The sequence below is a fragment of the Actinoallomurus sp. NPDC052308 genome (assembly GCF_040679195.1).
Lineage (GTDB): Bacteria > Actinomycetota > Actinomycetes > Streptosporangiales > Streptosporangiaceae > Actinoallomurus > Actinoallomurus liliacearum.
Map to the genome: position 1 here is coordinate 56,610 of NZ_JBFAUM010000009.1, position 115,343 is coordinate 171,952.

The following is a 115,343-nucleotide window of genomic DNA, read 5'->3' on the forward strand; positions in this document are numbered from 1 at the left end:
CCCGTACGGCAAGGTAGACCAGGTAGGCGGCGCCCGCGTAGCGCAGCGCCCCGAACGCCGTCGCCGAGGCGGCCACGAGCGCGGACAGGCCGGCGGCCGCCGCGGCGACATGCACCAGTGTGCCGGTCTCGACGCCGAACGCCGAGGCGATGCCGGCTCGGCGTCCTTCGCCCACGCTCCGCGTCGTGATGTACAGGTGGTTCGGCCCGGGGATGGCGACGAGAGTGAGCGACGCCAGCAGGAACAGGATCGGATGTGTCACCGCACGCACGTTAGGCCGGGCACCGGCCCGGCCCCAGATCCAATCACCGCCGTGGAAACCGGACCATCCGCGCGACCGTCCTAAGTAAGGACGATCAAGGCCCAGGAGGTTCCGATGAACCAGGCGTTCGACATCGTGCTGCGCGGCTACAACCGCCGCCAGGTCGACGAGTACCTCCGGCGGCTCGCGCAGGAGCCCGCCGGAACGACGCCCCCTCCCGTCTTCGACATGGCGCTTCGGGGTTACGACCGCCGCCAGGTGGATCGGTATCTCGCGGAGAGCGGGGCCCCGGCGAGCCCCCCGGACGACGGACAAGGGCTCCTCGGGGATCTCTTCGGTCCCTGAGCGCCGGACAGCCGGCGGCGGCCGTGGAGCGGCTCACCTCGCGCCGCGGGCGGAGTGCTCCTCGTCCGCGGTGTGGGGGTAGGTCCCGCCGAGGATGTTCTCCCGGCCCCACGCGCCGAGAGGGGCGAGCGCGGTGTTCAGCGAGACGCCGAGCGGGGTCAGGGAGTACTCCACGCGGGGCGGCACCTCGTCGTACGCCTCGCGGTGCACGATGCCGTCCTCCTCGAGTTCGCGCAGGTGCGAGGCGAGGACCTTCTCCGTGACGCCCGGCAGGTGCCGGCGCAACTCGCCGAACCGGCAGGGGTGCTCGTTGAGGGCCCAGAGGATGAGCACCTTCCACTTCCCGCCGATGACGTCCATCGCCGCGTCGATGCCGCAGACGTAGGCCCCGGGCCTTCGCACGGTCGCCAACTCTCCACCCCTCCTGCCTGCTCGCTTACCCGGAGGTGACCACCCACCTCGAAGTGCGTACTTGTTCACCTTTGGGCCGCCCACGAGCCTAACCAGCATGAACTCGAACAGAACCCCTCTCACAATTCTCGGGCTCGGCACCATGGGCACCGCGCTCGCCCGCGCCTGGCTCGCCGCCGGACATCCGCTCACCGTGTGGAACCGCACCGCCGCCCGGGCCGAACCGCTCGCCGCCGCGGGCGCGACGGTCGCCGCCACCGCCGCCGAGGCCGTCGCCGCGAACGACCTCGTCGTGGTCTGCCTGCTCGACGACGCCTCGGTCGGCACGGCCCTCGCGGACACGGACCTCACCGGCAAGGACCTGGTCGACCTCACGACCGGCACGCCCGGCCAGGCGCGGACGCGTGCCGAGTGGGCGCGGTCGCGCGGTGCCCGCTTCCTGGACGGCGGGATCATGGCGGTCCCGCCGATGGCCGGAGTGCCCGGCGCCGGCGGCTATGTCCTCTACAGCGGCTCCCACGCGCTGTTCGAGGCGCGGCGGGACATCCTGGAGGTGCCGCTCGGCACCCGGTACGTCGGCGCGGACCCCGGCTTGGCGGCCCTGCACGACGTGGCCCTGCTGAGCGCGATGTACGGGATGTTCGCGGGGGCCGCGCACGCGTTCGCGCTGATCCGCGGGGAGGACGTCGCGCCGAAGGAGTTCGCGTCGCTGCTCGCGGGCTGGCTGACCGCCATGACCGCCTCGGTGCACGGAACGGCCGAGCACCTGACGAGCGGCGACTACACCGAGGGCGTCGTCTCGAACCTCGCCATGCAGGTGGCGGGCACGGCGACGCTGCTGCGCACGGCCGAGGAGCAGGGGGTGAGCCCCGAGCTGCTCGCCCCGTACGTCGACCTGATGAAGCGCCGCCTCGCCGACGGGCACGGTGACGAGGACACCACGGGCGTCATCGATCTGCTCACCCGCCGGACCGCGCCCGTCGGCTGAGTTTCGCGCACGGGCCGGCGGAGGTCCGTCCCGAATGTCGGCGGGCGCCGATAGCGTCGAGCATGTGATCGAACGGGTGGGGCGGGATCGTACGCACGACGCGCCCGGCCGGCACGCCACCGGCGACGACGCGCCGGCGGGGCCCCCGAAGACGGCCCCGCAGCGCGAGCGGCGGGTCGCCGCCGGGCTCGAGGAGCTCGACCGGTGGCTGCGGGACCAGGTGACCGAGGGCCTCGCACACCACCACCGCGCCCCGTTCTCGGTGTGGGACGACGTCGCGCGCCGGCTGGTCGACGCCCAGGCCGGCGCGCCGGCGTCCCGGGTGCGTGAGCTCGGCGCGCTCCCCGCCGACGGTCGGCCCGAGCGCTTGCTGGAGGAGTACGCCCTGCTGCGGCTGCTGGTCACGGCCTTCCGGCGCCGCGACGAGCTGCCCGAGCCGCTCCGGGCCACCGTACGGTCGCGGGTCGGCTTCACGGTGAGCCAGGAGGAGGTCCTGGCCGGCGACACGGTGCGGGACCACTGGTACGTCGCGGGGAGCCGTGACGTCGAGCAGGACCGGCTCGTCACCCGCCGCGTCTGGCTGCGCGGTCAGGACACCGGGCGGTCCGCGCTCGTCCTGTCCTTCGCCGCGCCGGGGCGGGCGCTGGACGCCTCCCTCACCGTCGGCGACACGCTCGACGCCGAGCTGGCCTTCCACCCCGGAGCGCTGCCGCTGCGCGCGCTCGTGGCCGCCCGCCACGCCGGGTCCGTACGCCGCCCGCCGCGCGGCACGACCGTGGCGGGCCTGCTCCGCGAGTACGCCGACGCGCTGGCCCGCGATCCCTGGCTGGAGCGGTGGCCGGCCGTGCTGGCCGACGCACGGCCCGCCCGGGACGCGGTAGGCGGTCCCTGCCTGGTCGACGCGGACGGGGCCGCGCTCCCGCTGCGCGCGGCCGACGTCTGGCGGCTGTGGGCCGTCTCCGGCGGACGGCCGCTCACCGTCTCCGGTGAGTGGTCCCCGCGCGGCCTGGTGCCGCTGTCCGCGTGGCAGGCGGACGAAGGGACCGTGATCCTGTGAGCGCCCGGAGACGGCCGCCACGCGGACCCGTACCGCCCTCCCCGTGGCACGCGGGAGAAGGGACCGTGGCTCCGTGAGCGCCTGGAACGAGCACGTGAGCGCCGCGCTCCTGGGGACGCGACGGCGGCCGGTGCCGCCGCTCGATGAGGCGCCCGCCGGCCCGGCCGATCCGGCGGCCCGACTGCTGGACCAGGCGGCGCTGCTGACGGTGCGCAGGCGGGCGGGGTGGCGGCCGGTCACCGCGGAGCCGACCGCGCCGGCCCCGGCGGAGACCGCACCCGTCGTGTCGCCGGCCGCGGCCGACCGGTTGCGGCGGATCCTGTCCGGTGAGCACACCCGCGTCCTCGCGGAGTGGCTGGAGGCGGCCGCCCGGAGCGGCCGCAGGGTGCCGCCGCGGCTGCTCCCGGACCTGCTGCACAAGGGCCGGGCGGACCGGGCCCTGCGTCCCTCGATCGCGCGGGCCGCCGGGCGGCGGGGCGTCTGGCTGGCCATGCAGAACGTCGACTGGGCGTACCTCGTCGTGGCCGCCGGCGGCGAGGAGGTCGAGGACCCTGAGGTGTGGGAGACCGGCACCCGGGCGCAGCGCGTCGCGCACCTCCTGCGGTCACGGGCGACCGACCCGGCCGCGGCCCGCGCGACGCTGTCGTCGACGTGGCCGCGCGAGCCCGCCTCGGAGCGGGCGCGGTTCCTCGCCTCGTTCGAGCGGGGGCTGTCCCTCGCGGACGAGGCCTTCCTCGAGGCCGCGCTGGACGACCGCGGCCTGGAGGTGCGGCGCATCGCGGCCGACCTGCTGGCCCGGCTCCCCGGCTCGGCGTACGCGCGGCGCATGACCGACCGGGCGCGCGCCTGCCTGCGGGCCGAGGCCGGACCGCCGGGCGACCCGGAGCGGATCGTGGTCGCTCCGCCGGAGCGGCACGACGAGGGCATGCTGCGCGACGGCATCCCGTACCACGCCACCGAGCGCGTCGGGAACCGCGCGGGGTGGCTACGGGAGATCCTCGCCCGCACGCCGCTGTCCACCTGGACCGAGCGGTTCGGCCTGCCTCCGTCACGCGTCGCCGCGCTGCCGATCGTCGCGCCGCCGATGACCGCCGGCGCACGGTCCGCACCGGACGAGCACGGCAGGCGGGACGTCCACCTCGGATGGGCGCGCGCGGCGGCGCGACAGCGGGACGCCGCCTGGGCACGGGCGCTGCTCGCGGGCGACGTCGTGCTCGGCGACCTTCCGGCACTCGCCGGCCTGCTGGACGTCCTGCCCCACGCGGAGCGCGAGGATCACGCGGCCGCGGCGGCGCGCCGGATCGAGGGCCACGCCGACCGGCTCACCGTGCTCGAACGGGTCCCCGGGCCCTGGACCGGACCGCTGGCCGACGTGATGACCACCGCCCTGGGCGACGCCCTGGCGGATCCCGCCGCCGGGCGGCTTCCGGCCGACCTGTGCCGCCTCGCCGGCGAGCGCCTCGCCCCGGCCACCGCGCCGCGCATCGGCGAGCTCGCCCGCCGGCATCCCGGCCATCGGCCGCTGTCCGAGCTCGCCGACGTGCTGCGCTTCCGGCACGACATGCTCGAAGAGCTCCGGTGACCCGCCCGCGAGACGAACGAGGATGCGATGACGACCGGCGACGGAACACCCCCCGACGAAGGAGCCGCACCGATGACCGAGCGGAGCGAGGGAATCAATCGACACGGCACCTTGGTCACGGGGGCCGACGAAGGAGGCTCCATGACCGAGGCCGTGCTGCGCCCGCACGCCGAGCACCAGTTCGCCGATGAGCTGGCCCTCCTCGCCGAGCGGGACGACCGGCCGCGCCCGCCCGGCTGGCGGCTGTCGCCGCAGGCGGTCACGGTCTACCTCTTGGGCGGGAGGCTGCCCGACGGCGCGATCGTCACGCCGAAGTACGTCGGGCCGCGCCGCCTGATCGAGGTGGCCGTCGCCACGCTCGCCACGGACCGGGCGCTGCTCCTGCTCGGCGTGCCCGGCACCGCCAAGACCTGGGTGTCGGAGCACCTGGCGGCCGCGGTCAGCGGCGACTCGACGCTGCTCGTCCAGGGCACGGCCGGCACGGCGGAGGAGGCGATCCGGTACGGCTGGAACTACGCGCGGCTCCTCGCCGAGGGCCCCTCGGAGGACGCCCTGGTGCCGAGCCCGGTGATGCGGGCGATGCGGTCCGGGGCCGTCGCGCGGATCGAGGAGCTGACCCGGATGCCGTCCGACGTGCAGGACTCCCTCATCACGATCCTGTCGGAGAAGGCCCTGCCCGTCCCGGAGCTGGGCACCGAGGTGCAGGCGCGCAAGGGCTTCACGGTCATCGCGACCGCCAACGACCGGGACCGCGGGGTGAACGACCTGTCCAGCGCGTTGCGCCGCCGGTTCAACACCGTCGTGCTGCCGCTGCCCGCGACGACCGAGGAGGAGGTCGACATCGTCGCCCGCCGGGTCGCCCAGATCGGCACGTCGCTGGAGCTGCCGGAGACCGTCGCCGGGCTGGAGGAGATCCGACGGGTCGTCACCGTCTTCCGGGAGCTGCGCTCCGGCCGCACCGCCGACGGCCGTACCCGGCTGAAGTCGCCCAGCGGCACGCTGAGCACCGCGGAGGCGATCTCGGTGATCACCAACGGCCGGGTCCTCGCGACCCACTTCGGCGACGGGGTGCTGCGGGCCGCCGACGTGGCGGGCGGCATCGTCGGCTCGGTCGTGCAGGACCCGGTGTCGGACCGGGTGGTCTGGCAGGAGTACCTCGAGACGGTCGTGCGCGAACGCCCCGAGTGGAGCGATTTCTACCGCGCCTGCCGCGAGGTCTCCTGACCGTGACCGCCCCTGCCCACGAGCGCGTCCGGATCTTCGGGATCCGGCATCACGGCCCGGGATCGGCGCGGGCGCTCGGCCGCGCGCTGGACGAGCTGCGGCCCGACGTCGTCCTGGTCGAAGGGCCGCCCGAGGCCGACGCCATCGTCGGTCTCGCCGCCGATCCCGGCATGGTGCCTCCGGTGGCGCTGCTCGCCCACGCGGTGGACGGCGGGGACGGACGGCGGGCGGCGTTCTGGCCGTTCGCGGAGTTCAGCCCCGAATGGCAGGCGATCCGGCACGCTCTCCAGGCGGGGGTGCCGGTCCGCTTCTGCGACCTGCCCGCCGCGAATCAGCTCGCCGACGGGCCGGCCGTCGATCCCGCGGGTTCCGAGGACCTCGCGGGGCCCGGCGAGCGGCCGGACGAGCCGGACGCGCCGACCGGCTCCCGGCCCGCCGCGCCCGAGACGGTCCCCGCGCCGGACGCGCCGACCGGTTCCCGGCCCGCCGCGCCCGGGACGGTTCCGGCGGCGGGCGAGCGACCGCCCGGTCCCGGCGGTGAGCCGGGGACGGACGGGCGGCCGCCCGGCGGCGGATCGGAGCCGGCCGTACGGCTCGATCCGCTGGCCCGGCTGGCCGAGGCCGCCGGCTACGACGACCCCGAACGCTGGTGGGACGACGTGGTCGAGCACCGCGGTGGCGGCCCCGCGCCGTTCGCGGCCGTCGCCGAGGCGATGGCCGCGCTCCGGGAGCACGCGCCCGCCCTGCCGGAGGACCACCTGCGGCGGGACGAGCGCCGCGAGGCGTACATGCGCAGGACGGTACGCCGCGCGCTCAAGGAGGGCTTCGAGCGGATCGCCGTCGTCTGCGGGGCCTGGCACGTGCCCGCGATCGCCGCCGGGCTCGGCCCGTCCCGCTCGGCCGGCGCGCCCACCGCGGCGGGCGACGACCGCACGCTGCGCGGGCTGCCGACGACGAGAGTCGCGATGACCTGGGTGCCCTGGTCGTACGGCCGCCTGGCGATCCGGTCCGGCTACGGCGCGGGCGTCACGTCTCCGGGCTGGTACCACCACCTGTTCACCGCGCCCGACCACCCGATCGAGCGCTGGTTCACCGCGGCGGCGGCGGTGCTGCGGGCGGAGGACCTGCCCGTGTCGTCCGCGCACGTCATCGAGGCCGTACGGCTCGCGAACGCGCTCGCCGCCCTGCGCGACCGGCCGCTGGCGGGGCTGGCCGAGGTCACCGAGGCGGCGCTCGCCGTCCTGTGCGAGGGCGCCGAACTCCCCCTGGAGCTCATCCAGCGCCGCATGGTCGTCGGCGAGCGTCTCGGCGCCGTACCGGACGGCGCGCCGATGGTGCCGCTGCAGCGGGACCTGCGGGACGAACAACGGCGGCTGCGCTTCCAGCCGTCGGCGTCCGCCAGGGAGCTCGACCTGGACCTGCGCCGGCCCGTCGACCTCGATCGCAGCCGGTTGCTGCACCGGCTCCGGCTGCTGGGCGTCCCCTGGGGCGAGCCCGGCGCGTCCGGACGCGGCAAGGGGACGTTCCGGGAGACCTGGACGCTGGCCTGGCGACCGGAGTTCGACGTCCGGCTCGTCGAGGCCGGCGCGTGGGGCCTGACCGTACGCGACGCGGCGGCCGCGCGGGCGCGGGCGCTGGCCGCCGAGGCCACCGGCCTCGCGGACCTCACCGCGCTGGCCGAGCAGTGCCTGCCCGCCGACCTCGGCGACGCGCTGCCGGCCGTGATGGCCGCGCTCGCCGACCGGGCGGCGGCCGACACCGACGTCGCCCACCTGATGGCGGCGCTGCCCGCGCTGGTCCGTACGCTGCGCTACGGGGACGTCCGGGGCACCGCGGCCGAACCGCTCCGCACCGTCGTCGACGGCCTCGTCGTGCGCGTCTGCGTCGGGCTGCCCGCCGAGGTCACCGGACTCGCCGACGACGCGGCCCGCACGCTGCTCGACCGGGTCGACGACGTTCACGGCGCGCTGTCCCTTCTCGGCGCCGGCGAGCACACCGCGCGCTGGCACGGGACCCTGAGGGCCCTCCTCGACCGCCCCGGGCTGCACGGCCTGATCGAGGGACGGCTCACCCGGCTGCTGCTGGACGCCGGGCTGCTCGACGGCCTGGGCGGGACCGCGGGCGATGCGGACGGGACCATGCGCGGGGCGGACGGGACCACGGGCAGGGTCGGCGGGACCACGGGCGGGGTCGGCGGCCGGATGGCGCGCGCCGTCTCGGTCGGCGCCTCTCCGGCCCGCGCGGCCGCCTGGATCGAGGGGTTCCTGTCCGGCGGCGGGCTGATCCTCGTCCACGACGACCGGCTGCTGCGTCTGGTGGACGACTGGATCGCCGGGCTGCCGCCGGACTCCTTCACCGGCGTGCTGCCGCTGCTCCGCCGGACGTTCGGGACCTTCGAGGCGCCGGAGCGCCGTGCCATCGGCGAACGGGTGGCCCGGATCGGAACCGCCTCCGGCCCGGGCGCCGCCGACGACGAGGCCCTCGATCTCGACCGTGCCGCCCCGGCCGTACGCACGGTCCTCGACATCCTCGGCCCGCCGCGGGCGGATTCCGGCCCGGGAGGTCGCTCGGCGACGACCGGCCGGGGGAAGCCGCGGCCGGACGACGGGAGGGAGCGGACATGACCGCCGGTGCTGAGGCGAACGAGGAGCGGCTGCGACGCTGGCGGATGGTGCTCGGCGGCGAGGCGGCCGAGTCCACCGGCGCGGCCCTGACCGGCGACGACGCCACGATGGACACCGCGCTCGAAGCGGTGTACGGCGCGGGTGGACGGGGTGCCGGGCGGCGCGGCCGCGGCGCCGGGCTCGGCGCGTCCGCGCCGCAGGTCGCCCGCTGGCTCGGCGACATCCGGGCCTTCTTCCCGTCCACCGTCGTCCAGATCATGCAGAAGGACGCGGTCGAACGCCTCGACCTGACCCGGCTGCTCCTCGAACCCGAGATGCTGGAGGCGGTCGAGCCCGACGTCCACCTGGTCGGGACCCTGCTGTCGCTGAACCAGGTGCTGCCCGAGCGGGCCAGGGAATCCGCGCGGGCCGTCGTCCGCACCGTGGTCCGCCGGCTGGAGGAGCGTCTCGCGCGGCGCATGAGGTCGGCGGTCGACGGCGCCCTCGACCGGTCCGCGCGGCGACATCGCCCCCGACGCATCTCCGAGATCGACTGGCACCGCACCATCCGCGGGAACCTCCGCCACTACGTTCCGGCCCGCCGGACCGTCGTCCCGCACCACCTCGTCGGGTACGCCCGCCGGCGCCGGACCGTCGAACGCGACATCGTCCTGTGCGTCGACCAGAGCGGTTCCATGGCGGCGTCGGTCGTCCATGCCGGCGTGCTGGGCGCGGTCCTTGCCTCGATGCCGACGCTGCGCACCTCGCTGGTCGCGTTCGACACGTCGGTCGTGGACCTCACCGACCGGTTGCGGGACCCGGTCGAGCTGCTGTTCGGCAGCCGGCTCGGCGGCGGTACCGACATCAACCGGGCACTGGCCTACTGCGAACGCCTCATCTCCCGTCCACGCGAGACCGTCCTCGTCCTGATCAGCGACCTGTACGAGGGCGGCTCCCGCGCCGAGATGCTCAAGCGCGTCGCGGCCATGACCGCCGCGGGCACGCGGGTCGTGGCGCTGACGGCCCTGTCGGACGAGGGGACTCCCGCCTTCGACCACGCGAACGCCGCCGCGCTGACCTCTCTGGGCGTCCCCGCCTTCGCCTGCACGCCCGACGCGTTCCCCGATCTGATGGCCGCCGCCATCGAGGGCCGCGACCTGACGGAATGGCCCGAACGGGCGGATCCGGCCCGGTAGGACGGCCTGGCCGGGACGCCCGGTCGGGCGACCCGGCAGGGCGACCCGGCAGGGCGCTGTCCGCGTCGCATTCATCGGCATCTCCCGGCGAGCCCGCGCCGCTTCGCCGGCCGGCGCCTGGATAGGCTGAGTCACGTGATCCCCTGTTCGCCAAGCCGTCCGTGACGGACGGCCACGCCGCGACGGTCCGGGCGCTGACCCGGATCTCGACGCCTCCCCTGGTTCCGGAGATCTCCCTGCACTTGGCCGAGGAGCCCTTCGCGGCCTGGGAGGCGACGCAGCGTGGCCGGACGGCGGCGGACGTCCCGCCGCCGTTCTGGGCCTTCGCCTGGGCGGGTGGCCAGGCCCTCGCCCGGCACGTCCTCGACCAGCCGCAGGCGGTGGCCGGGCGGCGCGTCCTGGACCTGGCCAGCGGCTCCGGCCTCGTGGCGATCAGTGCGGCGCTGGCGGGCGCCCGGTCCGTGACCGCCTGCGACATCGACCCTCTCGCCGCGACCGCCATCGGCCTCAACGCCGCTCTCAACGACGTGCACGTCGACGTCCTCGCCGACGACGTCCTCGAACGCGGCGTCGACGAAGTGGACGTGATCCTCGCCGGAGACGTCTGCTACGACGCGGACCTCGCCGAGGCCATGATGACCTTCCTGCGCGCGCAGCGCCGACGCGGTCTGGACGTCCTGCTCGGGGACCCCCTCCGGCCCTATCTGCCGGACGGCCTGGCCGCCGTGGCCCGGTACGAGGTCGCGGGCACCGCCAACCTGGAGGAGCGCGCCGTCACCGCGGCGGCGGTCTTCGCCCTCCCGCACTGACCGAGCGCGGGGTCAGGTCGCGTCGTGGAAGACCAGGCCCAGGGCGCGGCGGTGGCCCGACCGCACGGTGCTGACGCCGTGGCGTACGGCGCCCGCCGACCAGCCCCTCTTGGTGCGGACCGGCCGGTCGCGGGTGGTGAACACGAGGCCGTGGCCCTGCCGGAGCACCGTGGTGGTGCCCCGCGACTGGGCCCGGGGCCGCTGCTCCACCAGCAGGAACTCGCCGCCCGTGTAGTCGGTGCCGTGCTCGTCGAGGCCGATGACCACCTGGAGCGGGAAGACCATTTCGCCGAACACGTCGCGGTGCAGGGCGTTCCAGTCGCCCTCCCGGTAGCGCAGCAGGATCTGGGCCGACCGGTCCTGGCCGGCGTCGTGGCACATCGCGAGCCACTCGTCCAGGTCGTCGGGCCACGGCGCGGGCCTGCCGAGCCGGGCCGCCCAGTCACGGGCGATCGGCAGCAGACGCGGGTAGAAGGCGCGGCGCAGCTCGGCGACCGGCTCGGGCAGCTCGTGCGTGAAGTACCGGTACTCACCGGAGCCGAACCGGTGCCGGGCCATGTCGACCGTCGTGCGGAACAGCTCGGCCCGCTCGTACAGCCCGGCGACGGCGCGGCACTCCTTCGCGGTCAGCAACCGAGGCGTCAGCGCGCAGCCGTACTCGTCCAGCTCTCCGGCGATGGCCGCCCAGTCGGCGGCGTCGACGTGCCGCCTCACCTCCGGGGCGGTGATCTGCGAGGTCATGCCTCCACTCTGCGACGGACGGCCCCGCCGGACTCGCGAAATTCCGACGTCACGTTCGGCAGGCGGCTCCCGGAGCGGCACCCACCGCACCGCCATCCGCGGCGCGGCGGCCATGACGCGTCCTTCCGGATGAGTCAGCCGAAGGCGTTGAACGTCGCTTCGGGGCGGTCACGTCGGGAGTACAGCGTCCAGGCCGTGTCGGCGATCTCATCGGGATCCAGCGATCTGATCCCCACGTCGCCGAACCGGTCCCGCTGGGACTCGACCATCTCGTGGATGTCACCGCGCTCGATGAGCCCGCCGATGATCAGGCTTCCGGCGTAGACGCCCTTCTCGACCAGCGCCGTGTTCAGCGTCAGGGCGTAGTTGCGCAGCGCGGCCGAGGACAGCGCGAGGGCGCCGAGAGCGGGCATGGGCGTGACGGCGCTGAGGCCACCCGCGAAGAGCAGACCGCCGTCGCCGCGCTCGATCATCCCGGGGAGCACCTTGCCGACCACGTCGACGGCCGAATACACCGCGGCCATCGCCTCCCGGACGCTCGCCGTGTCCATCCCGACGATCGGCTCCGGAGGCGTCCGCAGGTCCGTCGCGGCGGGCCCGTAGTAGAGCACGTCGATGCGGTCGAACCGCTCGGCGACCGCGTCCAGCGCGGACAGGATCTGGTCGCGGTCGCGTACGTCGGCGACGAAGGACTCGACCTCGATGCCCGCCTCGGCCAGAGCGGACACGTATCCCGCATGCCGGCGGTCGCTGCGCGATATGAGCGCCACCGCATGGCCTTCACGGCCGAAGCGATGCGCGATGGACATGCCGAGCCCGGGGCCGACGCCCACGACCACGGTGGTCTTGCGTGCGGACATGAGAGCGCCCTTCCAGAGAAGTTGAAGGTTTCCTCAATTTAAAGGTCACGTTAGCACGAATCTGAGGGCACCCTCGACTTCATAGGATGGAAGGCATGGCAACCGGAGCCAAGCCGCTGCGCGCCGACGCCGCGCGCAACCGAGACAAGCTTCTAGCGGCCGCTGCTCAGATGTTCGCCGAGCGTGGCCTGGACGCACCGCTGGAGGAGATCGCCCGCAAGGCCGGGGTCAGCATCGGCACCCTCTACAACCACTTCCCGACCCGTGAGGCGTTCTTCGACGTGATCTTCCCCGAGAGGCTGGGCGCGCTGGAGCGGATCGCCGCCACCGCGCTGGCGGCCGATGACTCATGGGCCGGATTCGTCGGCTTCATCGAGGGGCTGTTCACGTTGCAGGCGACGGACCGCGGAATGAACGACGCGCTCGCCCAGCGCTTCCCCATGAGCTCTGAGGTGAAAGCGGCCTGTCGCCGCGGGTTCGAACAGGCGGAGAGGATCATCGAACGGGCCAAGGACGACGGGGTGCTGCGGGCCGACTTCGCGTCGCAGGACCTCGTCACGCTGGTCTGGGCGATGTCGCAGGTGATCCGGGAATCGATGGACGTGGCACCGCTCGCCTGGAAACGGCACCTGGCGTTCTTCCTCGACGGACTGCGCGCCGACGCCACCGGCGCCGGCACGGTGCCGGCCCTGGCGCGGGAGTGACGCGCGGACGCCGCCGTCCGCCATGCGGCTAACCGGTCCACCGGAGCACGGCGGCGGCCCAGGTGTAGCCGGTGCCCGCGGCGAGGAGGAGAACGTGGTCGCCGGGCACGAGACGGCCCGCACGGGCGGCCCGGTCCAGCGCGAGGAGCGGGTCGACGCCGCTCATGTGACCGGTGTCGTCGAGGTACTCCGCGCGGTCCGGTGGCAGGCCGAGCTCCTTGAGCAGGGCGTCGTGCAGGGACCGCTTGACGTGCAGCGCGCAGAGGAAGTCGGCGCGGTCCACGCCCGAGCGCGTCAGCGCGCCGGTCGCCGCCGCGACGAAGTTCGGCAGGCTGACCGGGTCGAGGCGCTCCTTCATCGACCGGGGATCGGGCACGTCGAGGAGATGCCGCCGCCCGCGTACGGTCTCGGCGTCGGCCGGCGCGACGCTGCCGCCCGCCGGGACCATGACGTCACCGGAGAAGGAGCCGTCGGTGAGCATGTGGCAGCCGAGAACCTCCGCGCCCTCGTCCCGGGTGAACAGCGCGGCGACCGCGCCGTCGCCGAAGTCGTACGCGAACCGGACGCGCGGGTTGGTGTAGTCGATGAGGGACGACTCGCGGGAGGCGCCGACCGCGAGGACGGTGGTGAGCTCCGTCTCGGCGCGCAGGAGGTTCCGGCAGACGCGTACGGCGACCGGCGATCCGCAGGAGACGTACGCCATCTCGAACACCGCCGCCCGGCGCAGCCCGAGCAGGTGGGCGATGCGCGGCGCGGCGTGCCAGACCGCGTAGTCCTTCCACGTCGAGCCGAAGTAGACCAGGGCGTCGACGTCGTCCGGGCGGAGGGCGCGCTCGGCCATGAGGCGGCGGGCGGCCGTCGCCGCCATGTCGCTGACGTGCTCGTCCGGTGCGGCGATGTGCTTGCCGCGCAGGCCGAACCGGTCGACGAGCACGTCCTCGGGGATGCCGCTGAGCCCCGCGATCTCGGCGGCCGGCATCCAACGGGACGGCAGGTACGACGCCGTGGCGGCCAGCCCGATCATCCGGCGAACTCCGCGCGCAGTTCGTTCTTGAGCGTCTTGCCGACCGCCGATCGCGGCAACGCGGGCACCAGGCGCACGTGCTTGGGCACCTTGAACGCCGCGAGGCGCTCCCGGCAGTGCGCGAGCAGCCCGTCGACCGGGACGTCGCCGACGACGAAGGCGCATCCGACCTCGCCCCAGCGCCCGTCCGGCACGCCGACGACCGCGACCTCGGCGACGCCGGGAAACCCCGCGAGCACCGACTCGACCTCGGCCGGGTAGACGTTCTCGCCGCCGGAGACGTACATGTCCTTCACCCGGTCGCAGATGCGGTAGAAGCCCTCCGCGTCGCGCTCGGCGATGTCGCCGGTGCGCAGCCAGCCGTCCGGGACGGCCTGCCGGGTCGCGGCGGGGTTCCGCCAGTAGCCGGCGAAGACGTTCGGCCCGCGGACGACCAGCTCGCCGCGGCCCGGTCCGGTCAGGGGCCCGTCCGGGCCGAGGAGCGCCACGTCGACGTGCGGGTACGGCCTGCCCGCCCAGCCGACCCGGCGCGCGACCTCTTCCGGGGGCAGGCACAGGACGTTCGGGGCCGCCTCCGTGAGGCCGTACCCCTGGGTGATCCGCACTCCCCGCTCCAGCCAGGTGCGCAGCAGCGGCTCCGGCATGGGCGCGCCGCCGACGACCACGCACCGCAGCGACGACAGGTCCGCGGTGGCGAAGTCCGGCTGCGCGGCCATGAACTGGTACGTCGCCGGGACGCCCATCATCGTGGTCACCCGGCGCTCCGCGACGAGCCGCAGCGCGCGGCCCGGGTCGAAGGCCGGCTCGAGCACGACGGTGGCGCCCTTCCACCAGGCGAGCAGCGGCTGGACGTTCCAGCCGCCGACGTGGAACTGCGGGAGCACCTGCAGGACTACGTCGTCCTCCCGCAGCTCGCAGCCCCGGTCGAGGGACAGGTTCGTCCAGAAGCAGTTCGCGTGGCTGAGCAGCGCGCCCTTGGGCCGGCCGGTGGTGCCGGAGGTGTAGACGATCAGCAGCCCGGTGTCCGGGCCGACGCCCTCGTCATCGACGGGGCCGGGCGCGGCCGCCACCGCGTCGAGGCTCTCGCGGGTCAACTCTGCCACCGGCCCGGCGAAGGGCGGGAGGGTACGGCCGGGGGCGGCGAACAGCATCGCCGGTTCGGCGTCGCAGACCTGGTAGGCCAGCTCCGGCACGGTCAGCCGCACGTTGAGCGGCACGAGGATCAGCCCGGCCTTGGCGCAGGCGAAGAAGAGTTCGGCGTGCTCCGGCCGGTTGTCGGTGAGCGTCGCGACCCGGTCCCCCCGCCGGAGGCCGCGCGCGACCAGCCCGGCCGCCAGCCGCTCCGAGCGGTCGTCGAGCTCGGCGTAGGTGATCTCCTCGTCGCCGAACACGATCGCGGTCCGGCGCGGCGTCGTACGCGCCCGGTCGCGGATCCAGCGTCCGAGGATCACGAGGCGCCGAGCCCGCGCCGGACGAAGGCGTACATCTCCTCGAAGACGTGCTCCGGCACCTCGCCGGCCTCGGCGTCGTCCCGCCACAGGATCCAGCGCATGCCGATCATCTCGCCGACGCCCATCAGCGCCCACGCGACGACCTCCGGGTCGGCGGGAGCGATCTCCCCGGCGTCCATCGCGCCGCGCAGCCCGGCGACGTACCCGTCGGCGATCGCCTGGTAGTGCCGGCGGAGCGCGTCCGGCGCGGCGAACTCCGCCTGCCGGATGATCCGGTACAGCGCCGGGTGCTCGGCGGTGAACCGGAAGAAGCCCCGGAACCCGAGCCGTTCGGCCTCCGTACGGGTGCGGCCCTGCCGGGCGCCCTCGGACATCGCGCGGCGCACCCGGCGGTTCAGGTCGGCGACGAGCTCGTCGAAGATCTGCCGTTTGCCCTCGAAGTAGAGGTAGAACGTGCCCTGCGCGACCTCGGCCGCCTCGGTGATCTTGACGATCGACGCGTCGTGGTAACCGAGGGCGCCGAAGACCTGCTCGGCGGCGTCCAGCAGGCTGCGCCTGGTGCGCTCCCCCTTCGCCGACAGCGGCCGTCCGCGCGTGCTGGTGGGCGGCGGCTCCTCCTCGATGCGCCAGGCCATCGCCTCAGCCCGCCAGGTGCGCGTGGAACATCGCGGCGAACTCGTCCGGCCGCTGGGCGTACGGGAAGTGCCCGGTGCCGGCCATCACCCTCTCCTGGTAGGCGCCGTAGCGGTCGAGGACCTGCCGGGTCTGGGCCTCCATGGGCTGGGCGGGGAACGCGTCCTCGCCCGGCCAGCCGGGGACGTACCCGAGCGCGCCCAGGTGGCCGAGGTCGCACATCGAGGTGTCGGAGACGACCGCGTCCTGGTCGCCGTGCACCCACAGCACCGGGGCCCGGCAACCCGACTCGGGGAAGCCGCTCCAGTCGAAGTACTTCGGCGACATCGTGTTGAGCACGCCGCGGGTGCCGGGCGCGGTGCCGGGCCAGTGCGGCGAGGTCGTCGCGTCCCCGGGATAGTGGTCGTCGCCGACCCGGGTGCGCAGGATGCCCTCGAGCAGCTCCTCCTCGGCGCGCACGGCCTCGGCGCCCGGGAAGTACAGCGTCCGGACGACGTTGCGCGGCGACACCGGATGCGCGTCGGTCCTGTCGCCCTCCCGCATGAGCTTGACCAGGTCCGGGTTGGCGGTGCCGCCGCCCGATCCCGCGAAGTCCGGCGTGCACGGCGTGCCGTCGAGGCGGGTGCCGCCGAAGCCGTACGGGCTGACGGGCGCGACCAGGGTGATGGTCCGCGCGCGCTCGGGATGCCGGGCGGCCAGGTCCATGACGACGCCGCCGCCCATGGAGTGCCCGACGAGGTGGACCGAGTCCAGACCGAGCTCGTCGAGCAGCGCGACGAGGTCGTCGCGGAAGTCGCCGACCCCGCGCGTCGCGTCGATCGGCGCCGCGCCGCTGCGGCCGAAGCCGCGCAGGTCCGGCGCGATGCCGCGGTAGCCGGACGGCAGCAGGCGGAGCTGCTCGTCCCAGGCGGAGCCGTCGGACAGGTTGCCGTGCACGAACAGCACCGGCTCACCCTCGCCGGCCTCACGCGTGTACATGGTCATGTTCACTCCCGACCGGCTCTTGACGCGGTAGGCCGGCACCGCCAAATTAACAGGTGAATCACCTCTCATAAAAGGGGCGGCGGATGCGCAGAATCCTGGTCACTCTGATCCTCCTGTTGATGTTCGCGTCGCCTCTTCCGGCGTACGCGACGTCCTCGGTCACGCTCGAGGCGACCTACACCAGCGGCCTGGAGAACGGCTGGGCCAAGGTCGAGCGGTATCGCGACACGTCATCCGGGTTCGCCGCCGAGGCGTACCCGCCGGGCGGCGTCGGTGACCAGACCGGGCAGACGCAGCGGCTGTTCGGCGGCGTCGCCGAGCCGCACTCGTCGCGCTTCCTCCTGTACCAGGCGCCGGGCGCGCTGACCGGCTCGAAGCCGGTACCGGTGCTGCTCGTGCACGGCGCGAACCAGACGGCCGACCAGGCGTGGGCCAACCCGAACGTCCTCGGCGCCAACGGCTGCGGCAGTTCGAGCTGCCCCTCCACCGGCCTCATGCAGTACCTCGACGGGCGCGGCTACAAGGTCTTCGCGATCGGCTTCCCGCACAAGACCGGCGACGGGTACTACTGGAGCGAGCAGATCGGCGACGCCGTCAAGCTCATCAAGGCCGAGACCGGCGCGTCCCAGGTCGACGTCGTCGGCTGGTCGAAGGGCGCGTTCAACGCCCGCATGTACGTCTCCTCGCTGCGCAGGTCGTGGGGCACCGCGTACGCCGGCGACGTGCGCAGGCTCATCCTGGTCGGCGGGCCGAACAAGGGCTTCGACTGGGGCTTCCGGCACGGCTGGAGCCACGACTTCGCGATCTACCCGCAGTGCGGCGGCTCCCTCGACGCGCCCGCGCCGCACACCGCGATGGTCTGCTACGGCCTCTGGTACGACGAGACCCAGCTCAGCTACGAGGGCACGGCGTTCCCCGGCGGGCGGCAGATGCTGTACCGCTGGGACGACGTCTACCCGCTGCCGACCACCGAGCAGGACTGGTACACCACCTACTACGGGGGCCAGGGCTACTACACCAGCGGCCGCGGCATCCAGTACAGCATCGACCAGGGCTCGCTGGTCCAGCCGCTGATCGACGCCGGTGTCCCGGCGAGCGTCCCCGTGTACGAGCTGTGCGGAAACTCCCCGACCATGCCGCTGCTGCACAATGAGCACACCGGCCCGTCCGACGGCGCGGTGTTCGTCGCCAGCTGCACCAACACCGCCGGGATCGCGAACCGCGCGGCCTCGGCGACCCTGCCCCTCAACCACCTGCAGCTCGGCTGGAACTCCGGCGCGGAGGCCCAGGTGGCCTCCTGGCTGGGCTGACCGCGCGAGACGGAAGGACGGCGATGACGACGGGCACGGCGACGGCGGCGGGCGTACGGATCGCGTACGAGGAGGTGGGCGACGGTCCGCCGCTGCTGCTGATCCACGGTCTCGGCTACCCCCGCTGGGGCTGGGCGCCCGTCGTCGAGCCGCTCGCGAAGAGCCACCGGGTCATCACCTTCGACAACCGCGGGATCGGCGGCAGCGACGCGCCGCCGGGCCCGTACGACACCGCGACGATGGCCGCGGACGCGGTCGCGGTGCTGGATGCTCTCGGCATACGACGGGCGCACGTCATGGGCGCGAGCCTGGGCGGGATGATCGCTCAGCTGGTCGCCCTGGACCACGCGGACCGGGTCGACCGGCTGATCCTGGCCTGTACGACACCGGGCGGCGTGGAAGCGTACCCGCTGCCGGAGGCGACCCTCACCCTCATCCGCGAGGCGGCCGGTCTGCCGCCGGAGGAGGCGACGCGCCGCCTGACCGCCAACGCGCTGGCGTCGCCATACCCCCTGGAGGATCTCCTCGCCCGCAGGCTGGCCGACCCGCAGGATCCGAGGGCGTGGCAGGCGCAGTCCGCCGCCTCGCTCGGCCACGACGCGTTCGGGCGGCTGGCCGGCGTCACAGCGCCGACCCTGGTCCTGCACGGCACCGCCGACCGCGTCGTCGACCCCCGGAACGCGCCCCTGCTGGCCGAGCGCATCCCCGGCGCGCGGCTGGAGTGGCTCCCCGACCAGGGGCACCTGTTCTTCTGGGAGGACCCCGACGGCACGGCCGAACGAGTACGGCGCTTCCTGGAGTAAGACCCGGCCGCTCCCGCCCTGTCGCCCGGCCGGGCGACAGGGCGGCAGGCAGACGGCCGGGCGGGAGGCGCGCCGGGTGCCTCGTTCCCCGGCGCCTACCCCGCGGCGGGGCCGACGCGGAACCAGTCGAACGCGGCGGTGTCGCCGGAACGCGGGAGCGTCCGTCGACGGGCGGCTCACTCCAGGCCGCGGTACTCGAACCAGTCGAAGTCGGCGACGTTCGCGCTGGGTCGTCCGGTGCTGGTGGCGTACATCCCCAGGTAGGCCCCGATGAAGCCGCCGGCGACCTCGGTGCTCAGCACGGTGCCGTCCACCGGCCCGCCGAGCGGCCGCCACGACGAGCCGCGCACGGCGTACCGGAACTCATAGACCTGGTCGTGCGCCTCGACCGCCAGCCGGACCCGCCCCTCCGGCAGCGTCTCCTCCGCGAGCGTCCGGTCCGCCCCGGCGGCCCTGCGGATCAGCCGGAGCACCCGCCGGCCGCCGCGGAGGGTGACCACACACCGGATCTGGAAGGCGTCGTTCTGCAGGAGGACCAGGCCGGCGCACTCGTTCGCGTCGCGGGGAGCGAAGTCCAGCGCGGTGTGGGCGGCGCAGTGCGCGTGGCTCTGCCGGCGGGCGACCAGACTCGGGCAGGCGTGCTCGGTCACGGTCTCCGGGCGGAGCCGCAGGCGCAGGTGGCCGGGGCGTTCGGCCAGGTCCCAGAACCGCTCGCGCGGTGTGCGGAGCCGGTTCCACTGCGGGCCGAGTTCGGGATCCTCGAAGTGGTCGCAGGCGGGCTCGGCAGGCCAGCGGTGCTCGGGCAGGTCCGGAGGGGTTCCGACGGCCTCGACCCGGCCGATGCCGGGCGCGACGACCGGCCAGTCGTCCTCCCACACCACCCGCGTCAGGAAGGTCTCCCGGCCTAGGTTGCCCAGGCGGCCGCCGGACGGGCGGATGCCGAGCAGGACCGCCCACCACTCCCCCGGGCCGGTCCGAACGAGGTCGGCGTGCCCGGTGGCGACGATCGGGTGACCGGCGCCGAGATGGCGGTGGGTCAGGACCGGGTTGCGCGGGTTCCCCTCGTACGGGCCGGTGACCTCGCGGGACCGCGCCACGGTGACGGCGTGGTCGCCCGCGGTGCCGCCCTCGGCCACCACCAGGTGGTAGAAGTCCCCCACCCGGTACAGGTGCGGGGCCTCCACCCACACGGCGTCGCGCAGGGCGCCGCGCCACAGCACGTGTTCCGGTCCGGTGAGGCGCAGCGCCGCCGGGTCGAACTCTCGCAGCCAGATCTCGGTGTGTCCGTCGGCGTCTACCGGGCGGGTCGCGTGGAACCAGGCCCGCCCGTCGTCGTCGAACAGCAGCGACGGGTCGAAGCTCTCGGACTCGCCGAGCCATTGCGGCTCGGACCAGGGCCCGGCCGGGTCGGTCGCCGTCACCACGAAGTTGCCGGACGGGCCGGGACCGTCGACCAGCGTGCAGACGACGTAGAACGTGCCGTCGGCGTGGCGGATGGTCGGCGCGTACAGGCCGCCCGAGGGGCGGACGCCGTCGAGCGGCAACTGTTCCGGCCGGTCGAGGACGTGACCGAGCGGCCGCCAGTGCACCAGGTCCCGGCTGTGGTGGATCGGCAGCCCGGGGAACCACTCGAACGAGGAGGTGACCAGGTAGTAGTCGCCGCCGACCCGGCAGATCGACGGGTCGGGGTGGCAGCCCGGCAGGACCGGATTGCGAAAGGCGCGCGGCGACGGCGCGGAGCGGGCGTTCTCCTGGGCCGGGTTCGCCATGTCGTCGCGGGGCCGGTCAGGCGGAGGGCGGGGCGGTGGACAGCCGGACGCGCAGCTCGGTGGCGAGCTCGACGCGCGGGGTCACGAGCGACTCGCCGTCGAGGAGCTGGAACAGCGTCCGGGCGGCGACCCGCCCCATCTCCTCGAGCGGCTGGCGCACGGTGGTCAACGGCGGCGACAGCCACTGGCAGAGCGGCAGATCGTCGAAGCCGACGACGCTGAGGTCCCCCGGGATGGTGAGACCCGCCTGGCGCGCCGCCTCGTAGACGCCCATCGCCTGCTGGTCACTGCCCGCGAAGATCGCGGTAGGACGGTCCGCCGACTCCAGAAGCTCACGCGCCGCCTGGAACCCGCCCTCGTACTGGAAGTCGCCGTACCGGATCAGAGTGCGGTCCAGCTCGATGTCCGCGCGCTCCAGGGCGGCCCGGTAGCCGTCGATCCGCGCCTGGGTGCACAGCATCTCCTGCGGGCCCCCGATCGCGGCGATCCGCCGATGACCGAGCGAGATGAGGTGCTCGGTCGCCGACAGGCCACCCGACCAGTTCGTCGCCCCGACGCTGACCAGATCGCTCTCGGGCAGGTCGACCGGGTCGATGACGACGAGCCCGACGCCCGCCCGCTCGATCTGCGCGCGCTGCGCCGCGGTGATCCGGGAGGTGACCAGGATCACGCCGTCGCTGTGGTGCTGGACGCTGAGCGAGGCCCAGCTCGGCGGCCGGGCGTCGTCCCCGCGCACGAGCGAGACGACGGTGCCCGTGCCGCGCTCGGCGCACTCGGCCTCGACGCCGCGCAGGATCTCCACCGCCCAGGGGCTGTCGAGCCCGCTGATGACGACGTCGACCAGGCCCGACCTGCGCGCCCGTCGTACGCCGGGCGGGAGGTAGCTGTGGGCCTTGAGCAGCCGGGTGACCCGCTCCCGGGTGGCCGCGGCGACGTCGGTCCGGCCGTTGAGCACCTTGGACACCGTCGCCGTGGAGACGCCGGCCTCCATGGCGATGTCGGCCAAGGTGGGCCGGGAACGCCGACCGGTCGTCGGCTCCGATCCCGTTTCGGCTGGACGTGCCACGCGCGCCTCCACATCGTCGATCTTGCGTTTCGAAGATTAGCGCAATCTTTCGACATCCTCCTCGGAGCAGGTCGTCCGGTCAACGACGGCCGCCGCAGGCGAATCTCTCTAGCGCCGCGCCCGAGAGGGTCCGCAATGACTTTCGAAAAACTATCGACCGCCCCGTGACCGATGACCCCGTCCTCTTGGGAAGATAGCCGACGTCACCGACGACGAGCGGGGCCCGGCCGGCGGGAAGCGCCCGGCGGCCGGCGAGAGATGCTGAGATCGATGCGGCGGCCGGGTCCGGCGCCGCGTGAGGGGAAGTGCCATGCTGCTCGGTGAGGTCCGCGAAGAGATCGTCGACACCTGCCGGCGCCTGTCCGCCGCCGGTCTGCTGCCGGGCACGTCCGGCAACGTCAGCGTCCGGGTCGGCGACCGCGTCGCGGTCACCCCCAGCGGCGTGGACTATTCCGAGCTGACCGCCGATCTCGTCGGGGTGCACGCGCTGGACGGAACGCCCGTCGACGCGCCGCTGCAGCCGACCTCGGAACTGCCGTTGCACCTGGCGGTGTACGCCGCGAAGGAGACGTCGGCGATCGTCCACACGCACTCGACGGCCGCCACAGTGCTGTCCACGCTCGTCGACGAGCTGCCGCCGATCCACTACATGATCGCGCAGTACGGCGGGCCGGTCCGCGTCACGCCCTACGCGACGTACGGGACCCAGGAGCTGGCCGACAACACCGTCGAGGGCCTACGCGAGTCGACCGCCTGCATCCTGGGCAACCACGGCACGGTGACGATCGGCGCCGACCTGCGCACGGCCCGGACCGGCAGCGAATACCTCGAATGGCTGAGCGAGCTCTACCTGCGCGCGGTGAGCGCCGGCACGCCGCGTCTCCTGGACGCCGAGGAGATCGCGCGGGTCGCCGAGAGGCTCTCCGGCTACGGCCAGACCCCACCGCGGTGACCGTACTCCCGTGTCACCCGGAGTGTCGGCCCGGCACATTCGGGTAGCCGACCGGTCAGCGGCGGCTACCGCCGCCCTGACGGGAAGGAGTACGACGATGACCGAGTACGAGAGGTCCCGGGCCTTCGCCGCCCCCGCCGAACTGGTCTTCGACGAGGCCGCGGACCCGCAGACGATGGACGAGTGGATGCCCCAGGAGGTGCACCTGGAGGCGGCCGACCTGCCCGAGGTCACGGTCGAGCACGGCTCCGAGCGAGAGCGCGCCCTGATGCGGACCGAGCGCGATCAGCTCCGGGTGGAGTGGGGCACCCGCGACACGGATGAGTACGCCGGCTGGCTCCAGGTCACGGGCATCGAGCCGGACCGCAGCGAGGCGGTCGTCCACCTGTCGTTCTTCGACGAGCAACACGCGCCGCCCCGATCCCGGGTCGAACAGGAACTGACCGAGAGCCTGGACCGCCTGACCGAGAAGGTACGGCACCGCAGCGAGCAGTCCGGCGGATAGCCGCCGCGCCCGGTGACCGGCCCACCGCCGGTCACCGCCGGCGGAATTCCGTTGCGGGACGATCATGCCCGGTTACCCTGAAACCGTGTGCAGGTACGCGATGGTCGTCTACAAGGTCCACTACGTCTGCGTGCCCTGCCGCCAGAGCCACAAGTACCCCTGGGACGGCCGAGAGCACCTGTGCCCGCGCTGCCGCACGCCGATGACCTACGCGGGGCACGACTTCGCCGCACCTCGGCGGGCCGACGACCGCCGATGGGCCGCCGTGGCCGCCGTCCTCGCTGCCGGCCTGCGCTACGAGGGATTCGAGATGTGCGGCTGCGGACATGACCCGAAGTACCGGCCGCGCACGGCTACCGAGGTCCGGGCACGCCTCCGAGCGGGCACCCGCGCAGGCCTCGCCGACGCCCAGTCCCTGTCCCTCCGCGACGTCTCAGACGCCCACCCTCAGTCACATTGGGGCCGACGCCCGCTCTGAGCACTGACGTTTCGCCTTGTGAGCGGCAGCGTCACCAATTCGAATCCGCTCCTTCCAGTCGGCTCCTGTGCTCGTCGATCGCCGACCGGCTTCGCCGGAGCTCGTGGATTCCTGGATCACGCATGCCCGGGCAGAGAAGGCGTTGTTGCGTTCGAGCTCTTTCCTGGACGTTCCTTCTTAGAAGCTGTCTACAAAAAGGGGAACCCCAATGAGCAAGTTCACCTCCGCGATCGGTTCGCTCGTCCTGCTCGGCGTGTGCGCCGTGCTCGGCGCGATGATCCTGGGATGGGTCGTGATGTGGACCATCGAGACGGCCCACGAGGTGTGGTGGCCCGTCATCCCCGAGATCGGGTACTGGAACGCCGTCCGCCTGGGCCTGCCCCTGGCGGTGCTGGGGTCGCTCCTCTTCGGGCGGTCCCGGAGCACGAAGAACTAGCGCCGAGTACAGGCGCCAGCCCCAACTGCGTGCCGCCGATCCCTCGGCGGCACGTTGCTTTTGTCGACGTTATCGACCGTCACCCACCCCATAAGTTCGGAACGATGAGGCGCTAGCGCTGGCCGCGTTGGTCAGGCGAGCCCGAAGCGAGGTTTCTCGCGCCCCAGCACCGGCGAATCGGAGCGCTCACCCGCATGGGAACCTTTGTCAAGCCATCCCGCCGTTTGCGCCACGCCAGTCTCGTTCTCGGCTGACTGAGATCAGGAAAAAGGCCCGCCCTTCGCCTTCTGACGGGCGATGGACGGGCCTGCTTGTTTCTCCGCTCTGTTCGAGCAGAGTCGGGTTGTGCGCCCGTCGCGATTGTCCGACGAACCTCCGGTTAGAACCCGGACCGCCTCGTGACCGTAGGTCAGCGGGTCTGCCCCCTGTGGTTCAGCGGTCGAGGGGACAGCAGGGCGGCGTGGGCATCGGCGGCAAGGACCACCGCATGGGCGGAGCGGCCAGCACCGGCCTTCCGCGCATGCTCCCACATCCGCAGGTACTCCGCCTCGCCGATCCCGTACGCGCGGGCCTCGGCGATCTCCGCAGCCGACGGACGAGCCGGGCTGTGCCACGCGGACGCCCACGCCAGAACTGTGCGGACGAGTGCGCGGATGAAGAGCTCGCTCATGCGAAATCTCCCCTCTCAGAGGATCTTGTTTGTGGGGCCTTACCCCGCCCACTGTCCTGGATCGGACGCCCGAGACAAGTCAGATACGTCCTGGATCTTCCGCCGGACGGCCACCGACCTCGGCATCGGCTGACGCCGGCCGGCCCGGCCGCCCGACGGCGCTGGTACTCGTCCAGGTAGCGCGGCCAGAAGCCGTCCGGGTCCGAGAAGGGCACCGGGCCCCAGCGCCGCGTGTCCGCGCGCACGACGTTCTCGGCACCCTCCCAGTCGTCCGGCGACGGCAGCTCCACACGCCGCGTCGGTGCCTCCGCCATCACCTTGTACAGCACATAGGCCGGCGAGGACAGATGGCTGTTGATGAGCTCGTAGCCGACGTCCTGGTCGGGGTCGCTGTGCCAGATCGTGCCGTCGTCCAGACTGACGAAGGTACGCCTGGTCAGCATCCAGCCGAGCTGCTGCAGCCACTCCTTCGGGGTGTCGACCGGCTCCGGCACGTCGTCCCGTTCGGTCCCACAGGCTTCGGGGTCTGTGGGGCATGGCCGATCAGCGGGGTGAACGCCCGGAACACGCCATCGGAGTGGCAGATCCCCACCTCGGTCGCGAACCGCAGATCCACGAGATCGCTCCACACCCGCTCGGCGAACTACCGCCGGAACCTGACCAGCGCGCCCCGTGGCTCGGTGTCGATCGCCCGCTGCCACTCGACCGTCACCCGTATACCCGTCACCCTCCCATGCCGCTGCCGCCTGCCCGTGCGCGCATGCGACCGATGTGATCAAAGCAGGACTGGGAGCCGCCCCACGCCCTGCGGTGTGAAGATCCCTGGTGATCGCTGCTGCTAGACAGCAGCGCTCACCAGTGGATCCACGTCCAACCGCGCGCGAACGCGCTCGGCTCCGTCGGCCTTCGCACAGACTCGGTGGTGGCGCGAAGGCTCGGTGATCCGGCTGACGGATCAGGACGGACCACCGCATGTCGCCTCCCGCGGCGCGTCTTAGCCGAGCGTTGCGGCGCGGTGCGGTCGGCGGCGTGGCTACAGGTGGGCGACCAGGAGTTCTGGGCGTTCCACGCAGTCGGCGACGAAGCGGAGGAAGCCGCCGGCCACGCCTCCGTCACAGACGCGGTGGTCGAAGGTGAAGGACAGCTGCGCCACCTTGCGCAGCCGGATCTCCCCCTCGAACGCCCAGGGCCGGTCCGTGATCCGGCCGACGCCGAGCATGGCGGCCTCGGGATGGTTGATGATCGGGTTGGAGCCGTCCACGCCGAAGACCCCGTAGTTGTTCAGCGTGAACGTCCCGCCGGTGAGGTCGCGCGGGTCGAGCCGGCCGGTCCGGGCGGCCTCGGTACGTTCCCGGATCCGGGCGGCGAGCTCGGCGAGCGTGAGCCGATGGGCGTCGCGGACGACCGGCACGACGAGGCCCCGGTCGGTCTGCGCGGCGAAGCCGAGATGCACCTGCGGAACCTGGACGATCTCCTGGCGTTCGGCGTCCACGTAGGCGTTGAGCTCGGGGAACCTCCGCAGCCCTGCGACGCAGATCCGGGCGAACAGCGCCAGCATCCCGATGCGGGCGTCGGGGAGCGCGCCGGCGAGACCGGCCTTGAGCTCGACCAGGGGCGTGGCGTCGACGTCGACCCACGTGCTCGCGTCCGGGATCTCCCGCCTGCTGCGCGACAGCTTCTCCGCGATGGCCCGCCGTACACCCCGGAGCGGTACGCGGACGGGAGTCTCGTCGTCCGCCCGCCCCTCGTCCGCCCGGTGGTCGGCCGGCTCCGGGGCCACGGCCAGGCCGGTGGCCGCCGCCGGAGCCGGGACGGTGATCCCCGGCGCCTGGGCCAGGGCGGGCGCGACCCTTCCCTGCGCAGCCCTTCCCGGCGCGGCGGCTGTGGCGATGGCGGCGTCGACGTCGCGGCGGAGTACGACACCGCCGGGGCCGCTGGGGGTGAGAGCGGCGACGTCGATGGCGTGGGTCCGGGCGAGGTGGCGGACCACGGGTGAGATGACGCGCGGCGCCTCGGGCCGTACGGGCGTCCCGGCGGCCGGGGCGTCCGAGGTGGACTGGGCCGCTGAGGTGGACTGGGCCACCGAGGCGACCCGTGCCGGAGCGGGCTCTCGGCGCGGCGACGTCGGGACGGGGCGTCCGGCGCGGCGGCGGCGCGATCGGCGGGCCGTACCCGTTCCGTATCCGACCAGGACGTTGCCCGAGCCGGCGCGCTCCTCCTCGCGGTACCGCTCGGCCGCGCGCCGGTGCTCGTCATCGGCGTCCGGCACATCAGAACCGGCGGTGGGGGTCTCCCCCGCGACGGTCACCGCGATGAGGGGTTCGCCGACGGCGATGACGGCTCCGACCTCGCCGTACAGCCGGGCGACCGTGCCCGCGATCGGGATGGGGACGTCGACCGCGGCCTTGGCGGTCTCCACCTCGACGACGTTCTGGTCGACGGTGACGGTCTCCCCCGGCGCGACGCGCCATTCGGTGATCTCGGCCTCGGTCAGTCCCTCGCCGAGGTCGGGGAGGCGGAAGATCACCTCGGTGCCGGTCGCGGTCACGCCGCACCGCCCAGCGGCAGGAAACGCTGGTCGGGGCGGTCGTCGCGCTGGAGCCGGTCGAGCGTGTCGAGGACCCGGTCGACGTTCGGCAGGTGATGATGTTCGATCATCGGCGGCGGGTACGGGATGTCGAACCCGGTCACCCGGAGCACGGGGGCGTGCAGGCTGTGGAAGCAGCGTTCCTGGACCCGGGCCGCGATCTCCGCGCCGACCCCGGCGAAGCCCGCGGCCTCGCTGAGGATCACGCACCGGCCGGTCCTGCGCACCGACGCGGTGACGGTCTCGTCGTCGAACGGCACGATCGTCCGCAGGTCGACGACCTCCAGGTCCCAGCCCTCCTCGGTGGCGGCCTCGGCGGCCTCCAGCGCGACCGGCACGGTCGGACCGTACGCGACGAGCGTGGCGTCGCGGCCCTGGCGGCGGATCGCGGCGCGGCCGAACGGCTCGGTGCGCACCGGCAGGGTGACCTGTGCCTTCGACCAGTACAGCTTCTTGGGCTCCAGGAAGATCACCGGGTCCGGGTCCTCGATCGCCTCGCGCAGCAGCGAGTACGCGTCGTCCACCGTGGCGGGGGTGACGACCTTCAGCCCCGGCGTGTGCGCGTAGTAGGCCTCGCTCGAGTCGCAGTGGTGCTCGACTCCCCCGATGCCGCCGGCGTACGGAATCCTGATCACCATCGGGAGTTCGACCCGGCCGCGGGTGCGGTTGCGCATCTTGGCCACGTGCGAGGCGATCTGCTCGAACGCCGGATAGGCGAAGGCGTCGAACTGCAGCTCGACGACGGGCCGGAAGCCGCCCATCGCCATGCCGACGGCGAATCCGACGATGCCCGCCTCGGCGAGCGGCGTGTCGAAGCAGCGGTCCTCGCCGAACTCGGCGGTCAGGCCGTCGGTGATGCGGAAGACACCGCCGAGCCGCCCGACGTCCTCGCCGAAGACGACGACCCGTTCGTCGTCGGCCAGGGTGTCGCGGAGCGCGGAGTTGAGGGCCTGCGCCATGGTGGTGGACGGACTGGTCACGTCAGCGCCTCCTCGGCCTCGAGTTCGGAGCGGAGCGACGCCCGCTGTTCGTCCAGTTGCGGGGTCGGGACGTCGTAGACGTGGTCGAACATCCCGAGGGGGGCGAGTTCGGGGTCGGCGTTCATCGCGGTGCGCAGCCGGGCGGCGAAGTCCTCGGCGGCGGCCGCCGCCTCCGCGACGTCCTCGTCGCCGAGGTGGCCGCGGCGGCGCAGGTACGCCTCCAGCCGGGCGATCGGGTCGCGCCGGCGCCACTCCTCGGCCTCCGCGTCGGTGCGGTAGCGGGTCGCGTCGTCGGCGTTGGTGTGCGACTCGAGACGGTAGGTGTGCGCCTCGACCAGGAACGGTCCCTGGCCGGAGCGCGCGTGCTCGGCGGCGGCGGACAGCACCGCGAGCATCGCCACCGGGTCGTTGCCGTCGACGCGCTCGGAGCGGATTCCGTACCCGACGCCCTTGTGCGCCAGGGACGGCGCCGCGGTCTGCCGGTCGAGGGGGACGGAGATGGCGTACTGGTTGTTCTGCACCAGGAACACGACCGGCGCCTTGAAGACGGCGGCGAAGTTCAGGGCCTCGTGGAAGTCGCCTTCGCTGGTCGCGCCGTCACCGACGCAGGCGAGCGCGATCCGGCCGCTGCCCTTGCGCCGTTCGGCGTAGGCGAGTCCGGCGGCGTGGACGGTCTGGGTCGCCAGCGGCGTGCACTGCGGCGCGACGTGGTGGCGGTGCGGGTCGTAGCCGCAGTGGGCGTCGCCGCGCAGCAGGGCGAGGACCTCCGTCGGCTCGATGCCGCGCGTCACCAGGGCCATGGACTCCCGGTACGTGGGGAAGAGCCAGTCGCCGTCCTCGAGGGCGAGGACGGCCCCGACCTGGCAGGCCTCCTGCCCATGGCTCGACGGGTACACGGCGAGGCGTCCCTGCTTGGTCAGTGCCGTCGCCTGGGCGTCGAACCGGCGTCCCACGACCATCGCGCGGTACGCCCGGCGGAGCGTCTCCGGGCTCGGCAGCGGATAGCGGGGACGGCCGCGCACCGCCGTTCCCGTGTCGGTGAGGAAGCGGACCGGCCGCTCCGAGGGGAGCAGCGCCTCCGGGCCGCCGTCGTGCTGTCGATCCGTCATACGGCCCTGCCTTCCATGCTCGGCCAGTGCTAGGAATATCGTGGCAAAACAGCCAAAAGGCCAGAACTAACCCGAAAACACGGACGAACGGCTCGACTGGGAGGGGCCTGTGGATCATCTGTCCTTCGAGGCGACGGCAAGCGCCGGTCCCGCCGGACGATCGGCGGCTCCGCTCGACGACGTGGACCGCGCCATCCTGCGCGAGCTGGAGCGCGACGGGCGGCTGTCCATGCGCACCCTCGCCGAGCGGGTGAGCGTCTCCCGCTCCAACGTCTACGCACGCGTGGAACGGCTGGTCGCCGAGGGCGTCATCACCGGGTTCACCGCCCGCATCGATCCCGTGCGCACCGGCCTGGGCACCGCGGCGTACGTCCTCCTGACCATCGAGCAGCACTCCTGGCGGGAGGTCACCGCACGCCTGCGCGACGTGCCGTACATCGAGCACCTGGCGTTCGTCGGCGGCGACGTCGATCTCGTGATACTCGTCCGCACGCCCGACAACGTCACGCTGCGCGACGTCGTCCTCGCCCGGATACACACGCTCCCCGGCATCCGGTCGACGCGCACCTGGCTCATCTTCGACGAGGCGGCAGGAGACCACCGCCTGCACTAGGGGAAAGCTTTCTTTGCGGTCGTCCGCCACAACGCATTGACTGGTCTCGTGAGCTCATCGGGCGACCTGACGCTGGTGACCGGGGCCGGGGGTGGCGTCGGCGGTGTGGGCCGTACGGTCGTGGAGTCGCTGATCGGCCGCGGCCGGGCCGTCCGCGCGATGGCGCACCACGACGACCGGCGCGCCGACGCCCTGCGCGGCCTCGGCGCGGACGTGGTCGTCGGCGACCTCACACGTCCCACCGATGTGGCGCGGGCCTTGGACGGCGCCCACAGGATGTTCTTCGGGATGAGCGTGTCGCCGTCCTACCTGGAGGCCGCCGCCACCGTGGCCACCGTGGCCCGCTCGCTCGGCGGGCTCGAGATCCTGGTCGACATCTCCCAGATGACGGTGTCGCAGATGGACGCCCTGAGCTCGGAGGAGTCACGCCAGCAGCGGCTGCACTGGCTGTCGGAGCAGCTGCTGGACTGGTCCGGCCTGCCGGTAGCGCACATCCGCCCCACGATCTTCCTGGACAACCCGCTCTTCACGGTGCTGGCCGCGAGATCCATCGCCGAACGGGACACCATCGAGCTCCCGTTCGGCCGGGGCCGCACCTCACCCATCGCGGCCGAGGACGTCGCACGGGTCGTCACCGCGGTCCTCGATGACCCTGGCCCGCATATCGGGCAGGTGTACGAGCTGACCGGCCCGCGTTCGCAGGACATGACGGGCGTCGCCGAGGAGTTCTCCGGCGCGTTGCGCCGCCACATCTCCTACGTCGACGTGTCTCCCGATGAGTGGGCCGACAAGGTGCTGTCCCGGGCCGAGCTGGGCTCGCACGTCGAACAGCACCTGGCCACCATGGCCCGGCTGCACCGGCGGCACCGCTACGACCGCTCGACCCGCACGGTCGAGCGGATCACCGGCCGACCGGCTCAGAGCATCGAGGAGTTCGTCGCCCGGCATGCCGGGATCTTCCAGCGGCAGGACGAATGAGGCTCCGAGCCTGCCGGTTCATCGTCGCCGAAGCATTCAGCGGTCAGTCGCCCGACCTGGTCACCGACGTGCACTTGCGGCCGGTGTCGGCACCGGACCGGGCCGCCGGAATCGTCGCGTTCGAGTAGCTCCGATACGTCTTATTGCCGTAGAACTTATTGCCCTTGCCGCACTTGTTCGCGCGCGAGAAGACCCAGTAGGTGAAGATCCCCTTGTAGCCGTTCCCACGGGTCTTGCCCTTGTGATCCTTACCCGTCTTGAACACATTGCTCCGCGCGACGTTGTAGCTGCTGCCGTCGCTGGCACGGATCGGGTCACCGGAGATCACCTGGAAGGTGTTTCCCTGGACCAGGCCGTGGTTGCTCCCAGGGGTCTTTCCCGTGGGGTTGAACGCGAAGTAGACGGCGTGCATGTTGCCGGGCTTGACGGTGTTCTCAAGGTTGCTGAACTTGTTGTTCAGGATCTGTGGCTTCTCGACGTAGTTGAGGTGCACTGCGGCGTAGCCGTTGCCTCCCTTGACCCAGGCGTTGCCGAGATGGGTGAAGGTGATCCCCTTGATGACGAGGCCGCGCACCGGACCGTCGGTCTTGTTCCCCTGCGCCTTGATGCCGCCGTCGCCGTAATTGCGGATCGTCATCGGGCCCTTGAAGACCAGTTTGGCGGACTTCGGCGTGACGATCGTCCAGTATCCCTTCTTCTTGGCGGCCTGCCCGTCGAAGACGACCGGGCCCGTACCCGCCTGTGGCGCCACCGTGATCGTCTCGTCCGGGGTGCCCGCCGTCCAGCGCATGTCCGCGTCGTGGTAGGTCCCCCCGTGAAGGACGACGGTCACGTTCTTCGCCCGCCTCGCCGCGATCACCGCCTGCGCGTCCGTCAGGGAGCCGACCGCCGTCTGCGCGGTGATGCCGACGCTGCCCGCCGAGTCGGCGTGCGCCTCCCCCGAGCGACCGGCGACCGAGGCACCGCCCGGTCGCACGTAGACGGTTAGGGCGTCGCTTTCGGCGGCCGTCTTCACCGTCGGCTGCGGAGATGCGCACGCCGTGAGAACCAGGAGGCCGGAGACGCCGATCGCCAGGGTCGCTGCCCGCATACTGCTCCTTCTGCATACAAGTGGATCTTTCGGTGAAGCACCATCAAAGCGCATCAGAAGATCCCGCGTCGGGGTTTTGATATGGGTCGAAAGCCCTCGCGCGGATCGAGAGACCGATGCGGCACACCAGGCCGGACGTCGGCGGGCGGCGTGCGCGGCATGGAAAGGTGCTCGCCGGCCGTTCCGTTAAGCACATCGATTCATCTCACGGGCGCGTCGGACCAACCTGATCGTCCTGCCCGGCGGAGACGTTGGAAATGGGGCCGTACGGCGGTGGAATCCGCCAATCGAACCGCACCACGGAATCGGCGAGGAATTTCCTGTGAGGCCAGGGAAGACGGCGCTCGACGGTGGAGAAGGTCACGACCTCGGGCCGGCACGGGGGACCGGCCCGCGTCCAGCGTCGCCCACCCGGCACCGCCCGACGCAGGCCTCCTGACGACGCCTGGCCTGGGAGCCGCAGACCAACGGCGGACCGACCTCCGTCGGGGTCTTGACGGGCCCGTCGCGGCGGGGGCATCATCACCCCCAATCTGAGATCGTTCTCACAGTGGAGCCTGCATTGAGCCTGGTACGCCAGCCCGTCCGTCCCCTTGGCCCGATTCCCGATACCCTCCGTGGCGATATCGACGTCGCCGTGACGCCCGAGATCGAGGCTCAGGTGACCGCCTTCGTCGAGAAGGCGCTCAAGCCGACGACCCGGGTCATCTACCTGGTGGGCTGTGGCGGCTCGCTGTTCATGTTCGGGGCGATGCGCTTCATCCTGGAGCGCTCCCCCATCCCCGCGGTGGCGCTGAACGCGGACGAGTTCATGCTGCGGGATCCGTCCGCCCTCGGTCCCGACTCGATCGTGATCGCGAGCAGCACGAACGGCGGCACCGCCGAGACGGCGCGGGCCGTCCGGTTCGCCCGGGACGCCGGGGCCCCGGTGCTGCTCGTCACGAAGGACCCGGAGAGCGTCGTCGCCAAGGAGGCGGCGGACATCGTCCTGCACCGCAGCGTCGAGGCCAAGCAGGTCCTCCAGGGGCTCATCGCGTACGCCCTGCTCAAGGCGCAGGGCGTCGCCGACGACTACGACGAGGCCGTGGCCGCCTTCCGTGGCTGCTCGGCGGCGTTCGAGACCTCCGTCCGCGAACTGGACGACCTGCTGCGTGACATCGCGGCGGCGTGCGTGGACGAGCCGTGCGTGTACGTCCTCGGCTCCGGTCCCCTGGAGGGCGCGGCGCAGACCTTCGGGGCCTGCTACCTGCAGGAGATGCAGATCAAGCACGCGGTCGCCACCGGCTCGGGCGAGTTCCTGCACGGCGCCTTCGAGGTCGTCGACGGCGAGGTGCCGGTGATCCTGCTGCTCGGTGAGGACGCCACCCGTCCGATGGGACAGCGGGCGCTGAACTTCCTGGAGCGCTACAACCACCGAAACCACGTCATCGACGGCGCGTCCCTGTCGCTTCCGGGGGTGCCGGCGGACCTGCGCGCCACCGTCGGGGCGTTCGTCATGGCCAGCGCGGTCACCGCCCGGCTGGCGCAGCACTTCGAGGCGTTCTCGGGCCGTCCGCTGACCGACCGCCGTTACATGTGGAAGGTCGAGTACTGATGCGGCTCGCCGCCGTCGGTGACAACATCATCGACTGCTATCCGGAGACCGGGCACATGTACCCCGGGGGCAACTGCGTGAACGTCGCCGTCCACGCGGCCCGCGCCGGAGCCCGGTCCTCCTACGTCGGATCGGCCGGGCGGGACGAGCGGGGCGACCAGCTCGCCGCGGCCCTGCGGGCGGAGGGCGTCGACGTCTCACGCCTGCGGCGGCCGGCCGGTCCGACCGGCTACGCCACGGTGGTCAACGTCGGCGGCGAGCGCACCTTCGGGCCGTACGACCGGGGCGTGGCGCGGTTCCGGCTCGACGACGAGGACCTGGAGTTCATCGCGGCCCACGACCTGGCGCACTCCAGCTACTCGGCGCAACTCGAGGAGCAACTGCCGGCCGTCGCGGAGCGCCTGCCCCTGTCGTTCGACTTCGACGCGCACACCGGCGACGAGTACGCGGCCCGGCTGCTCCCGCACGTCACCTACGCCTTCTTCTCGGCCTCCCATCTCAGCGAGGCCGAGACCGGCGACCTGCTGCGCTGGGCGTGCGACCAGGGGGCGCGCGTCGCCCTGGCGACCCGCGGCGCGGCGGGCGCGCAGCTCTTCGACGGCCGCGAGTTCTTCGCGGAGCCGGCCGCCCCGGTCGACGTGGTCGACACCCTGGGGGCCGGGGACACCTTCATCGCTCATATGCTGACCGGCCTGACCTCGGGTTTCGGGAAGCAGGAGACCCTGCGCCGTGCCTGTGCGCACGCCGCCCGCGTCTGCACCTCCCTCGGTGCCTTCGGGCACGCCAGACCGATCACCTCCGACCTGACACGGCACCTGTCCGCCACAGCAGCAAAGGAATCCTCATGACCGGTACCCGGGGTGGCCGCGCCGGCGCGGCCCTGGCCGCGTTCGCGGCGTGCGCGGCACTCGTCCTCTCCGCCTGCGGCAACGACTCCAAGACCTCCACCGCGTCCGGGGACGCGGCCCCGAAGCAGGCGGCGGACCCCGCGGTCGCCAAGCTCGTGCCCGCGAACCTCAAGAGCGCCAAGGTGGCCGTCTTCGGGGACTGGGCCCCGGAGGAGTACGTCGAGAGCGGCAAGATCAAGGGCTGGAGCGTCGACCTAGCCAAGGCGATGGCGGCCAAGATGGGGATGACCTTCACCTACCAGGCCACCGGCTTCGACGTCATCATCCCCGGGCTGGACAACGGCCGGTACGACGTGGCGGTGGCCTCGCTCGGCGTGACCCCCGACCGGCTGGCGAGCCTGGACTTCGTGCCCCTCCAGAAGGAGGGCACCGCCTTCGGCTGGAAGAAGGGCTCGGGGCTCAACGTCCAGAAGATCCAGGACGTGTGCGGCAAGTCCGTCGCGGTGCTCACCGGGGCGTGGGAGTACAAGTACCTGACGGAGAACAACGCCAAGACGTGCGGCTCCACCCCCATGCGGATCGAGCAGTTCAAGGACCAGCCCTCGGCCGAGCTCGCCGTCACGTCGGGCCGCGTGCAACTGGTCGCCGCCGGATCCGGGAAGCTGAAGTACAGCGCGAAGCAGAGCGGCCAGCTCGACACCTCCGACCTGCTCGTCAACGCGGTCTACAACGGCCTGGGCGTGAAGCAGGGCAGCCCCCTCGGCCCGGCGCTGAAGGCGGCGCTCCAGGCGGTCATCAACGACGGCACCTACGCCAAGATCCGCTCCCAGTGGGGCGTGACCAGCCAGGGCGACCTCAAGACGGCCGTCCTCATCACCAAGGCCCACCCCGAGGGCTGATGCCGCCCGGGGCCCTCTGACCCACCCCCACGTGAAGGAGTCGACGATGCAGATGGCGGGCAGCCCGGCCGACCAGGCCGAAGATGACCGTGGGTTCCGAAGTGCCGAGGGCACGCGGAAGGTGCCGCTCCGGCACCCGTGGTGGTGGGTCGGAGGGGTCGTCCTCATCCTGATCATCGGGATGTTCGCCCAGCTCCTCGTGACCAACCGGAACATGAAGTGGTCGACGGTCCTGGAGTACCTCTTCGACGGCGAGATCCTCAGCGGGCTGGTCACGACCCTAGAGCTGACGGTCCTCGCCATGGTGATCGGGCTGGCCCTCGGCATCCTGCTCGCGGTCATGCGGCTATCCGCCAACCCGCTGTTCCGGTCGGTGAGCTGGCTGTGGCTGTGGTTCTTCCGCGGCGTGTCGCCCCTGGTCCAGATGGTCTTCTGGTTCAACCTGGCCACGCTGATCCCGAAGCTCAAGCTCGGAGTCCCGTACGGCCCCACGCTCGCGTCGTGGGACACCAACACGGTCATCTCGGCGTTCACGGCGGCCATCCTCGGCCTGTCCCTGACCGAGAGCGCCTACGCCGCCGAGATGATCCGCGCCGGCATCCAGGCGGTCTCGAAGGGGCAGACGGAGGCGGCGCTGTCGATCGGGATGTCGAGGTTCCAGGTGATGCGCCGGGTCGTCCTGCCGCAGGCGCTGCGCATCGTCGTGCCGCCGATCGGCAACGACCTGATCTCGATGCTGAAGTTCACCTCGCTGGTGAGCGTCCTCGCCACCCCGGACCTGCTCTACAGCGCCCAGATGATCTACTCCCGCAACTACAAGACGATCCCGCTCCTGCTCGTGGCCACCATCTGGTACCTCGTGCTGACCACGCTGCTCACCGTGGCCCAGCAGCAGGTCGAGAAACGGCTCAAGACGACGCACCAGGCGGGCGCGGTGAAGAACGTCAAGCGGCTGCGGTTCCTCCCCTCGTTCGGAAAGGCGTGAGCCGGTCATGCTCCCTCTCCTGCGCATCGAGAAGGTCAACAAGGCGTTCGGCGGGAACCACGTGCTGCGCGACGTCTCCCTCGACGTCCACGCCGGCCAGGTGCAGTGCGTCATCGGCCCGTCCGGTTCCGGCAAGAGCACCCTGCTGCGCTGCGTCAACCGGCTGGAGGTCCCCGACAGCGGGCACGTCTACCTCGACGGGGAGCCGATGGGCTACCGCTGGAAGGGCGACGCGCTCCGCGAGATGACGTCGTCCCAGCTCGCGGCCCAGCGCCGCCAGATGGGCATGGTCTTCCAGGGCTTCCACCTCTTCCCCCACCGGCGGGTCATCGAGAACGTCGTCGAGGGCCCCGTCGTCGTGGGCGGCGTGGACCGGGCGACCGCGCGCCGGCGGGCGATGGAGCTGCTGACCAAGGTGGGCCTGGCCGAGAAGGCCGAGGCGTACCCCGACTCGCTGTCCGGCGGGCAGCAGCAGCGCGTCGCGATCGCCCGTTCCCTGGCCATGCGGCCGAAGCTCATGCTGTTCGACGAGCCCACCTCCGCGCTCGACCCCGAACTGGTCGGCGACGTGCTCGCGGTCATGCGCGACCTGGCGGACGAGGGGATGACCATGATCGTGGTCACCCACGAGATGGGCTTCGCGCGGGACGTCGCCGACCACGTGGTCTTCATGGACGGCGGTCGCGTCGTGGAGGCCGGCCCGCCGGAGCAGATCTTCGCGGCACCCGAGCACGAGCGCACCCGTTCCTTCCTCGCCCGGGTGCTCTGAGATGGACGTCCTGATCCTGTCGGACGCGCAGATCCGGGCCGCCGTCGGCGCCGCCGACGTCGTGGACTCCCAGGACCGCGCCTTCCTCCTGGCCGCCGAGGGCGATGGCGTACGGTCGGCGCACACGCACTACACGACGTTCGCCCCCGACGGCATGGCGTTCGTGCACAGCGCCGTCGCGGCCGGCGAGACCGGCGTCGTCTTCAAGGCCGGCACGCAGCATCCCCGGAACGCGGAGCGGGACCTGCCGACCGTGCACGCGACCGTGACCGTACACGACCCGGACTCCGGCCGGACCGTCGGCGTGCTGAACGGCACGACGATCACCGCGCTGCGCACGGCCGGCGGTCTGGTCTCGGCGGCGCGGGCCCTGTCCCCCGACCGGCCGCACACCGTCGGCGTGCTGGGGGCCGGCGCGCAGGCCACCGAGTTCGTCGGCCTGATGCACGCGCTGCTGCCGGTCGACCGGTTCCTGATATGGAGTCCCAGGCTGCACGCCCTCGGCCGGGCGCACCTCGACGCCCGCCTGGCGGATCTCCCGGTCGAGGTGGCCGCGTCACCGCGGGACCTGTGCGAACGCAGCCGTACGATCGCCGCCTGCACCCTCAGCCGTACCCCGGTGATCGAGGGAGCCTGGCTGGGGGCGGGCACGACCGTGCTGACGATGGGCTCGTACGCCCCCGACCGATGTGAGATCGACGTCGCCTGCTCCGCGCGGGCCGCCCGGACCTTCACCGACCTGCCCGAGCAGGCGCTGCGGTCGACCGGGCCGGTGCTGGAGGCCGTACGGGCGGGCATGCTGAAAGAGGAGGCGGTGCATCCGATCGCCGAGGTGCTCCGCGGTGATCACCCAGGACGCGCCGACGAAGCGGAAACTGTAGTGTTCCACAGCAATGGCCTGGGTGTTCAGGACGCCCTGCTGGCATGGCGCGCGTACGCCGCCGCCCGCTCGAACGGCATCGGCACCCGGGTCGACCTGTGAGCACGCCGCCTCCGCACGAACCAGAAGGAACTCAACGTGGCGACTGAACCCGGATCCCGGGAACGCCCCAAGCGGTCGCGGCCCAACATCAACGACGTCGCGAAACGCGCGGGCGTCTCGCGGGCCACCGCTTCCCGTGTGCTCGGCGGGTACGGCTACTCCAGCCAGGAGGTCATCGAGCGGGTGAACCAGGCGGTCCGCGAACTCGGCTACGAGCCGGACCGCATCGCCCGTACGATGCGCAGCGGCAAGTCCGACGTCATCGGCTTCGTCTGCGCCGACATCTCCGACGCGTTCTTCTCCGCCGCCATGCGCGGCATCTGCGACGTGGCCCTGCGCGAGGGCTCCCAGGTCATCGTCATGAACACCGACGACCGGGCGAGCCAGGAACAGCAGGCCACCAAGGTCCTGCTCTCGCACAAGGTCGACGGCATCATCATCACCCCGATCTCGGTGCGCGAGCACGGTCACATCGACGCCGTCACCCGGGCCGGAGTCCCCGTCGTGTCGCTGGACCGGCAGCTCAGCGACGCCGGCATCGACAGCGTCGTCGCCGACAACGAGGCGGCGACGACGGCCGCGATCGACCACCTCATCGCCCTCGGCCACCGCCGCGTCGCCTTCCTCGGTTCGGTCCAGCCCGAGGAGCCCCCCGCGCTGCGGATCGGCAAGGTACGGGCGAGCGTCGCGGGCCCCTCCCGCCCCTCCCTCGACCGGGTACGGGGATACCTGCGGGCGTTGTCCGCGGCGGGCCTCCACCCCGACCGCGACCTCATCGCCCTCGTCCCGCACGGCAGCGAGCCGAAGCGCCGCACGCAGGCCGTCGAGGCGATGCTCGACATCGAGGATCCGCCGACCGCGCTGTTCACTGCCGACAGCTACATGACCAAGAGCGCGTTCTCGCTGCTCTCCGAGCGAGGGATCGCGATCCCCGACGAGATCTCCCTGCTCGGCTTCGACGACCTGGAGTGGACGACGCTGGTGCGCCCGAGGATCTCGGTCGTCGTGCAACCGTCGTACGACATGGGCCGCGCCGCCGCCGAGCAACTGTTCGCCCAGATCGGCCGCGCCGACGCCACGGACGGCGACGGCCGCGGCCGCCGCACCGTCGTCCCGGCCCGCTTCCTGGAACGCGACAGCGTCGCGGCGACTGCCAGAACCTGAGTCTCCGGCGGGGCCTCTTCGAGAACCTGGATTGCGGGGCCCAGCCTGCTGCGGACGGTCGCTCCCGTAAGACCCGCACAACGCAAATCCGGGGATGTGCAGCCAGTACGTCACCCACAAGCACCAGGAGATGATCCTCGTGGCACGTGATTCCTCCTACACGAGGAAGGAAGGCCGCACCGCCAGGGTGAGGCTCAACGACCGGACGCGTGCAGAACTGCGCGACCCGGCGGTCCGCGAAGACGCGTTGACCGAAGCCGAGTGGTACTTCCCGCCTGGCAGCCCGCTGAAGGTCCGGCGCGGCGAGGTCACGCCGCGCCTCGACCCGGACGGCAGCCCCACCGGCACGTTCGACATCGAGACCAAGGTCACCAAGCGTCGCTGGCACCGATGACCAAGTGGCGGGCGTCTCCCGATGACGAATGACGCCCGCCGCGAACCGCAGCCCCCGTCCTGGGGAGGGCTGCACACGGTTTAGGAATCCACAGGCGACTCGACGGCCGCAGCGGTCCTGACCTGCGGAGGGCTACCGTCAGGGTGGGGCGAGTACGGGCGTCATCCCGCGTATATCCTGCGTGCGGTGCTCGTGCTTCCGGGTGTCCGCTTCGCTCTCCGTACGGCCGGCGACCGCGTGACCCTCGTAGTGTCGGCGAGAGGAGGTGACGGTGACCATCAGCAACGCGGAGTACGCGGCCGAGCCATCCGAGCGCGGCTCAGTGTCGCTCGACGAGTTGGCGCGGCGCAAGCGCATCAGGCCGATCGAGTCCGCCGACGATCTCGCCCAGGACGACGTCTTCGACACCGACAAGGAGCTTGACGCCTTCCTGGCGCACGTCCACGCCTCCCGTCACGCCGACCTCGCCTGAGTAGCCGTGGATCGCGTAGTCCTCGACACGGACGTCTCGTCCCTCAGCCTGAAGCGTCGGCTCCCCTCCCCCGTCATGACCCGGCTGATCGGCAAGCAGCCGTGCATCACGTTCATCACCCTCGGCGAGCTGATCCAGTGGGCAGAGCTCCGGCAGTGGGGCCGCCGCAACCGCGACGCCCTCGGCCACTGGCTCGACGGCGTGATCGTGCTGCCGTACACCGATGACGTCGCCCGCTTATGGGGCCAGATCTCCGCGTACGCCATCCGCCGCGGTCGCCCCCGCCCTGCCAACGACTCATGAATTCGCGGCCTGCACCCTCACCTACGGGCTGCCGCTGGCCACCCTCACCGTCAAGGACTACGAGGACTTCGCCGAACACGAAGGCCTGACCCTGATCAGCCAATAACCGCACTACCGGACCGTAGTTGGAGTCGACCACAGTCCGCGACAAGAGTTGCCCAGTACCGATCGCTCTTGGCACTCTTCACTACGAGTCAGGCTACGGATGTCCACGGCCGTCCAGATCAGTCCGTTGACCTGCTCCCCCAGCGATCCGGAGTCCACATCCGTCCAAGGTCATCCAGTCCTGGTGTTAGCACTCACGTTAGCAAGATGGTCCGCCACGTGCCGAGGCCCCTCGTGCTCATCTTCCTACATCGCCTTCCTCGTAGCTGCCTGCCGTAGGCCGGTTTGCTGTACCTCCGTGCTGTACCGCAGTCGGCTACGGCCCGTGTGTCGAACCGGTCGACCTGCCGCTTACAAGGAATACGGACACCCCTGGTCACAGGGTATCCGCCGAGGTCGACGGCGTTGGACATGCGCCGATGGCTGCCCCCGGTTGCCGTCGTTGCCGTCACCGTTGCCGTCAGCCGCACCCGCGTCGTCTGAGGACAAGCCGACCCGGACTGCAGGTGCCCCAAAGACCCCGAGGACCGAAAGCGTCGCGCAGCCCGATATTGGCCGAGTCCAGCGCTGGCTACTCAGGACGCCAATCGCACGCCACGCGTACGGTCGCCCGTACGCCGCCACCTCACTTTCCGGCGGGCCAGCCCTTGGCCACCGCCTGCACCGACTCCTTCCGCATGTCCTCGTCGGAGTCATTAGCGGCGCGATCACGCAGGAGCGGCAGAGTCCCCGGATCACCCGGCCAACCCTCGGCCACCGCCCGCACCGCCGCTTCTCGCACGTCCCCATCGGGGTCGTTAGGGGCACCGTCACGCAGCAGTCGAAGAGCCTCAGAATTACCCGGCCAGCCCTCGGTCTCCACAGAACCCGGGGCGGTTCACCCCTTCTATATACAGGGTTGTCAGCTTCCATGCTCTGCGTTGGCCTTCTCAGACGCTCAACGGGGGTAAGCCCAAGGCGACATGGTGTTTGAACGTGATGGCGCAACGGCCAACGCCGAGGCAATACCCCTTCGGGCGCACAGAAGAAAACCTTTATCATGTATGACCGAGGGCCGGGAACTTGTGGCGCTACCGCATCCGACGGTGGCTTCTAGGCGTCAAGACACTAAACGTTCCCGCAATGCTGAAGTCAACAGCCGACCAAACAGACGGGAAGTGGCAAATGCCTGAGGTTTCGCAAGCTCTTAGCGAATCCATCACTTTTATGTCAGAGGACTTCGAAGTCCTAGACTTGGCATTGCGCGTCAGTCCTGAACTCCGCTTTGCGGCATTCATCCTCAAACTTGCTCGAGCCGCGAATATTCAATATCCGGTGACATCAATTGATGACATTGTCACGCATATTCCTTCCGGTCGTATCGGGGCGGCAGGTCATGTCGTAACGGGAGAATCGTTGCGCATCTTCTTCCCGAGAGAATTCCTCCCGATAGAGAGCCAGGGTGACCTGCTCACGAAAGCATATCTTACCTTGCTCCACTGCCAGGAGGAAACCAATAAAGTGACAGGTGTTGATCCGGTGATCCTCGATTATATCGTGGATTTTATAAATGACCTGCGTGCGGGCGTGGAGCATTAATGGAAAGGGAGAGTGGACTAGATGTCAAATCCTACCTATACATTCTGTCGACATGGAGTCTGGACGGAGCTTTATAGTGGTCCGGAATTTAGTGGGCTTGCAACACTATGGTCGACGACGGATGTTCCAGTACAGTGGCGCGCCTATAGGTCTAGCCCTCCATGGGAAATTGACGGAGAGGTTAGGGCTCACAAGGATAGTGGCGCTCAATTTGTCGTTGGCCCTACCGGTTGGATAGTAATTCAGGTGAAGCCAGATGTAGACGCATACTTGAAAATATCCTAACCAGGTAAGCCGTGCGGCGCGGTGCGCAACAACCCGTTCTTAACCCGTCGACCTCTGGGCCGCCGCAGTAACAACGCATGCTGTACGACGGCGTTGCCCGTTTTTCGCGCTGTACAGTAGGGGTTCATACTGCGCGCCGGCGGATTTACAGAGGGTCGGCGATTCCACATCCACCCACCCTCGGACCTCAGGGAACAGCGAGGCGCTGTCCCTACGCGCCACCGCTCATCCCGCACATATCCCGCGTGGTGCGCGCCTCGGTGGCCGCCGTCTCCAAGAACCACACGAGCCGGCGATTCGGGCGGGGGCAGCCGAGGGCCTCCCTCAACCGCGGCCACATGTCCGCCTCAACCGGATACCAGTCGGCGTCCCGCTCAGGCCCCCGGTCCAACATGTCACGAAGGCGATCCAACTGCTCAGCAGTGATCGGGAAGATTGCCGGCGAACCTTCTCGCACGGGATAGCCAGCGAGTTGCCAACAAGCGTCGGCGCATCGTGCACAGGCTCGTCATACACAACTACAACGTACTGAGAGGCACCGACACGACCAGCAGCAGCGGCGTGTAGCACCGTCGCCTTGATCCGCAGAAGCAGGCAGCATCCGATCCGTAGTCAGGCTACGACTGTCCACAGCCATCCAGAATCGGCCTGTGAACTGGCATTCGTCCGCCCACTAGTCCAGACCTGTCCAAGATCGTCCGCGGCGGTTGTTAGCACCAGCGTTAGCACTCGGCGGGCTGCCCCCGCACAAGGCGCGTTCGAGCCAGGCGGCGTTGATCGCGAAGATGCAGGAGGGGAAGCGGCCGAAGCCGGGTCCTTGCCGGTGCGGATGCTGGCTCAGCGTTGACAACCGGCACACATTGTCCAAGGCCAAATGAATGCAATAATTCAGTCTCTAAGCAGTCTCGAAAAAAGATACTCGCGCCAGAACGTTGACATGACCGCAGAGCTGGATGCATGGTGACTTTAGGTAACTTGTGACACTACGGCTGGTCTCGGGTGCAGTAGCTTCTCGCTTCCAAAGTCATCTGGGCAGGATCTCCCCTGAGAAAGCCGAAGTGAGGGGCGGATCGACAGGATTGGGTCGTCTGTGGCCCGACCATGAACCGTCGGGGCTCTGGAGGTGAAACATGCCGTTGCTTACCGACTACTGGTTCAGGAACTGGTACTGGTACGGTCAGTTCGAACAGTTCAATCAGCCGTTCAATAACGATGGGGAGTCATTCTCGGCCCCCAAGGATAGCTCGTCCGCCGCGACACTGACGTGGGTGCGTGAGGACAATGAGCAGATCATTCAACTCACGAAGACCGTCCAAAATCCTGCCATCACAAATACGGTCAAGGACATCCTCAAAGGCACCAAGGCCACACTCTCGTCCGATCTGAAGGCACATGGCATATTCTGGAAGGACGTTTATCCCTACAACGACCCTAAAGACTCCCATCGACATCAGCCACGGGACATGCTCGTGCGAGTCTATTTCACGATACATATCCACCATCCGAAATGGTATTGCACGGACGCCGACGCCGCTTTGTCATACTACCTCCTGTTCTGGCTGGACGAGGCGGGATACCTACACGGAAGCGCAGACTATGCCACCTCGTTTTTGCTAGGGGGAGGCTGGCCGTTTTGCCAGAAAGGAATCGAGAATACCATCCGCAAAGCGATGCAGGACGGTATGCCGAGGGTCCAGAATGTCCTTGACCAGGCTATTAAGCTGGGAGCCAGCGGGAAATACAGCATGCAGTATTTCCTGCCCGGTGATGGAACCCGTACCGACGGCCACAGCAACCAGAATGGCTTCGAGGATGTCGCCCTCGTCCTGCTCCCGACGTAGAACTGACCACGCGGGTCGCGCCTCCCGTCGACTGCTGCCCGATAGCAGGCCCTCGATGTGAAGATGACCGTTGGCAAGAATCACCCAGAGTGGCGGTCTTGCTGGCCGCATGCCCAGAGCGATCGGCCAGGACCCTCACCTTCCACACATATCTGCAAATTTGGAACTGTATCACGAAATTTTGTTCGATCGGGACAGGCATTATTCGAGGACAAGCCGACCCGGACCGCAGGGTCGGCCACGGCCCGAGGACCGGAAGCGGCGCGTCGAAATCTAGGACCGGCGGAAAGCATCACCCGATAACGAAACGTCGCCCATCAACCGAGGTTGCACAAGGCTGGCCATTTCGGTGACGGCTTCCTGGCCGCTAGTTGTGGCTGCTTCCAGCGCCTCCGATGGTGGGACCCTGCGGCCAGAGGGCTTCGAGATCGGCCGGTGTGAGTGGTGTCCGGTAGGCGGCTTCTAGCACCTGGCCGATCGTCGCGCTGTCGGCCTCGACGAGGTTGGCGAACCAGTCGATCCCCGCGACGTAAGCCCACATGTACGTGCGGAGTAGCGGATCGGTACTGCGGTCGGTCAGCGTGCCGGCGATCCGGTCGTTGCTCCACCAGGGGACGCGTCGTCTGGCGTGCCGTACGCAATCTTCGATCGGCGTTCCCGCGTTGATGGCCAGGTGGAGTTCGGCTCGCACGAGTTGGAGGTAGTGGTCGATACGGACACGACTGATCAATGCTTCGTCGTCGGGGCTGACGAACAGGGGCATGGCTTGGGCGAGTCCTTCGAGGAGGATCTGCTGAGGACCGTGGACCGATGACAGGCGTACCCAGGGGACGTCTTCGATTCGGCATCGGGTGGCGATACTCGCGCTTTGCAGCCCGTGGCCGAGGACTTCGTGAAGGGCGAACTGGCGGACCTGGACCTTGGTGAACGTCGCGTTCCGCATGTTGAGCCGGAGCCGGACCTGCTGACCGGCGCCGTCCAGCCAGTACGCCCAATAGGCGTCGACGGAGGTCGTCTCCACCGTCAGCTCGTACGGGGCGCTGCTGCCGGTCCTGCGACGGACCGCAGGCTCGTACTCGGCGGCGGCCTGCCGGATCGCGTCCGGTGCCGCGTCTGCGTCGATGTGCCCTTCCGCTTGGGCGAGGTCGGTGATGGTGGTCTCTCCCCAACCGACGCCGAGTGCGTCAAGGCAGGCGCGGGCCTGCTCGCCCTTCGCGGTGACGTATTCGGTCGGCCATCCGGCTGCGGAGCACCCCTGAGTAGCGCGGATGTAGACATCCAGCGGCGGGCGCTCGCCCATCAGCGCGCGAAGATACGCCAGATCGGCGGTGATCCGTTTGAGGACGGCGGGATCCTGTACCTCAGCGGTCAGCTCGCTCAGTCGCTCGAAGGTGGTGAGCCGGTCGGCGGGCGTTGGCGGGTCGTCTTCGGGCGGGAGGAAATCGAAGTCGATGACGGCAGGCGCGCCCCGGTCCAGCTCGTGCCGGTTCCAGGCTCGAAGAGTGTGCTCTACGGCGTCACGCGCGCTCACGCGTCACCGTCCAGCGCAGCGTGACCGACTGGCCAGGGCGTAGGTAGTCGCGGGTCAGCGTGATGATGACGTCGTCCCCTTCGTAGTCCCAGATCAGTTCTTCGGTAGCGGAGACCTCCAGGCCATCTTGATGCTCCTCGATGGCCGAGCAGCCGATCAAGTCCCCGGCGTCCGCTTGCCGGAGGTTCAGGGTGAAGCGGCGGGTGTAACGGTTGATGCCTTGGCGCCAGTACAAGGCGTCTTCGAACCTGCCGCCCTCGCAGACATAGCCGATCACCGCGGACTCTCCTGGTTGGATCGCCGGCGATAGCTGGCAGGCGAACTTCGACAGGTTCGGGGTGTCATGTCTGCGCTGAATCGCCATGCGCCTGGTGCTCTCTCGCAACGGGGAGAGGTCGAGCCTGCCGATGGTGTGCTCGAACCATAGCTCCCGCGCAAGGCGGGTCAGCGGGCGGTCCGTCAAGTTCAGCAGCTCGTAACGGTAGGTGACGTGTGCTGCCCCGCCACGGGCGATATGGATGTCGATGCGGGTGTCTAGGTCGATGATGTAACCGGCGAGGTGAGCGAGTTGGCTGATCTCCTCATCGCTTAAGCACTGCTCCTGCTTGAGCTTGAGCAGTCGCTGGCCCACCCGCTGGGTGCTCTCACTCACGTTCGCGGCGTCACGCGCGGACAGCCTGGTGTGGCCCCTCCCCGCCTGCGACTGCTCCGGCCCCCACTCGATGGCGCTGACCGCCGGACGATCAATGCGGCTCTCGATGACATCGAACAGCCCGGCCCCGTCAGATACGCCTCTTTCTGCGACGTTCGGCATGTCGGTCTTGTATGGCTCGAACAACTGCGTCGCCGTGTAACCCGGGAGCATCTTCTCCAGCACCCGGCAGTGATGAGGGTGTGGAAGCCCCTTCAACTCGCCGGACAGCCATCGATTGAACTGTGCACGGCTGGGCCAACTGCCGACGAGCTCCGGATCGATCACACGCGCCACTTTGTCGTATTCCCGACAAAATGCACCATGCGGCTGTAGGTGCTTTTCCCGCAGTACGACCTTGAGCCGAATCAGCATAGTGGCCACCGCTATGCCCCTCCCTGCAACCGCCCGGATGCGTCGAACGTAACACGAGGGAGAACGAAACGAGACACAACTGAGCAGCAAAAGCCGCAGACGGCACTTGTCCGATATCGAGACGGGACACTGGGCCTCGGCAAGCTCCTACGTGCGACGACTCGCAGCCATCCGGCTGCGGGCGGGGTGACGGGCTGCGGGACTGGCGACAGCAACAAGCGGATCTGCGCTTACCTCTATCCGCTCAGATGCAGTCAGGAATCACGCAGGTCTCCCAGTCGGCCCCGCTTCAACGAAAGGAGCACATAGTGGCTAAGGTCAACCAGGAGCAGTCGCTTGAGACGCTGATCGAGTTGTGTCGCCACTTGGCTGCCCTGGGTCTCAAGCCCGGGCTGAGCGATGCGCGTCCGGCCGTATCGCTTCGAAGCGATCTCACCCAACAGAAGATATGGGTGGAAGTCGACGCCTCACGCGGATCCTTCGTGTGGCGACGCGACGAGTATGAAGCTCACACAGCCGACGACCCCGCCGGCGCGGCGGCGCGACTCGCCGAATACCTGAAAAGGCGTGATACGGGGCCAGGCGGACGGCCATGAGCACGGATCCGGTCGCCGTGTTGCATCGGCGGTTTCCGGGGCTGGTGTTCTGGTTCGGCGTACGTACGGGGGCGTGGTGGGCGATCGTCCCTCCCCCGGCCGGATGGCGACTGATCGAGGCGGCCGATCCTGATCAGTTGACCCAGGCGGTCATCAAATCCCAATCGTGGCCCTGGCCCTCGCCCCGTGAAGGCGCACGCTGGAAGCTGGGCGAGGGGCGATGCCACTGACGGTCACTCGACACAGAGCCCCGGGTCGGCTGAGAACCAAGCGATCTAGCCTCCAACTTGGCCGGGGCGGTCCCTGTCTCGACGGTGACGAGGAACGGATCAACCGCGTGATCGAGAAGGCGCTTGCCGCGTGAGGCAAACTGCGGTGACAGGGCTCCGGGTCATCCCCGGAGCCCTTCGCCTTCTTGGGGCTGACCTGGGTCGACGCCCGATTTTTCATCCCGCGTATATCCCGCGACCAGCGGCCGGAGGCTGCTTCCGATGGCATCTGGCTGCACACCCGGTTCCGGGCGATCGTCCGTCGGTACCGGCAGTGATCACCGAGACTTCGGTTCTCCGCCCCGGCGTACGCTGGGCCTGGCCGCGCACACGGCCACTGCGGTCGCGGTCACACCAGCGAAGTCGGAGAGCGTTCGTGAGTTGGCTTCCCCCTGAGCAGTACATCCAGACGCTCCCGAGCGCCACGATGTACGCGGCGCTGTACTTCACCGATGTCGCCGGTGACCCCTTCGCGCTGCGGTCGGCCCAGGGCGCGGAAGCGTGGCAGTTCCCCGGCGGCAACGTCGAGCATGGTGATGCCACGCCCTTCGCCGCGGCGGTGCGCGAGTGCCGGGAGGAGATCGGCCTCGACTTCGCGGGCGAACCGCGCCTTCTCCTGACGCATTTCCTGCCGCCCCGGCCCGCATGGCCGTGCGCCAAGGTCGGCTTCGTCTTCGACGGCGGGGTGCTCACACCCGACCGGCTCGATCGCATCGTCCTCGATCCGGTGGAACACACCGACTGGCTCGTCCAGCCTCTCGGCGGATGGAAAGAGGCCATGAGTCCGCCGCTCTTCGCGCGTCTCGCGGCCGTCGCCGAGGCACGCCGCACGGGTCGCGCGGCGTTCCGCTGCGAGCCCGTCTGACCCGCGACGTGCGCTGATCGCCCGTGATGCGGGGTGACCATTGAGTCACCCGACCAGCAGTGACTACTCTCCGTCAACCAAATCTCACGCTCTGCTATAACTCCTTGCGTACGGTACACCTCTTGATCGAGGAGGACCATGAACATGATCGTTCGCCGGGTCTCGCTGGCGGTGGCCGGTGCCGCCGTCACGGCGGGGGTGGCGGGGCCGATGTCGGCGGCGCATGCCGATGAGCCGCTGCCCTGCCCGCGCATCTTCGGGGTGGTGTGCGCCTTCACCGGGCCGCACGGCCACGGCCATCTGCGGCTCATCCACCAGGAGGAGCGGTTCCTCGCCCCGCCGGTCCGCAGCGCGCAGAACCAGGACGCCCGGCCCTGGTGCCTGTACGACCACCCGGATTTCAACGGCGAGAGCCGCGAGCTCGCTCACGGCCAGTCCATCGGCGACCTCGGATTCGAGGCGTCCTCCGCCCGGCCGGGGAACTGCACGGTCCGATAGCCCGTGTGCCCGGCCCGCCGCGTCGCGGCGGACCGGGCGTTCGGTCAGACGGTGAACTCGACGCCCTGGGCGAGGGGGAGCTCGCCGGAGTAGTTGATGGTGTTGGTGGCGCGGCGCATGTAGCCGCGCCAGGCGTCCGAGCCGGACTCGCGGCCGCCGCCGGTCTCCTTCTCGCCGCCGAAGGCGCCGCCGATCTCGGCGCCGGACGTGCCGATGTTGACGTTGACGATGCCGCAGTCGGAGCCCTCGGGCGAGACGAACAGCTCCGCCTCGGCCTGGTCCCGGGTGAAGATGCTGGACGACAGGCCCTGGGGCACCGCGTTGTTCAGCGCGATGGCCTCTTCCAGGTTCTCGTACGGCAGGACGTACAGAATCGGGGCGAACGTCTCCCGGGTCACGATCTCGGTCTGCTCCGGCATCCGCACCAGTGCGGGCTCGGTGTAGTAGGCGCCCGGCGCCTGCTGGTCGAGCCTGCGCCCGCCGCCGGCCACGAGCGTGCCGCCCTGGGCGACGGCGGCGTCCAGCGCGCCGCGCATGGCCTCGTACGCGCGCTCGTTGATGAGCGGTCCGACCAGGGTGCCGGCCGTCAGCGGGTTGCCGATCGGCAGCCGGCCGTACGCGTCGGCGAGGCGGTCGACGAGTGCGCCGACGACGTCGGTGTGGGCGATGACGCGGCGCATGGTCGTGCAGCGCTGGCCCGCCGTCCCGGCGGCGGAGAACACGATGCCGCGCACGGCGAGGTCCAGGTCGGCCGACGGGCACACGATGGCGGCGTTGTTCCCGCCGAGTTCGAGCAGTGACCGCCCGAACCGCGCCGCGACGCGCGGTCCGACCGCGCGGCCCATGCGCGTCGAGCCCGTCGCGCTGACCAGGGCGATCCCCGGGTGGTCGACCAGCGCCTCCCCGACCTCGGGACCGCCGAGGAGGACCTGGCTCAGGTTCTCGGGCGCGCCCTCCTCGACCGCAGCGCGGTCCAGGATGGCGGCGCACGCGAGGGCGGTCAGCGGGGCGAGTTCGGACGGCTTCCAGATGACCGGGTCGCCGCACACGAGGGCGATCGCGGTGTTCCAGGACCAGACGGCCGCCGGGAAGTTGAACGCGCTGATCACCCCGACGACGCCCAGCGGGTGCCAGGTCTCCATGAGCCGGTGGCCGGGCCGCTCGGAGCTGATCGTGCGCCCGTACAGCTGGCGGGACAGGCCGAGCGCGTAGTCGCAGATGTCGATCATCTCCTGGACCTCGCCGAGCGCCTCGGAGGTGATCTTCCCGACCTCCAGGCTGATCAGCGTGGCGAGGTCGTCCTTGTGCTCGGTGAGCAACCGGCCGAACCGCTTGACCAGCGCGCCCCGCACCGGCGCGGGTACCCGGCGCCAGGCCAGGAACGCCTCGCGGGCTCGTCCGACGGCCTCGTCGACGGCGCCGGCGTCGACCCACCGGACGGCGGCCAGGCGCTCGCCGTTGATCGGCGAGGTGGTCGTGACCCCGGCGCCGAGCGCGTCCACGTCCACACCGCAGCGCTTCGCGGTCTCTCGCGCCAGGGCGGCCAGTTCGTCGGCGCCGGGCAGCGTGGTCACCATCAGGGTTCTCCCTCGAGTAGTGGGTTCTGGTCAGACGATATTCAGCTCGGGACGTGCCCCGGCCCGGTCGAACCGCCGCGCGTCCAGGCCGGTGACGTCCACGAACGGCGCGCGGTCGAGGTAGAGGTCGCGGACGACCTCCCCGACGGCCGGGCCCATCAGGAAGCCGTGGCCGGAGAAGCCGGTGGCGTAGATGAACCGGTCGACGCTCGGCGCGGTCCCGATGAGCGCGTTGTGGTCGGGCGTCACCTCGTACAGGCCCGCCCATCCGGTGCCGAAGCCGACGTCCAGCAGGGCGGGGGCGCGGTGGGCCATGGCCTCACCGAGGCGGGGCAGCCAGGCGTCGGACCGGTCGAGCTTGAACCCCGGCGTCTCCTCGGGGTCGGACATGCCGATCAGCAGGCCGCGCCCTTCCCGATGGAAGTAGAACGAGGTGGCGAAGTCGATGGTGAACGCCGTCGGCGGCAGGTCCGGGATCGGCTCGGTGACCAGGATCTGCCGGCGCAGCGGGGTCACCGGCAGGTCGACGCCGGCCCACGCGCCGACGGCGCGCGACCAGGCGCCGGCCGCGCAGATCACGGTGTCGGTCTCGATGCGGCCGCCCTCGGTCTCGACGGCGACGATGCGGCCGTTCAGCGTGTCGATGCCGGTGGCGGCGCAGTTCGGCAGCAGCGTCGCGCCGTGCCGCCGGGCCGCGCCCGCGTAGCCCAGCACCACGGACTCGGGTGTGCAGTGCCCGTCGGTGGGCGAGTACGCCGCGGCGAGCAGCCCGTCGGTGTCGATGAGCGGGGACAGCTCCGCCGCCTCGCGCGGCGTGATGATCCGGCTGGGCACGCCGAGGTCGTTCTGCACGGCGACGTTCCGCTCGAACTCCGCGACGGCCTCGGGCGTGTCGAGCAGGAACAGGTACCCGGGCTTGTGCAGGTCGATCTCCTGCCCGAACCGCTCGGCGAAGGTCTCGAACGTCTGCAGGCTGCGCACGGCGAGCTCGATGTTGACCCGGTCGGAGAACTGCGCGCGCACTCCCCCGGCGGCCTTGGAGGTCGAGCCGGAGCCCAACGGCCCCTGGTCGATCAGCACCACGTCGGTCACGCCCGCCGCGGCCAGCTCGTACGCGGCGGCGACGCCCATGACGCCGCCGCCGATGATGACCGCCGACGCGCGGGTGGGCAGCTCACGACTCATCGACAGGTTCCTCTCAGACGTGCTCGGGCACGCGCCGGCGCAGGACCATGGCCTCGCGGACGCGGCTCTGGGCCAGCGCGTACGCCGCCTCGTGGGGGGTGACCTCCGCGCGGCGGGACTCGCGGAGCACGGCGACCGCGTTGGCGCGCAGCTTGCCGGAGATCATGGGGAAGACGTCACCGGGCTCCACCTGGAAGGGCGAGTAGCGGGCGTCCATCGAGTGCGCGGCGGCGACGATGCCGCCGGCGTTGGCGATGAAGTCGGGCACCACCGCGACGCCGCGCTTGTGCAGGATCTCGCGGGCCGCGGGCGTGGCCGGGAGGTTCGCGCCCTCGACGACCAGCCTGGCGGTGGTCGACCCGGCGACGTCGACGTCGATGACGTCCTCGCGGGCGGCGGGCACGAGGATGTCGGTCTCCGCCGACAGGGCCCGCTCCGCGGGCTCCGGCGGGCCGTACTCGCGGACGCAGTCGTCGCCGAGTTCGGCGCTGAGCGCGAGAAGGCGGTCCACGTCGAGGCCGTCGGGGTCGTACGCGCAGCCTGCCACGGTGGACGCGGCCACGACCACGGCGCCGAGTTCGCTGAGCCTGCGGACGGCCGCCCGGCCCACCGCGCCGAGTCCCTGGACGGCGACGCGGGCGCCGCGCAGCTCCAGGCCGAGCTCGGCGGCGGCCGCGTCGGTCGCCTCCGCGACGCCGTACCCGGTCACGCCGAGCTGGTCGTACGGGAAGCCGCCGAGCGGACCCGGCAGGCCGACGGCCGCCCCGCGGTCGCCGAGCTCGTCGAGCAGGATCGCGGCGTCGTTCTCGGTCAGGCCCATGTCGAGGCCGAAGACGTACTCCTTCGGCACCTCATTGGCCAGCGCCCGCGCGAAGGCGCGCAGGATCTCCTCCTTGTTCGGCGCCGTGGGGTCGGCCACGATGCCGGCCTTGGCGCCGCCGTGGAACAGGTCGACGGCGGCCCATTTCCAGGTCATCGTGCGGGCGAGCCGCGCGATCTGGCCGACGGTCACCGCCGGGCTCATCCGGGTGCCGCCCTTGCCCATCCCGCGGGCGGTGTTGTCCAGCACGAGGACACCCCGCATCCCGGTTCTGCGGTCGGACACGCAGACGACCTTCTCGGGTCCCCACTCGTCCATGAGTGCGAAGACGTCATCGCTCACGGCAGCGCTGCCCACCTCTCGGTTCGCTCGGTGCGTCCAGCATCGGGGACCGCGCGCGGCCGGAGGAAGCGGCCGAGCACCGCCATCTGTCGCCGTGGCCGAAGAACTTCTTATGCTTCGACGGCGATGGCGGGCAGGTCCTCCGCGAGCCGGGCCGCGGCCTGGCGCAGCGTCCGTACGGCGCCGGTCACCGCCGGGTTCACGGCCGCCGGGCGATGCACCGCGATGACGTGCCTGCGGGCCGCCGCTCCGCCGAGCCGGGTCGCGACCACGCCCTCACCGGGCAGGTGCGCGAGGGCCGGGACCAGCGCCACGCCGAGGCCCGACCGTACGAAGCCGTGGATCACGCCGTAGTCGTTGCTGCGGTAGTCCAGTTGCGGTTCGAAGCCGGCCTGAGCGCACAGGCGGCGCAGGCAGGACGCGCCGGCGGTGCCCTCCCGGGCGGCCACCCAGGTCTCGTGTTCGAGGTCGCCGAGCGCGACCGCCTCGGCGGCGGCCAGCGGATGGCGCTCGGGCAGCAGGAGCAGCAGGTCCTCCCCCAGCAGCGGGGTCTCCTCCAGGTCGCGCGGCCAGGCCCGGGGCACCAGGTCGTACCGGTAGACGAGCGCCAGGTCGAGCTCACCGGCCCGTACGAGCGGGATGAGCTCGTCCGGCTCGCCCTCGTCGAGGAGGATCTCCACCGACGGGTACGCCCGGGCGTAGGAGGCCAGGCCGATCGGCAGGAGCCGCTGGCTGGCCGTCGGGAAGCTGCCCAGCCGGAGTCGGCCGATGCGTCCCTCCGCCATGCCGCGGACGTCCTCTTCGAGCGCGTCGAGCGCGGACAGCGCGTCGACGGCCCGCCGTACGAGGTAGATGGCCGCCGGTGTCGGCCTGATCGTGTGGGCGCCGCGTTCGAACAGCGGCATCTTCACCGCCCGCTCCAGCGCCGCGATCTGCTGGGAGACCGCCGAGGCGGTGTAGCCGAGACGCCGCGCCGCGTCGGCGAACGACCCGGCGTCCAGGACGGCGGTCAGCGTTCGCAGGTGGACCGGATTGAGCATGCTCGGCTACGAATCCTACGAATCGGGGTCGAGCCGCTCGGCGAGGAGCTGGGCCAGGTGGACGCCCTGGCGGGGCGACAGGTCGGCGATCTGCGTGCGGCAGGAGAAGCCGTCGGCGAGGACGACGGTGTCCGCGTCCGCCTCGCGCAGCGCGGGCAGCAACTGGTGCTCGGCGACCGCGACGGACACCTCGTAGTGCCCCTTCTCCACCCCGAAGTTGCCCGCCAGGCCGCAGCAGCCGCCCAGCCGCCGCACGTCCGCGCCCGCGTTCTTGAGCATCTCGGCGTCCTGGCCCCACCCCATGACGGCGTGGTGGTGACAGTGCGGCTGGGCCACGACCGTCGTTCCGTCGAACGAGGGCGGCCGCCAGTCCGGGGTCTCGGCCAGCAGCTCGGCCAGCGTGCGGGTCCGCTCCGCCACCGGCGCCGCCACCGCCTCGTCCAGCAGCTCCAACGCGTCCGAGCGCAGGACCGCCGTGCAGGACGGCTCCATGCCCACGATCGGGATGCCCGCCTCGGCGGCCTCGGCCAGCTCGGCGACGGTACGGCCGAGGATCTTCTTGGCCGCGTCGAGCTGCCCCGTGGAGATCCAGGTCAGCGCGCAGCACTGGCGGCGCTCACTGATCTGCGGCCGGTACCCCGCGGCCTCCAGCACGGCCACCGTCGCGCGGCCCACCTCCGGCGCGAAGTGGTCGGTGAAGGTGTCGACGAACAGCATGACCGGCCGGCCCTCCGCCGGGCGCTCGTCGCGGGTCCGCTCGAACCAGTCGCGGAACGTCCGTGGCGCGAACTCGGGCAGGTTGCGCCGCCGGTCCACGCCGGCCACGGCCAGCGCCGCCCGCCGCAGCCCCGGCACCCGCAGGGCCGCGTTGACGACGCGCGGCATGCGGCCGGCCAGCCGCGCCCAGAGCGGCAGCCGGCCCAGCGAGTAGTGCGCGGCGGGACGCAGCCGCCCGCGGTAGCTCTGGTGGAGCACCTCGGACTTGTACGCGGCCATGTCGATCCCGGTCGGGCAGTCCGAGGCGCAGCCCTTGCAGGACAGGCACAGGTCGAGGGCCTCGTGGACCTCGGGCGAGCGCCATCCGCCGGAGACCAGGGAGCCGTTGACCATCTCCTGCAGGACCCGGGCCCGCCCTCGGGTCGAGTCCTTCTCCTCGCGGGTCGCCAGGTAGGACGGGCACATCACGCCGCCGGACCCGGTGTTGTCGGCGCGGCACTTGCCCACGCCGGTGCAGCGGTGCACCGACTGGCTGAAGTCGCCGCCGTCGTGGCGGTACGCGAGCGCGAGACTCTTGCGCACCGGCCGGGCGGCGGGGACCCGCAGGTCGGCGTCGACCGGGCGGGGCCGCACCAGCACGCCGGGGTTGAGCACGTCCCCCGGGTCGAAGATCCCCTTGACCTGGCCGAACAGGTCGATCGCCGCCTCGGAGTACATCCGCGGCAGCAGCTCGCTGCGGGCCCGGCCGTCGCCGTGCTCGCCGGACAGCGAACCGCCGTAGCCGGCGACCAGCGTGGCCGCGGACTCCAGGAAGGAGCGGAATACCTTCCGCCCGTCCGGCCGGTCCAGCGGCCAGTCGATCCGGATGTGCAGGCAGCCGTCGCCGAAGTGCCCGTACGGCAGGCCCGTCACGTCGAACTCGCCCATCAGCGACTCGAAGTCGCGTAGGTAGCGGCCCAGCATCGCCGGGGGCACGGCGGCGTCCTCCCAGCCGCCGTGTGCCGGGCGCCCGGCGGGGCTGCGGCCGGACAGGCCCGCGCCGTCCTCCCGGATGCGCCACAGCGCCGCCGCCCGCGCCGGGTCGGTGACGACCAGGGCGTCCTCGCAGCCGGCGGCCACACGCCCGGCCCGGTCCCGGACCTCGGCCTCGTCGTCCCCGGCGACCTCGACGAACAGCCACGCGGCCCCGCGCGGCAGCGGCGGCACCGCGTCCGGGCCCTTCCGGGTGCGCACGACGTCGACGATGCGCGCGTCGATGCCCTCACAGGCGGTGGGCAGGTGCTCCAGCAGGGTGGGGGCGGCGTCGCCGGCCGCGGCGATGTCGTCGTAGCCGAGCACCACCAGGACCCGGTGCGCCGGGTCGGTGACCAGGGTGACCGTCGCCTCGGTCAGCACGGCGAGGGTGCCCTCACTGCCGACCAGCAGGCGGGCGACGTCGAACCGCCGCTCCGGCAGCAGGTGCTCCAGCGCGTACCCGGACACCTGACGGCCGAACCGGGCGAACTCCGTCCTGATCGTGGCGAGGTTCGCGGCCGCGAGCGCGTGCAGCGCGGCCACCTCGGCGGGGCCGCCGGGCGCGGGCTCGCCGAGCGGGGACGACAGGTCCAGGAGGGTGCCGTTGCCGGTGACGGCCTTGAGGCCGGCGACGTTGTCGCTGGTACGGCCGTAGCCGAGGGTCCGGGACCCGCACGCGTTGTTCCCGATCATGCCGCCGATCGTGCAGCGGGTGTGCGTGGAGGGATCGGGACCGAACCTGAGCCCGTGCGGGGCCGCCGCCCGCTGCAGCTCGGCCTGGATGACGCCGGGCTGGACCACGGCGGTCCGGGTCTCGGGGTCGACGCGCAGCACCTTCCGCATGTGGCGGCTGAAGTCGAGCACGAGCCCGGGGCCGACCGCGTTGCCGGCCACGGACGTGCCGGCGCCGCGGGCGGTGAGCGGGATCTCGTGCCGCGCGCACAGCTCGACCGCGGCGGCCACGTCCTCGGCGGACCGGGGCCGGGCCACGAGGAGGGGCGGCACCCGGTAGAGGGAGGCGTCGGAGGAGAACGCCGACCGCGACATGGAGTCGGTCAGCAGGTCGGTGACTCCGCGTCGGCGCAGGTCGGTGGCGAGGTTGGCGGCCCGGTCCATAAGTAGCATGTTACATGCGACCCCTGGCGCTCCGCCCACATTCTCCGTACCCTTCCGTGTCACGAGGCGACGGTTCGACGGCAAGGAGGCAGGGCAGATGGTCGACTCGACGGCACTCCGAGCGGCTTTCGCTCGACGGCTGTCAGCGATGTACGGCACGGAGGTCCCCGCGTACAACACGCTGGTCGACGTCGCGCAGGAGGTGAACCGCGACGTGCTGGAGCGGATGGGCGCCGACGCCGAGCGGCTCGGCTCCATCGACCGCGTCACGGCCGAGCGGCACGGCGCGATCCGGGTGGGCACGCCCGCCGAGATGGCGCAGGTCGCCCGCGTCTTCGGCGCGATGGGCATGTACCCCGTCGGCTACTACGACCTGCGCGAGGCCGCCGGCAGCTCGGTCCCGGTCGTCTCCACGGCGTTCCGGCCCGTCGACGAGGCCGAACTGGCCGCCAATCCCTTCCGCGTGTTCACCTCCATGCTGGTGACGGGCGACCGGCGGTTCTTCGACGAGGACCTCGAACGCAGGCTCGGCGAGTTCCTCGGGGCGCGCCGGCTGTTCCCGCCCCGGCTGCTGGAGCTGGCCGACCGGGCCGAGGCGGAGGGCGGCCTGGACGACCAGGCGGCCGAGGAGTTCCTCACCCTCGCCACGGCCGCGTTCGAGCTGTCCCGCGAGCCGGTCTCCCGGAGCTGGTACGCCGAACTGGAACGGGTGTCCTCGGTCGCCGCGGACATCGGCGGGGTGCCGAGCACGCACGTCAACCACCTGACCCCGCGCGTCCTCGACATCGACGCCCTCTACGCGCGGATGAGCGAGCGCGGCGTCACGATGATCGACGCCATCCAGGGGCCGCCGCGTTGGAACGGTCCCGACCTGCTGCTGCGCCAGACCTCCTTCCGCGCGCTGGCGGAACCGCGGGTGTTCCGGGAGGACGACGGCCGCATCGTGGAGGACGACCTGCGGGTGCGGTTCGGCGAGGTCGAGGCGCGGGGCATCGCCGTCACCCCGGCGGGACGCGCGCTGTACGACGACCTGTCCGCGGAGCTGGACGCCGCGCTCGCGGACCGTCGGGTGACCGCCGAGGAGCGGAACGCCGTCGCCGCCAGGCTGTGGGAGGGCCGCGTGCCGTCCACCGAGGCCGAGCTCGTAGCGGGGGACCTCGCCTACTTCACGTTCCACACCACGGGCGCGCGTCCGGCGTCCACTCCCCCGGCCGACCTCGCCGGCCTCCTGGCGGAGGGATGGGTGACGGCCCGGCCGATCGTGTACGAGGACTTCCTGCCCCGCTCGGCCGCCGGGATCTTCCAGTCCAACCTGACCTCCGACGGATCCAAGGACGTGACCAGGGCCGGGGCGGAGTTCGGCGCCGAGGCGCTGGCCGGCGTGCTCGGCCGGCCGCTGCACGACCCGTACGAGCTGTACGCCTCGATCCGGGCCGCGTCGCTGACCCGCGTACGCGACGAACTCGGCCTCGACCGCGCGATCGCCCTCCCTTAGAGCTCGTCGACGATGGACGCCCACAGGGCGTCCACGTCGACCGGCTCGCCCTGGGCCCTGGCGGCCTGCCTGGCCAGGATCAGGCCGGTGTTGGTGAGGTGCGCCCGCATCGCCCGTACGGCGCCGTCGGCGTCCGCGGCGGCGACGGCCGCCACGATCGGCTCGTGCTCCTCGTGCACCTGCCGGAGGGTACGGGACCGGTCGTCGGTCGACGTGCCGAGGATGCGCATGGTGTCGCGCAGGCCGCCGACGATCGTCCGGGCCCGGCCGTTGCCCGCCGCGACGAGGATGTGGTCGTGCAGGGCCTGGTCCAGCTGGAAGAACAGCGCCTCGTCACCGGCCTCGACCGCCGCCGCCATCTCCGCCATGGTCGCCCGCAGCGCATCGCCCAGCTCGGTGAGGTCGCCGTCGGCCACCCGCCGGACGGCGGGAAGCTCCAGCGCCAACCGCACCCCGAAGATCTCGACGATCTCCCGCGGGTGCGGCAGCACGACGCGGAATCCCCGGTTGCGCTCGACCTGCACCAAGCCCGCCTCGGCGAGCCGCAACAGCGCCTCGCGCACCGGGCTCCGGGAGACGTTGAGCTGCTCGGCGATCTGGTACACCGAGTAGAGCCGGCCGGGCACCATCGCTCCCGTGTGCACCGCCCGCCGTACCTCGGAGATCACCTGCTCGGCCAGCGACCGTCGCGCGTGCGGCAACGGCTGCAGCTTGAGCTCGGCGTGCTCGCGGATCGACGGCATGGTGGCATGCTACCCAGCGCCGCCGCCGGTCACGTGGGCTTCGTCGGGCGGGTCGGGGTCAGGGCGAGCTGGCCCTTGAGCATCCGGCCGCCGTCGGCGGTCAGGCGCAGGTAGTAGTCCGAGGAGCAGGGCGTGCCGTCCTCGTCCAGGGCCCACAGGCCGGAGCCCGAGGGGACCATAGCGGCGTTCTCGGCAGTCTTGGCGATCTGGTTGCCCTCGCCGTACTCGTCGAACATCGAGATGTAGATGCCCTGCGCGCCCACCCGCACCATGTTGTAGAACTGGCGCCACATCAAGTCGCCGTGGGCGCGCTGGCGGGCCGACAGGTCCCCGGGCAGCACGCACGGCTGGTAGTCGATGCCGTGGGCGTTGCAGTCGGCCTGGTCGCCCTGGTTGGCGTTGGTGTAGAACCAGTCGGAGCCGGCGGCGTCGCCGATCCGGCCGACCATCCACGGCGAGATCATGTTGAAGGCATGGTAGACGTCCAGGTAGCCGGACCGTGAGTCGCTCACTCCCGTCCGCCACCAGGTGGGCACACCACCCATGACGTAGCAGCCCTGGCCCTTGAACCAGTTGACCACGTCCAGGCACACGGACGCGCTCCAGGGGTGGTTGCCGTCGTTGAAGCCGAAGCCCCAGATGCCGACGACCGGCCTGCCGTTCTGCCGGGCGTACGCCGAGGACGAGGTGTGCGTCCGCATCTTGTTCGTCCAGTCGGCCTTGATCTCCGACTGCATGTTCGTCCAGCCGGAGACGTCGTACATGATGTAGAACTTCACGCCGTGCGACTCGGCGGCGGACCTGACCTTGCTCGCCATCGCGTCTCTCGTCGGGCCCTCTCCACCGGTCGGGTTGAAGCGCTGCAGCGCGGCCGTGTCGCAGCCGTACTGCCGCATCCACGCGAAGTGGGTGTCGACGGTCTGCTGGTCGTAGGAGGAGAACAGCGTCGCGGGCTGGCCGTTGTTGAGGTTCGGATAGTTCGTCTTGTACGTCCTGCTGTACTCCCGCATGTCCGGCCAGGCCTTGATGACGTTGTTGCTCGTGGACGGCGGCTGGGACCAGTTCTGGCTCCAGTGCCACCAGCCGTTGATCGGCGCGCCGTCCCCGGCGCACGCGAACCAGCCCTGGTAGCCGACGGTGATCTTGCCGACGACGTCACCGGGCCCGCTGGCCGCCCGCGCTGGGGCGGTCAGCGCCGACGTGGCTCCTGGCAGGGCGGCGAGGGCCGAGCCGGCCACCGCTGAGGTCATGAACCTTCGGCGGGAGATGGTCATGACGCTCCTTCCACTCAGTCGTTGATGAGGTCGAACTCTTCCCAAGGACCGATCGCCGTGCGGTTGGCGATGAGGGAGGCCGCGCCCGCGTTCTCGGCGCAGACGTAGTCGTTGTTCGCGTGCGCTCGCAGGCTGACGCTGCCGTCGGAGTTGTGGATGAGGTCGAAGGTCTGTGCCGCCCCGACGCTCGTCGCGTCCGCGATCAGCGGCGAGGCTCCGGCGGTGACGTACTTGCTGTTGGCGTGCGAGCGCAGCGCGATCGCGCCGCCCTGGTCCACCTCGTCGAACTGCTCCCACGGCCCGATGGCGGTCCGGTTCGCGATCAGCGGCGCGGCGCCGGCGTTCTCCGCCGTCACGTACTGGTTGTTGGCGTGGGAGCGCAGGGTGATCACGTGGCTCGTCGGCGCGGACACGGTGACCTGGCCGGTGAGCCGGATGTCCCGGGAGGACGCGCCGACGAGGACCTGATGGGTCCCGGCCGCGGTCGCCCACCCGCTGCCGTTCCAGTACTGGAAGCTGCGGGCGTCGAGGGTGACCGTGACGTGCTTGGTCTGGCCGGCGTCGAGCGTGACCCGGCTGAAGCCGCGCAGGTTCTTCGGCGGCTCGCCGGCCGAGGACGGCTGGCCGACGTAGACCTGGGCGACCTCGGTCCCGGCCCGCGACCCGGTGTTCGTGACGTCGAAGCCGACCGCCACGTTGCCGGAGGCGTCGGGCGTCCCGACGGTGAGGTTCTTGTAGCCGAAGGTCGTATAGGACAGACCGTGTCCGAAGGGGAACATCGGCGTCTTGTTCTTCGCGTCGTACCAGCGGTAGCCGACGTTCAGGCCCTCGGAGTACTGCACGGTGCCGTTCTGGCCGGGCCACTGCGCGGCGGTGCTCGCCGGCACGTCGGCGAGGCTCTGCGGGAAGGTGACCGGAAGCCTGCCGGAGAAGTTCACGTCGCCGTACAGCAGCGCCGCGATCGCCGTGCCGTCCGTCTGGCCCGGGTACCAGTTCTCGACGATGCCCTTGACGGCGTTCGCCCAGGGCATGGTGACCGCCGAGCCGCTGTTGACGACGACGACGGTGTTGGGGTTGGCGGCGGCGACGTCGGTGACGAGCTTGTTCTGGTCGCCGGACAGGTCGATGGTGTTCAGGTCGGCGCCCTCGCCCTCGCCGTTCGAGACGAAGACCACGGCCGCCTGGGCCGCGCGCGCCGCCGCGACCGCCTCGTCGTGCAGGTTCTGGTTCGGGATCTGCCAGCCGAGGCTGACCTGGCTGCCGCCGCCGTCCTGGAAGTAGTCGACCTCGATGTCCACCGGCTGTCCGGCCGTGAGCGAGACGGTGCCGGTCTTGGTGGTCGGCGGCTGGTCCGCCCAGTTGTTTATGACCTGCTGCCCGTTGACGTACAGCCGGCTGCCGTCGTCGCTGGTCAGCGCGAAGGTGTACGTGCCGGTGGTGGGCGGCGTGAGCCTGCCGGTCCACTTGACCGACCAGCCGTTGCCGGGGAGGCCGGAGGCGGGCGGCTGGCCGCCCCACAGGAAGTTGACGTTCGGGTCGGTCCGGGTGAGGACCGGGGTCCCCGTCATGCCGGTGTTGTTGTAGTACTGGGCGGTCAGCCCGGTCCCGGAGCCGGAGGCCGGGGTCAGGTAGGACGAGTCGACGATCTGGCCGTTCGGCGAGGCGACGCCCTGGGCGTAGGTGACCTTGGTGCCGCTGCCCGCGCGGGACTTGATGCCCTGGTACGGCGTGACGACGGAGGCCAGTGTCGAGGGGTTCACGTGGGCGCTGCCGCCGCCCGCGGTCATCGCGTTCGCGCCCGCGTCGTCACCGATCACCGCGATCGACGAGGTCGAGGACCCGAGCGGCAGCACCGGACCGCTGTTCTTCAGCAGCACGCTGCCCTCCTCTGCGGTCTTCGTGGCGGTCGCCTGATGGGCGTCGGAGGTGACGGTCGCGCCCATGGTCCCGGTCGGTGGGGAGTCGAACAGGCCGCTCGCGAACATCGAGGTCAGGATCCGGCGTACGTGGTCGTCGATGGTGGTCTGGGAGACCTGGCCGTTGTTCACGGCGGCGGTGAGGGCGTCGCCGTAGTAGGTGCTGCCGGTCATCTCCTGGTCGAGACCGTTGTTCGCCGAGGCGACGGTGGAGTGCGTGCCGCCCCAGTCGGAGGTGACGAAGCCGGGGAAGCCCCACTGCTGCTTCAGGACACTGTTCAGGAGCTGCCCGTTCTCGCAGGCGAAGGTGCCGTTGATCTGGGAGTACGAGCACATCGCCGAGTCGGCCTTGCCGTCCTTGACCGCGGCCTCGAAGGCGGGCAGGTAGATCTCGCGCTGGGTCCGGTCCGCGACGACGGCGTTGTCCTGGGCGGTGTTGCGGTAGGTCTCTTGGTTGTAGACCGCGTAGTGCTTGACCTGCGCCATCGGGCCCTGCGCCTGGATGCCGCGGATCTCGGCGGCGCCGAGCTGCGCGGCGAGGTACGGATCCTCGCTCAGCGACTCGAAGGACCGGCCCCAGCGCGGATCGCGGTCGATGTTGATCGTGGGGCCGAGCACGGTGTTCGCGCCCTTGCCCCACGCCTCGGCACCGATGACCTTGCCGTACTCCCCCATGAGGTCGGGGTCCCAGGTCGCCGCGCCGGCGACGGGTGCGGGCAGTTGGGTGACGCCGGTGGCGCCGTCGGCGACGCCCGCGGGGCCGTCCTGCAGGCGGAGCTGCGGAATGCCGAGGCGGGTGTTGCCGTCGACGCAGGCGCCGTAGTCGCAGGAGGCGCCCTGGTGCATCATGGTGATCTTTTCCGCCAGGGTCATCTGGGCGAGCAACGCGTTCGCCCGGTCAACCGGCGCGAGCGCGGTGTTCAGCCACGGTCGCGCCGCGGCGTGTGCGGGCACGCCGGCCAGCAGCCCTCCGATGAGTGCCCCGATGACGGCGACGGTTCTTAGCAGATGTCTTCTCATCGGCAGGCTCCGATCGGCGGCTGTTTGGATTTTTCGTGAACTTATCTGCTCTTTGCAGTACCTTGTCAAGAGACGTCAAAGATCGGATCTCCTTGACAGCTTCTGTGATGGGCGTCACTCTGCCTGAGAGCGCTCTCAGCGTCGAGAGCTCCCACGCCCCGTCCCCGCCACCCACCCCGCCAGGTGTGGCGAACCGGCGCTGGACACCGCCTTCCGCAGGCGGCGCCCCCGTGACCGCGCGTACGCCGGATCCGCCACCTCGAGTCGCCGGTGTCCGCCTCCCACCGGCCGAGGAGCCTCGATGTTCCGCGCTCGCCCCAGACGCGTCCTCGACTCGCCACGCTCACTGATCGTCGTGCTCGTCGCCCTGATCGGGCTGATCGCCGCGTCGACGGCGGCGGCACCGCCCGGCCGCGCCGCGGCGGTCCTGCTCTCCCAGGGCAGACCGACCACGGCCTCCTCCACCGAGAACGCCGGCACGCCCGCCTCGGCCGCCACCGACGGCGACACCGGCACCCGCTGGTCCTCGGCGTTCAGCGACCCACAGTGGCTGCAGGTGGACCTCGGTTCCAGTGCCGCCGTCAGCCAGGTCGTCCTGCGGTGGGAGACCGCGTACGCGAGCGCCTTCCAGATCGAGACCTCCGCCGACGGGAACGCCTGGACCACCGTCTACTCCACCACGACCGGCACCGGCGGCACCCAGACGCTGAACGTCTCCGGGACCGGCCGCTACGTGCGGATGTACGGCACCGCCCGCGCCACCCAGTACGGCTACTCGCTCTGGGAGTTCCAGGTCTACGGCTCAGGGGGCACGGCGTCGTGCGGCACCGCCGACTCCGCCGCGCACCAGCCGACCACGGCCTCGTCCATCGAGAACGCCGGGACGCCCGCCTCCGCCGCCACCGACGGCGACACCGGAACCCGCTGGTCCTCGGCGTTCAGCGACCCGCAGTGGCTCCAGGTGGACCTGGGATCGTCGAAGCAGGTCTGCGGGGCCCGGCTGACCTGGGAGGCCGCCTACGCCACCGCGTTCCAGGTCCAGGTCTCCGGGGACGGGACGAACTGGACGACGATCTACTCGACCACCACGGGCGCCGGCGGCACCCAGACGCTGAACGTGACCGGGACCGGCCGCTACGTGCGGATGTACGGCACCGCCCGGGCCACCCAGTACGGCTACTCGCTCTGGGAGTTCGCCGTGTTCACGATCGGCGGCGGCGACGGCGGAGGCGGTAACGGCTCCTGCCCCTGGGTGGGGTCCACCGCGCCGGTGTCCCAGCGCGTCGCCCAGGTCATGGCGCAGATGACCCAGGACCAGAAGATCACCCTGCTGCACGGCACCGGTGCGTCCTCGCCGTACATCGGGAACACCGCCGCGATCCCGTCGCTGTGCATCCCGGCGATGGGTCTGGAGGACGGGCCGGGCGGACCGGGCGACGGGCTCGGGGGCGTCACCCAGCTGCCCGCGCCGGTGGCCGGGGCCGCGACGTTCGACACCGCGCTGGAGCAGCAGTACGGCGTGGTGGCCGGCAGCGAGTTCGCCGGCAAGGGCGCGGACGTCGCGCTCGGCCCGACACTGAACATCGACCGCGACCCGCGCTGGGGCCGGGGCTTCGAGAGCTTCAGCGAGGACCCGTACCTGACGGGCCAGATGGCCGTCGCGCAGATCAAGGGCGTGCAGAGCCAGGGCGTCATGGCCCAGGCCAAGCACGCCGCGGTCTACAACCAGGAGACCTACCGCAACGGCATGTCGGACAACGCGATCGTCGACACCCGTACGCTGCAGGAGATCTACCTGCCCGGCTTCCAGGCGGCCGTCGGCCAGGGCGCGGCGGCCTCGGTGATGTGCGCCTACAGCGTGATCAACGGGAAGTTCGCCTGCGAGAACCCGTACATCCTGAACACGGCGCTCTACCAGCAGGCGGGCTTCACCGGGTTCGTCACCTCCGACTGGGGCGCGCTGCACTCGGCGGCTCCCGCCGCCAACGCCGGCATGACCCAGGAGATGCCGGGCGCGGCGTTCTTCGGCGACCAGCTCCGGCAGGCGGTCGCGTCCGGCCAGGTCACCCAGGCGACGCTGGACACCATGGTCAGCCGGGTGCTGACCCAGATGTTCGCGTTCGGCCTGTTCGACAAGACCAAGACCGGCTCGACCGGCGCGGTCGTCACCACCGACGCGCACAAGGCCACCGCCCGCCAGATCGCCGAAGAGGGCACCGTCCTGCTCAAGAACAACGGCGTGCTGCCGCTGTCCACCTCCACCACCAAGAAGATCGCCGTGATCGGCGCCGACGGCGGCGCGGGCGTGGCCAGTGTCGGGGGCGGCAGCGCCACCGTCACCTCCTCGGGAACCGTCTCGCCGCTCACCGGCATCCAGAACCGCGCCGGGTCCGGTGCCACGGTGCAGTTCGAGGCGGCCGACGGCACGGACGGCGTCAACCGCGCGGTCACGCTGGCCAAGTCGGTCGACGTGCCGATCGTGTTCGCGACCTATCCGCAGAACGAGGGCACCGACAACACCTCGATCGACCTGCCCGGCCAGCAGAACCAGCTCATCTCCTCGGTGGCCGCCGCCAACCCCAAGACGATCGTGGTCCTGCACACCGGCTCCGCGGTGACCATGCCGTGGCTGAACCAGGTCTCCGGAGTCCTCGAGGGCTGGTACTCCGGTCAGGAGGTGGGCAACGCGCTGGCCGCGATCCTGTTCGGCGACGTCAGCCCGTCGGGCAAACTGCCCGTGACCTTCCCGGCGAGCCTGAACGACGTGCCCGCGCACACCACCGCGCAGTGGCCCGGAAACGGCAGCCAGGTGCAGTACTCCGAGGGCCTGGACGTCGGCTACCGCTGGTACGACGCGAAGAACATCACGCCGCTGTTCCCCTTCGGGTACGGCCTGTCGTACACGACGTTCTCCTTCTCCAACCTGCAGGTCGGCGCGCTCGGCTCGGGCGGTTCGACGGTGACGGCGACCGTGACCAACACCGGGAGCCGGGCCGGGGCCGAGGTCGTCCAGCTCTACGTCGGGGCTCCGGCCTCGATCGGCGAGCCGCCGCACCAGCTCAAGGGGTTCCAGCGGGTCGACCTGCAGCCGGGCCAGAGCCAGACCGTACGGTTCACCGTGACCGCCCGCGACCTGGCGCACTGGGACGACACGGCCGGCGGCTGGACGACGACCCCCGGCGCGTACCAGATCCTGGTCGGCGACTCCTCGCGCAACCTGCCGCTGACCGGCTCGCTCACCGTGACGAGCACGCTCAAGAGCGACCTGGCCGGACGCACGGGCGCGGTCACGGTCACCGACCCGGGCGGCATGAGCAGCCCGGTGGGCACGGCGGTTCACCTGCGGATGACCGCGGCGGCCACCGGTGACCCGGTCTTCACCGCCACGGGCCTGCCCGCCGGTCTGTCGATCAGCCGCTCGGGGACCATCACGGGCGCCGCCCGCCACGCCGGAACCAGCACGGTGACGGTGACCGCCACCGACTCCACCGGCGCCGCCGGCACCACGACATTCGTGTGGACGACGACCAGGCCCCTCCGCCGGGCTTCGCGCTAGTTCCCCCCGCCACCGCCAGTAAGGATCGACTCAATGCCGATTCGCGGAAGATCCGTCACATTCCCGGCCATGCTCGCGGCCGTCGCGGCCCTCCTGGTGCCGGCGACGGCCACGGGAGCCCGCGCCGCCGCGGCGTGCATCCCGTCGGGCACCGACGCCGCCATCAACGCCGCCCTCACCGGGACCGGCGCGGCCGCCGTCCTGTGCCCCGGAGCCGTCTTCACCCTGAGCGACTCGATCAGGTTCACCGCCCCGAACCAGCGGATCGAGACGCAGGGCCTGCCCACCGACGGCAGCCGGGCCACCCTGAAGTTGTCCGGCTCGCTCACGACGGCGATCAATGGCACCGACCAGTCCGGCGTGACGGTACAGAACATCCAGATCGACGGCGGACGGCCGGCCCTCGGCCGGCTGGACGGCGGCGCCCTCATGGAGATGGGCGCCTCCGGCACCGGCCAGACCGTGCAGAACGTCTACGCGCACGACACCCGGAGCTGGTCGACGCTGCACTTCATCGAGGGCGCCGTCACGAACAGCACGCCGGCCTGCCAGGGCGCGAAGATCCTGAACAACACCATCGGCCCGGCGGGCACCGACGCGCCGAGCGGCACGTGGGCCGACGGCATCTCGCTCGCCTGCGGTGACAGCACCGTCCAGGGCAACACCGTGCAGGATGCCACCGACGGCGGCATCGTCATCTTCGGCGCGCCCGGCTCCTCGGTGAAGAACAACACGATCGTCGCCAGGACCCGCACGCTGCTCGGCGGGATCAACCTCGTCGACTACGCGCCGATGAACGGCAACTACACGGGCACGACCGTCACCGGCAACACGATCAACGCGCAGAGCGCCTTCATCAAGGTCGGCATCGCCATGGGCCCGCAGGTCTGGGGCTGCGGAACCGGCACCAACTACGGCGCCTCGGTCACCGGCAACACACTGCAGGGCGCGCACATGGGCTACGGGTACGCCGTCAACGGCGTCCGCGACTGGACCGTCACCGGCAACACCGACACTTCCACCCACGTCGGCACGCCGAACGCGGGCTGCGGCGGCACGGTGTCACCGCCCGGCCGCTTCCAGGTGCAGTCCGCGACCTCCAGCACCCTGCAGCCGGAGTTCACGAGCGCCCAGCTCACGTACGTCCTCGGCGTCGCCGAGCACCCGCCGACCGGTCAGGTGATCAGCCTGCGCGCCCACGCCAACGGCAGGTACGTCACGGCTGAGAACGCGGGGGCCTCGCCGCTGATCGCCAATCGGACGGCCGTCGGCTCGTGGGAGACGTTCGACCTGATCGACCAGGGCGGCGGCGCGGTGGCCCTGCGCGCCCACGCGAACAACGAGTACGTCACCGCGGACGACGGAGGAGCCTCGCCGCTCATCGCGAACCGGACGGCCATCGGCTCCTGGGAGACGTTCGCCCTGGTCCACAACGCGGACGGCAGCGTCAGCCTGCGAGCGAACGCGAACAACGAGTATGTGACGGCCGAGAACGCGGGCGCCTCGTCACTGATCGCGAACCGCACGGCCATCGGGCCGTGGGAAGAGTTCGACCTCATTCAGGACTGACGTGGTGACAATGATGGATCATGACAATCGGTCCCACCGCCGGCCACTGCGGCGGCTCCTGGCGGTCCTCGCCCTGGTGGCGGGCGTGCTGGACCTCTCGGTGATCGTCCCGGCCCTCGCGTCCCCGACGGACGCGGCGTTCGACGGCTCGACCGGCGTGCTGAACGTCGACTACGCCGGCTACCTGAGCAAGCACGACATCGTCTACGACCGGCCGAACACCAACCCCGCGTACGGGCTGACCGTCGGCAACGGGCGTACGGGCGCGATGGCGTGGAATCAGAACGGCCTGACGATGCAGGTCTCCGGCGCCGATCTGTCCGAGCAGTCTGCGTACGCGGCCGGCCTGGTCAACCTGTACTCCACGCCCGGCATGGACACCGGGTACTCCACCTACCAGCAGCGGCTGTCGCTGTACGACGGCACGCTGACCACCAAGTACGACTCCGACCGCACAGTGACCATCATGGGGTCGCCGAACTCCGAGGTCATGGGCATCCATGTCGACGACCACCGGACCAACGTCACCGGCGTGGCGCTCGACCTGAGCCTGTGGGATCCGAGCACGGTCACGAACGTCGCGGACGTCCCGGACCTGAACACCTGGAAGACCTACTCCACCTTCGCCGACGCGAGCGGCGTCGGGCTGAGCCGGGGGCAGAACGACTCGAACGGCTTCGGCTCCACCCTCGCGGCGACCGTCGAGGGCGCGAACTACACGAGCCAGGTGGTGAACGGCTCCAAGGTACGGCTCAACATCACGCCGTCCTCCAGCTACACGATCTGGTTCACCGCCGCGAGCCGGCTGAACGCGCCGAACCACGACTCGGTCGCCCAGGCGCGGTCTCAGCTCGCCGCGGTGAAGAGCACCGGGTACGCCACGACGCTCACCGACTACCGGAACTGGTGGCACGGCTTCTGGCAGCGGTCGTTCGTGCAGTACTCCGGCCTGTCCGGCGACGCGGACTACCTGGAGAACGTCTACTACCTGGCGACCTACATGATCGCCTCGGGCGGTTACGGCAACTACCCGTTCCACTTCATCAACGGCGTGTACCGCTCGACCGGCGACCAGACGAAGTGGAGCTACGGCTACTGGTACTGGAACCAGCGCGACGTCTACAACTCGTTCCTCGCCTCGAACCACACCGACCTGCTGAGCACGTTCAACCGGCTCTACAGCCGCAACCAGACCGCGCTGAAGTCGTACACGAACAGCCGCTACGGCGTGGACGGCCTGTGGGTCCCGGAGACGATGGGCTGGGACGGCAACGCGCGCGGCACGATCAACAGCGACTACACGAAGAACATCCTGTCCACCGGCACCGAGGCCGCGTACAACATGTACCTGCAGTACCGGTACACGAACGACACGAACTACCTGCGGAACACCGCCTACCCGTTCATGCGGGACGTCGTCCGGTTCTACGCCGCGAAGCTGACCCGCGACGGCTCGGGCAAGTACACCATGGCCAGTTCCAACTCCCACGAGACGTACTGGAACGTCCCGGGCGCCATCACCGACCTCGCCGCGGTGAAGAGCCTCTTCCCGGTGACCATCCAGGCGAGCCAGACGCTCGGCCTGGACGCCGACCTGCGGGGCCAGTGGCAGAACATCCTCGACGACCTGGCGCCCTACCCGACCGACGGCAGCGCCTACCTGCCGCACACGCCACCGATCACCCAGACGCACAACGACGAGAACGTCGCGTCGGAGGTCATCTGGCCGTACAACACGACCGGAATAGGAGCTCCGGACTACCAGACCGCCGTGAACACCTGGAACCGGCGGCCCTTCCCGTACGACAACGTCTGGGCCAACGACGCGATCCAGGCGGCGCGGCTGGGCCTGGGCGACCAGGCGTACAACGGCATGAAGACCATGCTGCGGAAGTACCAGACGTATCCCAACGGGCTGACCGACAACACGAACGGCGTCTTCGAGTACCTCGGCGTCCACCTGTCGGTGGTCAACGAGTCGCTGCTGCAGAGCTACAACGACAGGATCCGGGTGTTCCCGGCGGTGCCGTCGGATTCCTCGTTCGTCGGCAAGTTCACGCTGCTGGCCAAGGACGGCTTCCTGGTCAGCTCCGAGCGCGAGGCCGGGGAGGTCAAGTACGTCGGACTCAAGAGCCTGTACGGGAACTCGGCCACCGTGGTGAATCCCTGGGGCACCCAGCAGGTGCGCGTGCGGCGCGTGTCGGACAACGCGATCGTCACGACGTCGTCGAGCGGCGAGGTCACCTTCCCGACGTCGGCGAACACCGTGTACGTCCTGGAGCGCACCGCCAAACCGCTGAGCGGCTACTCCGCCACCCGGCTCACCGGCACGGCGAACCAGGGCGCCAAGTCGCTGTCCGGTACCTCCTCCACCCTCGGCCTCGGTGCCGGCACCCCCAACGCCGTGATCAGCCTGCGGGCGCACGCGAACAACCAGTACGTGACGGCGGACAACGGCGGCGCGTCGCCGCTGATCGCCAACCGGACCGCGATCGGCCCGTGGGAGCAGTTCGACGAGATCGACCTGGGCGGCGGCGCGATCGCGCTGCGGGCGCACGCGAACAACGAGTACGTCACCGCGGACGACGCGGGCGCGTCACCGCTGATCGCCAACCGCACCGCGATCGGCCCGTGGGAGACGTTCGACCTGATTCACAATCCCGACGGCAGCGTCAGCCTGCGGGCGCACGCGAACAACGACTACGTGACCGCGGAGAACGCCGGAGCCGCGTCGCTGATCGCCAACCGCACGGCCATCGGGACGTGGGAGGAGTTCGATCTCATCTCTTCGTGAGTCTCAGCCGGGCTTCTTCTCGTGCCGGGCGATCAGGGTGTCGATCTGGACGCTGAGCTTCGCGCCCAGGGGCCAGCCGACGTAGTGGGTGAGGAAGATGGCGATCTCGCGGAGTTCGGCGGGGGTCAGTTCGCCGTTGCCGAGGGCGGCGGGGAGCTGGATGTCGAGCACGTCGTTCAGGCCCTGACCGGCGAGCAGGCCGATGAGGAGGAGGCGGCGGTCGCGGATGGACAGGCCCGGGCGGGTCCAGATCTCGGCGAAGAGGTGGTCCACCGTGATGCCGAAGAAGTCGCCGGGACCGTCGCCGACCTCCCAGCCGTACACCTCGCTCATCTTCTCCAGGCCACGCCGGCGCCTCTCGTCCGTCATGACACACCCCCGGGGGGAACGCCGAGGCCCTCGGCGAACCGCGCGCGGCTCAGCCGGGCCAGTGGGGTGTCCACGCCGAGTTCGTCGGCGAGGGCCAGGGCCAGGGACAGGTCCTTCTCGCCGAGGTCCCGGACGTGGCACATGATGTCGTGCAGCGGGTCCGAGGGGTCGAGGGGCGCCGTCGTACGGCGGATCATGATCGATCCGGGGCCGCCGGTCACGGCGTCGGAGTGGCGGACCACGCGGCCGAGCTTGGTCAGTGACACGCCGGCGGCCTCGGCGAGGCGCTCCGCCTCGGCCGCCGCGGTGAAGGCGACGAAGTGCAGCAGGTTGCGGGCCAGCTTCAGATGGGTGCCGGCGCCCACCGGGCCGGCGTGGAGGATGAGGTCGGCCCACGCGGAGAAGGGCTCCCGCACCCGGTCGAACGCCGTGGCGGTGCCGCCGACCATGACCGCGAGCGTGCCCGCCGCCGCGCCCATGAACCCGCCGGAGACCGGAGCGTCGACGATCTCGACGCCGTACGGCCGCGCGCGGCCGGCCAGCGCGGTCGCGGTCGCGGCGTGGATCGTCGAGTGGATCGCGATGACCGTGCCGGGCTCGACGGAGGACAGCAGCGCGGTGACGACCTCGTCGACCTGGGCGTCGTCGCGGACCATGAGGGAGATGAGCGAGGCCGACGCCACGTCGGCGAGCCGGTCGGCGGCCCGCGCGCCGTCCTGGACCAGCGGTTCCATCGCCGCCGGACGAGCGTCGTAGACGATCAGATCGCGCCCGATCAGGCGTCTGGCCATGGGCGCGCCCATCTGGCCGAGCCCGACGAAGCCGTACGTCATGCGCGGAACACCTCGCCGCCGTCGACGTTGAAGATCTGCCCGGTGATCCAGGACGCCTCGTCGGAGAGCAGGAACAGGCACATGCCGACGAGGTCCTCGGGAGTGCCCATGCGCTTGAGCGCCATCCGGTCCCGCACGATCTTCTGTGACATGCCGTCGGGCACGACCCTGCGGTTGGCCTCGGTGTCGATCGGGCCGGGCGCGATGGCGTTGACCCGGATGCCGAGCGAGCCGAGCTCATGGGCGAGCTGCTGGGTGATGCCGTTGACGCCGACCTTGGCGAGGCCGTAGAAGCCGGAGTACTGCCAGGCCGCGGTGGAGGACTGGTTGACGATCGCTCCGCCGCCGCGCTCGGCCATGGCGGGATGGCAGGCGCGGGCGCACAGCAGGGCGCCGTCCATGTTCACCGCCATGAACCTCTTGTAGTAGTCCCAGTCGACGGTGAACAGGAAGTCCAGCTTCATCGTGCCGAAGACGGCGGCGTTGTTGACCAGGTAGTCGATCCCGCCGTACGCGGTGACGGCCGCCGCCGCCATGGCCTCGACCGACGCGGGATCGGACACGTCGGTGCGTACGAAGCGGCCCTTGATGTCGTCGGCGACCGCGGCGCCCTTCTCGTCGACGTCCGCGACCACGACGCTCGCGCCCTCGGCGGCCAGCCCGCGCGCGTACGCCTCGCCGATGCCCTGTGCCGCGCCGGTCACCACCGCGACCTTCCCCTCGAAGCGGTTCATCCCGCCCCCTCCGCGATCGACTTGATCTCCAGGTACTCCTCGAACCCGGCGAGGCCCATCTCGCGGCCGACGCCGGACTGCTTGTAGCCGCCGAACGGCACGTCGGCGGAGTACCAGACGCCGCCGTTGACGCCGACCGTGCCGGTACGCAGCCGGCGCGCGACCGCGCGCGCCCGGTCGAGGTCGCCGCCGTGCACCGCGCCGGACAGCCCGTACGGCGAGTCGTTCGCGATGCGTACGGCGTCGTCGTCGCCGTCGTGCGGCAGGATCACCAGCACCGGGCCGAAGATCTCCTCTCGGGCGGTCCGCGACGCGTTGGTCAGCCCGGTGACCAGGGTGGGTTCGATCCAGAAGCCCTTCTCGCGGTCGGCGCGGCGCCCGCCGGTGGCGAAGGCGCCGCCCTCCTCGACCGCGAGCGCGAGGTACTCCTCGACCCGGTCGCGCTGCCGCGCGGAGATCACCGGGCCGCAGACGGTGCCGTCATCGCCGGGATCCCCGACGCCGATCTTCGCGAGCGTCCGGGCGGTGATCTCCACGGCCTCGTCGTGGCGTGCGCGGGGAACGAGCAGCCGCGTCGTGATCGCGCACCCCTGCCCCGCGTGCGTGATCCCGCTGAACGCGGCGTACGAGCACGCGCTCCCCAGGTCCGCGTCGTCCAGGACGATGAAGGCCGACTTGCCGCCGAGCTCCAGCAGGACCTTCTTCAGCGACTCGGCCGCCGTCCGCATGACCGCGCGGCCGGTCTCCGCCGAGCCGGTGAAGGAGACCAGGTCGACCCGGGGATCGGCGGCGAGCCGCGCGCCGAGCGCGTGGTCGGTGCCGGTGACGACGTTGACGACGCCCGGCGGGAGGTCGGTCTCCTCGGCGATGAGCCTGCCGAGCGCCGCCGCGCACCACGGGGTCTCCGGGCTCGGTTTGAGCACCACGGTGTTGCCCGCGGCCAGCGCGGGCCCGAGCTTGGCCAGGTTGATCTGGTGCGGGAAGTTGCCCGGCGTGACGGCGCCGACCACGCCCACTGGCTCGCGCACCACCTGACGGTCGCTGACCATGCCCATCGGCGCGGCGCGGCCGAGGTCGCGCGTCCACTCGTACTCCTCGGCGCGCCGCGCGAACCAGAGGAGGTCGGCGACGGGCGCGTCGAACTGCGCTCCGTACGTCAGGAACCGCGGCGCGCCGACCTCGCGTACCGTCAGGTCGCGCAGCTCGTCGCCGTGGCGTACCAGCACGTCGTGGAGCTGGCGCAGGCAGCGGACCCGTAACGGGAGGTCGGCCGCCCAGCGGGACTCGTCGAACGCGCGGCGGGCCGCGGCGATCGCCTGGTCCAGCTCGGCGAGCGTGGCGTCGGAGGCGACCCCGATGGTCTCCTCCGTGGCCGGGTCGATCGTCGCGAAGCTTTGGTCGGCACGGACCAACTTCCCGTCGATCAGGAGCGGAGACGGGCCGTCCCGCCAATCATCGAGAAGAGTCATCGTTTCTCCTTGTCGACCGCGGCCTCTGGCTGGACCTCGACCAGCGTCAGGTGGGTGCCGCGCGGGGTGTGCACGACGGCGGCGATCGCCGTGGCGACGTCCTCCGGCCGCAGGAAGTACGGATGGCGGGCGACGCCCCACTTCACCCAGTCCTCCAGGACGGCGCCGGTGGTCTCCGCGTCCCAGCTCATCCCCATCCCGGTCATGGTCGGGCCCGGCCGGACGACCGACGCGCGTACGCCGGTGCCCTCCAGCTCCATCGCCATCGCGCGCGTCATGCCCTCCACGCCGTTCTTGGCCGCGACGTACGCGCCCATGCGGGTGCGCGGCACCCGCACGACGTCGGAGGAGACGAACACGATGTCGCCGCGCCCGCGCGCGACCATGCCGGGCACCACGTGGGACACCAGACGATGGGCCCCGACGAGATGGACCTGGAGCTGCGCGGCGAACGCCTCGGAGTCGAGTTCGTGAACGCGCGTGGCGTCGAGGTCGCCCGCCCCGGAGATCACGATCTCGGGGTCGCCGAACGCCTCGGTGGCGGCCGACACGAAGCCCTTGACCGAGTCGGAGTCGGCGACGTCCAGCGCGCAGGCGACGGCCTCGCCGCCGCTCGCGCGGATGGTCGCGGCGATCTCCTCGCATTTGTGCGCGCGGCGCGCGCCGAGGGCCACCGGATGGCCGGAGGCGGCGAGGAGGGTGGCGGTGGCGGCGCCGATCCCGGAGGAGGCGCCGGTGATCAGCGCCGGGCGGCGCTGCGGATGAGGTGCGAACCGGGGCATCGCGGACTCCCTGGAAGGTGATCGGTGGACGTCAGCGCAGGGTCACCGCGATGGGCAGGGCGGCGAACCCCCGTACGTTGATCGAGTGCACGCGCACCGCGTTCGCGGCGTCGATCTCGTACTCGCGCACGCGGCGCACGAACTCGGTCAAGGCGATCCGCGCCTCGAGGCGTGCCAGGTTGGCGCCCAGGCAGAAGTGACGGCCGCCGCCGAAGCTGATCAGCGCGGAGGTGTCGCGCTCCAGGTCGTAGGTGTCGGGGTCGGGGAAGACCGACGGATCGCGGTTGGCCGAGCCCACGAGCAGCAGCATCCGCGCGCCCGCCGGCACGACGCGGCCGTACAGCTCGGTGTCCCGGGCGACGGTACGGACGATCATCTGGCTGGACGTGTCGTACCGCAGCGTCTCCTCCCGCCAGGCGACGACCCGCGCGGGGTCGGCCAGCGGCTTGGCGAGCTGCGCGGGGTTCCGCCGGCCCCAGTAGAGCGCGTTGGCGAGCAGCTTGGTCGTGGTCTCGTTGCCCGCCACGACCATGAGGAAGAGAAAGGCGATGATCTCCTGCTCGCTCAGCCGGTCACCGCCCTCCTCGGCGGCCAGCAGCGCGGAGGTCAGGTCGGCGCCCGGCCTGCGGCGGCGTTCGGCGACCAGGTCCTGGTAGTACACGGCCAGCGTGAGCGCGGCCTCCATGCCGGCGGGCGGCACGTCGCCCAGGCCCTCCTCGCGGTGGACCACGAGGTCCGCGAGCCGCCGTAACTCGTCGCGGTCGGCCTGCGGGATGCCCATCAGCTCCGAGATGACGTCCATCGGGAGCCGGCCGGCGAAGTCGGCGACCACGTCGAACTCGCCCCTGGCCAGCGCGGGTTCGAGGTGGCGGCGGGTCAGCCGCAGGATGTCGTCTTCGAGCTCGCGTACGCGGCGCGGCGTGAAGCCCTTCGAGACCAGGGACCGCATCCGCGTGTGGGTGGGCGGATCCATGGCCAGGAAGGACATGGTCCGGTGCGCGGCCGGGCCCCACGCGCTCGGATCGAGGGAGACGCCGTTCGCACTGGAGAACCGCTCGTGGTCGCGGAAGGCGGCGGCCACGTCGGCGTGGCGGGAGATCGCCCAGAAGTCGAGCTCGTCGTTGCGGTAGAGCGGAGCGTGCGCGCGCAGCCGCGCGTACGCCGGATAGGGGTCTTCGTGGATCGCGTAGTCGTAGGGGTTGTAGGAGACCTCGAGGGTAGAGGCCACGGTGGTCACCTCACAGCAGGAGTCCGGCCACTTCGGCGAGCCGGTCGGCGATCTGCGCGTAGGACGTGTAACCCATGCCGGCGTGGACGAGGGCGCCCGCGTAGGCGAACTCCAGCGCGCCCAGCACCCGTTCGTCGGCCTCCGGGGAAAGCGCGTCCTGGAGGCGGCGGCGGATGAGCACGCCGATGCGCCCGCGCAGTTCCCGCACGTCGGGGTCGGTGCCGAGCAGCGCGGTCGTGCAGGCGGCGGCGAGCTCGGGTTCGTCGGAGACCAGGAAGGTGATCTCCCGCAGCACCTCGATCACCCGCTCTCGCGGTCCTTCCCGCGCGGGGTCGACCGGCGGCAGTGTGTTCAGTCGCCGCCAGAACACCTCGGCGATCAGGTGGTTCTTCGACGTGAAGTAGGTGTACGCGGTGGCGGGCGCGACCCCGGCGCGGCGCGCGACGTTGCGGACGGTCAGCCCGTCGACGCCGGTCCGGCGGACCTCCTCGACCGCCGCGTCGGTCAGCCGGCGCACCGTGTCGGCCTGGCGGTCGGTCAGCCGCCGCCGGGTCGCCTCCGTCATCGCGTCACTGGACATGTGTCCAGACACTAGTTCGGTAAGTGATGGCGTACAAGGTCTCGCGGCTGGTAATTTGACCAAGCGTTCGCTCAACACGGGAGCCCGGGATGGCGGAAGAGGCGCAGGAGTCCGACCGCACCTTCACGATCGACCGGCTCGGCCGGCAGGAGCTGTGCGTGCTGGGCCGGGAGTGGCTGCTGCACGGGCACCTGCAGGACCGGATCGGCATGCCGCTGCTGCTCGAGCACGTCGACCGGGAGACGATGCAGCAGGTCGCGATCGACGAGTGGATGGCGGCGAGCCCGGTGTACGCGCTGCGGGTGCAGCGCGCGCTGGGCTTCGGCGGCACCGGCGTCGACGTCATCTTCAAGAACATGCAGCTCGACATCGGCGCGCCGCACCAGTTCCTCGACTTCCGCTACCGGCTGCACGACGCGGCGAAGGGCGAGTTCTTCCTCGCCTCGTGCGGTGCGCTGCTGGACGTGGAGCCGATGGGCGAGGACTTCGTACGCGGGATGTGCCACACCATCGAGGACCCGACCTTCGACGCGACGGCGGGCGCGGTCAACCCGCACGCCAAGGTGCGCCCGGTGCACCGGCCGCCGCGGGTCCCCGCCGACCGGTGGCCGCACTGCCGGTGGACCGTCTTCGTCGACGACGACGGTCCCCCGGCACGCCCGCACCCGAACCTGCCGCTCGTCCAGGCGTCGCTGGCGGCGAACGTGACCCTGCCCGCGCCCCCGCCGGCCGAGGACGCCGAGCCCGGTGGCCGGCCCGACTACGGCGGGCCGTTCGACCCGGGCTTCCAGTTCGAGGATCTGTCGCACACCGCCCTGCGGGTCGCGCTCGGGGAGGTCGCGATCCAGAGCCACCTGCTGTTCCGCAGCTTCCTGATCGCCGTCGAACAGCGCCTCGGCCCCGACGTCGCCCGCTCCTTCACGCCGCGCATGCTCGCCGGCCTCGGCGCGCTGACCTCGGGGCGGCTGCGGCGCGCGCTACGCGTCGGCGGCGGGGTCGAGGGCGTCGTCCGGCTGCTGCGGGTGCACCCGATGCTGGCGCCCGTCGGCTACACCGACATCGCCTGCGAACGGCTCGCGCCGGACCGCCTGCGGGTCGCGCTGCGCGAGTGCCCGCTGACCGCCGAGCCCGACGGGCGTACCTGGCTGGCACCACTGGAGGACGAGCGACACGGTCCGGCGGCGTTCGGCGCGCTCGTGCGGGGCGGCGAGCCACGGGCGCGGGTACGGCACACCGCCGTACGCGCGGGCGAGAGGGTGGCCTTCGAGATCGCGGTGGAACCGGGCGCCGAGCCCGCGCCCGAACCGCCCGAGGTCGGGCTCACCAGACTCAGCACCGGCGCGGCCTTCCGGTTCCGCGCGCGCCGCCCGCTGCGCGGCTGACGCGGTGCGGCTCACGGGTCAGGCTGACGCGGTGAGCCGCACGCGGACATGCTGACGCGCCGAGGGTCACGCGGCCGAGCGGCGTACGGGCGTGAAGCGCACCGGCATGGCCTCGTACCCGGACACGAAGTTCGCGGGCCGGTGGGCGGGCTCGTCCCGGCTGAGGGGCTCCAGGTCCGGCAGGCGGATGAGCAGCCGCTCGAACAGGACGGTCAGCTCCAGCCGCGCGAGGCTGTTGCCCAGGCAGAAGTGCGGGCCGTTCCCGAAGGCGAGGTGCTCGTTCGGCGTGCGCGTGACGTCGAAGACGTCCGGGTCGGCGAAGACCCGCGGGTCCCGGTTCGCGCTCGGGTACAGCAGGAGGAGTTTGTCGCCCTCGGCGACGCGCCGATCGTGCAGCACGGTGTCGCGCGTCGCGGTGCGCGCCATGTTCTTGATCGGCGAGACCCAGCGGAGCATCTCCTCCACGGCGGTCGGGATCAGCGCCGGCTCGTCGACCAGCTTCTGCCGCTGCTCGGGATGGAGGAAAAGCTGCCACGCGCCGCCGGAGATGACATGCCGGGTGGTCTCGTCCCCGCCGATCAGGATGAGCAGGGACTCCTGGATGAGCGACTCGTGGTCGAGGCGCTCGCCGTTCACCGTCGCGTTGATCAGCACGCTGATGAGGTCGTCGCGCGGGCAGGCGCGCCGGTCGGCGATGGTGCTCGACGCGAACTCGGTGAAGCCCGTGAACGCCCGGGTGGCGTGCTCCAGCAGCCCGGGATCGTCGCCGCCCGTGAGGGCGCGCAGCATGTCGTCGGACCAGGTGAGCAGCGACTCGCGCTCCTCACGCGGGAAACCGAGCGCGTCGCCGATGACGATCAGCGGGAGCTGCGCGGCGATGTCGTGCACGAAGTCGCACTCGCCGCTCTCGCACACGGAGTCGATGATCTCGTCGCAGATCCGCCGCAGGTACTCCCGCTGCGCCGCGACCCGCCGTGGGGTGAATCCGGCGCTGACGAGCTTCCGCCTGAGCTTGTGCTCGGGATCGTCCATGTCGATCATCATCGGCAGGTTGGAGGTGTCCGGGCGGATGCCCTCACCACTGCAGAAGACGTCCGGCCGGCGGGAGACGGACTTGACGTCGGCGTAGCTCGCGACGCCCCACGTCCGGCTGTTCGGGTCCCAGTAGACGGGTGCGTTCTCCCGCATCCAGCGCAGTTCCGCGTGGGGGTTGCGGCCCCAGAAGTCGCCGCTGGTCAGGTTGATGGCGTCGTTGACGGGCTGTTCGGGCATGGACGTCCTCCTGGGCCCGGGGAATCGGCTCACCAAAGGGGCACGGGGGTCTGGCCGCGCTTGTAGTAGCCGGGGATCGGCCCGCCCGCGGCGGCGCGGTCCAGGCGTCTGCGCATGCCGTCCGACAGGGCGTCCGCCTTCATCATCTCGACGAAGAGGGAGGTGACGTTGCCGAGATCGAACCAGTCCCGCTGCCAGCACCACTGCCGGTCCCCCGCGTACCGGAACCAGCTACCGCCGATCCCCGCGACCTCGTACGGGCCGCCGTCGGAACGGCGCGCGTCGGCGACCTGCCTCCAGAACCCGACGACCTCGCCCTTGCGCTCGTCGATGAGGATGCTCTGGTACGGGTAGGACCAGCCGTCCAGGCCGCCCATCTCACTGCCGAGGGCCAGTTCGCGGATCTCCTCGCGCCCGACGGCCATGAAGTCCTGGTCGGAGCCGACGTTCCAGCCGTACGTCGCGTCCTCGGTGTACAGGTCGGCGAGCGGGCGCCAGTCGCCGATCTCCTCGCAGCGCCGGTTGGTCTCGAGCCAGTGCCGGACCATGTCGTCCAGCTCGTCGCGGGAGTGACCCGCCATGCTGACCTCCTCGGTGTCAGGGCGTGGTGGGCTTGAGGGTGAGGGCTCCGGTGGGGCAGTACCGCACGGCCGCCTCGGCCTCGGCGCGGGCGTCCTCGGGAGGCTCCGGATCCAGCAGGCGGACCCTGCCCCGGCGCTCGACCGCGAACAGGTCAGGCGCCTCCAGCTCGCACATCGCGTGGCCCTGGCACAGATCCAGGTCGACCTCGATCCTCACGAACGCCTCTTCCGGTAGGTGACGGCACACGGCCGGGCGAGCTGGACGACCATCTTGCTGTGGTCGTTCCGGTACGAGCCGGGATCCTGGGTGAGCTCGAACTCCCAGTCGCGCAGCAGCACCGAGAAGATCGCCTTGAGCTGGATCATCGCGAAGCCGGCGCCCACGCACCGGTGCCGCCCGGCGCCGAACGGCACCCACGTCCACCGGTTGACCAGGTCCTCCTCGCGGCCCTTCCCGTACCGTTCCGGCCGGAAGGCGTCGGGGTCGGGGAAGTCGGCCGGGATGCGGTTCGAGACCGCCACCGAGCAGCCGACCATCGTCCCGGCCGGGATCGTCTCGCCGAGGACCCGCTGCTCGGTCTTCGCCACCCGCAGCAGGAGGATCAGCGGCGGGTGCAGCCGCAGCGCCTCCTTGATCGCCGATTCCAGCCGGGGGATCTCCCGGAGCGCCTGGAAGCTGATCTCCGAGCCGTCCGCGTACAGGTCGTCGAGCTCGGCGACCACGTCCCGCATGACGTCCGGGTGGCGCAGCAGCTCGATCAGCGTCCAGGCCGCGGTGCCCGAGCTGGTGTGGTGGCCCGCGAACATCATTGAGATGAACATCCCGGTGACCTGGTCCGCGGTGAACTTCGGCGTGCCGTCCGGCTCGCGTATCGACATCAGCACGTCGAGCAGGTCGCGGTCCTCGCGCGGCGGTCGCGACGGTCGCGAGTCCATGATCTGCCGCACCGACTCGACCAGGGCGAGCCGCGCGCGGTCGCGGCGGCGGAAGCTCTCGATGTCCGCGTACGGGTCGACGTAGGCGATGGCATCGGTGCCGCGCTCGAGGTCGTGGTAGAGCTCGGCGAAGCGCCGGTCGAGCCGGTCGCGGAACTTCTTGCCGATCAGGCACGCGGACGAGGTGTAGATGGTCAACTCGGCGAACCAGTCGAGCAGGTCGATCCGCCCCGACTCGCCCCAGGGGGCGACCATGCGCTCGACCTCGGCGGCGATGGTGGCGGCATGCCCCTTTAAGTACGCGCCCTTGAGGGCCTGGTTGTGCAGGGCCTCGCGGCGCTGCTCCGGCGTGGCGTCGAAGACCACGCCCTCGCCGAAGATCGGCGTCATGAACGGATAGGCCTCGGCCTGGTCGAGGTCCTCCTCCGGGGCCCGGAAGAAGAACTCGTTGGCCTCCGCGCCGGACAGCAGGGCGACCGGCCGGCCCGCCAGTATGAACCGGCCGACGTCGCCGCACTCCTCCCGTACGCGGCGCATCAGGGCGATCGGGTCGGTGCGCAACTCCTCGAGATGGTCGGGACCTCCGGAAACGGTCTTCATCACGACTCCAGGGCTCGCTTCTCCCCCGTACGGGACTGCCCGGCATACGAGAGTACATATTCTGAAAACATGTACTGTCAAGGCCGAGTGACGTGATCGACGCGGTTCCGGCCGGTCTGGTGAAATGGGGCCATGCGCACGCACGGGTGGCGGGGCGATCCGCCGAAGAGTGACGATGATGCGCGCCGGCGCATCATCGACGCGACCGCCCGCTGCGTGGACCGGTACGGCGCCCGCAAGACCGGCCTCACCGACGTCGCCGAGGAGCTCGGGGTCACCCGCGCGACGATCTACCGGTACTACCGCAACATCGAAGAGCTGATCAAAGCCACCTCGCTGGCCGCCGCCGATGAGTTCACCGACCGGCTGATCGCGCACGTCGCGCCGTTCACCGAGCCCGCCGACATCCTCATCGAGGCCCTGGCGTTCACCATCGAGCGGGTGCCCGTCGAGCCGCACGTGGGCCTGCTGCTGGCCACCGGCCGCACGGCCAGCTTCGGCGCCGAGATGCTGTCGCCGGTCGCCATCCGCCTCACCCGTGAGCTGCTGGAACGCCTCTCGATCGACTGGCCGGCGCACGGGTACGACGACGCGGAACTGAGCGGTCTGGCCGAGTTCCTGCTACGCCTGCTGCACTCCTACATCCCCGGCCCGCAGCACCGGTGGACGGCCGCCGAGGACCCACGGCCCTTCCTCCGCCGCTGGCTGATCCCCGCGTTCGCCGCCGCCGTTCGTCCCGAGGACAGGGTGCGGTACGCGGGGTGACTCCCGGGCCGGGAGCCACCCCGCGTCTCGTCGGGTCAGCCGTTCCAGACCTGGAGGCTGGAGATCTGGCCGGCCGGCCAGCCGGTGTTCGCGGTGACGTTGACCCGGAAGTACCGCTGGGTGGTCGCGGTGATCGGGATGGTCACCGTGTTGTTGCTCGCGGGGTCGAAGGTGTAGGCGGCGGACGACTTGAGCGTGGTGAAGTTACTCCCGTCCGTACTGCCGAGGACGGACAGCGTCTGGGTGCGCGCGCCCCAGGACGCCGGCAGTTGCAGGACGATCCGGTCGGCGCTCTGCGCGGAGCCGAGGTCGACCTGGACCCACTGCGGGAAGGCGTTGTTGGCGCTCTCCCAGTAGGTGTCCTGGTTGCCGTCGGTGACGTTGCTCGACGGGTAGACGTCGTTGTGGCTGGACTCGCCGGTGGGCTTGCCCGCCGCGAGGTCGGTGGCCGTGCCGCCCGTACCGGTTCCGGTCAGCGCGACGGTCGTCGGGCTGTTGGTCGCGTTGCTGTTGACGGTCAGCGTGCCGGTGCGCGTACCGGACGCCGTCGGACGGAAGCTCACGTTCGCGGTGCAGGACGCGCCGGCCGAAAGGGAGCTGCCGCAGTTGTTCGTCATCGAGTAGTCGCCGGTGGCCACGACCGACGACAGCGACGCCGCCGCCGAGCCGGTGTTCGTGATCGTCACGGCCTTCGCCGCGCTGGTCGTGTTCACCGCCTGGCTCCCGAAGCTCAGCGACGTCGGGGCGGCGCTGAGCGTCGCGGAGCCGCCGGACGAGCTCCCGCTCGGGTAGACCTCGAGCTCGGAGGCCTGAGCGGCGTTCCAGCCGGAGTTGGCGGTGAAGTTGACGCGGACGTACCGGGCGTTCGTGGCCGGCACCGGGATGTTCACCACGTTCGTCGGCGAGGTGAACGTGTACGTCGCGGAGCCCACGGCGGTGCCGAAGCTCGAGCCGTCGGTACCGGTCAGCACCGACAGGGTCTGCGTGCGCGTGCCCCAGGCCGAGGACGGCGGCAGCTTCAGCGTGACCTTCCCGATGCTGTAGGCGGCGCCGAGGTCGACCTGCAGCCACTGCGGCCACGAGCCGTTCGCGCTCTCCCAGTACGTGTTGGCGTCGCCGTCGGTCGCGGTCGAGGCGGTCTGCGTGCCGTTCACCTCGCTGCTCGCCGTGGCCGTCCGGCCGCGGGCGAGGTTGGTGTCGGTGCCGATGCCGCTGCCGGTCAGGGCGACCGTCGTCGGGCTGTTGTTGGCGTTACTGGTGATCGTGACGTTGCCCGTACGGGTGCCGGACGCGGACGGGGTGAACTTCACGGTCACCGTGCAGGACGCGCCGACCGCCAGGGTCGAGCAGTTGTTGGTCTGGGTGTAGTCGCCGCTCGCGCTGACGCCCGACACGGTGGCCGACGTCGTGCCCGTGTTGGTGACCGTGACGGCCTGCGTCGCCGACGACTGGCCGACGAGCGTGCCGGGGAAGCTCAGGCTCGCCGGGTTCGGGCTGAGGATCGGCCCGGGCGCGACGCCCGTGCCGGACAGCGGGACGGTGTTGGTGATCCCGGACGCCGTGATGCTCAGGTTGCCGGTGCGCGAGCCTGTCGCGGTCGGGCTGAACTTGACGCCGACCGTGCAGGACGCGCCCGCCGCGATCGAGCTGCCGCAGGTGTTGGTCTGGCTGAAGTCACCGCTCGTGGTGATCGAGCCGACCGGGGCGGCGGCGGTGCCGCTGTTGGTGACGGTCACGTTCTGCGCGGCGCTCGTGGAGCCGGTCGCCACACTGCCGAAGCCGAGGGCGGTGGGGCTGATGGAGATCAGCGATCCGTTGTCCGGCAGGTACGGCGGGAAGGTGGGGTTGGTGATGTTCTGGCATGCCGTCGAGCCGACGACACCGGAGTTGCCGCCCCCATCGGTCAGGGTGAAGCCGACGCCGCAGTTGTAGATCGGCGCGGGCGCCTGCGTTCCGGTGGCGGTGCTGTTGGTGATCTTGGCCGAGCCGCCGACCTGCTCCTGCACGACCCAGGTCCCGGTGTTCTGGATCGTCGCGTTGTTGATGGAGACGTTGGTGATGCTGGAGCCCGAGACGAACTGGATCGCCTCGAACGGGCTCTGCTGGATGAGGATGTCGTCGACGTTGACCTGACCGCTCATCGCCGCGTCCCGCGCGTCGAACCACAGCGCGCCGACGCCGAAGTTCCAGTTCGGGTCGAGACTGCCCGAACGGATGATCGTGTTGCGCAGCACGTCGGTGCGGCCCAGCGGGGTCGAGCTGAAGCGCTGCGCGACGTGGATGCCGCCGCCCTGGGTGAGGCCGGCGTCGATGACCCGGTTGTCGGCGACGGTGTTGTCGTGGCCGCCGTAGATGGCGATGCCGTTGGCGAGGATCGGGTACTGCACGGTGTCGTGGTCGAACGAGTCGTTCGCGTCGGCGTTGGTGTCGGACCAGGTCGCCAGGCCGTCGTCACCGAGGTTGCGCAGGTCGCTGTTGGTCACCTTCGAGGCGGTCACGCCGTCGTGGAAGTTGACGCCGTCCGCCGTCGTGTCGCGGATCCGCATGCCGCTGAAGACGAGGTTGGTCATGGGCCCGTCCATCCAGGCGCCGACCTTCTCGTGCTCGATCCAGATCCGGTCGACGGTGGAGTTGCTGAGCGCGCCGCCGATGCCGTTGACCTGGGCGCCGTCGTTGCGCTCCTGGACGTCGCCGAAGATGGCGAAGTCCGCGAGGTGGACGCCGCTGCTGCCGTTCGGCGCGTAGTTGCCGTAGAAGCCGGGGGCCGCGCCGACGATCGTCGAGTGCCACATGCCCGCGCCCTTGATCGTGACGTTGTCGAGGACGAGGTGGCCCGGGATCTTGAAGGTGCCCTCGGGGATCCAGACGGTGCCACCGGCCCCCGCCGCGGAGATCGCCGCGTTGAACGCCGCGGTGGAGTCCGCGTTGCCGGTCGGGTCGGCGCCCTTGCCGGTCACCGAGACCGAGCCGGACGGCTGGGACAGGGCTCCCGAGACGTTCTCGAAGTCGGCGAAGTCGATCGTGTAGGAGGAGGCGGTGTTCCCCGCGTCGACCTGCAGCCGGAACTTCGTGCCCGCCGGGTAGGTGGTCGGGAAGAGACGGTGCGCCTCGTCGTAGAAGTGGTGCGGGTTGCTCCCCGGCGTGTTCGTGAACGGATAACCGCCGTAGTACCAGCTGTACGCGTTGGTCAGCGTGAAGTCGCTCTGCTTGGTCCCGTTGACGTAGAAGGACAGCGGGGCCGTGTAGACCGAGCCGTTGGAACTGTCCGGGATGCTGTAGCGGAAGACGATCGAGTTCGTGGCGACCGGGGTGGTGAACTCGACGTACTTGCCGCTGCCCTGCAGGGTCACGGCCTTGCGGTAGGAGGCCTCGGCGGGCAGCGTGTTGTAGGCCGCGCTCGGGCCGATGACCGTGCCGTTGGTCGTGGCGTTCTCCGCCTGGACCTCGACGTACGGCAGTGTCGCGCCGACGCCGCCGCTCGCGGCCGCGTCGGCGGGCCCGGCCGACAGCAGGACGAGGCCGGCGGCGACGAGCAGGCCGCTGAGGAGGGCGCCGAGACGGGTTCGGCGTCTCGCGTACTGATCGGACATGTACGGCTCACTCTCGGTGAGGCCCCGGAAGGTCACGGACCTGGAGAGGCCCCGCGCGCACGCTGCGGCGGGAGCCGGGCACCGGAGGCCGCCGCACGGACGAGTGCGGACGCCGGCGGGTTGGGGCGATCCAGATCGAGGGCCGTGACGGGGCGGGGCTGAGGCGGGGTGGAGCGTGTTACAGGGAAGGTAACTCCCGTGACACACAAGCGCAATATCCAGACAAATACCTGCATCTTCCAATCAGTAACGCGAAAAAACTCGATGTGCGGTCCTCTCGTGGATGCCCGCTTCCCGCCGTACGGGGCCGGCCGGACCGGCGATCGGAACGACCCCCTCCCACCTGGTGCTTTCACCGGCGGCCGATTCGCGCTGCCGTGGGTTGACGGCCGTCACCGGTGGTCACGACGATGACCACGTCGCGTGCGCCGGCACCGGCGGGCGGCGCACGCGCTCGGCAGAGAGGGGATTTCCGTATGGGGCGGCCAGGGGGCGAGCGGCCGACGCTGGAGAGCGTCGCGGCTCGGGCGGGTGTATCGCGGGCGACGGTGTCCCGCGTGGTGAACGGCCTGTCCGTGACGCGGGCGAGCGAGGAGTCGGTGCGCCGCGCCATCGAGGAGCTGGGCTACGTGCCGAACCACGCCGCGCGGACCCTGATGACCCGGCGCACCGACCTGTTCGCGCTGGTGGTGCCCGAGCCGACGACCCGCGTGTTCTCCGCCGACCGCTTCTTCGCCGGTCTCGTCCAGGGGATCAGCCAGGAACTGGAGGCGGCGGACAAGCAGCTCGTGCTGATGCTGGCCGGATCGGCCGCGAGCCACGACCGGATCGAGCGGTCGGTGGCCGCCCGCCACGTCGACGGAGTGATGCTCTCCTCGCTGCACGGCGCCGATCCGCTCCCCGCCGTGCTGACCCGGATCGGGATCCCCGTCGTGTGCAACGAACGCCCCCTCGGCACCGTCTCCGTCCCGTACGTCGGCGTGGACAACCACGGCGGCGCGGTCGCGGCGGTGCGCCACCTGCTCGGCTCGGGACGGCGCCGGATCGCCACGATCGCCGGTCCGCCGGACATGGTCGCGGGGATCGACCGGCTGGCCGGCTACCGGGAGGCTCTGCGGGAGGAGGGGCGGCCGCCCATCGTGGAGGTCGGCGACTTCACCCACGGCTCCGGCGCGGAGGCGATGCGGCGGCTGCTCGCGGCCGAACCGGAGCTCGACGCGGTCTTCGCCGCGTCGGACCTGATGGCCGGCGGCGCGCTGGAGACGTTGCGGCGGGCGGGCCGCCGGGTGCCGGACGATGTCGCGGTCATCGGCTTCGACGACGCCGACCTGGCGCGGGACACCGACCCGCCGTTGACGACCGTCCGGCAGCCGATCCTCGAGATCGGCCGCCGGATGGCACGCCAGTTGCTGAGCCTGGTGGGCGGTGCGGAGATCGAGCCCGTCGTCACCCTGCCCACCGAGCTGGTCGTCCGGGAGTCGGCCTGAGGGGTGTCCGGTGAATCCGTGTCCGGACACCCCTCAGGCCGCGGGCCCGGGGGTCAGGATCCGAAGACCTGGAACTCCCAGAGCGAGTAGCCGTACGGAGTCCCCCGCTGAGTCCCGTACATCCGCACGTAGCGGCCGGAGCCGGAGACGCTCACGTCCTGCACGCCTCCGGTGCCGCTGCTGGTCGAGTAGACGGGGGTCCAGTTCGAGCCGTCGTTGGACGTCTGGATCTGGAACGCCTTGCCGTAGGCGGCCTCCCAGTTCAGCACGACGTGGCTGAGCTGGTGCACCGCGCCCAGGTCGACCTGGAGCCACTGCGGGTCGCTGAAAGCGCTGGACCAGCGGGACGAGGTGTCGCCGTCCGTGGCGTTCGCCGCGGCGGTACCCGGCGCCTCGGTCGAGGAGGCGGTCGTCGGCCTCCCCTGGGACAGGTTCGTGCCGGTCCCGCCGCCACCGCCGGGCGCCTTGTTGTAGACGGCCACGTAGTCGACGTTCAGCTGGCCGCCGGACACGGTCGCGGAGTTGGGACCGCCGCCGAAGGCGTCCGGAAAGCCGCCGCCCATCGCGAGGTCGAAGATGATGAAGAAGGGGTGGTCGACGGCGTTCGCCCACGTCGTGGCGTCCACGCGGTTCGCGCTCAACGTGAAGTAGTTGTTGCCGTCGAGGTACCAGCGGATCTGTTCCGGCGAGACGGACCGGTCGATCTGCACGGCGTAGGTGTGGTACCCGGTCTGGCAGCCGGAGCACGCGCGCTCCCCGCTGCCGATGCCGGTCGACTCGTTGCACGGCCCGCCGGGGTTGGTGCCGCAGTGCAGGGTGCCGAACACCGAGCTCCGGCCGTTGATGTCCTCCAGGATGTCGACCTCACCCGAGGTCGGCCACGGCGTGCCGCTGCGCAGCGTCGAGCCGAGCATCCAGAAGGCCGGCCAGTACCCGGCGCCGTTCGCCGTGGTCACGTTCGGCTGCTGGATCGAGGCCTGCATCATCACGACGCCGCCCGCGGGGGCGCCGAACGTCGCGGCCTGGGTCTCGATCCGGCCGGACGTCCAGCCGGCGCGCGGGTCCGAGCCCGAGTGCAGGGCCTTGAGGACGAGGTGTCCGGCGCCGTCCTGGTAGACGTTGGCCGTGCTGTTGGTCATCGTCTCGATCTCGCCGGTGCCGAAGCTGCTGCCCGGTCCGGTGTCGTACTTCCAGGTCCCGGTGTTCATACCGCTGCCGCTCGCGCCGGTGAAGTCGTCGCTCCAGGTCAGGCTGAAGCCCGCGGGCGGCGCCGGTACGGCGGCGGGCGCGGCGGCGCTCGCCCCGGCCGGCGTGGCGGTGGCGGACGCGGCGGTGGCGGGCACGGCGGTGGCGGCGGGGGTGATCAGGCCGACGGCGAGGACGAGCGCCCCGGCCGCGGCCCTGAGGCGGCCCTTCCACGCGGCGCGGCCGGTGGCCGGGGGCGCCTCGCGGCGGTGTCTCACGTGCCGTTCGAGATTCATGTGTGCTCCTTCACCGGGGGCGTACGGGGCGGGCCGTACGCCCCCGTTGGTGGGCGGGGGTCACCGTTGTGGTTCGGGGAGCGGCTTGGTCACCAGCCGACGGCGACGAGCAGGTACTGCGGGTTTCCGTGGGAGATGAACGAGGACTGGCCGGCGACGTCGTCGTAGGGGAAGCCGTAGGCCAGGTGGTCGATGGCGTGGTCGTGCCAGAACTTGGCGTAGTAGTTGGCCGGAGCCGCCTTGTAGTACTGGGTGGGGTCGGACCACTGCGACTGGGGCAGCTGGGCGACGTGGCGGTTCAGCGCGGCGCACATGTTCGGGTTGCTCGCCAGTGAGCCCGCGCAGCCGGTGATGTTCGAGGTGCTCTCGTTGACACCGACCGACTGGGCGTAGCTCGTGAAGTAGTTCGCGTACTGACCGCCGGCCCGGAACGCGCTGTCACTGCCCGGGGCGGGGATGTAGTACGGGGCCTGCACCGTGGCCAGGTGTTTGAACTCGGTCGGCACCTCGTTCTGGAACCGCTGGAAGGTCGCCGCGCGGTCCTCGGCGAACGTCGCCTGGTCCTCTCCCACCTGCGTGTCGTACCCGTCCTTGGCGTGCAGGCGCAGGGCCAGCTTCAGGCCGAACCCGTCGACGCGCGTGGTGTTGCCGTTGAACACCGCCGAACCGATCGTGAACTCGATGAAGTCGCGGTACTGGCTGGTCGGCGAGCCGAGGTAGAAGTACATCCGGCCGGCGGAGTTCGCGGGCATGTCGATGTACGGCTGCTCGGCGATCGAGTGCGTCTGCCCGTTCCAGCTCCAGTAGACCTGACTGTCGGGGTACTTGCCGTTCGTCCGGTTCAGGATCTTGAACATCAGGACGTTCTGGGCGGCCGGGATGCCGCTCGTGTCGCCCCAGAAGGAGTCCGGCGGTGGCGTCGTCGTGCTCCCGCTGTAGACCGCGAACTCCCAGAGCGAGTAGCCGTACTGGGTGCCGCGGGCGGTGCCGTACATCCGGATGTAGCGCCCGGTGCCGGTGACGCTCAGCGTCTGGGTGCCGCCGGTGCCGGTCGTGGTGCTGTAGATGGTGGTCCAGCCGGCGCTGGGGTTGTCGGACACCTGAATCTGGAAGGCCTTCCCGTACGCCGCCTCCCAGGTGAGCGTCACCTGGCAGATCTGCTGCGACGAGCCCAGGTCGATCTGCAGCCACTGCGGGTCGCTGAAGGCGCTGGACCAGCGCGTGCCGGTGTTCCCGTCCACGGCGGCCGTGGCGGGCGTGCCGGAGTTCTCGGTGGAGGACGCGGTCGCCGGACGGTTCAGCGCCACGTTGGTGCCACCGCAGGCGGCCGCCCGGGCCGACCGCGGGGTGGCCGCGAGGAGGCAGCCGGCGAGAAGCGTCAACCCGGCGCAGACGGCGGCCAGAACGTGCAGCGGTGTGCGGCGGCGTGCCGCCGAGCGGGGAACGGAGTGCATACAGGCTCCCTTTCGTGTGGAGGGAGATGGCGCGGGGCCGGCGGGGGCGGGCCCGAACGGCACCGCGCCAAGGCGGGGGGTTACGGCCCGACGGATGCCGTCGGAAACCGGCGGGAATGTTTCCTGAGAGCGCTCTCAGAGAGAGACGTTGGCCCTGTTTGCCACACCAGTCAAGAGAGTCAGGATGTAACATTTCGGTAACAGCACCGCCGTCCGACCACCCGGCCCACCGGGCATATGCGCTGGCCAGGCGATTTGTTGTCCGCCCCACCATTGGGCCGGTGAAACTTCGGCGAAATCCTCCCGACGCCGGGACGTAACCGAGGCCCGGTGTCCGCGCGGTTCCCGGGACCGGGAGAATGGAAGGCGTAGCAGGCGAGAGCGGCCCGTGACGAGGCGGGAGGCGACTCCACAATGATCATCGAGCTCGCTGACGCCGACACCCGTAAGATCCAGGCCACGCTGACGACCACCCGGCACCGGATGGGCGGGGCGGCCACCGGCAAGGTGCTGACCCTCGTCATCGTGACGGATGAGGCGGCGCAGTACGACGCGGTGCGCGCGTCGACCCAGGCGGCCCGGGAGAACCCCTGCCGGATCCTGGGCGTCATCCCGCGCCGCACCGCGGAGGAGGCCCGGCTCGACGCCGAGGTGCGCCTGGGCGAGACCGGCCCCGGGGAGACCGTGCTGCTGCGGTTGTACGGCGAGGTCGCCCAGCACGCCGACTCCGTGGTGCTGCCCTTGCTGGTGCCCGACGCGCCGGTCGTGATCTGGTGGCCGGGCACCGCGCCCGAACGGCCGAGCAGCGACCCGCTCGGAGCGATGGCGCAGCGCCGGGTCACCGACGCCACCGGCGCCGCGGACCCGCTCGACGCACTCCGGCGGCTCGCGGCGGCCTACTCCCCCGGCGACACCGACCTGTGCTGGACGCGCATCACACCGTGGCGGTCGCTGCTGGCGGCCATCCTCGACGGGGCGCCGGACACCGCCATCACCGCGGCCGAGGTCGAGGCCGAGCCCGGCAACCCGAGCGCCGAACTGCTCGGCGGCTGGCTCGCCGCCCGGCTGTCCGTGCCCTGTGAGGTGTGCTCCACCTACGGGCCCGGCATCACCGCCGTACGACTGTCCACCAGGTCCGGTCAGATCGCGGTGACCCGCCCGGACGGCAGGATCGCGATCCTGTCCCGGCCCGACCAGCCGGACCGTCAGGTCGCCCTGCACCGGCGGCCGACGGCGGAGCTCATCGCCGAGGAACTCCGCCACCTCGACCCGGACAAGGTCTTCAAGGAGGCGGTCACCCGGTACGCGAAAGGTACCCGCGGCCCCGACCGCATGATCTTCTGACGGGCGCCTTTCAGCGCAGCTCCGACACCCCGGCGATGAGGCGGTCCACGTCGGAACGGTCGTTGTAGTGGACGAGCCCGGCACGTACGGCGCCGCCATGGTCGCGGATGCCCAGGGCGGCCGTGACCTCCCACGCGTAGTTGTGCCCGTTCCAGACGTTGATCCTCCGCGCGGCAAGGTGTTCGGCCACGTAGCGTGGCGTGTACCCCTGAACGGTGAAGTACACGGTGGCGGTACGGCGCCGCGGGCCGCCCAGGAGGCGGACGTGCGGCTGGGCGGCGAGGCCGTCGAGCAGGCGGGCGAGCCCGGCCTGTTCGTGCCGTTCGACCGACGCCATCGACGCGAGCAGCCGCTGCCGCCGATCACCGGTGGCCTCCGCGTCGAGTCCGGCGAGGTGGTCGACGGCGGCGCTGACGCCCGCCAGGTCGGCGAAGGCCGCCGTACCGGTCTCGAACCGTGCCGGGACGGCGTCCGATGAGGAGGCCAGCTTGTCCGGACGGACGGTCTCCAGGAGGTCCGGCGCCGCGACGGCCGCCCCGACGTGCGGGCCGGACCACTTGTAGGCGCTGGTGGCGTAGAAGTCCGCGCCGAGGGCGGCCACGTCGACCGGCGTGTGCGGGGTGGCGTGCACTCCGTCGACGTAGGTCAGCGCGCCGGCCTCGTGCGCCCGCTTGGTGATCGCCGCGACGTCGGGCATGGTGCCGAGCACGTTGCTCGCGGCGGTCACCGCCACCAGCCGGGTCCGCTCGCCGAGCAGGGCGTCGTACTGCTCGGCCGGCAACTCGCCCGAGGGGAGATCGACCTCGGCCCACCGCACCGTCGCTCCGGCGCGTTCGGCCGCCTGCACCCACGGCCGGACGTTGGCGTCGTGGTCCAGGCGGGAGACGACGATCTCGTCGCCCGGACGCCAGGCGCGCGCCAGCGCGGCGGCGAACCGGTAGGTCAGCGTCGTCATGTTCGGTCCGAGGACGACACCGCGCGGGTCGCCGCCGACCAGGTCGGCGACGGCCTGGCGGGCGCCCGCGACGATCGCGTCGGATCGTTCGCTCGCCGGGAAGGCGCCCCCGACGTTGCCGATCCCGGCCCGGTACGCCGCCGCGATGGCCTCGATCACCGCCTCCGGGACCTGCGTCCCGGCGGCGCCGTCGAGGTAGGCGTAGCCGTCCCGCAGCGCGGGATACGCCGCGCGGACCGACCTGACGTCCAGGGCCATGGGTGCTCCATCCGTTTCGCCCGGCGTTGACGCCATCAGCCTCTCGCGTCCGCGATCCGCCCCGGAAGAGCCGTTCGGAACCTTTTGCGGCGTTTCGACGGTGCCCGCCGGATCGTTACGGCGTTCAGGCGAGGCCCGCCGGATCGGCGGGCCTCGCCCTGGCGGCGCCTAGCTCAGCGCGAACTTCTGCGCGGCGGAGCCGTTGCAGTCATAGATCTGCAACCGCGTGCCGTTCGCCGTGGATCCGCTCGGCGAGTCGAGACAGCGCCCGGACTGCGGGTTGCGCAGCGAACCATCGGCCTGCTGCTGCCAGACCTGACCGCCCACGCCGTTGCAGTCCCACAGTTCCACCTGCGTGCCGTTCGCGGTTCCGTTGCCGTTGATGTCCAGGCACCGGCCGAGGGTGCGCAGGGCACCGCTGGACAGGTGAACCCAGTGCTGGTCCCCGGCGTACGACTGGCAGTCCCAGATGTTCACCGCGGTGCCGTTCGCGCCGGAGTCATCGCCGAGAACGTCGGCGCACTTGCCGCCCGGACCGACGATCGCACCGCCGCCGTTCACCGCGAACTTCTGCGCGGCGGAGCCGTTGCAGTCATAGATCTGCAACCGCGTGCCGTTCGCCGTGGATCCGCTCGGCGAGTCCAGGCAGCGTCCGGACTGCGGGTTGCGCAGCGAACCATCGGCCTGCTGCAGCCAGACCTGGGCGCCGTCTCCGTTGCAGTCCCACAGCTCCACCTGCACGCCGTTCGCGGTGCCGTTGCCGGTGACGTCCAGGCAGCGGCCGAGGGTGCGCAGCGAGTTGTCCGCGAAGTGCTCCCAGTGCTGGTCCTCGGCGTACGACTGGCAGTCCCAGAGGTCGACCCCGGAACCGTTCGCCCCGGTGTCGTCGGCGATGACGTCGACGCACTTGCCGCCCGGACCGGTGATCGTGCCCTGCGGACCGTTCGGCACGTTCGTCTGGCCGGAGTAGCCGACCGAGACGATGTTCGCCTGCACCGCGTTGTCGGCGGCGTCGGTCGGGTAGCCCGAGGTCATCACGCCTTCGAAGAACGTGCCCATGTTCCAGTTGCTGTTGTCCCCGCCGGTGCCCAGGATGATCGAGCCCTCCTGGTGCATCGGGATGTAGCCGCCGCGGTTCGGCAGCGCGCCGTTCCACCACGTCGACAGGCCGCCGGACTGCGCGTTGCCGCCCTTCAGGGCGTACGTCGTCTGACCGTTGTTCTTCAGCAGCGCGGTCACATAGGTGCTGTTGTTGCCGAGATTCGCGGTGTTGGAGCCGTTGGCGCCCTGGAACATCCCGTTCTCCAGGTCCGCCTCCACCCACGGGCCCGAGCCCGTGCACGGCGTGAAGTAACAGGTCGTCGCGATGCTGACGGCGTCCATGTGACCGTTGCCGGTGTCGGAGGGGACCGCTTCGGCGTTGCCGTAGTCGAAGCAGCACGCGGATCCGACATGCGTGCCGCTGGCGACCATGTACATCCCCTCGGGCTGCCCGTTCTGCGCGACACCGGACCCGACGGCGTGCCGGTAGCCGTGCTGCGGGGAGATCCAGACGCCGTACACCTTGTGGCCACCGGCGGTGACCGCGATCTCGCTCGCGTCGGCGGGTGAGTCGGCGCCGGTGCCGGCCGTGCCCGCCGGGGAGGGCGTCAGGTCGTTGTGCCGCGACGTCTGGTCGTAGATCTTCGTGATGCTGCACGTCGTACCGTTGCAGAACGCGTCATGATCGGCCGCGTCCGCGTAGCCGCCCGCCGACAGCACGCCCACGTCGTGCGTGGCGTGGTCGGAGGCGCGGGTCACCTGGTAAAGCGGGCCCGAATACCCGCCGAACAGGGCGCGCACGGTGCTGTGCGCGGCGACGCAGGGCGTGCCGGCGGCGCCGTAGATGTCGCACGGCAGGGAGGTGGCGGCCCGCGCCGTACCGGTCAGGCCGGACAGGCCGAGGATGAGGACGATGATCGTGCCGATGGATGGCAGGACGCGTCTGCCCAGGGCGGGGCGGTGTCTGCGCATAGCGGACGGCTCCAGGGGCGAAGGAGAGCGAATCGTCTGCGGTGCCGGCGCGGCAGACTCGATGGCGGGGACATCTAGATGTTGACGTGACAGTAAGCAGTCTGGTCGATCGCGTCAATACATTGGCGACCTTGTTGGAATAAGCCGATCGTGGTGTTGAAATCCGTTGATTTCACGCCCATTCGAACGGGGCGCCGACCTCCCGGCGCGGTCGAGGAAGGCGGGGATGAGCGGGGCCGCTCTCGGGCCGGAGATAGGTCATGACTATCGCCCGGCGGCGCAGAACCGCGCGGGTCTCGCAGAGGACGAGGGCACAGGCGGCGCCTGTGCCCTCGAATCGCAGGGGATCGGATACCGCTTCGGGACTCCCCTGGTCACTCGGTCTCGGTCGCGTTTCCTAGTCCTCCAGGCCCTGGCCCTGAGACTGGGACTGCTCCTGCGACTGGGACTGGGTCATGCCGCGCTCACGCGGAATCTCCTCTCGGCCGCGCTCCTCCGGGCCGAGGCGTCCCCTCTCGGTGATGCCGCGCTCGCGCGGGATCTCCAGTCGGCCGCGCTCTTCCAGGCCGCCCCGCGCCTGCTGGCTCTGGGACTGGGCCTGCCGCTGGGACTGGGTCATGCCGCGCTCCTCCAGGCCGCCCCGCGCCCGCTGGCTCTGGGACTGGGCCTGCCGCTGAGACTGGGTCATGCCGCGCTCACGCGGAATCTCCAGCCGGCCGCGCTCCTCCGGCCCGAGGCGTCCCCTCTCGGTGATGCCGCGCTCGCGCGGGAACTCCGGCCGACCGCGCTCCTCGCCGCCGGTGGTCGCGCGGACCCGGCCGGTGGTCGCGGACACGCCGCCGCGCTCGCGGGGGAACTCCCTGACGGTCCCGCGCTCACGCGGGAACTCTCTGGTGACGCCGCGTTCACGCGGGAATTCCCGGCCGCGCAGGCGTTCCTCCCTGCGCATCGCGCGTTCCCGGCGCATCTCGCGTTCCCGGCGCATCTGGCGTTCCCTGCGCATGCGCTCGCGGCTCCGCCGGTCATCCTGACCGGGCAGGACGGAGCTGAGGTCCCCCGCCGTGGCGGACGTGACCTGCCCGCCGGCCGGGGTCGTCGTAGGCGTCTGGGCGTGTGCAGGCGAGGCCAGGAGGAGACCACTCGCCACTGCCGCGGCCGCCAGGCCGCAAACGGACGCTTTCCTCGACACAGTCGCGCCTCCTTTGGATCGGAATGGCATAGAGCCCGAAACACGACAGCCCTGGATTGACTAACTCGGGGCAGTCGTAATTGCCATCATCCCTCTCTAATCAGCGCATAACACTATTAATAGGTAATATGTGGCTAAACTAGCCTCCTATAGGCTCGTTCTATCGGTCCGCCCCGCCACGCCGCGGGGCGCGATCGACGAGCGCCCTACGGCAGGTCGCCGCCGACGTCGACGAGGCGATCGGAGGGGCCGCCGGCGGCCCGGCGTACGAGTTCGGCGAAGTTGGCCGCGAGGCGTTTCGCGTTCCGCGCCGACTGCGGCTCGGCCTTCTCGGCCTCGGCGCGGAGCGCCCGGAGGTCGAGTCCGGCATCGGCGAGGGCCGCTTCGTCCCAGTGATCGAGGCGATCGGCGCCGGCCTCAGGGTGGAACTGCACGCCCCAGGCCCGCTCCCCCACCCGGAACGCCTGCACCGGACAGGCTTCGCTCTCGGCGAGCCGTACGACGCCCGGGGGCAGCTCGGTGATCTGGTCCCGGTGGTTCTGGATGACACGGATCTCGCGAGGCAGCCCGGCGAACAGGACGTCGGTCTCCGCCTCAGGGCGCAGCGAGACGGCACATGACCCGCGCTCCGGCCGGCCGTGGTCGCCGCGCACCGTGCCTCCGGTCACCGCGGCCAGCACCTGGGCGCCCAGGCAGATGCCCAGCAGCGGCACGCCGTCGGCCACCGCGCGCCGGGTGAGCGCACGCTCCACCGGCAGCCAGGGGGCGTGCCGGTCGTCGTCGGGCAGGAAGCCGCCTCCGAGCAGCACGACCGCGTCGAATCCCTCCGGCGTGGCCGGGGTCTCGGCGCCGGGGACCACCACGACCTGGAGCCCCATCTCCTCCCACCATCCGGGGAGCCGGCCGGGTCCGCTGCGCTCCGCGTTCTGGATGACGAGCACGCGGGGGGATCGCTGGGGAGTCACCGGCGCACTCTATCGACGTCGCATCCTCGCTCGGCCCGCTGTGACCGGGAGAGACGCGAGATCTCGCCAATTCGACCACGCCAGTTGGGGTACTTTTCCACTTTTTCTAGGGTAGTGGCGCAAGTTATCTACTACCAGTGGGCACTTCGCGCCCGAAAGGAGCCATCCCGCCCGCCCCCGATCCGCGGTCCCCCCGCCACCGCTACCGACAGCGCGAGCGTCCCCCGCGGAGTACACGGAAAGTCCCCAGGCCCCTCCTTGGAGGATCACGTGTCACCACTCAAGCGCTCCCCCCGTACGGCGCGTGCGTCGCGTCTCACGGCGCTCTCCGCCGCCGTCGCCCTCTGCGGCGCGCTCTTCACCGGAGTCCAGGCCGCCTCCGCCGCCCCCAACCCCGTCACCCACCCGGAACGCGACTGGCTGGGCTCCCAGATCGCCAAGCACGAGCCCGGCTCGGGTCAGGCGGTCCTCCAGCCCAACGTCGCCCAGACGCCGGGCCTGGACGTGAGCGGCTGGCAGGGCAACGTCAACTGGTCCACCGTCGCCGCCAACGGCGCGAAGTTCGCCTACGTCAAGGCGACCGAGTCGACGACGTACACCAATCCGTACTTCAGCCAGCAGTACACCGGCGCGTACTACGCGGGAATCGTGCACGGCGCCTACCACTTCGCGACGCCGAACACCTCCTCCGGCGCCGCCCAGGCCGACTACTTCGTCGCCCACGGCGGCGGCTGGTCCAAGGACGGCATGACGTTCCCCGGCATGCTCGACATGGAGTGGAACCCCTACGGCGCGGCCTGCTACGGGCTGTCGGCGTCCGGGATGGTCAACTGGATCCTCTCCTTCAGCAACGAGTACCACGCCAAGACCAGCCGCTGGCCGGTCATCTACACGGCGACGAGCTGGTGGAGCCAGTGCACCGGGAACACCGGCGACTTCTCCTCCACCAACCCGCTGATGCTCGCCAACTACAACGGGTCCCCGGGCCCGATGCCGTACAACTGGGGCTACCAGACCATCTGGCAGTTCGCGGACAGCGGCACCTTCCCCGGCGACCAGGACTACTTCAACGGCGACATCACGCGCGTCAAGGCCCTCGCCAACGGCTGAGCGGCCCGCACCGGCCGGGCGCGTCCGCGGGCGCGCCCGGCCGTCACGCGAGACCCGGCGCGCGGACATGAGATGCACGACCACTCCATGACCAGGCGCGGCGCGTTGCTCACCGGAGCCGGCGCGGCCTTCGCCACCCTCGGTATGGCCGGCACCGCCCGCGCGGCGGGCCGGAGCGTACGCCCCGCGGCGACCCTGACACCGGAGCAGCAGGCCGGGCAGCGGGTCATCTACTCCTACTCCGGCACGACCGTGCCGCAGTCCCTGCTGGACGCCATCGCCGCGGGCAAGGCGGCGGGCGTCATCTTCTTCGGCGACAACATCTCGAGCCTGAGCCAGATCGCCGCGGTCTGCGCCGACCTCCAGGAGGCCGGCCGGTCCAGCCCGGTCACCGCGCCGCTGCTGCTGATGACCGACCAGGAGGGCGGCCAGGTACGCCGGCTGCCAGGCGGCCCGACGATGTCGGAGAAACAGATCGGCCAGTCCGCCGACCCGGTGGCGGCCGCCACCGACGCCGGAGACCAGGCCGGCCGGCTCCTCGCGAGCGTGGGCATGAACGTCAACCTCGCCCCGGTGCTGGACGTGTACCGCACCGCCGGCGACTTCGAGGACCAGTACGGCCGGTCCTACAGCAAGGACCCGACGGTCTGCGGCCAGTGCGGCAGCGCGTTCATCCGGGCCCAGCAGGCGACCGGCGTCGCGGCGACCGCCAAGCACTTCCCCGGACTGGGCGCCGCGAGCAAGACGCAGAACACCGACAACGCGCCGGTCACCCTGAACGTCTCGGCGTCGAACCTGCGGTCCATCGACGAGGCGCCGTACGTCCCGGCGATCAGCGCCGGCGTCGACCTCGTGATGCTGTCGTGGGCGATCTACCCGGCGCTGGACGCCCAACTGCCGGCCGGCCTGTCGCCGACCATCGTGCAGAACGAACTGCGCGGCCGGCTCGGCTTCACCGGCGTGACGATCACGGACGCGCTCGTCGCCGGCGCCCTGAAGAACTTCGGCACCACGGCGCAGCGGGCGGTCTCGGCCGCGAAGGCCGGCATGGACCTCCTGCTCGTCTGCGGGGAGGACCCGAGCTACGCCCAGAGCGCGGTCACCGGTCTCGCCAACGCCCTGCGCGGCGGGCAGCTCGGCCAGAGCGCGTTCGACGCCGCCCGTACCCGCGTCACGAACCTGCGGAACAGCCTGGCCTGACCCGGTGGAGCGGGGCGCCGCGCCGGGCGCCCCGCCGTCCGTCACCCGGTCGGCGCGGTGTGGATCGAGACGGGTCCACCGCGCACACCGCATACAGGCTCAACGGTCCAGGGGGTGTCCGGTGGATCACGCGCTGGTCGATCGGTGACGGCGAGGAGTGCGTGCGGCGCCGGTCGGGCAAGAACGGTCCATCCGCCGGGCCGGGCGTCGTTTCCCGTGGTGTCTACTCAGGGGAGACGAATTCTCCGCTGAGTAAACGCCGGTGAAAGACGTGTGCGACCTGGGTGTGCGACCTGCGGAGATCGTCCGTCATCTTCTCGGAATGGTCGTGCGGGGTCGTACCGAATGCTCGGCAAAGAGCCGACCCGTGGTGCTGGCATGCGGGCTTTGCCATCGTTCTGAACCACGGTCGCCCTCTATGACGGCGTAGCCACCGTCGCTGTAGCAGCAGACCGCGATGGTCTGTAGCTTGGCCCAGACCTTCGCCCAGTTGATCTTCTCCTCGACCGTTCCGACGGCTTTGACGGCGTTGGTGACCAGTTCGGATGTGATGATGCCGGCCGTCGCGATCAGATGTCCGTGGTCGTACAGGTTGAGCCGCTGAGCGACATGCTCGCGGGCGAGGCGGGTTGCGCTGGGCAGCGCGGTGGGTGAGATGCAGTTGGGGTTCTCGCCGATCTGAGGGACTGCCATGACCCTAGGCCTTTCCGGGGGATGGGTACGGAACCGGCGTTAACCATGCGGCTCTGCGCGGTGAAGCCCCTCTTCGATTGGGAAGACGCCCGCGAGCCCCTCGGCGAGCCGGACCTGAGCGTCCAGGACTGGTTCGGATCGACCGAGGACATCGCGACGCTCGTGCTGCTGCCGACCGCGGAGCCGTGGGCGGTCTATGCCTATGTCGACGCCCTCTACGACGCCTGCGACTACGGCCAGGACCTGCTGGTCGCGGCGGCCCGCCGGTGGGTACGAACGCTACGGCGCGGAACCGGTCGCCGCGTTGGAGGTGATGGCCTGGCTCACGGTCGCCCGGCCGCCCACCGTGCCGGACGACTCGTGGCGTCTGGCGTTCGAGCACTACCTGCTCGCCGAGAGCACGTTCAGCACCCCCGCCGTCTCGCTGCGCGAGCACGCCCGCCTGCTGCTCGGCCTGGACCGGTGGGTCCTGTTCTCCCGACCGTAGCGGCGGTGACGGTCGGTCAGGGGCCGATGAGGGAGTGGGCGAGGCCGCGGACGCTGGTCAGCGGGTCGTGGAAGTCGAAGCCGAACTGCGCTCGCCGCCGGCCGCCCATGTAGGTCAGGTCGGCCCATACGGTCACCACCCCGCCACCCGCTTGGTCGAGGGTGCCGTCGAAGCCGGCGGCCTGCACGCTGAGCAGGGCGCCGAGGCCGTCGCGGGTGATGTAGTCGGCGACGGCGATGGCCGGACCGACCGCGGCCCGCGCCGCCGTGAGCGCCTGCTGCGCCACGCTGAGGCTCGCCGTGGCGGACATCTGGGCGGCGAGCACACCGGCGATACGAGGGTCGGCGTCCACCGGGAACCGCGGGATGAGCGCCTGGGCGGCCGCCAGGGCGCCCTGTGCGAGGGACAGGCTGCCGTACGCGGTCCCCTGTGCGGTGATCAGACCGGCCACGCGCGGGTCGGCGTCCACCGGTACGGAGGGGATGGCCGCCTGCGCCACGCTCAGGGCCTTCCGTGCGCCTTCGAGCGTCGCCGTGGCCGTGCCGAGCGCGGCGTAGAGGCCGCTCATCTTGGTGGAGAACGGGATGGCCTGGGTCGTCTGGGAGTCCTTCCAGGGCACGTCGATCTTGGGCAGGCCGTAGTACCACTTCTTGGTGCTGTCGATCTGAGCGTTGATGCTGTTGACCGCCCGCTGGTCGTTGTCGAGGTCCGTCTGTGAGGAGCGCAGTACCGCCTGCGCGGTGTTGCGTTCGGCCTGCACCGTGGCACGCGCCTGGGCCAGCTTCTGGTCGACCTGGTTCAGCTGCTGCTGAGCGGCCGTCACCCGTGCCTGGGCGACGGCCAGGTTCTGCTGGTCCCGGTCGCGCTCGGCCTGGACGGTGCTCCGCAGGTCGGCCAGCTGACGGTCGAGCCCGTCGACCTGGCGCTGAGCCTGGTCGACCGCGTCCGAGGCGCCGGCGATCGAGCGGGTCGCGTCGTCGGCGGCGGCCTTCAGGGCGTCGGCGGCCTGCTGCTGGACGTAGCTCAGGAAGTCGGCCTCCAGCGTCGCCACGACGGTGATCGCGGCGCTGTTCGCCAGGTCGGCCCCTGATACGCGAACCTCGGCCTCGAACGCGCCGAACAGCTTGCCGGTCACCGTGACGCTGAAACCGTCTCCGTCGATGGTGACGGTCGCCTCGGCCTGGATGTCCAGCAGCGTGATCGAGCCGGCGAGCAGCACGTTGGGGACCCCTCCGCCGTCGATCGCCAGGGCGGCCGTCGGCCCCGCCTGGCCGGTGGATCCGCCGATGCGGAAGCCCTCGGTGATCTCGATCGGCGACATCTCGGCCCGGAACTCCACCGCCGTGCCGGTTCGCCGCGCCGTGAACGCGGCGGTCTGGCCCAGCCAGGTGCCGGAGAGCGTGACGCCGGTGTGCGAGAGCTCGAAGTTCGCGCTCGCCAGGACGAAGGCCGGCCCGAGGCCGGCGGTCACGCCTCCGGCGCAGGAGAACTCTCGGTCGCTCATCCAGCCGGTGAGCCAGCCGGTGACGCGGAGCCCCGGCGCGTCGGGGAACAGGTCGAGCTCACCGGAGATGGCGAATCGGTCTCCGGTGACGCTCAGGGTTCCGGCGAGGACCTGGTCGCCGGCGAGCGTGAGCCTGCTGTGCCCGGACAGCGAGAAGACCTCCTGCGCCTGAGGATCGATCACGACCGTCCCGTCGAGTTCGACGCCGATGAGGTCGGTGATGTCGCCGGCCACCCGAAGGCCGGTCGCGAACCCGATCGGTGTGGCCGCCAGGCCGAACCAGACCTCGACGGCGGCGACGTCCCGGAACCGCCAGTCCCCCTTGAGCAGGGCGATCAGACCGCGCTCGTTCGCGGTCGCCGGTACGACCCGCAGGATCGCCTCCGTGTCATCACCGGAGATCGTCAGTCGATCGTGGGCGACCTGCCGGAACTCGTCCGGAGTGGTGATGAGCCAACCGACGTCGAGAGTCATCGGGGCGAACGCCACATGAACGGAGCCCACCCGGTCGTCCAGGGGCACGGCCTGGATGATCTCGTCGGTGTCGCCGGCCTTGAGGAAGTTGAGGGTGCGGGCGACGGAGGCGTAGACGTTCACGGTGGCGAGGTCCTGGTCGGAGCCGAGCGTGCCGCCGCCCATGTAGGCCGGGAGATGGATGGCGTTCGGACCGATGGTGAAGGACAGGTCGGCCCCGGGAGGCGCGGACGGGTCGAGCAGGGCGTGCGGGTCGGTGAAGAACGCCGCGAACTGTGCGAAGAGCCGGCGCAGGAAGTCGACGTCGAGCGTCGGCCTGGGGAATCTCCAGTGCGACCGCAACCCGACGCCTTCCAGCCCCAGCCGCTCGTACGCGAGTTCGTCGTAGAACAGGGGAACGACGATGGGGATGCCGGTCTCGTAGACGGCGATGATCGACAGGTTGCGGATGTCGATCCGGCTGATCAGGTTCCGCGAGTCGGGCAGCATCGGCAGCCCGTCCGGCGGAAGCAGCAGCACCGCGGCCAGCGTGGCCAGGTCGAACTGCTCGATGGTGCAGTCGAGGTCGAGGCAGAGCAGCACGCCGCCGAACAACTCCCCCACCGCCACCTCGCGGAGTTCGAGCCCGACGAGTTGCGGACCGAGAGGGCCGACGCTCGGCAGCAGCAGCCGGATCGGCGTGCCGCCCTCCACCGCCAGCCGTCCGCGTACGCCTCCGGTCGGGGTGATCGTGAAGTCGAAGGTGAAGCCGTCGGGCACCTTGACGTTCAGGTACGCCAAAAGTGCCGACGGCAGCCGGTCGACGTGCTCCTCGACGGTCCGCAGCACCTGGGTGAAGGAGTCGGGCAGGTGCAACGCGTCGATCAGGCCCTGGATGTTCAGCCCGGTCTTCGGGTCGTAGACCTCCAGGTCGTTGAGCGGGACCGAACTCGGCAGGACGTCGGCCAGTTCCCGTAGGCCGGCGCCGGACAGCAGCGTCCGCAGCGGCGTGAGCGGGAGCGCGAGCGGCCGCGTCGTACGGAAGCCGCCGTTCGCGCGGAACGCGGTGCCGTCGTAGCCGAACTCGGGCACCTGGAGTTCGAAGGCGCCGTACGCGCCGAGGTCGACGACCGCCCAGGTGTGCTGCTGGCGGGTCTGGAAGGTGACCGCCCGGATCGGTGAGGTCAGCAGGGCGACCGACAGTCCCTCGGCGCTGCCGACGGAGAGCCGGAACCGGGTGACGCTGCCGGGGTCGTCCGCCAGGTAGGTACGGAAGATCTCGACGCTGGGGCTGCCGTCCGGCCGGGTGCCGAACATCTCGTTCAGGCCGGCGGGCAGGCCGACGCCGAAGTCCGCCGAGAGCCGGAACTCCCCGCCGACCGTCAGGGCGAAGTCGGACGCGTCCAGCAGCGCGGTGCCCATCGGGATCGTGACCGTGCCGGCCTGCGCGTCGGGGATCTCGATCTCGATAGGTGCGATGACGCGGTCGATCGCCAGCCGTACCTGGCCGCCGCCGGCCGAGAACCGGCCGGTGATCCGCTCGGCCAGCGCGTGCTGGACGGCGGCCGGCAGGCCGCTGAACGCGACGGTGACGGTGGCGTCGAGCGACCATGCGCCCGCCGAACGCGAGATCGCCAGCGGTCCGAGGGCGAGCGTCGTCGCCAGTGAGGTCCCCGGCACCGGCCAGGGGACGCGGACGGTGGCCTGCCCCGGCTGAAAGGCGAGACCGAACCCGTCGGTCCTGCGTTCGAGCGACAGTGTGCCGTCCAGGGCGTCATCGGGCAGCGCGTCGATGCGCAGGCCGCCGCTCACCTGGACCTGCCAGGTGTACGGGCTGGAGGTGTTCAGTCTCACGCTGCCGGGTCCGTCCGCCCGGCTGATGTCGATCGTGACCTGGCGGTAGTCGAGCGTGGCGATGCCGGCGAGCGCGAACGGCGGAGCGGCCGGATCGCGGGTCGCCTCGAGGTGGACGGTGCGCGCGCCGCCCTGCTGCCGTACGCTCGCCGCGAGTTCGACCTCCCCGTCGAGGACCTGGGCGGTGATGCTTCCCGACAGCGACCAGGTGTCCGGCGGCGTCAGCCGGTAGTCGAAAGCCAGGCGCTCGAACGTCAGGCCGTCCACGACCGTGGCCGGCCCCTGCCCGCGCAGCGACAGCGAGCAGCCGATCCCGGCCGGCCCCTTGTCGATGGCGAGGTCGAGCGTGTCGACCTGGAGGTCGTCGGCGCCGAACGGCAGCCGCCATCTGGCGGTGGCCTGGCCGGTGACGCTGAACACGCCGGTGTGCGGCGTGACGTCGAACGTCGCGTGCTCGATCCGCAGATCGGGGACCTCGTCCGGCAGGGAGACACCGGCGACGGCACCCGCCAGCGCGGCGAGAGAGACGTCGCCGACGCTGCCGCTCACGCGGACGACGTCGCCGACCGTGACGGTGACGGAGGCCGTCGCACCGGCCACCTCGGCCGTGCCCGTCATGGTGGCGTCCCACTGCGGCCGGTCGCCGCCGGAGTAGGACAGGGCCATCGTGAGCCGGCTGATCGTGAGATCCGTCTGGCCGAGCGGCAGTGACCAGGGACCGAGTGTCGCGTTCAGGCTCAGCGCCCGTGCCGTGGGCTGCACGCTCAGCACGCAGTCGGACAGCACGAGGTCGGGCACGTCCTGCGTGTCGGGAAGGAACTGCCGGGCGAGATCCTGGAGCCGGATCGTCTGTCCCCGTTCGAGCCCCGCGGTGACGCGGAGGCCCGGCAGGTCGGCGACCACGCTCAGCCCGACCCCGCCGACGTCGACCGTGCCGTACAGGGTGCAGCCGACGGCCCGGCGTCCGCTGTCGAACGGCGCGGTCACCAGCCACCGCACGGCGACGCCGCGGACGTCGAACGTTCCCGGGATCACCGGCCATTCGTCGCCCACCCCGAGGGTGACCCGCACGTAGTCCACGGTTCGCGTGGCGAGGGAGACGCCGATCCCGACCTCCCGCAGGGTGATGCCGCCCGGTGCGGCCAAGGGGCCGGGCAGGACCGCGGCCAGGTCCTGGCCGCCGACCAGGTCCGCGAGTTCCGCCAGGCCTGGCAGACCGACGCCCTCGAAGTCCCCGGAGAGCGCCCATACGTCGTCGGTGCCGCCGATCCTGACCTCCGAGACCAACCGGAGGGATGCCGCGCCGACGGTGACCACGGCACTGAGCCGTACGGTCGCGGTGCCGCCGGCGGCCGTGAGCCCGCTGCACAGCTCGACGGCGACCTCGGTGAGGCCGACCGACCCGGACTCGACGCCGAGCGCGAGCGGAGCGCGCAGGCAGAAGTCCGTCGCGGCTCCAGGCCCCCGGACGAGCCCGCCCAGCCGGGCGGTGTCCGCGTCGGTGAGCGCGCCGATCCTGGCGAGCGGTCCCGACAGCCGTACGGAGCCCCGGAAGTTCAGCCCCCGCTCGATCACTCCGTCCTGCGGATCCGTGACCTCCTCCGTCGAGAGGATCAGGGACGCCTCGGACAGGTCCAGGTCGTCCAGGTACGTGGTGCGGTATCCGCCGGTCATACTGCCGAAGTCGAGGTAGTCCGGCAGGTCCGGAAAACTCTGGGAGAACCGCCACGTCACCGGCAGCCGGACGGCGACCAGCAGCCGCAGGCCGCCGGCCGTCTCCGCGACGGTCGCGGCGACCGCCGCGTCTCGCAGGCCGAGCAGCGAGGACGTCCCGGCGACCTCCACCGAGTGATCGGTCACGGTCAGCTCCGCCCCTGCGACCTCGACCGAGGTGAGCCCGGCGGTGGCGGTGAGCAGATCGCTCAGGCCGGCCAGGCCGAGCAGGGACTCATCGAGGACGACCGTGCCCTGTGCGGCCTGTTTGCGGAGGCTGTCCGCCACGTCCTGGAGCGTCATGTCCGCGCCTCTCTCTGATCGGCCGTACGGTCAGAACGTCGTCCGCGAGTCCGGATCCTGGTCGTCGTAGGCCTGCTGGCTGAAGGGGATCGTGACGGCCACCGGCAGGGCGAACCGTTTGATCGACGACCTGAGAGAGACGCCGTTCGGCCGGGCGTCCCAATCGGTGTCCCAGATGCCGAGCGCCTTGTTGATGTCGAGCAGCGCGGTGCGTTCGTTCTCGTAGAAGTCCATCAAGTCGCCATCCTGCGGCAGCGGGATGCCGCAGTAGCGGGCCCACAGGTCCCGCCGCAGACGCTGCGCGAACGTCACGTCGGTGGCGTCGACCACCCCGACCGACAGTTCGATGTCCGTGTACAGGCTGCGGCGCATGCAATTGGCCGAACCGACCGCGCACCACACGTCGTCCACGATCGTGACCTTGCTGTGCACCACCACCCCCGGCCAGCCGTAGCAGGCGACGCCAACGGGAAGTCCCAAGCCGGTGCGGTCGAGCCCCACATCGTCCTTGACCAGGTGGTTGTTGATCGCCTCTGCGAACAGGCCCGACGGGGGATCGGCCGGGTCGGCGCCGTACAGCAGGATCACCCTGAGGCTCGGCCGCTTCCGCAGTCGCGCGTTGAGCCAGTCCATGATCTCCTGGCTCTGGAACGCCTGGTCCGCGATGAAGACGTAGCGTTCGGCATTCTCGATCGCCTTCTTGAGCGCTACCTTGAATTCGAAGATGCCGGCGGTGGCGAACGACAGGGGTGGCCTTTTGAATCCGCCCAGGTTCGCCAACAACCAGCGCAGCACCCGGTTGTCCGCCAGCTGCGGCGGCCCGGCCGTGGAGAAGTTCATCTGCGGCACGGTACGGAGGACCTGGACGTACTGGTCGGCGTTGGAGATCGGCCGCACGGCCGATCGATCGTCGATCGTCTGGGCGGACGGCGGATTCGACTTGATCTCGGCACCGTTGAGGTAGAAGGTCTCAGCGGATCTCTTGCACTGCTCGTTCCACAACTGCTGGAAGAACGCGTAGATCGCGGCGGCGGCGGATCCCTGCACCCGTACGGCGACGTCATGCCAGCCGTCCGTGTCGGTGACCGGATCGAGGCGATTCTGGACAGGGTCGAATCCCCCGGTGTACGCACGCATGGCATCGCGGTCGCCGCAGATGACGAGCTTGAGGTGGGCGCCGCCGAACGGGTGCGCCAGCGTGTTGAGCAGGACACGGCCGGCGAGCGTCCCGGAGGCACGGCGGAGCGAGTCCACGCTGAGGATCGTCTGCAGGTTCAAATCCGGGATCGCGTCGGTCCTGTCGGCCACCGGCTTGTATTTCGGCGCGAACGGGGAGGTCCACGCGAGTACCCGTACATCCACTCCGGCGGCGGAGAGGTCGACCAGCCGGGAATGCAGTGTCTTACCGCTCTTCGGCAGCGTGAACTCGGGGAGGTTGACGTACCTCGACCACTCGTTCGGGATGTTCAGATTCTTGGGGAGAGCGTCCGCGAGGCCGCCGATCTTGACATCGACATTTCCCACGGACACGAGCCCGAGCCACCATGCCGACAGGTAGAAGTACTTGCCGGGCACACTACTCGCCAGGAAGGCGTCGATCTCATCGTCGATCGCACCGAAATAGGCCTTGCCATCGATGAACGCCTCGACCCGGTTGCCCCGCAGATCGTCGATGCTCTGCTGAGCCGGCGGAGTCTCCCCCTTCGGCCGAACGCCGGGATCGGTGTTACGGGCGAGATACGTGTCGATGAGATCGTCGATGTTTCGCGGCATGGCGGCCTCCGCACGGAAACCTACGCCCGCAGCCGACCGGCCAGTAGCGCGTCGCCCTGGCCGCTATCGGACGTATGGCACACCTCCAGGCGATCGCCGAGATCGAGGCACTGTCGGCGACCCACGTCTTCCTCGTTTCCGACCCTCCACCACGTCGCCGCCGACGGCCGGGCGACCGTCACGACGCGGCTTCAGAGGCCGGAGGTTCCCAAGATGGTCGCTATGAAGCTGATCACATAGCTCGGCTGCGCGCATCCGCGAGCCCGGCGCTCTGCCAGATTTGGCGGTGGTAACGGACTGTCTAGAAAGGGAGTTCAGTGGGGGAGAAAAACCGGTACTGGAAGCTCGTGCGGCGCCCGGTCGGTGATGACTACGCATCCGCGCTGGACCTCGTGGAGGACGAGCTTCCGGATCTCGCCGACGGGGACGTGCTGATCCGGAACGCGTACTTCTCGCTCGACGCCGGCACCCGGATGTGGATGACCGCGCGCGAGGACTCCTACTCGCCGCCGACGCCGCTGGGCTCCCCGGTGATCGGCATGGTGCTGGGTGAGGTCGTCGCCTCGCGCCATCCGGACTTCCGCGAGGGCGACCTGGCGCGCGCCTACGGACAGTGGTCGGACTTCTCGGTGTCCCGGCCCGATGAGACCTATGTCGAACGGGTGAGCCGGCGCCTTGACGACCTTCGCCAGCACCTGGCCGTCTTCGGACCCAACGGCTGGACCGGCTACCTCGGCGTGGCCGAGTACGGCGCCGCCAAGGCGGGCGAGACGTTCGTCGTGTCGGCGGCCTCCGGCGTCACGGGCGCGCTCGCGGGGCAGGTCGCCGCGCAGCTCGGCTGCCGGGTCATCGGAATCACGGGGTCGGCCGAGAAGTCCGCGTGGATCACTGAGGAACTCGGTTTCGACGCCGCGATCAATCGCCAGGACGGTGACGTCGCGGAGCAGTTGCGCTCCCTGTGCCCCGACGGGATCGACCTCTACTTCGACAATGTCGGTGGCGCGATCCTGGACGCGGCCCTCGAGAACATGGCGCTCTTCGGGCGCGTCGCGATCTGCGGGCTGCTCGTCAACTACGGCGAGGACGGACCGGTGCCGGGCCCGTACAAGTTCGATCAGGTGCTGATGAAGCGGCTGACCTTCACCGGCTTCTTCTCCCCGGACTTCTATCACCGCGGCCCGGACGTCAACCGGATCATGCGGCCCTGGTACGACGCGGGCAGGCTGCGGATGGCGTTCGACGTGACGGACGGCCTGGAGAACACCCTGACCGCCTATGGCAAGCTCTTCTCCGGGGGGAAGATCGGCAAATCACTCGTCCGGCTCGCCGACCTGACCGACTGAGGAACGGCCGGAGGACCTCGATCTTCCCGGACAGCGCACGGCCCCGCCGTCCGGTTCTCACTGAGGGGGCGTTCCGGAAGCCGGCCACCACCACCAGACCAGTGGGGCGTACAGGACCGCCCAGCCGGCCAGAGTCGTCGCGCGGGCGAGTGCGGCGCGGGCGGCGGTGACCTCCGTGCGGGCCGTCTCCGGCAGGTGCAGCCACAGGTTGGGCCACACCGTCGGAAGGTCCAGGTTCAGGTCGCGTCTCAACCGGGTGGCGGCGGCGTTGACGCGGTCGCCGCTCCAGGTGGGCCGGTCGGGTCGTTCCAGGCCGATGCGGGTCCAGGCCTGGTAGGCGGCGTGCCGGTCGGCGGGGTCCAGGCGGGTGCCGGTCTGTTTGAGAGCCTGCTCGGCCTCGGCGTAGAGCCGGTGGTAGCGGGCGTGCTCGGCGTCCCACCGGGCGCGTCGGCGCTCGACCCGCCGCTGGGCCAGGAGGCGTAGCGGCCGGGGCCAGGTGCGCCAGTCGGCGGCAAGGGCCAGGCGTTCGGCCGCCGATCCGAGGCCCTGGGCGGCGAGTCCGACCCCGGCGGCGCCGGCCAGCGCGGCGGCCAGCAGGACCAGCTGACCGCCGGTGGTGACGGCGCTCGGAGCCTTGGCCCAGGCGGTGACGCGGCCGGTGAGCCGATGAACGTCCAGGGCGTGGCGGTGGCCGAGGGTTCGGGCGACGATGAAGACGGCGAGGTACAGGGCACCGGGCAACACCAGCAGCGACAGCCACCGTTCGGCGAGTTTCTTGCCGAGCTCACCCAGGAACCCGCCCACCTCTACAGCTCTTCTCGACGCAGCGGACGGCCGGTGATGGTGCAGGTGAGCGGGAAGACGGTGGTGTTGTCGGGTCGGCGGCCCGAGCAGCGGAGAAGCGGGCACAGGTAGACCGGCTCGAACGGCGCGCGCTGGTCGATCCCGGTCGCGTTCACCGCACGCCAGGACCGTACGTGCCCCCACACGCCCAACGGGTCGCCGGCGGCCAACAGGGTGGTGTGCAGGGTCTCGAGCGGGCCGGTCAGGTCCCGCCCGTCGCGTGCCGCCGCCAGCAGATCGTCCAGCGGCGATGGTCCATGACCGTCGGCGAGGATGGCGCGCAGGGAGTCCACCTGCCCGCACACGTACGCTAACGCGTCGGCGGCCGGCCGTGTCTCCTCGGTCATCGTTCGCCCGTCTCCTTCACCATTGGCCGATCGGCCCGCGTGCGCGGCTCTGTGGCCGGCGCAACGCGGCCTTGACCCATGATGCCGGGCACATGACCATATCGGCGAGATATCTCGATGGAACGCTCACTCATGTACGGAGGGCGCGTGGGGGAACGGGAAGAACTCCGAACCGGGGTGGGCGCCTTACTGCAACAGGTCGTCAGCGCGCAGGACCTGTCTCCGGTGCTGGAACGCGATGCTCTGCGTCGGGCCACGCGCCTGACCCAGCTCCTTCGTGACGACGACGGTGACCTGCAGAGTCGATACCTGCTCGGCTGGCTGCACTGGTACCGCTACCAGGCGTTGCCCGACGGGCAGGACCAGCAGGATCTGGCCGCCGCGGTCGGCATGCTCACCCCCTGCTTCGTCGCCGACACCGCCGGGCTGCCCGAACCGCTGCTGCCCGTCCTCGCTCACCAGGCCACCCCGACCGCCGAAGCGCTGCTCGAGTACGCGCTCGGCTCCGGAGACCAGTCCGTACTGGATTCCGCGGCCGGGCTGTGGCAGCGCATCCTGGCCGCCGCCCCCGCCGACCATCCCAACCGCGTCGCGATCCTGGCGAACCTGGCCAGCGCGCTGCAGGCACGGTTCCTGCGCACCGCGACACCGGCCGACCTGGACACCGCCATCGACGCGCTGCGGCAGGCAGTGGAGACTCTGCCCGCCGACCACCCCTACCGCGGCGGGATGCTGTCCAACCTGGGAAACGGGCTACGGCTCCGATTCTGGCGCACCGGGGCACCGGCCGACCTGGACACCGCCATCGACACGCTGCGGCAGGCGGCGAACCTCACCCCCGGGGATCATCCCTACCGCGCCGGGATTCTGGCCAACCTGGGGAACGCGCTGCAGGCACGGTACGGGCACACCGGGGCACTGGGGGACCTGGACACCGCCGTCGACGCCCTTCGGCAGGCGACAGACGCCGCTTCCGCCGACGAGCCCCATCGCGCCGAGCGCCTGGCCAGCTTGGGATTCGCACTGCAGGCACGGTTCGAACGGACCGGGGTGGAGAGCGACCTGGAAACGGCGGTCGAGGTCAGCCGCCAGGCGGTGGACGTCGCTCCCGCCGACCATCCCGACCGCACGACGTACCTGTCCATCCTGGGGAACGCGCTGCGGGCACGGTACGAACACACCGGAGTACGCGCCGACCTGGACGCCGCCATCGACGCGCTACGGCAGGCGACAGACGCCGCCCCCGCCGACGAGCCCAACCGCGCGACGTACCTGTCCATCCTGGGGAACGCGCTGCGGGCACGGTACGAACACACCGAAGCACGCGCCGACCTGGACGCCACCATCGACACGTTCCGCCAGGCGACGGACGCCGCTCCCGTCGACCATCCCAACCGCGCCTCCATGCTGTTCAACCTCGGGGCCACGCTACGGACCCGATTCGAACACACCGGAGCGCAGGCCGACCGGGACACGGCGTTGTGGGCACAGGCGTCCGCGGCCGGACTCGAGTCGGCCGCGCCGTCGACCCGTGTCCAGGCGGCCCGGGCGGCCGCGTACCTGGCCGCCGAGTCGCAGCCCGGCCTGGCCGCCGGCCTGGTGGAAGACGCGGTGCGGCTGCTGCCCGAGGTCGCCCTGCGGCAACTGGAACGGGCCGACCAGGAGCATGCCATCGGCAGCTCCGCCGGTCTGGCCGCCGACGCGGCCGCGTTGGCGCTCGCCGACACCACCACCCCGGCGCCCGAGCGCGCGCCCCGGGCACTGCGGCTGCTGGAGGCTGCCAGGGCGGTGTTGCTGAGCCAGGCGCTGGACACCCGGAGCGACCTGTCCGAGCTACGCGACCGGCATCCGGAGCTGGCCGCGCGGTTCAGCGAACTACGTGATCTGCTGGACCGGCCCGACGACACGTCGTCCTCGATGGGCATGCTCTCCGACGGCATCGGTGCCGAGGCGCCGGAGCGGCGGACCCGCGATCGGCACCACGTGGCCGAGGAGTTCGCCGCGGTCATGGCCGAGATCCGGGAGCAGGACGGATTCGCCTCCTTCGCCCTGCCCCTGACCGACGAGCAACTGATGGCACAGGCCACGGCCGGCCCGGTGGTGGCGTTCAACATCAGCTCCTACCGCAGCGACGCCCTGCTGCTCACCGCCGACGGCGTCACCAGCCTCCCGCTGCCCGCCCTGACCTTCGAGGCGGTGACCGGGCGGATCGACGCCTTCCACCAGGCCCTGTACACCACCACCGACCCCGACGCCCGCGCCGTCGACCGGGTCGGCGCACAGGCCGAGATCCGCGAGATCCTGGGGTGGCTGTGGGACAACGCCGCCGAACCGATCCTGTCCGCCCTCGGCCACCACGAGCCCCCGCCGGAGGGCCGGCCCTGGCCGCGGCTCTGGTGGGCGCCCGGCGGCCTGCTCGGCATGTTGCCCATCCACGCCGCCGGCCACCACACCGGACCGGGCCGGCGCAGCGTGATGGACCGGGTCGTCTCCTCCTACACGCCCACCATCGGGGCCCTGCGCCATGCCCGGCAACGCGCCGGCGCCGGCCCCCGGCCCCGCGACCACCGTGCTCTGATCGTCGCGATGCCGACCACTCCGGGCCTACCCGGCCAGGGGCGGCTGGAGCAGGTCCCCCGCGAAGCCGCCCTCGTCCACGCCCATCTGCCCCGACCGCTGCTGCTCGCCGAACCCGGCACGCCCGGCGATGTCGCCGCCTCCGCCCAGGAGGTCCCGACCAAGGCCGTCGTTCTCGCGCACCTGCCCGGCCGCACGATCGCGCACTTCGCCTGCCACGGGTTCACCCACCCCACGGATCCGTCCAAGAGCCTGCTCCTGCTGCACGACCACCGCGATGACCCGCTGAACGTCGCCAGTCTGGCCTCGGTCGTCCTCGACCACGCCCAGTTGGCCTACCTGTCGGCCTGCAGCACCGCCCTCACCGCCGAGGTCACCCTGCTGGACGAGGCCATCCACCTGACCTCGGCGTTCCAGCTCGCCGGGTTCCCGCACGTCATCGGCACCCTGTGGCAGATCAATGACGCGCTCGCCGTCACCGTCGCCGACGCCTTCTACACCGCCCTGAGGACGAGCGACGGCACGCTCGACACCGCACGGTCCGCCCACGCCCTGCACCACGCCGTACGCGCCGCGCGTGACGCCTTCCCGGCCACGCCGTCCCTGTGGGCCGCCTACCTGCACGCCGGCGCGTGATCGTCCGCGCCAGGGCGTGTCCGGCCGGTGGATCCTCCGGACACGCCAGGGGGCCGGTCAGGTCTTCGCGACGTGGGCCAGCGGCTCGCCGCGCAGGTAGCGGGCGACGTCTTCGGCGAGGATGCGGGCGGCGTTCGCGGCGGTCTGGCGGCTGGCGCCGGCCAGGTGCGGGGTCAGCACGATGCCCGGCGTGGACAGCAGCCGGGACTCCGCCGGGATCGGCTCCTCCGGGAAGACGTCGAACCCGGCGCCGAACAGGTGGCCGCCCTCGATCGCGTCGCAGACGGCCTCGTAGTCGAGCAGGGCGCCGCGCGCGCAGTTGACGATGATGGCGCCGGGCCGCATCGCGGCGATCTGCGGCGCGCCGATCATCCCCTTGGTCTCCGGCGTGACGCGGGCGTGCAGCGTGACGACGTCCGCGCGGGAGAGCAGTTCGTCCAGGGAGACCAGCTCGCCGACGGCGGTCTCGCTCAGGTACGGATCGTGGATGAGCACCCGCGCGCCCAGGGCCGCGAGCATCTGGGCGACCCGGTGACCGACCGCGCCGCCGCCCACGAGCCCCACCGTGCTGCCGGACAGCTCGATGCCGACCGCGTCGTACTGGTAGTAGTCGCTGCGCCACTGGCCGGCGGTCAGGTCGGCGTGGGTCTGCGGGATGCGGCGCGCGGCGGCGAGGATCATGCCGAGCGTGTGTTCGGCGGTGGCGCCGGCGTTGCGGCCGGGCGCGAAGCAGACGGTCACTCCATGCTCGGCCGCCGCCTCGAGGTTCGCGTTGACCGGTCCGCCGCGGCCGATGCC

At 71.1% G+C, this 115,343-nt stretch carries 96 protein-coding genes (2 of these 96 cut by a window edge); 45 read left to right on the plus strand and 51 right to left on the minus strand.

Features of this window, described 5'->3' with window-relative positions; genetic code table 11:
* Nucleotides 1–262: the beginning of a LysE family translocator gene (locus AB0L00_RS22785; RefSeq protein ID WP_364437484.1), read on the minus strand. It extends 362 nt beyond the left edge of the window; the window shows 262 of its 624 coding nt (coding positions 1–262); its start codon is at nt 260–262; the stop codon falls past the left edge of the window.
* A 114-nt stretch (nt 263–376) separates the two neighbouring features.
* Between AB0L00_RS22785 and AB0L00_RS22790 the strand changes: the two genes are divergently transcribed.
* Nucleotides 377–607 (plus strand): DivIVA domain-containing protein, encoded by a 231-nt coding sequence (locus tag AB0L00_RS22790; RefSeq protein ID WP_364437486.1) that lies wholly within the window; start codon nt 377–379, stop codon nt 605–607.
* Between the two features lie 33 nt (nt 608–640).
* On the opposite strand, the gene AB0L00_RS22795 is transcribed toward AB0L00_RS22790, so the two are convergent.
* Nucleotides 641–1,018 carry a helix-turn-helix domain-containing protein gene (locus tag AB0L00_RS22795; protein WP_364437489.1) on the minus strand — a complete coding sequence of 126 codons (378 nt, stop codon included), beginning with the start codon at nt 1,016–1,018 and terminating at the stop codon, nt 641–643.
* A gap of 97 nt (nt 1,019–1,115) precedes the next feature.
* Here AB0L00_RS22795 and AB0L00_RS22800 point away from each other — a divergent pair, with 97 nt between their 5' ends.
* The 7 genes from AB0L00_RS22800 to AB0L00_RS22830 all read left to right on the plus strand — a co-directional run bounded on the left by AB0L00_RS22800 (nt 1,116) and on the right by AB0L00_RS22830 (nt 10,477).
* A complete protein-coding gene (locus AB0L00_RS22800; RefSeq protein WP_364437491.1) occupies nt 1,116–2,006 on the plus strand; it encodes an NAD(P)-binding domain-containing protein in 891 nt (296 codons plus the stop codon).
* A gap of 64 nt (nt 2,007–2,070) precedes the next feature.
* A complete protein-coding gene (locus AB0L00_RS22805) occupies nt 2,071–3,063 on the plus strand; it encodes an SWIM zinc finger family protein (protein WP_364437494.1) in 993 nt (330 codons plus the stop codon).
* 73 nt (nt 3,064–3,136) lie between these two features.
* Nucleotides 3,137–4,645, plus strand: coding sequence for a DUF5691 domain-containing protein (locus tag AB0L00_RS22810; RefSeq protein WP_364437496.1), 1,509 nt, complete (start codon nt 3,137–3,139; stop codon nt 4,643–4,645).
* A 141-nt stretch (nt 4,646–4,786) separates the two neighbouring features.
* Nucleotides 4,787–5,869, plus strand: a complete 1,083-nt coding sequence (locus tag AB0L00_RS22815; RefSeq protein WP_364437499.1) for an AAA family ATPase — start codon at nt 4,787–4,789, stop codon at nt 5,867–5,869.
* Nucleotides 5,870–5,871: 2 nt separating this feature from the next.
* Nucleotides 5,872–8,493 carry a DUF5682 family protein gene (locus tag AB0L00_RS22820; protein WP_364437501.1) on the plus strand — a complete coding sequence of 874 codons (2,622 nt, stop codon included), beginning with the start codon at nt 5,872–5,874 and terminating at the stop codon, nt 8,491–8,493.
* Complete coding sequence (locus AB0L00_RS22825) at nt 8,490–9,668, plus strand: VWA domain-containing protein (protein WP_364437503.1); 1,179 nt, start codon at nt 8,490–8,492, stop codon at nt 9,666–9,668. Before AB0L00_RS22820 ends, AB0L00_RS22825 begins: the two co-directional genes overlap by 4 nt.
* Before the next feature lie 161 nt (nt 9,669–9,829).
* Nucleotides 9,830–10,477, plus strand: coding sequence for a 50S ribosomal protein L11 methyltransferase (locus tag AB0L00_RS22830; RefSeq protein ID WP_364437506.1), 648 nt, complete (start codon nt 9,830–9,832; stop codon nt 10,475–10,477).
* A 12-nt stretch (nt 10,478–10,489) separates the two neighbouring features.
* Here AB0L00_RS22830 and AB0L00_RS22835 read toward each other — a convergent pair whose 3' ends face one another.
* Both AB0L00_RS22835 and AB0L00_RS22840 read right to left on the minus strand, forming a co-directional pair.
* Nucleotides 10,490–11,218: a 2OG-Fe(II) oxygenase gene (locus AB0L00_RS22835; RefSeq protein ID WP_364437509.1), complete on the minus strand. Its 729-nt coding sequence runs from the start codon at nt 11,216–11,218 to the stop codon at nt 10,490–10,492.
* A gap of 134 nt (nt 11,219–11,352) precedes the next feature.
* On the minus strand, nt 11,353–12,078 hold the full coding sequence (locus tag AB0L00_RS22840) for an SDR family NAD(P)-dependent oxidoreductase (RefSeq protein WP_364437512.1): 726 nt from the start codon (nt 12,076–12,078) through the stop codon (nt 11,353–11,355).
* A 95-nt stretch (nt 12,079–12,173) separates the two neighbouring features.
* Here AB0L00_RS22840 and AB0L00_RS22845 point away from each other — a divergent pair, with 95 nt between their 5' ends.
* Complete coding sequence (locus AB0L00_RS22845; RefSeq protein ID WP_364437515.1) at nt 12,174–12,782, plus strand: helix-turn-helix domain-containing protein; 609 nt, start codon at nt 12,174–12,176, stop codon at nt 12,780–12,782.
* Between the two features lie 28 nt (nt 12,783–12,810).
* Here the strand turns inward: AB0L00_RS22845 and AB0L00_RS22850 are convergent, their stop codons facing one another.
* Genes AB0L00_RS22850 through AB0L00_RS22865 form a run of 4 tightly spaced genes read right to left on the minus strand, consistent with a single transcriptional unit; the run spans nt 12,811 to nt 16,874 of the window.
* Nucleotides 12,811–13,806 carry a 3-oxoacyl-ACP synthase gene (locus AB0L00_RS22850; protein ID WP_364437517.1) on the minus strand — a complete coding sequence of 332 codons (996 nt, stop codon included), beginning with the start codon at nt 13,804–13,806 and terminating at the stop codon, nt 12,811–12,813.
* Nucleotides 13,803–15,257 (minus strand): long-chain fatty acid--CoA ligase, encoded by a 1,455-nt coding sequence (locus AB0L00_RS22855; RefSeq protein WP_364437520.1) that lies wholly within the window; start codon nt 15,255–15,257, stop codon nt 13,803–13,805. The genes AB0L00_RS22850 and AB0L00_RS22855 overlap by 4 nt, the downstream gene beginning before the upstream one ends.
* Nucleotides 15,254–15,892: a TetR/AcrR family transcriptional regulator gene (locus AB0L00_RS22860; RefSeq protein ID WP_364398831.1), complete on the minus strand. Its 639-nt coding sequence runs from the start codon at nt 15,890–15,892 to the stop codon at nt 15,254–15,256. Before AB0L00_RS22860 ends, AB0L00_RS22855 begins: the two co-directional genes overlap by 4 nt.
* A 4-nt stretch (nt 15,893–15,896) precedes the next feature.
* Complete coding sequence (locus tag AB0L00_RS22865) at nt 15,897–16,874, minus strand: alpha/beta hydrolase (protein ID WP_364437522.1); 978 nt, start codon at nt 16,872–16,874, stop codon at nt 15,897–15,899.
* 83 nt (nt 16,875–16,957) lie between these two features.
* On the opposite strand from AB0L00_RS22865, the gene AB0L00_RS22870 reads away from it, so the two are divergent.
* Nucleotides 16,958–18,184: a hypothetical protein gene (locus tag AB0L00_RS22870; protein ID WP_364437524.1), complete on the plus strand. Its 1,227-nt coding sequence runs from the start codon at nt 16,958–16,960 to the stop codon at nt 18,182–18,184.
* Nucleotides 18,185–18,207: 23 nt separating this feature from the next.
* On the plus strand, nt 18,208–18,987 hold the full coding sequence (locus AB0L00_RS22875) for an alpha/beta fold hydrolase (protein ID WP_364437526.1): 780 nt from the start codon (nt 18,208–18,210) through the stop codon (nt 18,985–18,987).
* 176 nt (nt 18,988–19,163) lie between these two features.
* Here the strand turns inward: AB0L00_RS22875 and AB0L00_RS22880 are convergent, their stop codons facing one another.
* On the minus strand, nt 19,164–20,756 hold the full coding sequence (locus tag AB0L00_RS22880; protein ID WP_364437529.1) for a glycoside hydrolase family 43 protein: 1,593 nt from the start codon (nt 20,754–20,756) through the stop codon (nt 19,164–19,166).
* Nucleotides 20,757–20,772: 16 nt separating this feature from the next.
* Entirely contained in the window at nt 20,773–21,822 is a 1,050-nt protein-coding gene (locus AB0L00_RS22885) for a LacI family DNA-binding transcriptional regulator (protein WP_364437532.1), read from the minus strand.
* A gap of 310 nt (nt 21,823–22,132) precedes the next feature.
* Between AB0L00_RS22885 and AB0L00_RS22890 the strand changes: the two genes are divergently transcribed.
* The 4 genes from AB0L00_RS22890 (at nt 22,133) to AB0L00_RS22905 (ending at nt 24,193) form a co-directional block, all read left to right on the plus strand.
* A complete protein-coding gene (locus AB0L00_RS22890) occupies nt 22,133–22,774 on the plus strand; it encodes a class II aldolase/adducin family protein (protein ID WP_364437534.1) in 642 nt (213 codons plus the stop codon).
* Nucleotides 22,775–22,871: 97 nt separating this feature from the next.
* Nucleotides 22,872–23,279: an SRPBCC family protein gene (locus AB0L00_RS22895; protein ID WP_364437537.1), complete on the plus strand. Its 408-nt coding sequence runs from the start codon at nt 22,872–22,874 to the stop codon at nt 23,277–23,279.
* Between the two features lie 85 nt (nt 23,280–23,364).
* Nucleotides 23,365–23,757 (plus strand): hypothetical protein, encoded by a 393-nt coding sequence (locus tag AB0L00_RS22900; RefSeq protein WP_364437539.1) that lies wholly within the window; start codon nt 23,365–23,367, stop codon nt 23,755–23,757.
* A 208-nt stretch (nt 23,758–23,965) separates the two neighbouring features.
* Nucleotides 23,966–24,193, plus strand: coding sequence for a hypothetical protein (locus tag AB0L00_RS22905; RefSeq protein ID WP_364437542.1), 228 nt, complete (start codon nt 23,966–23,968; stop codon nt 24,191–24,193).
* Nucleotides 24,194–24,602: 409 nt separating this feature from the next.
* Here the strand turns inward: AB0L00_RS22905 and AB0L00_RS22910 are convergent, their stop codons facing one another.
* The 5 genes from AB0L00_RS22910 to pdhA form a co-directional block, all read right to left on the minus strand.
* Nucleotides 24,603–24,863 carry a hypothetical protein gene (locus AB0L00_RS22910; protein ID WP_364437544.1) on the minus strand — a complete coding sequence of 87 codons (261 nt, stop codon included), beginning with the start codon at nt 24,861–24,863 and terminating at the stop codon, nt 24,603–24,605.
* The gene (locus AB0L00_RS22915) at nt 24,860–25,357 is read right to left on the minus strand and encodes an SUKH-4 family immunity protein (RefSeq protein WP_364437547.1); all 498 of its coding nucleotides are present in this window, start codon (nt 25,355–25,357) and stop codon (nt 24,860–24,862) included. The genes AB0L00_RS22910 and AB0L00_RS22915 overlap by 4 nt, the downstream gene beginning before the upstream one ends.
* 539 nt (nt 25,358–25,896) lie before the next feature.
* Nucleotides 25,897–27,411: a dihydrolipoamide acetyltransferase family protein gene (locus AB0L00_RS22920; protein WP_364437550.1), complete on the minus strand. Its 1,515-nt coding sequence runs from the start codon at nt 27,409–27,411 to the stop codon at nt 25,897–25,899.
* Nucleotides 27,408–28,409, minus strand: coding sequence for an alpha-ketoacid dehydrogenase subunit beta (locus tag AB0L00_RS22925; protein ID WP_364437906.1), 1,002 nt, complete (start codon nt 28,407–28,409; stop codon nt 27,408–27,410). The genes AB0L00_RS22920 and AB0L00_RS22925 overlap by 4 nt, the downstream gene beginning before the upstream one ends.
* Before the next feature lie 17 nt (nt 28,410–28,426).
* The gene (gene pdhA / locus AB0L00_RS22930; RefSeq protein WP_364437553.1) at nt 28,427–29,539 is read right to left on the minus strand and encodes a pyruvate dehydrogenase (acetyl-transferring) E1 component subunit alpha; all 1,113 of its coding nucleotides are present in this window, start codon (nt 29,537–29,539) and stop codon (nt 28,427–28,429) included.
* 118 nt (nt 29,540–29,657) lie between these two features.
* Here pdhA and AB0L00_RS22935 point away from each other — a divergent pair, with 118 nt between their 5' ends.
* Nucleotides 29,658–30,152, plus strand: coding sequence for an Lrp/AsnC family transcriptional regulator (locus AB0L00_RS22935; RefSeq protein WP_364437909.1), 495 nt, complete (start codon nt 29,658–29,660; stop codon nt 30,150–30,152).
* Nucleotides 30,153–30,200: 48 nt separating this feature from the next.
* A complete protein-coding gene (locus AB0L00_RS22940) occupies nt 30,201–31,130 on the plus strand; it encodes an NAD(P)H-binding protein (RefSeq protein ID WP_364437555.1) in 930 nt (309 codons plus the stop codon).
* A 43-nt stretch (nt 31,131–31,173) separates the two neighbouring features.
* On the opposite strand, the gene AB0L00_RS22945 is transcribed toward AB0L00_RS22940, so the two are convergent.
* Nucleotides 31,174–32,220: a right-handed parallel beta-helix repeat-containing protein gene (locus AB0L00_RS22945; protein ID WP_364437557.1), complete on the minus strand. Its 1,047-nt coding sequence runs from the start codon at nt 32,218–32,220 to the stop codon at nt 31,174–31,176.
* A gap of 637 nt (nt 32,221–32,857) precedes the next feature.
* Here AB0L00_RS22945 and AB0L00_RS22950 point away from each other — a divergent pair.
* From AB0L00_RS22950 to AB0L00_RS22995, 10 genes are all read left to right on the plus strand, one after another.
* Nucleotides 32,858–33,814, plus strand: a complete 957-nt coding sequence (locus AB0L00_RS22950; protein WP_364437560.1) for an SIS domain-containing protein — start codon at nt 32,858–32,860, stop codon at nt 33,812–33,814.
* Nucleotides 33,814–34,662, plus strand: coding sequence for a PfkB family carbohydrate kinase (locus AB0L00_RS22955; RefSeq protein WP_364437563.1), 849 nt, complete (start codon nt 33,814–33,816; stop codon nt 34,660–34,662). The genes AB0L00_RS22950 and AB0L00_RS22955 overlap by 1 nt, the downstream gene beginning before the upstream one ends.
* On the plus strand, nt 34,659–35,561 hold the full coding sequence (locus tag AB0L00_RS22960) for a transporter substrate-binding domain-containing protein (protein ID WP_364437566.1): 903 nt from the start codon (nt 34,659–34,661) through the stop codon (nt 35,559–35,561). The genes AB0L00_RS22955 and AB0L00_RS22960 overlap by 4 nt, the downstream gene beginning before the upstream one ends.
* A 46-nt stretch (nt 35,562–35,607) precedes the next feature.
* Nucleotides 35,608–36,546 carry an amino acid ABC transporter permease gene (locus AB0L00_RS22965; RefSeq protein WP_364437569.1) on the plus strand — a complete coding sequence of 313 codons (939 nt, stop codon included), beginning with the start codon at nt 35,608–35,610 and terminating at the stop codon, nt 36,544–36,546.
* 7 nt (nt 36,547–36,553) lie between these two features.
* Entirely contained in the window at nt 36,554–37,315 is a 762-nt protein-coding gene (locus tag AB0L00_RS22970; protein WP_364398860.1) for an amino acid ABC transporter ATP-binding protein, read from the plus strand.
* 1 nt (nt 37,316) lies between these two features.
* Nucleotides 37,317–38,297, plus strand: coding sequence for an ornithine cyclodeaminase family protein (locus AB0L00_RS22975; protein WP_364437572.1), 981 nt, complete (start codon nt 37,317–37,319; stop codon nt 38,295–38,297).
* A 36-nt stretch (nt 38,298–38,333) separates the two neighbouring features.
* A complete protein-coding gene (locus AB0L00_RS22980) occupies nt 38,334–39,461 on the plus strand; it encodes a LacI family DNA-binding transcriptional regulator (RefSeq protein ID WP_364437575.1) in 1,128 nt (375 codons plus the stop codon).
* A 94-nt stretch (nt 39,462–39,555) separates the two neighbouring features.
* Nucleotides 39,556–39,855, plus strand: a complete 300-nt coding sequence (locus AB0L00_RS22985) for a hypothetical protein (protein WP_364437577.1) — start codon at nt 39,556–39,558, stop codon at nt 39,853–39,855.
* A gap of 271 nt (nt 39,856–40,126) precedes the next feature.
* The gene (locus AB0L00_RS22990) at nt 40,127–40,327 is read left to right on the plus strand and encodes a hypothetical protein (protein WP_364437579.1); all 201 of its coding nucleotides are present in this window, start codon (nt 40,127–40,129) and stop codon (nt 40,325–40,327) included.
* Between the two features lie 6 nt (nt 40,328–40,333).
* On the plus strand, nt 40,334–40,630 hold the full coding sequence (locus AB0L00_RS22995; RefSeq protein ID WP_364437582.1) for a hypothetical protein: 297 nt from the start codon (nt 40,334–40,336) through the stop codon (nt 40,628–40,630).
* Nucleotides 40,631–41,360: 730 nt separating this feature from the next.
* Here the strand turns inward: AB0L00_RS22995 and AB0L00_RS23000 are convergent.
* On the minus strand, nt 41,361–41,597 hold the full coding sequence (locus AB0L00_RS23000; protein ID WP_364437585.1) for a HEAT repeat domain-containing protein: 237 nt from the start codon (nt 41,595–41,597) through the stop codon (nt 41,361–41,363).
* 260 nt (nt 41,598–41,857) lie between these two features.
* Here AB0L00_RS23000 and AB0L00_RS23005 point away from each other — a divergent pair, with 260 nt between their 5' ends.
* Nucleotides 41,858–42,313: a hypothetical protein gene (locus AB0L00_RS23005; protein ID WP_364437588.1), complete on the plus strand. Its 456-nt coding sequence runs from the start codon at nt 41,858–41,860 to the stop codon at nt 42,311–42,313.
* A gap of 1,415 nt (nt 42,314–43,728) precedes the next feature.
* The gene (locus AB0L00_RS23010; RefSeq protein ID WP_364437590.1) at nt 43,729–44,439 is read left to right on the plus strand and encodes a hypothetical protein; all 711 of its coding nucleotides are present in this window, start codon (nt 43,729–43,731) and stop codon (nt 44,437–44,439) included.
* 367 nt (nt 44,440–44,806) lie between these two features.
* On the opposite strand, the gene AB0L00_RS23015 is transcribed toward AB0L00_RS23010, so the two are convergent.
* Both AB0L00_RS23015 and AB0L00_RS23020 read right to left on the minus strand, forming a co-directional pair.
* Nucleotides 44,807–45,970, minus strand: coding sequence for a hypothetical protein (locus AB0L00_RS23015; RefSeq protein ID WP_364437593.1), 1,164 nt, complete (start codon nt 45,968–45,970; stop codon nt 44,807–44,809).
* A complete protein-coding gene (locus AB0L00_RS23020; RefSeq protein WP_364437596.1) occupies nt 45,957–47,036 on the minus strand; it encodes a hypothetical protein in 1,080 nt (359 codons plus the stop codon). The genes AB0L00_RS23015 and AB0L00_RS23020 overlap by 14 nt, the downstream gene beginning before the upstream one ends.
* Nucleotides 47,037–47,344: 308 nt before the next feature.
* On the opposite strand from AB0L00_RS23020, the gene AB0L00_RS23025 reads away from it, so the two are divergent.
* From AB0L00_RS23025 to AB0L00_RS23035, 3 genes are all read left to right on the plus strand, one after another.
* The gene (locus AB0L00_RS23025; RefSeq protein WP_364437599.1) at nt 47,345–47,632 is read left to right on the plus strand and encodes a hypothetical protein; all 288 of its coding nucleotides are present in this window, start codon (nt 47,345–47,347) and stop codon (nt 47,630–47,632) included.
* A gap of 645 nt (nt 47,633–48,277) precedes the next feature.
* Nucleotides 48,278–48,766 carry an NUDIX hydrolase gene (locus AB0L00_RS23030; RefSeq protein WP_364437602.1) on the plus strand — a complete coding sequence of 163 codons (489 nt, stop codon included), beginning with the start codon at nt 48,278–48,280 and terminating at the stop codon, nt 48,764–48,766.
* Nucleotides 48,767–48,904: 138 nt separating this feature from the next.
* Nucleotides 48,905–49,264, plus strand: coding sequence for a hypothetical protein (locus AB0L00_RS23035; protein WP_364437604.1), 360 nt, complete (start codon nt 48,905–48,907; stop codon nt 49,262–49,264).
* A gap of 44 nt (nt 49,265–49,308) precedes the next feature.
* Here the strand turns inward: AB0L00_RS23035 and AB0L00_RS23040 are convergent, their stop codons facing one another.
* The 5 genes from AB0L00_RS23040 to AB0L00_RS23060 all read right to left on the minus strand — a co-directional run bounded on the left by AB0L00_RS23040 (nt 49,309) and on the right by AB0L00_RS23060 (nt 57,075).
* Nucleotides 49,309–50,841, minus strand: coding sequence for an aldehyde dehydrogenase family protein (locus tag AB0L00_RS23040; protein WP_364437607.1), 1,533 nt, complete (start codon nt 50,839–50,841; stop codon nt 49,309–49,311).
* Nucleotides 50,842–50,871: 30 nt separating this feature from the next.
* On the minus strand, nt 50,872–52,026 hold the full coding sequence (locus AB0L00_RS23045; protein WP_364437610.1) for an FAD-binding oxidoreductase: 1,155 nt from the start codon (nt 52,024–52,026) through the stop codon (nt 50,872–50,874).
* Between the two features lie 13 nt (nt 52,027–52,039).
* Entirely contained in the window at nt 52,040–53,188 is a 1,149-nt protein-coding gene (locus tag AB0L00_RS23050) for a Glu/Leu/Phe/Val dehydrogenase dimerization domain-containing protein (RefSeq protein ID WP_364437613.1), read from the minus strand.
* 110 nt (nt 53,189–53,298) lie between these two features.
* Nucleotides 53,299–54,228, minus strand: a complete 930-nt coding sequence (locus AB0L00_RS23055; protein WP_364437616.1) for a LysR family transcriptional regulator — start codon at nt 54,226–54,228, stop codon at nt 53,299–53,301.
* Between the two features lie 15 nt (nt 54,229–54,243).
* Complete coding sequence (locus AB0L00_RS23060) at nt 54,244–57,075, minus strand: FAD-linked oxidase C-terminal domain-containing protein (protein WP_364437619.1); 2,832 nt, start codon at nt 57,073–57,075, stop codon at nt 54,244–54,246.
* Between the two features lie 148 nt (nt 57,076–57,223).
* On the opposite strand from AB0L00_RS23060, the gene AB0L00_RS23065 reads away from it, so the two are divergent.
* Entirely contained in the window at nt 57,224–58,570 is a 1,347-nt protein-coding gene (locus AB0L00_RS23065) for a VOC family protein (protein WP_364437622.1), read from the plus strand.
* Here AB0L00_RS23065 and AB0L00_RS23070 read toward each other — a convergent pair.
* Genes AB0L00_RS23070 through AB0L00_RS23080 form a run of 3 tightly spaced genes read right to left on the minus strand, consistent with a single transcriptional unit; the run spans nt 58,567 to nt 63,523 of the window.
* Nucleotides 58,567–59,313 (minus strand): GntR family transcriptional regulator, encoded by a 747-nt coding sequence (locus AB0L00_RS23070; RefSeq protein WP_364437625.1) that lies wholly within the window; start codon nt 59,311–59,313, stop codon nt 58,567–58,569. The two genes, AB0L00_RS23065 and AB0L00_RS23070, sit on opposite strands and share 4 nt — an antisense overlap.
* Nucleotides 59,314–59,342: 29 nt before the next feature.
* On the minus strand, nt 59,343–60,587 hold the full coding sequence (locus tag AB0L00_RS23075; RefSeq protein WP_364437628.1) for a hypothetical protein: 1,245 nt from the start codon (nt 60,585–60,587) through the stop codon (nt 59,343–59,345).
* Between the two features lie 14 nt (nt 60,588–60,601).
* Nucleotides 60,602–63,523, minus strand: coding sequence for a glycoside hydrolase family 3 C-terminal domain-containing protein (locus AB0L00_RS23080; RefSeq protein ID WP_364437631.1), 2,922 nt, complete (start codon nt 63,521–63,523; stop codon nt 60,602–60,604).
* Nucleotides 63,524–63,824: 301 nt separating this feature from the next.
* Here AB0L00_RS23080 and AB0L00_RS23085 point away from each other — a divergent pair, with 301 nt between their 5' ends.
* The 3 genes from AB0L00_RS23085 (at nt 63,825) to AB0L00_RS23095 (ending at nt 71,442) form a co-directional block, all read left to right on the plus strand.
* Complete coding sequence (locus AB0L00_RS23085) at nt 63,825–67,079, plus strand: glycoside hydrolase family 3 C-terminal domain-containing protein (RefSeq protein ID WP_364437634.1); 3,255 nt, start codon at nt 63,825–63,827, stop codon at nt 67,077–67,079.
* A 69-nt stretch (nt 67,080–67,148) separates the two neighbouring features.
* The gene (locus AB0L00_RS23090) at nt 67,149–68,648 is read left to right on the plus strand and encodes a hypothetical protein (RefSeq protein ID WP_364437636.1); all 1,500 of its coding nucleotides are present in this window, start codon (nt 67,149–67,151) and stop codon (nt 68,646–68,648) included.
* A gap of 13 nt (nt 68,649–68,661) precedes the next feature.
* Entirely contained in the window at nt 68,662–71,442 is a 2,781-nt protein-coding gene (locus tag AB0L00_RS23095; protein WP_364437639.1) for a hypothetical protein, read from the plus strand.
* Between the two features lie 3 nt (nt 71,443–71,445).
* On the opposite strand, the gene AB0L00_RS23100 is transcribed toward AB0L00_RS23095, so the two are convergent.
* From AB0L00_RS23100 to AB0L00_RS23130, 7 genes are read right to left on the minus strand one after another with little or no spacing between them, the layout of a single operon-like run.
* Nucleotides 71,446–71,811 (minus strand): carboxymuconolactone decarboxylase family protein, encoded by a 366-nt coding sequence (locus AB0L00_RS23100; protein ID WP_364437641.1) that lies wholly within the window; start codon nt 71,809–71,811, stop codon nt 71,446–71,448.
* Entirely contained in the window at nt 71,808–72,644 is an 837-nt protein-coding gene (locus tag AB0L00_RS23105) for an NAD(P)-dependent oxidoreductase (RefSeq protein WP_364437643.1), read from the minus strand. The genes AB0L00_RS23100 and AB0L00_RS23105 overlap by 4 nt, the downstream gene beginning before the upstream one ends.
* On the minus strand, nt 72,641–73,378 hold the full coding sequence (locus tag AB0L00_RS23110; protein WP_364437646.1) for an SDR family oxidoreductase: 738 nt from the start codon (nt 73,376–73,378) through the stop codon (nt 72,641–72,643). The genes AB0L00_RS23105 and AB0L00_RS23110 overlap by 4 nt, the downstream gene beginning before the upstream one ends.
* On the minus strand, nt 73,375–74,847 hold the full coding sequence (locus AB0L00_RS23115) for an aldehyde dehydrogenase (protein WP_364437648.1): 1,473 nt from the start codon (nt 74,845–74,847) through the stop codon (nt 73,375–73,377). The genes AB0L00_RS23110 and AB0L00_RS23115 overlap by 4 nt, the downstream gene beginning before the upstream one ends.
* Nucleotides 74,844–75,629 (minus strand): SDR family oxidoreductase, encoded by a 786-nt coding sequence (locus tag AB0L00_RS23120; protein WP_364437651.1) that lies wholly within the window; start codon nt 75,627–75,629, stop codon nt 74,844–74,846. The genes AB0L00_RS23115 and AB0L00_RS23120 overlap by 4 nt, the downstream gene beginning before the upstream one ends.
* A gap of 31 nt (nt 75,630–75,660) precedes the next feature.
* Nucleotides 75,661–76,857, minus strand: coding sequence for a cytochrome P450 (locus tag AB0L00_RS23125; RefSeq protein ID WP_364437654.1), 1,197 nt, complete (start codon nt 76,855–76,857; stop codon nt 75,661–75,663).
* A gap of 10 nt (nt 76,858–76,867) precedes the next feature.
* On the minus strand, nt 76,868–77,437 hold the full coding sequence (locus AB0L00_RS23130) for a helix-turn-helix domain-containing protein (protein WP_364437657.1): 570 nt from the start codon (nt 77,435–77,437) through the stop codon (nt 76,868–76,870).
* A gap of 89 nt (nt 77,438–77,526) precedes the next feature.
* Between AB0L00_RS23130 and AB0L00_RS23135 the strand changes: the two genes are divergently transcribed.
* A complete protein-coding gene (locus AB0L00_RS23135) occupies nt 77,527–78,819 on the plus strand; it encodes a hypothetical protein (protein WP_364437660.1) in 1,293 nt (430 codons plus the stop codon).
* Nucleotides 78,820–78,885: 66 nt separating this feature from the next.
* On the opposite strand, the gene AB0L00_RS23140 is transcribed toward AB0L00_RS23135, so the two are convergent.
* Genes AB0L00_RS23140 through AB0L00_RS23155 form a run of 4 tightly spaced genes read right to left on the minus strand, consistent with a single transcriptional unit; the run spans nt 78,886 to nt 82,208 of the window.
* The gene (locus tag AB0L00_RS23140) at nt 78,886–80,091 is read right to left on the minus strand and encodes a cytochrome P450 (protein ID WP_364437663.1); all 1,206 of its coding nucleotides are present in this window, start codon (nt 80,089–80,091) and stop codon (nt 78,886–78,888) included.
* Between the two features lie 29 nt (nt 80,092–80,120).
* Entirely contained in the window at nt 80,121–80,672 is a 552-nt protein-coding gene (locus tag AB0L00_RS23145; RefSeq protein ID WP_364437666.1) for a hypothetical protein, read from the minus strand.
* A 16-nt stretch (nt 80,673–80,688) separates the two neighbouring features.
* Nucleotides 80,689–80,889, minus strand: coding sequence for a ferredoxin (locus AB0L00_RS23150; RefSeq protein WP_364437669.1), 201 nt, complete (start codon nt 80,887–80,889; stop codon nt 80,689–80,691).
* A complete protein-coding gene (locus AB0L00_RS23155; RefSeq protein WP_364437672.1) occupies nt 80,886–82,208 on the minus strand; it encodes a cytochrome P450 in 1,323 nt (440 codons plus the stop codon). The genes AB0L00_RS23150 and AB0L00_RS23155 overlap by 4 nt, the downstream gene beginning before the upstream one ends.
* A 132-nt stretch (nt 82,209–82,340) precedes the next feature.
* Here AB0L00_RS23155 and AB0L00_RS23160 point away from each other — a divergent pair, with 132 nt between their 5' ends.
* Nucleotides 82,341–82,973 carry a TetR/AcrR family transcriptional regulator gene (locus tag AB0L00_RS23160; protein WP_364437675.1) on the plus strand — a complete coding sequence of 211 codons (633 nt, stop codon included), beginning with the start codon at nt 82,341–82,343 and terminating at the stop codon, nt 82,971–82,973.
* Nucleotides 82,974–83,008: 35 nt separating this feature from the next.
* Here AB0L00_RS23160 and AB0L00_RS23165 read toward each other — a convergent pair whose 3' ends face one another.
* Nucleotides 83,009–86,563 carry a choice-of-anchor D domain-containing protein gene (locus AB0L00_RS23165; protein ID WP_364437678.1) on the minus strand — a complete coding sequence of 1,185 codons (3,555 nt, stop codon included), beginning with the start codon at nt 86,561–86,563 and terminating at the stop codon, nt 83,009–83,011.
* A 476-nt stretch (nt 86,564–87,039) separates the two neighbouring features.
* On the opposite strand from AB0L00_RS23165, the gene AB0L00_RS23170 reads away from it, so the two are divergent.
* Nucleotides 87,040–88,050, plus strand: a complete 1,011-nt coding sequence (locus tag AB0L00_RS23170; RefSeq protein ID WP_364437681.1) for a LacI family DNA-binding transcriptional regulator — start codon at nt 87,040–87,042, stop codon at nt 88,048–88,050.
* Between the two features lie 53 nt (nt 88,051–88,103).
* Here the strand turns inward: AB0L00_RS23170 and AB0L00_RS23175 are convergent, their stop codons facing one another.
* Nucleotides 88,104–89,531 carry a discoidin domain-containing protein gene (locus tag AB0L00_RS23175; RefSeq protein ID WP_364437684.1) on the minus strand — a complete coding sequence of 476 codons (1,428 nt, stop codon included), beginning with the start codon at nt 89,529–89,531 and terminating at the stop codon, nt 88,104–88,106.
* A gap of 89 nt (nt 89,532–89,620) precedes the next feature.
* A complete protein-coding gene (locus AB0L00_RS23180) occupies nt 89,621–90,985 on the minus strand; it encodes a beta-1,3-glucanase family protein (RefSeq protein WP_364437687.1) in 1,365 nt (454 codons plus the stop codon).
* 414 nt (nt 90,986–91,399) lie between these two features.
* Here AB0L00_RS23180 and AB0L00_RS23185 point away from each other — a divergent pair, with 414 nt between their 5' ends.
* Complete coding sequence (locus AB0L00_RS23185; protein WP_364437690.1) at nt 91,400–92,329, plus strand: glucose-6-phosphate dehydrogenase assembly protein OpcA; 930 nt, start codon at nt 91,400–91,402, stop codon at nt 92,327–92,329.
* Between the two features lie 10 nt (nt 92,330–92,339).
* Here AB0L00_RS23185 and AB0L00_RS23190 read toward each other — a convergent pair whose 3' ends face one another.
* From AB0L00_RS23190 to AB0L00_RS23205, 4 genes are all read right to left on the minus strand, one after another.
* The gene (locus AB0L00_RS23190; protein ID WP_364437693.1) at nt 92,340–93,542 is read right to left on the minus strand and encodes a cysteine desulfurase-like protein; all 1,203 of its coding nucleotides are present in this window, start codon (nt 93,540–93,542) and stop codon (nt 92,340–92,342) included.
* Between the two features lie 168 nt (nt 93,543–93,710).
* A complete protein-coding gene (locus AB0L00_RS23195; protein ID WP_364437696.1) occupies nt 93,711–95,555 on the minus strand; it encodes an arabinofuranosidase catalytic domain-containing protein in 1,845 nt (614 codons plus the stop codon).
* A gap of 397 nt (nt 95,556–95,952) precedes the next feature.
* Nucleotides 95,953–96,744, minus strand: coding sequence for a hypothetical protein (locus tag AB0L00_RS23200; RefSeq protein ID WP_364437699.1), 792 nt, complete (start codon nt 96,742–96,744; stop codon nt 95,953–95,955).
* Nucleotides 96,745–96,950: 206 nt separating this feature from the next.
* Nucleotides 96,951–97,709 carry a type 1 glutamine amidotransferase gene (locus tag AB0L00_RS23205; RefSeq protein ID WP_364437702.1) on the minus strand — a complete coding sequence of 253 codons (759 nt, stop codon included), beginning with the start codon at nt 97,707–97,709 and terminating at the stop codon, nt 96,951–96,953.
* A 270-nt stretch (nt 97,710–97,979) separates the two neighbouring features.
* Here AB0L00_RS23205 and AB0L00_RS23210 point away from each other — a divergent pair, with 270 nt between their 5' ends.
* Nucleotides 97,980–98,819 (plus strand): lysozyme, encoded by an 840-nt coding sequence (locus tag AB0L00_RS23210; RefSeq protein ID WP_364437705.1) that lies wholly within the window; start codon nt 97,980–97,982, stop codon nt 98,817–98,819.
* Between the two features lie 72 nt (nt 98,820–98,891).
* Entirely contained in the window at nt 98,892–100,019 is a 1,128-nt protein-coding gene (locus tag AB0L00_RS23215; RefSeq protein WP_364437707.1) for a glycoside hydrolase family 3 N-terminal domain-containing protein, read from the plus strand.
* Nucleotides 100,020–100,328: 309 nt separating this feature from the next.
* Here the strand turns inward: AB0L00_RS23215 and AB0L00_RS23220 are convergent, their stop codons facing one another.
* Nucleotides 100,329–100,712: a hypothetical protein gene (locus AB0L00_RS23220; protein ID WP_364437710.1), complete on the minus strand. Its 384-nt coding sequence runs from the start codon at nt 100,710–100,712 to the stop codon at nt 100,329–100,331.
* Between the two features lie 202 nt (nt 100,713–100,914).
* On the opposite strand from AB0L00_RS23220, the gene AB0L00_RS23225 reads away from it, so the two are divergent.
* Entirely contained in the window at nt 100,915–101,199 is a 285-nt protein-coding gene (locus tag AB0L00_RS23225; RefSeq protein ID WP_364437713.1) for a DUF4253 domain-containing protein, read from the plus strand.
* Nucleotides 101,200–101,215: 16 nt separating this feature from the next.
* On the opposite strand, the gene AB0L00_RS23230 is transcribed toward AB0L00_RS23225, so the two are convergent.
* Together AB0L00_RS23230 and AB0L00_RS23235 are read right to left on the minus strand one after the other, a co-directional pair.
* Complete coding sequence (locus AB0L00_RS23230) at nt 101,216–107,026, minus strand: hypothetical protein (protein WP_364437715.1); 5,811 nt, start codon at nt 107,024–107,026, stop codon at nt 101,216–101,218.
* A 30-nt stretch (nt 107,027–107,056) separates the two neighbouring features.
* Nucleotides 107,057–108,799: a phospholipase D family protein gene (locus AB0L00_RS23235; protein ID WP_364437717.1), complete on the minus strand. Its 1,743-nt coding sequence runs from the start codon at nt 108,797–108,799 to the stop codon at nt 107,057–107,059.
* Nucleotides 108,800–109,116: 317 nt separating this feature from the next.
* On the opposite strand from AB0L00_RS23235, the gene AB0L00_RS23240 reads away from it, so the two are divergent.
* Nucleotides 109,117–110,142: an NADP-dependent oxidoreductase gene (locus AB0L00_RS23240; RefSeq protein WP_364437720.1), complete on the plus strand. Its 1,026-nt coding sequence runs from the start codon at nt 109,117–109,119 to the stop codon at nt 110,140–110,142.
* Nucleotides 110,143–110,199: 57 nt separating this feature from the next.
* Here the strand turns inward: AB0L00_RS23240 and AB0L00_RS23245 are convergent, their stop codons facing one another.
* Both AB0L00_RS23245 and AB0L00_RS23250 read right to left on the minus strand, forming a co-directional pair.
* Nucleotides 110,200–110,946, minus strand: coding sequence for a hypothetical protein (locus AB0L00_RS23245; RefSeq protein ID WP_364437723.1), 747 nt, complete (start codon nt 110,944–110,946; stop codon nt 110,200–110,202).
* Nucleotides 110,947–110,948: 2 nt separating this feature from the next.
* Nucleotides 110,949–111,332, minus strand: a complete 384-nt coding sequence (locus tag AB0L00_RS23250) for a hypothetical protein (protein ID WP_364437726.1) — start codon at nt 111,330–111,332, stop codon at nt 110,949–110,951.
* A 147-nt stretch (nt 111,333–111,479) separates the two neighbouring features.
* Between AB0L00_RS23250 and AB0L00_RS23255 the strand changes: the two genes are divergently transcribed.
* Nucleotides 111,480–114,545 (plus strand): CHAT domain-containing protein, encoded by a 3,066-nt coding sequence (locus AB0L00_RS23255; protein WP_364437729.1) that lies wholly within the window; start codon nt 111,480–111,482, stop codon nt 114,543–114,545.
* Between the two features lie 57 nt (nt 114,546–114,602).
* Here the strand turns inward: AB0L00_RS23255 and AB0L00_RS23260 are convergent, their stop codons facing one another.
* Nucleotides 114,603–115,343 carry the 3' portion of a 2-hydroxyacid dehydrogenase gene (locus AB0L00_RS23260; RefSeq protein WP_364437731.1) on the minus strand. The gene runs 273 nt beyond the window's last position, so only the last 741 of its 1,014 coding nucleotides appear in the window; the start codon falls outside the window, past its right edge; the stop codon is at nt 114,603–114,605.

Coding starts and splice junctions, on each gene's coding strand:
- AB0L00_RS22790 (WP_364437486.1), top strand. CDS start 377: ATGAACCAGGCGTTCGACATCGTGCTGCGCGGCTACAACCGCCGCCAG.
- AB0L00_RS22800 (WP_364437491.1), top strand. CDS start 1,116: ATGAACTCGAACAGAACCCCTCTCACAATTCTCGGGCTCGGCACCATG.
- AB0L00_RS22815 (WP_364437499.1), top strand. CDS start 4,787: ATGACCGAGGCCGTGCTGCGCCCGCACGCCGAGCACCAGTTCGCCGAT.
- AB0L00_RS22825 (WP_364437503.1), top strand. CDS start 8,490: ATGACCGCCGGTGCTGAGGCGAACGAGGAGCGGCTGCGACGCTGGCGG.
- AB0L00_RS22835 (WP_364437509.1), bottom strand. CDS start 11,218: ATGACCTCGCAGATCACCGCCCCGGAGGTGAGGCGGCACGTCGACGCC.
- AB0L00_RS22840 (WP_364437512.1), bottom strand. CDS start 12,078: ATGTCCGCACGCAAGACCACCGTGGTCGTGGGCGTCGGCCCCGGGCTC.
- AB0L00_RS22845 (WP_364437515.1), top strand. CDS start 12,174: ATGGCAACCGGAGCCAAGCCGCTGCGCGCCGACGCCGCGCGCAACCGA.
- AB0L00_RS22850 (WP_364437517.1), bottom strand. CDS start 13,806: ATGATCGGGCTGGCCGCCACGGCGTCGTACCTGCCGTCCCGTTGGATG.
- AB0L00_RS22860 (WP_364398831.1), bottom strand. CDS start 15,892: ATGGCCTGGCGCATCGAGGAGGAGCCGCCGCCCACCAGCACGCGCGGA.
- AB0L00_RS22865 (WP_364437522.1), bottom strand. CDS start 16,874: ATGACCATGTACACGCGTGAGGCCGGCGAGGGTGAGCCGGTGCTGTTC.
- AB0L00_RS22870 (WP_364437524.1), top strand. CDS start 16,958: ATGCGCAGAATCCTGGTCACTCTGATCCTCCTGTTGATGTTCGCGTCG.
- AB0L00_RS22875 (WP_364437526.1), top strand. CDS start 18,208: ATGACGACGGGCACGGCGACGGCGGCGGGCGTACGGATCGCGTACGAG.
- AB0L00_RS22880 (WP_364437529.1), bottom strand. CDS start 20,756: ATGGCGAACCCGGCCCAGGAGAACGCCCGCTCCGCGCCGTCGCCGCGC.
- AB0L00_RS22890 (WP_364437534.1), top strand. CDS start 22,133: ATGCTGCTCGGTGAGGTCCGCGAAGAGATCGTCGACACCTGCCGGCGC.
- AB0L00_RS22895 (WP_364437537.1), top strand. CDS start 22,872: ATGACCGAGTACGAGAGGTCCCGGGCCTTCGCCGCCCCCGCCGAACTG.
- AB0L00_RS22905 (WP_364437542.1), top strand. CDS start 23,966: ATGAGCAAGTTCACCTCCGCGATCGGTTCGCTCGTCCTGCTCGGCGTG.
- AB0L00_RS22910 (WP_364437544.1), bottom strand. CDS start 24,863: ATGAGCGAGCTCTTCATCCGCGCACTCGTCCGCACAGTTCTGGCGTGG.
- AB0L00_RS22925 (WP_364437906.1), bottom strand. CDS start 28,409: ATGGCGCAGGCCCTCAACTCCGCGCTCCGCGACACCCTGGCCGACGAC.
- pdhA (WP_364437553.1), bottom strand. CDS start 29,539: ATGACGGATCGACAGCACGACGGCGGCCCGGAGGCGCTGCTCCCCTCG.
- AB0L00_RS22945 (WP_364437557.1), bottom strand. CDS start 32,220: ATGCGGGCAGCGACCCTGGCGATCGGCGTCTCCGGCCTCCTGGTTCTC.
- AB0L00_RS22955 (WP_364437563.1), top strand. CDS start 33,814: ATGCGGCTCGCCGCCGTCGGTGACAACATCATCGACTGCTATCCGGAG.
- AB0L00_RS22960 (WP_364437566.1), top strand. CDS start 34,659: ATGACCGGTACCCGGGGTGGCCGCGCCGGCGCGGCCCTGGCCGCGTTC.
- AB0L00_RS22965 (WP_364437569.1), top strand. CDS start 35,608: ATGCAGATGGCGGGCAGCCCGGCCGACCAGGCCGAAGATGACCGTGGG.
- AB0L00_RS22970 (WP_364398860.1), top strand. CDS start 36,554: ATGCTCCCTCTCCTGCGCATCGAGAAGGTCAACAAGGCGTTCGGCGGG.
- AB0L00_RS22975 (WP_364437572.1), top strand. CDS start 37,317: ATGGACGTCCTGATCCTGTCGGACGCGCAGATCCGGGCCGCCGTCGGC.
- AB0L00_RS22985 (WP_364437577.1), top strand. CDS start 39,556: ATGTGCAGCCAGTACGTCACCCACAAGCACCAGGAGATGATCCTCGTG.
- AB0L00_RS23005 (WP_364437588.1), top strand. CDS start 41,858: ATGCTGAAGTCAACAGCCGACCAAACAGACGGGAAGTGGCAAATGCCT.
- AB0L00_RS23010 (WP_364437590.1), top strand. CDS start 43,729: ATGCCGTTGCTTACCGACTACTGGTTCAGGAACTGGTACTGGTACGGT.
- AB0L00_RS23020 (WP_364437596.1), bottom strand. CDS start 47,036: ATGCTGATTCGGCTCAAGGTCGTACTGCGGGAAAAGCACCTACAGCCG.
- AB0L00_RS23035 (WP_364437604.1), top strand. CDS start 48,905: ATGAACATGATCGTTCGCCGGGTCTCGCTGGCGGTGGCCGGTGCCGCC.
- AB0L00_RS23040 (WP_364437607.1), bottom strand. CDS start 50,841: ATGGTGACCACGCTGCCCGGCGCCGACGAACTGGCCGCCCTGGCGCGA.
- AB0L00_RS23045 (WP_364437610.1), bottom strand. CDS start 52,026: ATGAGTCGTGAGCTGCCCACCCGCGCGTCGGCGGTCATCATCGGCGGC.
- AB0L00_RS23055 (WP_364437616.1), bottom strand. CDS start 54,228: ATGCTCAATCCGGTCCACCTGCGAACGCTGACCGCCGTCCTGGACGCC.
- AB0L00_RS23060 (WP_364437619.1), bottom strand. CDS start 57,075: ATGGACCGGGCCGCCAACCTCGCCACCGACCTGCGCCGACGCGGAGTC.
- AB0L00_RS23065 (WP_364437622.1), top strand. CDS start 57,224: ATGTACGGCACGGAGGTCCCCGCGTACAACACGCTGGTCGACGTCGCG.
- AB0L00_RS23070 (WP_364437625.1), bottom strand. CDS start 59,313: ATGCCGTCGATCCGCGAGCACGCCGAGCTCAAGCTGCAGCCGTTGCCG.
- AB0L00_RS23075 (WP_364437628.1), bottom strand. CDS start 60,587: ATGACCATCTCCCGCCGAAGGTTCATGACCTCAGCGGTGGCCGGCTCG.
- AB0L00_RS23080 (WP_364437631.1), bottom strand. CDS start 63,523: ATGAGAAGACATCTGCTAAGAACCGTCGCCGTCATCGGGGCACTCATC.
- AB0L00_RS23085 (WP_364437634.1), top strand. CDS start 63,825: ATGTTCCGCGCTCGCCCCAGACGCGTCCTCGACTCGCCACGCTCACTG.
- AB0L00_RS23090 (WP_364437636.1), top strand. CDS start 67,149: ATGCTCGCGGCCGTCGCGGCCCTCCTGGTGCCGGCGACGGCCACGGGA.
- AB0L00_RS23095 (WP_364437639.1), top strand. CDS start 68,662: ATGGATCATGACAATCGGTCCCACCGCCGGCCACTGCGGCGGCTCCTG.
- AB0L00_RS23100 (WP_364437641.1), bottom strand. CDS start 71,811: ATGACGGACGAGAGGCGCCGGCGTGGCCTGGAGAAGATGAGCGAGGTG.
- AB0L00_RS23105 (WP_364437643.1), bottom strand. CDS start 72,644: ATGACGTACGGCTTCGTCGGGCTCGGCCAGATGGGCGCGCCCATGGCC.
- AB0L00_RS23110 (WP_364437646.1), bottom strand. CDS start 73,378: ATGAACCGCTTCGAGGGGAAGGTCGCGGTGGTGACCGGCGCGGCACAG.
- AB0L00_RS23115 (WP_364437648.1), bottom strand. CDS start 74,847: ATGACTCTTCTCGATGATTGGCGGGACGGCCCGTCTCCGCTCCTGATC.
- AB0L00_RS23120 (WP_364437651.1), bottom strand. CDS start 75,629: ATGCCCCGGTTCGCACCTCATCCGCAGCGCCGCCCGGCGCTGATCACC.
- AB0L00_RS23130 (WP_364437657.1), bottom strand. CDS start 77,437: ATGTCCAGTGACGCGATGACGGAGGCGACCCGGCGGCGGCTGACCGAC.
- AB0L00_RS23135 (WP_364437660.1), top strand. CDS start 77,527: ATGGCGGAAGAGGCGCAGGAGTCCGACCGCACCTTCACGATCGACCGG.
- AB0L00_RS23140 (WP_364437663.1), bottom strand. CDS start 80,091: ATGCCCGAACAGCCCGTCAACGACGCCATCAACCTGACCAGCGGCGAC.
- AB0L00_RS23145 (WP_364437666.1), bottom strand. CDS start 80,672: ATGGCGGGTCACTCCCGCGACGAGCTGGACGACATGGTCCGGCACTGG.
- AB0L00_RS23155 (WP_364437672.1), bottom strand. CDS start 82,208: ATGAAGACCGTTTCCGGAGGTCCCGACCATCTCGAGGAGTTGCGCACC.
- AB0L00_RS23160 (WP_364437675.1), top strand. CDS start 82,341: ATGCGCACGCACGGGTGGCGGGGCGATCCGCCGAAGAGTGACGATGAT.
- AB0L00_RS23165 (WP_364437678.1), bottom strand. CDS start 86,563: ATGTCCGATCAGTACGCGAGACGCCGAACCCGTCTCGGCGCCCTCCTC.
- AB0L00_RS23170 (WP_364437681.1), top strand. CDS start 87,040: ATGGGGCGGCCAGGGGGCGAGCGGCCGACGCTGGAGAGCGTCGCGGCT.
- AB0L00_RS23175 (WP_364437684.1), bottom strand. CDS start 89,531: ATGAATCTCGAACGGCACGTGAGACACCGCCGCGAGGCGCCCCCGGCC.
- AB0L00_RS23180 (WP_364437687.1), bottom strand. CDS start 90,985: ATGCACTCCGTTCCCCGCTCGGCGGCACGCCGCCGCACACCGCTGCAC.
- AB0L00_RS23185 (WP_364437690.1), top strand. CDS start 91,400: ATGATCATCGAGCTCGCTGACGCCGACACCCGTAAGATCCAGGCCACG.
- AB0L00_RS23190 (WP_364437693.1), bottom strand. CDS start 93,542: ATGGCCCTGGACGTCAGGTCGGTCCGCGCGGCGTATCCCGCGCTGCGG.
- AB0L00_RS23195 (WP_364437696.1), bottom strand. CDS start 95,555: ATGCGCAGACACCGCCCCGCCCTGGGCAGACGCGTCCTGCCATCCATC.
- AB0L00_RS23215 (WP_364437707.1), top strand. CDS start 98,892: ATGCACGACCACTCCATGACCAGGCGCGGCGCGTTGCTCACCGGAGCC.
- AB0L00_RS23220 (WP_364437710.1), bottom strand. CDS start 100,712: ATGGCAGTCCCTCAGATCGGCGAGAACCCCAACTGCATCTCACCCACC.
- AB0L00_RS23225 (WP_364437713.1), top strand. CDS start 100,915: ATGTCGACGCCCTCTACGACGCCTGCGACTACGGCCAGGACCTGCTGG.
- AB0L00_RS23230 (WP_364437715.1), bottom strand. CDS start 107,026: ATGACGCTCCAGGACGTGGCGGACAGCCTCCGCAAACAGGCCGCACAG.
- AB0L00_RS23235 (WP_364437717.1), bottom strand. CDS start 108,799: ATGCCGCGAAACATCGACGATCTCATCGACACGTATCTCGCCCGTAAC.
- AB0L00_RS23250 (WP_364437726.1), bottom strand. CDS start 111,332: ATGACCGAGGAGACACGGCCGGCCGCCGACGCGTTAGCGTACGTGTGC.